The organism is Variovorax sp. W1I1, assembly GCF_030815625.1.
GTDB lineage: Bacteria > Pseudomonadota > Gammaproteobacteria > Burkholderiales > Burkholderiaceae_C > Variovorax > Variovorax paradoxus_C.
Map to the genome: position 1 here is coordinate 6919664 of NZ_JAUSWZ010000001.1, position 115343 is coordinate 7035006.

The 115343-nt window shown below is 63.4% G+C and carries 90 protein-coding genes and 2 pseudogenes (2 of these 92 running past the window's edge); 62 read left to right on the forward strand and 30 right to left on the reverse strand.

The window, feature by feature from the left end; translation table 11 throughout:
• From QFZ83_RS32140 to QFZ83_RS32150, 3 genes are all read left to right on the forward strand, one after another.
• Positions 1 to 225 carry the end of a hypothetical protein gene (locus QFZ83_RS32140; protein WP_307512438.1) on the forward strand. The gene continues 1518 nt to the left of window position 1, outside the view, so 225 of the gene's 1743 nt are visible here — the last part of the coding sequence; the start codon falls outside the window, past its left edge; it ends in the stop codon at positions 223 to 225.
• Positions 226 to 784: 559 nt separating this feature from the next.
• Complete coding sequence (locus tag QFZ83_RS32145) at positions 785 to 1198, forward strand: hypothetical protein (protein WP_307512440.1); 414 nt, start codon at positions 785 to 787, stop codon at positions 1196 to 1198.
• Between the two features lie 631 nt (positions 1199 to 1829).
• The gene (locus QFZ83_RS32150; RefSeq protein WP_307512441.1) at positions 1830 to 2213 is read left to right on the forward strand and encodes a toll/interleukin-1 receptor domain-containing protein; all 384 of its coding nucleotides are present in this window, start codon (positions 1830 to 1832) and stop codon (positions 2211 to 2213) included.
• A gap of 181 nt (positions 2214 to 2394) precedes the next feature.
• Here QFZ83_RS32150 and QFZ83_RS32155 read toward each other — a convergent pair whose 3' ends face one another.
• Genes QFZ83_RS32155 through QFZ83_RS32165 form a run of 3 tightly spaced genes read right to left on the reverse strand, consistent with a single transcriptional unit; the run spans position 2395 to position 11955 of the window.
• Positions 2395 to 4968, reverse strand: coding sequence for a hypothetical protein (locus QFZ83_RS32155; RefSeq protein ID WP_307512442.1), 2574 nt, complete (start codon positions 4966 to 4968; stop codon positions 2395 to 2397).
• The gene (locus QFZ83_RS32160) at positions 4961 to 6610 is read right to left on the reverse strand and encodes a hypothetical protein (RefSeq protein WP_307512444.1); all 1650 of its coding nucleotides are present in this window, start codon (positions 6608 to 6610) and stop codon (positions 4961 to 4963) included. The genes QFZ83_RS32155 and QFZ83_RS32160 overlap by 8 nt, the downstream gene beginning before the upstream one ends.
• 50 nt (positions 6611 to 6660) lie before the next feature.
• On the reverse strand, positions 6661 to 11955 hold the full coding sequence (locus tag QFZ83_RS32165; protein WP_307512445.1) for a RecQ family ATP-dependent DNA helicase: 5295 nt from the start codon (positions 11953 to 11955) through the stop codon (positions 6661 to 6663).
• A gap of 57 nt (positions 11956 to 12012) precedes the next feature.
• Here QFZ83_RS32165 and QFZ83_RS32170 point away from each other — a divergent pair, with 57 nt between their 5' ends.
• Positions 12013 to 13155, forward strand: coding sequence for a DUF3883 domain-containing protein (locus tag QFZ83_RS32170; RefSeq protein ID WP_307512447.1), 1143 nt, complete (start codon positions 12013 to 12015; stop codon positions 13153 to 13155).
• A 159-nt stretch (positions 13156 to 13314) separates the two neighbouring features.
• Here the strand turns inward: QFZ83_RS32170 and QFZ83_RS32175 are convergent, their stop codons facing one another.
• Positions 13315 to 13587 carry a helix-turn-helix domain-containing protein gene (locus QFZ83_RS32175; protein ID WP_056586223.1) on the reverse strand — a complete coding sequence of 91 codons (273 nt, stop codon included), beginning with the start codon at positions 13585 to 13587 and terminating at the stop codon, positions 13315 to 13317.
• A gap of 254 nt (positions 13588 to 13841) precedes the next feature.
• Between QFZ83_RS32175 and QFZ83_RS32180 the strand changes: the two genes are divergently transcribed.
• From QFZ83_RS32180 to QFZ83_RS32280, 21 genes are all read left to right on the forward strand, one after another.
• Positions 13842 to 14414 (forward strand): helix-turn-helix domain-containing protein, encoded by a 573-nt coding sequence (locus tag QFZ83_RS32180; RefSeq protein WP_145746441.1) that lies wholly within the window; start codon positions 13842 to 13844, stop codon positions 14412 to 14414.
• 559 nt (positions 14415 to 14973) lie between these two features.
• Entirely contained in the window at positions 14974 to 15555 is a 582-nt protein-coding gene (locus tag QFZ83_RS32185; RefSeq protein WP_307512450.1) for a hypothetical protein, read from the forward strand.
• The gene (locus QFZ83_RS32190; protein WP_307512452.1) at positions 15548 to 16654 is read left to right on the forward strand and encodes a relaxase/mobilization nuclease domain-containing protein; all 1107 of its coding nucleotides are present in this window, start codon (positions 15548 to 15550) and stop codon (positions 16652 to 16654) included. Before QFZ83_RS32185 ends, QFZ83_RS32190 begins: the two co-directional genes overlap by 8 nt.
• Positions 16655 to 16673: 19 nt before the next feature.
• The gene (locus tag QFZ83_RS32195; protein WP_307512454.1) at positions 16674 to 16874 is read left to right on the forward strand and encodes a hypothetical protein; all 201 of its coding nucleotides are present in this window, start codon (positions 16674 to 16676) and stop codon (positions 16872 to 16874) included.
• Positions 16875 to 18206: 1332 nt separating this feature from the next.
• Positions 18207 to 18338, forward strand: a complete 132-nt coding sequence (locus tag QFZ83_RS32200) for a hypothetical protein (RefSeq protein ID WP_307512456.1) — start codon at positions 18207 to 18209, stop codon at positions 18336 to 18338.
• A 66-nt stretch (positions 18339 to 18404) separates the two neighbouring features.
• Positions 18405 to 24554 (forward strand): RHS repeat-associated core domain-containing protein, encoded by a 6150-nt coding sequence (locus QFZ83_RS32205; protein WP_307512458.1) that lies wholly within the window; start codon positions 18405 to 18407, stop codon positions 24552 to 24554.
• 3 nt (positions 24555 to 24557) lie between these two features.
• The gene (locus QFZ83_RS32210) at positions 24558 to 25136 is read left to right on the forward strand and encodes a hypothetical protein (RefSeq protein WP_307512459.1); all 579 of its coding nucleotides are present in this window, start codon (positions 24558 to 24560) and stop codon (positions 25134 to 25136) included.
• Between the two features lie 454 nt (positions 25137 to 25590).
• Complete coding sequence (locus tag QFZ83_RS32215) at positions 25591 to 25842, forward strand: RHS repeat domain-containing protein (RefSeq protein WP_307512461.1); 252 nt, start codon at positions 25591 to 25593, stop codon at positions 25840 to 25842.
• Between the two features lie 94 nt (positions 25843 to 25936).
• The gene (locus QFZ83_RS32220; protein ID WP_307512463.1) at positions 25937 to 32233 is read left to right on the forward strand and encodes an RHS repeat-associated core domain-containing protein; all 6297 of its coding nucleotides are present in this window, start codon (positions 25937 to 25939) and stop codon (positions 32231 to 32233) included.
• 36 nt (positions 32234 to 32269) lie between these two features.
• Positions 32270 to 32887: a hypothetical protein gene (locus tag QFZ83_RS32225; protein ID WP_307512465.1), complete on the forward strand. Its 618-nt coding sequence runs from the start codon at positions 32270 to 32272 to the stop codon at positions 32885 to 32887.
• 49 nt (positions 32888 to 32936) lie between these two features.
• Positions 32937 to 33389 (forward strand): type II secretion system major pseudopilin GspG, encoded by a 453-nt coding sequence (gene gspG, locus QFZ83_RS32230; RefSeq protein WP_307512466.1) that lies wholly within the window; start codon positions 32937 to 32939, stop codon positions 33387 to 33389.
• A 24-nt stretch (positions 33390 to 33413) separates the two neighbouring features.
• Positions 33414 to 34613, forward strand: a complete 1200-nt coding sequence (locus QFZ83_RS32235) for a type II secretion system F family protein (protein ID WP_307512467.1) — start codon at positions 33414 to 33416, stop codon at positions 34611 to 34613.
• On the forward strand, positions 34610 to 36325 hold the full coding sequence (locus QFZ83_RS32240; protein ID WP_307512468.1) for a GspE/PulE family protein: 1716 nt from the start codon (positions 34610 to 34612) through the stop codon (positions 36323 to 36325). Before QFZ83_RS32235 ends, QFZ83_RS32240 begins: the two co-directional genes overlap by 4 nt.
• A 4-nt stretch (positions 36326 to 36329) precedes the next feature.
• Positions 36330 to 37112, forward strand: a complete 783-nt coding sequence (locus QFZ83_RS32245) for a hypothetical protein (RefSeq protein ID WP_307512469.1) — start codon at positions 36330 to 36332, stop codon at positions 37110 to 37112.
• An 86-nt stretch (positions 37113 to 37198) separates the two neighbouring features.
• On the forward strand, positions 37199 to 37645 hold the full coding sequence (locus QFZ83_RS32250) for a PilN domain-containing protein (protein WP_307512471.1): 447 nt from the start codon (positions 37199 to 37201) through the stop codon (positions 37643 to 37645).
• Positions 37646 to 37656: 11 nt separating this feature from the next.
• A complete protein-coding gene (locus QFZ83_RS32255; protein ID WP_307512472.1) occupies positions 37657 to 38262 on the forward strand; it encodes a hypothetical protein in 606 nt (201 codons plus the stop codon).
• Positions 38259 to 38771, forward strand: coding sequence for a hypothetical protein (locus QFZ83_RS32260; protein ID WP_307512473.1), 513 nt, complete (start codon positions 38259 to 38261; stop codon positions 38769 to 38771). The genes QFZ83_RS32255 and QFZ83_RS32260 overlap by 4 nt, the downstream gene beginning before the upstream one ends.
• Positions 38768 to 41074 (forward strand): hypothetical protein, encoded by a 2307-nt coding sequence (locus tag QFZ83_RS32265; protein ID WP_307512475.1) that lies wholly within the window; start codon positions 38768 to 38770, stop codon positions 41072 to 41074. The genes QFZ83_RS32260 and QFZ83_RS32265 overlap by 4 nt, the downstream gene beginning before the upstream one ends.
• Complete coding sequence (locus QFZ83_RS32270) at positions 41071 to 41544, forward strand: type II secretion system protein (protein ID WP_307512477.1); 474 nt, start codon at positions 41071 to 41073, stop codon at positions 41542 to 41544. Before QFZ83_RS32265 ends, QFZ83_RS32270 begins: the two co-directional genes overlap by 4 nt.
• A complete protein-coding gene (locus QFZ83_RS32275) occupies positions 41538 to 41927 on the forward strand; it encodes a type II secretion system protein (protein ID WP_307512479.1) in 390 nt (129 codons plus the stop codon). The genes QFZ83_RS32270 and QFZ83_RS32275 overlap by 7 nt, the downstream gene beginning before the upstream one ends.
• 55 nt (positions 41928 to 41982) lie before the next feature.
• A complete protein-coding gene (locus tag QFZ83_RS32280; RefSeq protein ID WP_307512481.1) occupies positions 41983 to 42402 on the forward strand; it encodes a type II secretion system protein in 420 nt (139 codons plus the stop codon).
• Positions 42403 to 43151: 749 nt separating this feature from the next.
• On the opposite strand, the gene QFZ83_RS32285 is transcribed toward QFZ83_RS32280, so the two are convergent.
• Genes QFZ83_RS32285 through QFZ83_RS32295 form a run of 3 tightly spaced genes read right to left on the reverse strand, consistent with a single transcriptional unit; the run spans position 43152 to position 49180 of the window.
• Positions 43152 to 44141, reverse strand: a complete 990-nt coding sequence (locus QFZ83_RS32285; protein WP_307512483.1) for an ornithine cyclodeaminase family protein — start codon at positions 44139 to 44141, stop codon at positions 43152 to 43154.
• Positions 44142 to 44196: 55 nt separating this feature from the next.
• Positions 44197 to 47655 (reverse strand): molybdopterin-dependent oxidoreductase, encoded by a 3459-nt coding sequence (locus QFZ83_RS32290; RefSeq protein WP_307512485.1) that lies wholly within the window; start codon positions 47653 to 47655, stop codon positions 44197 to 44199.
• 40 nt (positions 47656 to 47695) lie between these two features.
• Positions 47696 to 49180: a short-chain fatty acid transporter gene (locus tag QFZ83_RS32295; RefSeq protein ID WP_373457520.1), complete on the reverse strand. Its 1485-nt coding sequence runs from the start codon at positions 49178 to 49180 to the stop codon at positions 47696 to 47698.
• 135 nt (positions 49181 to 49315) lie between these two features.
• On the opposite strand from QFZ83_RS32295, the gene QFZ83_RS32300 reads away from it, so the two are divergent.
• Entirely contained in the window at positions 49316 to 50251 is a 936-nt protein-coding gene (locus QFZ83_RS32300; protein WP_307512487.1) for a LysR family transcriptional regulator, read from the forward strand.
• A gap of 54 nt (positions 50252 to 50305) precedes the next feature.
• Here QFZ83_RS32300 and QFZ83_RS32305 read toward each other — a convergent pair whose 3' ends face one another.
• The 3 genes from QFZ83_RS32305 to QFZ83_RS32315 form a co-directional block, all read right to left on the reverse strand.
• Complete coding sequence (locus QFZ83_RS32305; protein WP_307512489.1) at positions 50306 to 51073, reverse strand: class II aldolase/adducin family protein; 768 nt, start codon at positions 51071 to 51073, stop codon at positions 50306 to 50308.
• Between the two features lie 197 nt (positions 51074 to 51270).
• The gene (locus QFZ83_RS32310) at positions 51271 to 52935 is read right to left on the reverse strand and encodes a long-chain-fatty-acid--CoA ligase (protein ID WP_307512860.1); all 1665 of its coding nucleotides are present in this window, start codon (positions 52933 to 52935) and stop codon (positions 51271 to 51273) included.
• Between the two features lie 40 nt (positions 52936 to 52975).
• On the reverse strand, positions 52976 to 54007 hold the full coding sequence (locus tag QFZ83_RS32315) for a 2-dehydropantoate 2-reductase (protein ID WP_307512491.1): 1032 nt from the start codon (positions 54005 to 54007) through the stop codon (positions 52976 to 52978).
• A gap of 362 nt (positions 54008 to 54369) precedes the next feature.
• Here QFZ83_RS32315 and QFZ83_RS32320 point away from each other — a divergent pair, with 362 nt between their 5' ends.
• Positions 54370 to 55554, forward strand: a complete 1185-nt coding sequence (locus QFZ83_RS32320) for an aminotransferase class V-fold PLP-dependent enzyme (protein WP_307512493.1) — start codon at positions 54370 to 54372, stop codon at positions 55552 to 55554.
• 9 nt (positions 55555 to 55563) lie between these two features.
• On the opposite strand, the gene QFZ83_RS32325 is transcribed toward QFZ83_RS32320, so the two are convergent.
• Positions 55564 to 56445 (reverse strand): AraC family transcriptional regulator, encoded by an 882-nt coding sequence (locus QFZ83_RS32325; RefSeq protein WP_307512495.1) that lies wholly within the window; start codon positions 56443 to 56445, stop codon positions 55564 to 55566.
• 116 nt (positions 56446 to 56561) lie between these two features.
• Here QFZ83_RS32325 and QFZ83_RS32330 point away from each other — a divergent pair, with 116 nt between their 5' ends.
• The 3 genes and pseudogenes from QFZ83_RS32330 to QFZ83_RS32340 all read left to right on the forward strand — a co-directional run bounded on the left by QFZ83_RS32330 (position 56562) and on the right by QFZ83_RS32340 (position 59594).
• A complete protein-coding gene (locus tag QFZ83_RS32330) occupies positions 56562 to 57398 on the forward strand; it encodes a transporter substrate-binding domain-containing protein (protein WP_307512497.1) in 837 nt (278 codons plus the stop codon).
• 3 nt (positions 57399 to 57401) lie between these two features.
• Positions 57402 to 58535: pseudogene (locus QFZ83_RS32335) on the forward strand (acyl-CoA dehydrogenase family protein); the annotation flags it as partial.
• Between the two features lie 39 nt (positions 58536 to 58574).
• Positions 58575 to 59594 carry an MDR family oxidoreductase gene (locus QFZ83_RS32340; RefSeq protein WP_307512862.1) on the forward strand — a complete coding sequence of 340 codons (1020 nt, stop codon included), beginning with the start codon at positions 58575 to 58577 and terminating at the stop codon, positions 59592 to 59594.
• A gap of 43 nt (positions 59595 to 59637) precedes the next feature.
• On the opposite strand, the gene QFZ83_RS32345 is transcribed toward QFZ83_RS32340, so the two are convergent.
• From QFZ83_RS32345 to QFZ83_RS32370, 6 genes are all read right to left on the reverse strand, one after another.
• Complete coding sequence (locus QFZ83_RS32345) at positions 59638 to 61095, reverse strand: NAD-dependent succinate-semialdehyde dehydrogenase (protein ID WP_307512864.1); 1458 nt, start codon at positions 61093 to 61095, stop codon at positions 59638 to 59640.
• 14 nt (positions 61096 to 61109) lie between these two features.
• Complete coding sequence (locus tag QFZ83_RS32350; RefSeq protein WP_307512499.1) at positions 61110 to 62231, reverse strand: DSD1 family PLP-dependent enzyme; 1122 nt, start codon at positions 62229 to 62231, stop codon at positions 61110 to 61112.
• Between the two features lie 76 nt (positions 62232 to 62307).
• Positions 62308 to 63144: a transporter substrate-binding domain-containing protein gene (locus QFZ83_RS32355; protein WP_307512501.1), complete on the reverse strand. Its 837-nt coding sequence runs from the start codon at positions 63142 to 63144 to the stop codon at positions 62308 to 62310.
• A 63-nt stretch (positions 63145 to 63207) separates the two neighbouring features.
• Positions 63208 to 63993, reverse strand: a complete 786-nt coding sequence (locus QFZ83_RS32360; RefSeq protein WP_307512503.1) for an amino acid ABC transporter ATP-binding protein — start codon at positions 63991 to 63993, stop codon at positions 63208 to 63210.
• A gap of 14 nt (positions 63994 to 64007) precedes the next feature.
• Positions 64008 to 64664 carry an amino acid ABC transporter permease gene (locus QFZ83_RS32365; RefSeq protein WP_307512505.1) on the reverse strand — a complete coding sequence of 219 codons (657 nt, stop codon included), beginning with the start codon at positions 64662 to 64664 and terminating at the stop codon, positions 64008 to 64010.
• A 6-nt stretch (positions 64665 to 64670) separates the two neighbouring features.
• A complete protein-coding gene (locus tag QFZ83_RS32370) occupies positions 64671 to 65324 on the reverse strand; it encodes an amino acid ABC transporter permease (RefSeq protein ID WP_307512507.1) in 654 nt (217 codons plus the stop codon).
• A 180-nt stretch (positions 65325 to 65504) separates the two neighbouring features.
• On the opposite strand from QFZ83_RS32370, the gene QFZ83_RS32375 reads away from it, so the two are divergent.
• The 6 genes from QFZ83_RS32375 (at position 65505) to QFZ83_RS32400 (ending at position 71191) form a co-directional block, all read left to right on the forward strand.
• Positions 65505 to 66158 (forward strand): TetR/AcrR family transcriptional regulator, encoded by a 654-nt coding sequence (locus QFZ83_RS32375; RefSeq protein WP_307512509.1) that lies wholly within the window; start codon positions 65505 to 65507, stop codon positions 66156 to 66158.
• Between the two features lie 176 nt (positions 66159 to 66334).
• The gene (locus tag QFZ83_RS32380) at positions 66335 to 67474 is read left to right on the forward strand and encodes an ABC transporter substrate-binding protein (protein ID WP_307512511.1); all 1140 of its coding nucleotides are present in this window, start codon (positions 66335 to 66337) and stop codon (positions 67472 to 67474) included.
• Between the two features lie 19 nt (positions 67475 to 67493).
• Complete coding sequence (locus QFZ83_RS32385) at positions 67494 to 68504, forward strand: adenosine deaminase (protein WP_307512512.1); 1011 nt, start codon at positions 67494 to 67496, stop codon at positions 68502 to 68504.
• On the forward strand, positions 68501 to 69334 hold the full coding sequence (locus QFZ83_RS32390) for an ABC transporter ATP-binding protein (RefSeq protein WP_307512513.1): 834 nt from the start codon (positions 68501 to 68503) through the stop codon (positions 69332 to 69334). Before QFZ83_RS32385 ends, QFZ83_RS32390 begins: the two co-directional genes overlap by 4 nt.
• Positions 69331 to 70152 (forward strand): ABC transporter permease, encoded by an 822-nt coding sequence (locus tag QFZ83_RS32395; protein ID WP_307512515.1) that lies wholly within the window; start codon positions 69331 to 69333, stop codon positions 70150 to 70152. Before QFZ83_RS32390 ends, QFZ83_RS32395 begins: the two co-directional genes overlap by 4 nt.
• A 34-nt stretch (positions 70153 to 70186) precedes the next feature.
• On the forward strand, positions 70187 to 71191 hold the full coding sequence (locus tag QFZ83_RS32400) for an isopenicillin N synthase family oxygenase (RefSeq protein ID WP_307512516.1): 1005 nt from the start codon (positions 70187 to 70189) through the stop codon (positions 71189 to 71191).
• Between the two features lie 26 nt (positions 71192 to 71217).
• Here the strand turns inward: QFZ83_RS32400 and QFZ83_RS32405 are convergent, their stop codons facing one another.
• Positions 71218 to 72213: a LysR family transcriptional regulator gene (locus tag QFZ83_RS32405; protein WP_307512517.1), complete on the reverse strand. Its 996-nt coding sequence runs from the start codon at positions 72211 to 72213 to the stop codon at positions 71218 to 71220.
• Positions 72214 to 72774: 561 nt separating this feature from the next.
• Here QFZ83_RS32405 and QFZ83_RS32410 point away from each other — a divergent pair.
• Positions 72775 to 73239: a helix-turn-helix domain-containing protein gene (locus tag QFZ83_RS32410; RefSeq protein WP_307512518.1), complete on the forward strand. Its 465-nt coding sequence runs from the start codon at positions 72775 to 72777 to the stop codon at positions 73237 to 73239.
• A gap of 27 nt (positions 73240 to 73266) precedes the next feature.
• Positions 73267 to 73815, forward strand: a complete 549-nt coding sequence (locus QFZ83_RS32415) for a PIN domain-containing protein (protein WP_307512519.1) — start codon at positions 73267 to 73269, stop codon at positions 73813 to 73815.
• A gap of 721 nt (positions 73816 to 74536) precedes the next feature.
• On the opposite strand, the pseudogene QFZ83_RS32420 reads toward QFZ83_RS32415, so the two are convergent.
• Positions 74537 to 74710, reverse strand: a pseudogene (locus QFZ83_RS32420) (alpha/beta hydrolase); the annotation flags it as partial.
• A 449-nt stretch (positions 74711 to 75159) separates the two neighbouring features.
• Here QFZ83_RS32420 and QFZ83_RS32425 point away from each other — a divergent pair.
• From QFZ83_RS32425 to QFZ83_RS32470, 10 genes are all read left to right on the forward strand, one after another.
• Positions 75160 to 79539 carry an RHS repeat-associated core domain-containing protein gene (locus tag QFZ83_RS32425; protein ID WP_307512520.1) on the forward strand — a complete coding sequence of 1460 codons (4380 nt, stop codon included), beginning with the start codon at positions 75160 to 75162 and terminating at the stop codon, positions 79537 to 79539.
• Complete coding sequence (locus QFZ83_RS32430) at positions 79529 to 79879, forward strand: hypothetical protein (RefSeq protein ID WP_307512523.1); 351 nt, start codon at positions 79529 to 79531, stop codon at positions 79877 to 79879. Before QFZ83_RS32425 ends, QFZ83_RS32430 begins: the two co-directional genes overlap by 11 nt.
• A gap of 118 nt (positions 79880 to 79997) precedes the next feature.
• Entirely contained in the window at positions 79998 to 80240 is a 243-nt protein-coding gene (locus QFZ83_RS32435) for a hypothetical protein (RefSeq protein WP_307512524.1), read from the forward strand.
• 126 nt (positions 80241 to 80366) lie between these two features.
• On the forward strand, positions 80367 to 80633 hold the full coding sequence (locus tag QFZ83_RS32440) for a hypothetical protein (RefSeq protein ID WP_307512526.1): 267 nt from the start codon (positions 80367 to 80369) through the stop codon (positions 80631 to 80633).
• Between the two features lie 161 nt (positions 80634 to 80794).
• A complete protein-coding gene (locus QFZ83_RS32445; protein ID WP_307512528.1) occupies positions 80795 to 81556 on the forward strand; it encodes a hypothetical protein in 762 nt (253 codons plus the stop codon).
• A 15-nt stretch (positions 81557 to 81571) separates the two neighbouring features.
• Complete coding sequence (locus QFZ83_RS32450) at positions 81572 to 81961, forward strand: hypothetical protein (protein ID WP_307512529.1); 390 nt, start codon at positions 81572 to 81574, stop codon at positions 81959 to 81961.
• A 620-nt stretch (positions 81962 to 82581) separates the two neighbouring features.
• Complete coding sequence (locus QFZ83_RS32455) at positions 82582 to 84723, forward strand: TonB-dependent siderophore receptor (protein WP_307512531.1); 2142 nt, start codon at positions 82582 to 82584, stop codon at positions 84721 to 84723.
• A gap of 1 nt (position 84724) precedes the next feature.
• The gene (locus tag QFZ83_RS32460; protein WP_307512533.1) at positions 84725 to 87295 is read left to right on the forward strand and encodes a sulfite reductase flavoprotein subunit alpha; all 2571 of its coding nucleotides are present in this window, start codon (positions 84725 to 84727) and stop codon (positions 87293 to 87295) included.
• A gap of 136 nt (positions 87296 to 87431) precedes the next feature.
• Complete coding sequence (locus tag QFZ83_RS32465) at positions 87432 to 87653, forward strand: hypothetical protein (protein ID WP_306882599.1); 222 nt, start codon at positions 87432 to 87434, stop codon at positions 87651 to 87653.
• A gap of 77 nt (positions 87654 to 87730) precedes the next feature.
• Positions 87731 to 88459: a glutathione S-transferase gene (locus QFZ83_RS32470; RefSeq protein WP_306882600.1), complete on the forward strand. Its 729-nt coding sequence runs from the start codon at positions 87731 to 87733 to the stop codon at positions 88457 to 88459.
• Here QFZ83_RS32470 and rsmI read toward each other — a convergent pair.
• A complete protein-coding gene (rsmI, locus tag QFZ83_RS32475) occupies positions 88456 to 89412 on the reverse strand; it encodes a 16S rRNA (cytidine(1402)-2'-O)-methyltransferase (protein WP_306882601.1) in 957 nt (318 codons plus the stop codon). The genes QFZ83_RS32470 and rsmI overlap by 4 nt on opposite strands.
• Before the next feature lie 51 nt (positions 89413 to 89463).
• Between rsmI and QFZ83_RS32480 the strand changes: the two genes are divergently transcribed.
• From QFZ83_RS32480 to QFZ83_RS32490, 3 genes are all read left to right on the forward strand, one after another.
• Positions 89464 to 89838 carry a YraN family protein gene (locus QFZ83_RS32480; RefSeq protein ID WP_306882602.1) on the forward strand — a complete coding sequence of 125 codons (375 nt, stop codon included), beginning with the start codon at positions 89464 to 89466 and terminating at the stop codon, positions 89836 to 89838.
• 86 nt (positions 89839 to 89924) lie between these two features.
• Entirely contained in the window at positions 89925 to 90569 is a 645-nt protein-coding gene (locus QFZ83_RS32485; RefSeq protein ID WP_013543834.1) for an SIS domain-containing protein, read from the forward strand.
• Positions 90566 to 91378 (forward strand): BON domain-containing protein, encoded by an 813-nt coding sequence (locus QFZ83_RS32490; RefSeq protein ID WP_306882603.1) that lies wholly within the window; start codon positions 90566 to 90568, stop codon positions 91376 to 91378. Before QFZ83_RS32485 ends, QFZ83_RS32490 begins: the two co-directional genes overlap by 4 nt.
• A gap of 30 nt (positions 91379 to 91408) precedes the next feature.
• Here the strand turns inward: QFZ83_RS32490 and QFZ83_RS32495 are convergent, their stop codons facing one another.
• From QFZ83_RS32495 to QFZ83_RS32505, 3 genes are all read right to left on the reverse strand, one after another.
• Positions 91409 to 92317, reverse strand: coding sequence for an NAD(P)-dependent oxidoreductase (locus tag QFZ83_RS32495; RefSeq protein ID WP_306882604.1), 909 nt, complete (start codon positions 92315 to 92317; stop codon positions 91409 to 91411).
• A gap of 66 nt (positions 92318 to 92383) precedes the next feature.
• Complete coding sequence (locus tag QFZ83_RS32500) at positions 92384 to 93520, reverse strand: PilT/PilU family type 4a pilus ATPase (RefSeq protein WP_013543831.1); 1137 nt, start codon at positions 93518 to 93520, stop codon at positions 92384 to 92386.
• A gap of 30 nt (positions 93521 to 93550) precedes the next feature.
• Complete coding sequence (locus QFZ83_RS32505) at positions 93551 to 94594, reverse strand: type IV pilus twitching motility protein PilT (protein WP_013543830.1); 1044 nt, start codon at positions 94592 to 94594, stop codon at positions 93551 to 93553.
• A gap of 51 nt (positions 94595 to 94645) precedes the next feature.
• On the opposite strand from QFZ83_RS32505, the gene QFZ83_RS32510 reads away from it, so the two are divergent.
• A complete protein-coding gene (locus QFZ83_RS32510) occupies positions 94646 to 95347 on the forward strand; it encodes a YggS family pyridoxal phosphate-dependent enzyme (RefSeq protein ID WP_307512535.1) in 702 nt (233 codons plus the stop codon).
• A gap of 10 nt (positions 95348 to 95357) precedes the next feature.
• Here QFZ83_RS32510 and QFZ83_RS32515 read toward each other — a convergent pair whose 3' ends face one another.
• Entirely contained in the window at positions 95358 to 95825 is a 468-nt protein-coding gene (locus QFZ83_RS32515) for an Lrp/AsnC ligand binding domain-containing protein (protein ID WP_307512537.1), read from the reverse strand.
• Positions 95826 to 95967: 142 nt separating this feature from the next.
• Positions 95968 to 96435 carry a hypothetical protein gene (locus QFZ83_RS32520; RefSeq protein WP_307512538.1) on the reverse strand — a complete coding sequence of 156 codons (468 nt, stop codon included), beginning with the start codon at positions 96433 to 96435 and terminating at the stop codon, positions 95968 to 95970.
• Positions 96436 to 96672: 237 nt separating this feature from the next.
• Here QFZ83_RS32520 and QFZ83_RS32525 point away from each other — a divergent pair, with 237 nt between their 5' ends.
• The 3 genes from QFZ83_RS32525 (at position 96673) to QFZ83_RS32535 (ending at position 99389) form a co-directional block, all read left to right on the forward strand.
• A complete protein-coding gene (locus QFZ83_RS32525; RefSeq protein WP_013543826.1) occupies positions 96673 to 97944 on the forward strand; it encodes a Glu/Leu/Phe/Val dehydrogenase in 1272 nt (423 codons plus the stop codon).
• A gap of 33 nt (positions 97945 to 97977) precedes the next feature.
• Entirely contained in the window at positions 97978 to 98631 is a 654-nt protein-coding gene (locus tag QFZ83_RS32530; protein WP_307512540.1) for a nucleoside/nucleotide kinase family protein, read from the forward strand.
• 83 nt (positions 98632 to 98714) lie between these two features.
• On the forward strand, positions 98715 to 99389 hold the full coding sequence (locus QFZ83_RS32535; protein WP_307512542.1) for a DUF2242 domain-containing protein: 675 nt from the start codon (positions 98715 to 98717) through the stop codon (positions 99387 to 99389).
• Between the two features lie 18 nt (positions 99390 to 99407).
• On the opposite strand, the gene rocF is transcribed toward QFZ83_RS32535, so the two are convergent.
• Positions 99408 to 100319, reverse strand: a complete 912-nt coding sequence (gene rocF / locus QFZ83_RS32540) for an arginase (protein WP_307512543.1) — start codon at positions 100317 to 100319, stop codon at positions 99408 to 99410.
• A 47-nt stretch (positions 100320 to 100366) separates the two neighbouring features.
• The gene (locus QFZ83_RS32545; RefSeq protein ID WP_307512545.1) at positions 100367 to 102421 is read right to left on the reverse strand and encodes a prolyl oligopeptidase family protein; all 2055 of its coding nucleotides are present in this window, start codon (positions 102419 to 102421) and stop codon (positions 100367 to 100369) included.
• A gap of 177 nt (positions 102422 to 102598) precedes the next feature.
• Here QFZ83_RS32545 and QFZ83_RS32550 point away from each other — a divergent pair, with 177 nt between their 5' ends.
• The 5 genes from QFZ83_RS32550 (at position 102599) to QFZ83_RS32570 (ending at position 107120) form a co-directional block, all read left to right on the forward strand.
• Entirely contained in the window at positions 102599 to 104317 is a 1719-nt protein-coding gene (locus tag QFZ83_RS32550; protein WP_307512547.1) for a wax ester/triacylglycerol synthase family O-acyltransferase, read from the forward strand.
• Between the two features lie 146 nt (positions 104318 to 104463).
• Positions 104464 to 105009, forward strand: coding sequence for a hypothetical protein (locus QFZ83_RS32555; protein WP_307512549.1), 546 nt, complete (start codon positions 104464 to 104466; stop codon positions 105007 to 105009).
• A 54-nt stretch (positions 105010 to 105063) separates the two neighbouring features.
• Positions 105064 to 105594, forward strand: a complete 531-nt coding sequence (locus QFZ83_RS32560) for a phasin family protein (RefSeq protein WP_013543819.1) — start codon at positions 105064 to 105066, stop codon at positions 105592 to 105594.
• Positions 105595 to 105616: 22 nt separating this feature from the next.
• Entirely contained in the window at positions 105617 to 106252 is a 636-nt protein-coding gene (locus tag QFZ83_RS32565; RefSeq protein ID WP_041943069.1) for a TetR/AcrR family transcriptional regulator, read from the forward strand.
• Between the two features lie 94 nt (positions 106253 to 106346).
• Entirely contained in the window at positions 106347 to 107120 is a 774-nt protein-coding gene (locus QFZ83_RS32570) for a triacylglycerol lipase (RefSeq protein ID WP_306882613.1), read from the forward strand.
• A 69-nt stretch (positions 107121 to 107189) separates the two neighbouring features.
• On the opposite strand, the gene QFZ83_RS32575 is transcribed toward QFZ83_RS32570, so the two are convergent.
• The 3 genes from QFZ83_RS32575 to QFZ83_RS32585 all read right to left on the reverse strand — a co-directional run bounded on the left by QFZ83_RS32575 (position 107190) and on the right by QFZ83_RS32585 (position 112797).
• The gene (locus tag QFZ83_RS32575) at positions 107190 to 110408 is read right to left on the reverse strand and encodes a bifunctional cytochrome P450/NADPH--P450 reductase (protein ID WP_307512552.1); all 3219 of its coding nucleotides are present in this window, start codon (positions 110406 to 110408) and stop codon (positions 107190 to 107192) included.
• Between the two features lie 401 nt (positions 110409 to 110809).
• Positions 110810 to 112066 (reverse strand): branched-chain amino acid ABC transporter substrate-binding protein, encoded by a 1257-nt coding sequence (locus QFZ83_RS32580; protein ID WP_307512554.1) that lies wholly within the window; start codon positions 112064 to 112066, stop codon positions 110810 to 110812.
• 23 nt (positions 112067 to 112089) lie between these two features.
• Positions 112090 to 112797: a TetR/AcrR family transcriptional regulator gene (locus QFZ83_RS32585; protein WP_307512556.1), complete on the reverse strand. Its 708-nt coding sequence runs from the start codon at positions 112795 to 112797 to the stop codon at positions 112090 to 112092.
• 86 nt (positions 112798 to 112883) lie between these two features.
• On the opposite strand from QFZ83_RS32585, the gene QFZ83_RS32590 reads away from it, so the two are divergent.
• Complete coding sequence (locus tag QFZ83_RS32590; RefSeq protein ID WP_307512557.1) at positions 112884 to 114503, forward strand: AMP-binding protein; 1620 nt, start codon at positions 112884 to 112886, stop codon at positions 114501 to 114503.
• A gap of 10 nt (positions 114504 to 114513) precedes the next feature.
• Positions 114514 to 115343, forward strand: the 5' end (the start) of a protein-coding gene (locus QFZ83_RS32595) for a carboxyl transferase domain-containing protein (RefSeq protein ID WP_307512559.1). Its footprint extends 2464 nt past the window's final position; 830 of the gene's 3294 nt are visible here — the first part of the coding sequence; the start codon lies at positions 114514 to 114516; its stop codon lies off the right edge, out of view.

The following is a 115343-nucleotide window of genomic DNA, read 5'->3' on the forward strand; positions in this document are numbered from 1 at the left end:
AAGAAGCCGAGTCGTGAAGCTTTAATGCTGTTGAAGATCGTTACGAGCGAAGCCAACGCGCCGGAACTTCCCCAGCCCGCTTTGCAAGAGGAGTCCCAACGTCAGCGCTTGACCAGCCAGTGGGTTTTCAATTCAAAAACTAACACGCTGGTAGAACGCAAGGGCCTGACCGCCCCCGGTGCGAAAGCGATTTTGTTGCTAGAGGACCTGGACCGAAACAAATAGGCCGGGTGATCGAATGCCAAGAACTCTGACCAGAAAAAATGCAGACTGCCCTTAGCCTCTGGGATTAGCAGAGATCGCTGAGACCATATGGCCTTGCACCACCAGGAAACACGAATCCGCCTCGCCCAAAATTCAGTGCTGCGCGGTGCCAGTCATGTACTCATAGGCTAGTACAAAGTGTGAGCATGCACTTGGGGTTGATGCACACGGTGGCGACCACGACATCGCAACCGACACTGCTAATGGATTGACGTGCCACAGGGGGGCCGCGGCTAACGCCGCGGCGAAGACCGTGTGCACAACATAGCTGCCCACAGCTGAAGCTGTGGACAGCCGGCCTCACGGCCGGTTCCTATGTTGCACACACTCTGCTTTCAAAAATGAGAGACACTGAAGACGTTTCGTGGTCTTGTCAGAGACCAGAGACCAGAGACCAGAGACCAGAGACCAGAGACCAGAGAGCGCATGGGGAAGGTAAGACTTCATGTTTTGACAATGTGAAGTGTCGAAAAGCTAAATCGAAGCGCTCGCAAGGAATCCAGAGACGCGCGAGGCCGAGATGCACAAGGCCATCGAGCGCAACCTCTGGATCTTGGGAGCGACCTTCACCTTCTTCCGCTCCCACCAGATGCTGAAGCGCACGGTGGAGGCCGCGTTGGGCCGCAAGTACGATGGCGCCAAGGCTTCGGAGCGCCCCGACTTGTTGCTGAACGAAGATCTCAACGGAGCGTCTCTCCTGGTCGAATTCAAGCGCCCGTCGCATGCGCTGAATCACGACGACTACATCCAGGTCATCAGCTATCGGCACGAGCTGTCGAAGCACATGGCCAAGCCGATCCGGGGGCTGCTGATGGGAGGGCGAAGATCTCCGGACTTCCCTACGATGCAGCGCGAGACAGAAGTGGAAGCATTTGCCTTTTGCGACGTGATTGCACCGGCGCGACGAGCGATCGACTGGCAGCTTTCGATGTAGCGTTAAAAAAAGCATCCCGAGATGCGAATCAAAGGTTTCGTTGCTTGCTTGACAATCGCCAGGGTTGATGCCGGGCCAAGCTGCACTCACTCCTATCGTGTAACTAATTCTCCTTTTGGCAAATTTATTTCCTTTCTTGTCAACCATTGTCTTGGCAAAAGCGGTCGTAAGCTGTTGATTTATATAGAGAAGGATATCTGGCACGTTGTTCGCAATAACGAGGTAGCGGCAGCCACGCAGTGTGGACGCCAATGAGAAAGCGGCGGCTCGACAAGTCGCTAACAAACCTCGAAAGGAATTGACATGACCAGATGCACCGCTCCATACCAGGGGCATCGCACTGCGAGCGGCCGAGCGGCTTGCCCTGCATGCGGCGGGGGCTATGGTCGCTACGGCGGCTACGGCGGCTACGGCTCGAGTTCTTACCCTTCTTACTCCCCGTCGCCAAACGCCGGGTCGAGTGGTGGGGGTGGCGCCAGGGGGGCCGGCCGCAGCACAAAGCCTCGCTGGTCGCGGGCGGGTTCCTCCGTGATGTATACGCCTGCTGAAGTGCAGGCGCTCACGCTGATTCGAAAAACCGTCGAGATGCGAGCGGCGGAACGGCCCGACCTCCGAGACGTCTTTCTGTGCCATGCATGGGACGACCGGGGCCGCCAAAGAACTGCACGATTTGCTGGTGACAGCAGGCGTCAAGGTTTGGTTCAGCGAAAAGGACCTCGCTCTCGGTGGACCGATGATGCGCGCTATCGACAAGGGACTCGCAAACTCTCGGATCGGGCTCGTGTTGGTGACCCCTGCACTGCTGACCCGCCTACCCAAAGAAGGCATTGCCGACAAAGAGCTTTCGGCGCTGTTGGCGCGTGACCAGCTCATCCCTATTGTGCACAACACGACATACGAAAGACTCCGTGACATCAGTCCTTTGCTCGGCTCACGAAGTGGCCTGGACACCGGAGAGGATTCGATGGCAGTGGTCGCCGACAAAATCGCTGAGCTGGTCGCGGTCGAATCCTGAGGTCTCGTTGATCAAGTTTTGGCGTGGGGGTAAGTCACGGTCAGGTAGAACTGGCCGCTCCTGAGCTACTACGCTATGGAGGCGTGTCGGGGCACAAGCGTGATGGCGGCCTCGGCGACAACTCAGCGGAGAAACGGCGAAACACGCGGATACTGCAGAGCGAATGCTCGGCCCATGGAAATTAACAGGTAGGGTTCACTGGACGCCAGGCGAAACGCGTAAACCTGCGCTCTTCGTCCAGTTCACTCAAGCAAATGTCCTGTGCGTTCGCATCAACGACGACGCTGAATCGGGGGGGGCTGGAATGGGGGAAATGCATCAGATCGCCGGCCTTGATGCCTGCTCTGTCCAAGTAGGCCGTGGCAGGGGCCGTGGCGACTTCCAGACCGGTCGTGATGTGATGCTCGAGCCAGTTTTCGCCATAGGCGCTTTCGTCAGCCGTTGGCGTATTGGTCATTCGCACGCTGGAGGCAAGTTGCTCGGTGTCCTCGTCATCGACGGCGATGGCCGGGAGGAGGTCGTAAAGGTATGCGTACGCCGCAACCAAATAGTCCTTTGTTGCCTTCGGCGCCATGGGCTCAATGCGCTTCAGGAGGCTGTGACCAATGTCCCAGGCGAGCCACGCGAGCAGTGCGCGCACTTGGCCGAGTTCCGCGACTTCGTCGGCCTCGCCATCGCGGATATCGCGCACGATGCCCTGCGCACGCCCGAAAAGGATGACCATCGACTGCGACAAGAGATCCTGACGGGTCTCCGAGTCGACGAACCCTGCCATGCGGCGCCATTGAGGCAGGTGCCGAAGGCGCCTGAACTCCCTCACCAGTGACAGCACCGCGACGAGCTGGACCACGCTGGTTCGTATCTTGGCTGCCCGCACGTCAGGCTTGGTCTCACCTTGCGCCGCTTTGAGCTGCTTGATCATGCGCCGCACGAGCTGCTTGAGCCGCTTTCTCACCGCGTCAATCGCTTGCAGGGGCAGCGCAGCGGGAGGCTCTTGGCTGGCCTCCTCATGCTCAGTTCCGACTAGCTCCTCTTCCGAGAACACCGGTTGCTCGCCGGTCGATGCGGCCGGCGTGGCTGATCTTGGAAGTCCCTGGCCCAGGCGGTAGAAGAGGGCGTCGAGCACGTCGAGCAGGCTTCCTGCTTGCAGAAGGCGCCTCTTCTTGTTCTTGCTCTCACTGGCGCTTTCGCCGATGTGGACAGCGAGCGATGCCGGGCGTGCCGAGGTCCCCGGGGTTTGTCCACCCGCGCCAGGGCGCACGGTGCCTGTCGGCGGCGACACCACTTGCTCCGGATCGTCGAAGATGGCCTTCTCGATCTGTTGGATGAGCGATTCGATGTTGGCACCGCTGAAGTCCAAGCCGGCCAACGCGTCCTGAAGTGCAGCCCTGTGCGAGCGCACCACACCACGGCCCACAGCCGCATCGTGGTGCACGATGACGCGCAGGAGTTTGCTACCGCGGCCGCTCAGTTCCAGCCACCGCACTTCAGCCGCCCTCTCGCCCAACTCCGCGAGCGCGCTTCCATCCTCGGAACGTCCCAGGCTCGCAGGTGCGGTGCGGGAACCATCCTCCAGGTGCGTGACGAACTCAGCAAGTCCCACGGAGTCCGACGCCGGGATCAGGACGGTTGAAGCCCCCGCGGCAAGAGCGACGATCCGCACCGGAGCGCTTGGGGCGTCGGTGTCGTTCTCGTCATCCTCGTGCGTGATCGGTATTGCGCGTAGCTCCGCGTCATCCATCGCGCGGGCAGAAAACCCCTGCGCAAGATCGCTGGCGAAGCTCGAACTTGCCACCTCAAGGCTTGGCCGAACGAGCATGGCCTCGAAATTGGCACGCGCACCTCCAAGCCAGGCGGGCCGGCTCGGATTCGCGCTGCCTGCAACGAGCATGTGCGAGCCGCCGAAGTCAAGAAGGAGCGCCTTGGCGTGAAGATAGCGCTCGGCATTCCCCGCCCAGAGCTCTCGCGCATCAATGAACTGCGAACGAAGTCCTTTGGGATAGCCACCAAGCTTGACGGTGGTGGGGTCGATGATCACCTTGATCGTGGCCCCGGGCCAACGGGCCTCCAGCGCTTTCAGAAAGGCGTGTTGAGTATCGAAGAACGCGCCGGTCACCACCACGCGCCTGGGCATCGCCGGGATCGCGTGGTCGAGCTGTTCGAGCAACGACGGTCCGCTGCTGGATTGCCCGAGCAGGCGGATGTCGGAAAGCTTCGATTCAGCGCCGTCTGCTTGCGGAATCATTTCGCCGATCCTGTGCGCGGCCTCCAGTACGGATGGTGCCAACACCCCCTCCTGGGTCCGAAGCCATTCACGGATCAGGCTCCAGACGTGACTCAGCACCAGCTTGTGAGCAGGGTCGCTGTCCGGCCCCACGTCGATGTGCGTTGTGACCTCCCGATTGAAGCCGAAGCCTGAAAGCGTGAGGTTGTGGCTGCCAATGAACAGAACACAGCGCTTCTTGCTGGCAAGCAGACAGATCTTTGGGTGAAACGCACCAGGCGCGGTCATGGGGATGAGCGCATACGCCGAACCGGCCAAGCGCGGTCTCAAAGATGGGGTGGCCCATGAACGCGCGCACTGGACGGCGTCCATCAGCACCACGTTGTGCCGCGACTCGGCCGCCAGCAGGCGTCGAAGCACGACTTCCTCGTAGAACGGGAGCGTCGCGTTGAAGGTCGTCATCAAAGACGCCTCAAACTTCGCACCTTTCAGCGCCGCCAGCAGCGAGATATCGTCGCGCGTTTCACTCATGAGAGGTCTCGAACAGCTGGATGCCAAGCGTGGTGGCCCGCAGATCACCGCTGCCGTCGTGCTCTCGGGCCAGGGCGCCGACGTCCCACAGGATCTTGATCGCTTGTCGGACTCGGGGATTGGTCTTGGCGGGCACGGGGACGTCACCGCGTGGCTCGATTCCCCGCTCGGTAGGGTGGATCCGGAAGGTGGCGGTCGAGCTCTGTCGCAGCTTGCGCAGTGCGACGCGCAGATGAGTTTCCAGGATCCAGGCGACCAGGTCCGCAACGACCGCTGAAAGCGCCATGTCGTCCCATTTCACGCAACGCTCCCGAAACGATCCCAGGTTGATCTGGGAGTCCAGAAGCTGGGCCGGGTCCATGGACAGATGACCATAGGCAGGGATATCGCGGTTCTCCCGAATCCGAAGAAGCGCCAGTACGCGCACGACGGAGGTCAGGAAAGCTGGCTCCCGATCCAACTGCTGGCGCTCCCTGGAAACGCGGGCAGCAGCCCATGCCAACTCGTGCCCGTCGGCCATGAAGTCGCCAAGCGCCGGGGCACCGGACTCCAGAGAGCTGCACAGAGCGCCAAAGGTCTTCGCCTTCAGCTTGCCAAGTGCCTTGAGGAGTTCGGGGTGCCTCGCGAGCGACTGACTGAATTCTTCGATGGAGCCCGGCGGCGTCGGCTTCGTTGCCAGCGCATTGAGCGAGATGGCGAAGGCCTTCTGCATCGCAACGGACATCAGGTCATTCCGGACATAGTAGGCCCAGGCCAGCCGGGTGTGAGCCAAGGAGGCAGGGGGGCGCCATGCTGTGCCGTCCGCGAGGGTTTCCGTGTACACGGCTGCGCGAAAGGTCGGCTCGTCGAGCGCCGAGAGTTTTGCGGCCTCTAGTGCACCAGCCAGATGCAGCAAGAGTGCCAGACTCTTGCGTCGCTGGACTCCTTGCGCCTCGAATTCGCGCTGTCGGTCGAAGAGGATATCGAGCAAGGCAGCCTGTTCGTCTTGCCGCTGAGGCAGACAACAAGGGCAGAAGTCTTGGAGCGCATCCAGCGTCTGCGCTGAAACGGTATCGGTATCCACGGCTTTCCAGAAGGCACGACCGTCGACACCCTTGTCGAATGCCCGCGCGATCGGTTCGCCGCGCTCAAGTGTGTAGCTCAGCCATGGCTTTTCTACTGCGGCCAAAATGTCGAGTTGCGTCAATGTCCCCGCGTAATACTGGCCGAGTCCGCCAAGCCGGTTGGCGAAATAGCGCTCGGGGGAGTCCTCGCGAGTCGCGTGGGTCGAGAGACGAACCGACTGTCCTTCGCCGATCCGCCTGACGGCGTCGTTGAGCGCTTCTCGCCCGACCATCGCCGGCCCGTGGCGTGCCGTGTCGCCACCCGTGACTTGTGCATGGCGCTCGGCGATCATCGTAAAGAGGCAATCGGCTTTCCGATACGCCTCCAGGAATGCGTCGAAATTCTCGCGCTGGCTGTCTCGCTGCGCGTAGGACCAGATCAACCACGGATAAAAACTGTAGTACCGGGCTCTGTCCGTGACATTCGTGATGCCGGGAAGCAGCTGCGAGTAGATCAGGATGCACGGGCCCTGTGTACCCACGTGATCGAGGCCACCTATGGTGTGCGGAGGTAATACCCAGCTGGTTTTGATTGCCATGGATTCTCGGATCAGATTGAAAATAGGGATCTAGAGGGAAGCGGTCTTCGCTACTGGCGACCAGGTGGCTGCAACGCATCAACAGCCGACGCCGCGGTTGGATCATCTGCACCTCGAACGTCTACCCGGACTTCCGCAAGCGGCGTCTCCCAGTGATCTGCCTGCAGAGCCGGCCAGTACTCTTCGGGGGTCTGAGACCGCGTTCGTACCATGACCGCGACCACGGATGCGACCTCGCCTTGGAGAGGCGCTGCATCGACGCTTGCGGCCAGCCGGCCAACGATCTGTCCAGAGGTCGAATGGACAAAACGTCCTTTCACCTCGACGACATCTCCGGCCCGTAAGGCGGCGATCGCGCGATGAATCGGCTGCGCCAACGAGGCGCGTCCAGCAAATCCAATGTCCATGCGGGTCGGGCCCAGCATCACATATTGGCGCTCAAGATCCGCTCGGTGCTGTGGCCTGACGCGGGGGAGCTGATCCTGCACCCCCTCTATGGTCCCAAGATCAACGAGATAAGGATTGCGCCCACCTTCTGCGCGCATCAAGCACAGCGACTGTCGAGCGCGCGTCATGGCCACGTAGAGAAGTCGCCGTTCATCCGCTTCGTCCCAGCGCCAGTCAGCACAGTCCATCACGATGACGTGGTCAAACTCCAAACCCTTGGCAGCGTGTGCCGTCATGAGCTTGATGACGCTGTCGCGGCCATCCCGTCGCATTTCTCCAGCAGCTTCGTAGAACAGGTCGAGCGCCTCGGCTGCAGGAACGATGTCCGCTTGCAGCGAGGAGGCGACGTCATCGACGATGTCCAGGAGATCCAGGAGTGTGGCGTTTTTGGGTTGAGCGCGTTGCAGATAGCTCAGGGATCTGCGCAGCGCGCTCAGGCGCAGCATGCGCAGCTGTCGCCGCCTCAGCGCCTGGGCCAAGGCCCAGCCTTCGCGCGTGCGCATCAGCGTGATCTGCCCTTTGGCCGCTTCCGGGCCGGTGATCTCGCAGGGCAGTCCTTCGACATCACAAATGGCCCTCATCTTTTCCAACGGAGCGTGCGTGCGGCAAAGCACGGCGATTTCTGAGAGCTTGACAGTCGGATCGATGCGCCGGATGCGCTCGATCTCTGCGTGGACCAGTTGGGCCTGGAGGTTCGGGGCCGGCGGGCTGGTGATCAGCCGTACTGCGCCGCGGCTTTCCTGATCGACCGCGGCCCAGCGTCCACCTGGCGGAGCGTCCTTGCGCCGAGCGTCGATCCGAATCGGGTGATCGACCTTCATGCGGTCAACGCCGCGCTGGACCACGTGGTTGGCGGCCGAGATGATGTTCTGGGTGGAGCGAAAGTTCTCCACCAGGTAGGTGAGCTCTCCTTCGTAATCGGCTCGGAAGCGCCGGATGAACTCGATGTTCGCGCCCTTGAAGGAGTAAATGTTCTGGTCATCATCTCCCACGGACATGATGCTTAGCTTGGTGTCGGCGTCCGATCGCCGGCGCCCGGCAAGGGCGCTGACCAGGGCGTACTGCTGCGCGTCGATGTCCTGATACTCGTCGACGAAAATGTATTCGTAGCCTTGCAGCAGCCGATCACGGACCTCGTCCGCGTCGATCAGCGCCGAGCTCTTGCCTTCGAGCAGATCGATGGCGTCCTGGAGCATCTTTTTGAAGTCGACGCCGTTGGACGTGCGTTCGGCGCCCGCCAGACTGGTTCCGGTCAAGCGCAGCGCGATCGCGTGGTATGTCATGACCAGCACGCCGCGCGCATCGTCTCCGGCGAGCGTCATCAGTCGGCGGCGCAGCTGGATGGCCGCTCCCCGGTTGTAGGCCAGTGCGATGATGCGTCCCGGATTCACGCGTAGTACGCGCAGCAAGTAGGCGATGCGGTGGACGATCACCCGCGTCTTGCCGGACCCTGGACCCGCCAAGACGAGGTGATTGCCTGTCCGGGGCTGCGTGACCAGGGCTTGCTGCACGGGGTGCTGCAGGTCATCAACAATGCGCTGGTAGGACTCGTCGGTGGTCTTGCGCTCCAGGAGGTCCGTTCGTCCGCGGAAGAATTCCTTGATGAACTGCTTGTGGGGCAGTGTGAAGTAGGCTTTGACCAGTGCAAGCGCTTTCGCTGGATCTTCCGCGCCCAGCTTGGCGTACTCGTGCATGACGTGCGTCTGCAGCGTCCGTTCCTTGTAGAACTCTTCCAGGGGTGCAAACGATGCTTGGTTAAACCGCTTGGCGGTGTCCTCGTCCATCTGGATGGTCATGGCGGAACGGAAGACCGACCTGCCTTTGTCCAGTTCGAGCACACGCGTCTGGTGAAGGTAGAGCAGCGCATTCTCCAGCGCCACGTCGGGCTCGCGTAGCTGGATCTTCAGAACCAAATCGTCACTGAGCGCGTCGATCAGTGCCTGGGCCTTGCACTCCACCAAGCACGCGCCTTTGACGCCGTCCGGCACCTCTGCAAGCAGCCGCGAGAGCGTGACTTGAGCGACGGCACGGCGCAGTTCACAGATTCTGCGAATCTGGGACCAAGGCCGACGCAAGGTGACGCGCAGGGTGTCCTCGCCCAGCGACTGCAGCTGGATCATGCTGCGCTTGTCGTTACCAGAGCCGAAACCGTCGGCCATGGATCGCAAACAGGCCCGGACCTGAGTGGGGTCGAGTTGCCCCTTTTCGTCGTCGAGTTTCAGACGATCGCGCAGTTCCGTGCAGACCGCTCGGAGATTCAGGTGTTGTTGCGCCTCGTCTTGATCCGCGTCGGGGGCGTTCTCAGCCATGAGCTCGATGAGCTCCTTCTCCATGGCGCTCAGATATTCGAGGCGGGATGCGGACGCGCCCCTCACGCCACGTATCAGGCGCACCGTCAGCCCGAGGTCATTGACCAGGATGCCCAGCTTGGCCAATTGGTGAACGATGCGAAAGCATTCCTCCGGTCGGATGCCCGCGTCGAGCATGAGCTCGTCTGTGCTCAGTCCCTCGGGCGTGTCGGAGCGGAACAGGGCTGTGGCGACAGCGAGGAATTTCTGCTGAACGCTGGCGGAAAAATCCGCCTTGTCGATGCGGTCCTTGGCTTCTTGCAGCGAGGTCACCCGAAGACTGGCAGGGAAGACCTTGGTGGCGTTTTCCTTGCGCTTCAAGAAACCATGGCGCTCAAGCCACGACAGCGCCGTGGTGACCTTGGTGGAGGCGTCGGGGGCATCGATTTCGATGCCGGTTCCGACGCTTTGCGCGAGCAGCTCTTTCGCCGAGATGACGATCTCGTCTTTTCCCAGCTTCTTGGCCTGGAAGCGCAAGGCACGCAGCAGTCCGATGAAATCTCGCTGCGACAGCTGGGAGGTGGAGGACAGGCGGAATTGGGTTTCGACGTCCTTGGGGTCGAACAGCAGGACGCATTTGGCTTCGTCCCCATCGCGCCCAGCTCTTCCCGCCTCCTGAAGGTAGTTCTCCAGGGAGCCGGGAATGTCGGCATGGATCACCAGCCGAACGTTGGGCTTGTCCACGCCCATGCCGAACGCGTTGGTGGCGGCGATCACCTGCAGATCGCCGTCGAGGAAACGGCGCTGGGTCTCCTTGCGCAGATCAGCGGCGAGCCCGCCGTGGTAGCAGCCGCATGCGATGCCCTGTTGCGCGACGATCTGTGCGATGGTCTCGGCGCTCTTGCGCGTGGCGCAGAAGACCACGGCGGCATCTTCTCGTCGCAGGCCGTCGCGCAGCAGTTCCACGATGCGCTGCGGCTTCTCGCCGCCCGAGGTCGGCACCACGGCATAGGACAGGTTGGTGCGCTCGTGGCCGCCGAGAAATGTCTTCAGTTTGATCTGAAGGCCTTCCTGGAAGTGGTCGCACAGGTCGTCAATGACGTCCGGCTTGGCGGTAGCGGTGAAACAGGCGATCGGCGCCTGACCGGGAAACTGCTCCCGGATGAAGCGCGAGACGTACAGATAGTCCGTGCGGAAGTCGTGCCCCCACTTGGAGAGACAGTGGGCTTCGTCGAAGACCCAGGCCGCGATCTCCCGCATGCGAATGGCTTCGACGAAAGTCTTGCTTCTGAACTGTTCGGGTGAGACCAGCACGATGCCGATGTCGCCCAGGCGGATGCGGTCCAGCACATCCCGTCGTTCCAGTGGGGTGAGCATCCCGTTGACGGTTGCCGCGCACTGGATGTCGGCTTTCATCAGGTTGTCCACCTGATCTCGCATGAGCGACTGCAGTGGAGAGATGACGACCGTCAGCCGTCCTGAGCGGCGGTAGTGGACGAGGGCGGGGAGCTGGTAGCAAATGGATTTGCCGCCGCCGGTGGGCAGGACGGCCAACAGACTCTCGCGTGCCAGTCCGGCCCTGACGATCGCGCGTTGCAGCGATGAGCCATCGGCGGTTGTCGGGTGCGCCCGGAAGCTGGGCTTGCCGAACAAAGAGGACAGCAGCGCTTCAGGGTTGTGGTTCTGGCGGCAATATGTGCATTCAGGCTGGCCGCAGTCGATCTCCCGGAGCTCTGCGATCAATTTCCTGACGGCGGGCAGTTCGTGGAAGACCCAGTGGGGGAGGATGGAGTTTCCTCCCGCGACGCGGATCCAGCCAAGCGCAAACGCGACCGACCAAGGGTCGTGCCCCTCGAAGGAAGACGCGATGTCAGCGACCAGCGCCTGCAAACGGGTGGCGCAGCAGCGATCCCCAAAACGGCTGGCAACGATCGGCCCGACCGCTTCGCCAGCGGGAGCGGTCTCCTCACGCACCTGCGCCAACAGCGTCGCCATGCTCTCGTCGTTGCGAAGCAGAAAGTGCAGCAACGCCAGCCACCAAGGCTCCTGCTCGTTCGTCTCTAGCAGCGCTTCGACGGCCTCTTCGAACACGTTGAGCGCGATCCGGGCGTCCTTGGTCGGGTTGTTGCGTTCGTCCGAGAGCAGCTTGTAGCCCTTCACCAGCCGGTGATAGGGGTTGCTAGGGAAGGCAAGGGCGGACAGTTCCAGTGTGTCCAGCACGGGCCAGCGCAGACATTCCAGATGCGGCAGCTGGGCGCGCAGCAGAGGTATGTCGTGGCGCCTGATGTTGTGGCCCAGAAGAACCTGGCCATTTCGGGCAAAGCTATTGAGGGCTACCGCCACCGCGGCTGTTTTGCCAGGAGAACAGGTGCTGCGGTAAGTATCTGCGCTGTCAGATCGGACTGCGCCGACGGCAAAGATCTGGTTGCCCTTTTCAGGATGGGCCTCCACGTCGACGGAAACAATTCGACCCTCAGCAGCGATGCGCCGAGCACGTGCATGCAAGGAGTCGAGGACAGGCGTTTCCAATGGAGGCCAGCGATCAGCAGCAGGTGAGAGTAAGACGTTGTAACATAAAGTGTTGCTTCCACGTGGCAGGATGTTTGCCACGTGGCCATCTTGGTAGGTCAGTACTTATCCCGCTGAGGCGGCTCTTCCCAAACGCTGATGGCTGTTGCACTTTCGCGCCTCCAAAGTCCAGCTGCCATTCAAGCTGCACTGGATGAGTTTTCCCGTCTTGGTCGAACGGCGTTTCTGGCGCAATATGGGTTTGGAAAGTCGCGCGATTTTCTGGTTCGCGATGGGAAGACCGGACAGCTGTGTGATTCCAAGGCGATCGTTGGAGCCGCTTTTGGCCATCAGTTTCCTGGCGAGGGCCCACTTAAACCTGCGGACTTTTCCGGCGGTGAGGCCGCCGTCGTTCCCATGCTGCAGCGCCTCGGCTTCGAGGTCGTGCGCATCGGCGAGGACTGGACCTCGGACGAGGTGCAGGCCGCGGTCACCTCTTATTTCGAGATGCTCCGTCTGGAAGCGGCGCAGCAGCACTACACCAAGACGGAATTCAATGCGCAGCTTCGCCAGCAGTTGCGAGGGCGTAGCAAAGGTTCGGTTGAGCTGAAGTACCAGAACATCAGCGCCGTTTTGCACGACCTCGAGTTGCCCTTTGTCCGCGGCTACAAGCCTCGTAGTAACGCGCAACTCCTGCTGCGGCAGGCGGTCCAGCAATTCGTCTTGGATCAACCGGGTCTGGTGTCTCAGGTTGTCGATGCGATGGAGGAGGTCAAGACGCCGGGCCAGCAGGTTTTTCATGCCTCCTTGGTGGGACCTCCGAACCTTGAGACCGTGGTGGAGGTGGCCGAGCGAGGGCCCAAAGTGAGGTTCCCGCGCAAAACGAACTGGGCTCTGCGCGACGAAGCGAACCGAAATCTTGGCCGGGCCGGCGAACAGTGGGTCATCGGGTTCGAACAGCGGCGGCTCGCAGACGCGGGGCATCCGGAACTGTTCCAGCAATTGGACTGGGTTTCAGACCGTCTCGGTGACGGGATCGGCTACGACATCCTTTCGCATGAGCGGCCCGGCGAGCATCGCTTCATCGAGGTCAAGACCACCAACGGTGGCCATGCCTCCTCCTTCATCATCAGTCGCAACGAGTTGGACTTCGCCGCAGAGGCGGAGGAGGCGTTTCATCTCTATCGTGTGTTTCAGTTCCGCGAAGAGCCGAAGCTCTACATCCTCAAGGGCAGCTTGGAAGACCAAGTTCATCTGGAGCCCATTGACTATCGAGCGTCGTTCCGGCGAGTGGTCGGGTGATCTGCAGCGGCTGAAAAGTCTTGTCCCTTTTGCGCTTTGCCTGCTGAGCAGGCCTTGGGACAGATCGCCGACGCGCTCTGACTTCGGAGCCGGTCAGCGACATCTACAGAGATGGCTTCAATCGGAGGAGCGATTGCCCTGGATGATCGGCGAGATCTCCTACTCGGCCGCCGACTTAGTCCGCAGCTCTTTCTTGTAGCGCTTCATCAAGGAACTCATGAGTTCCGACGGCTCGACCTCGAGCCCATTGCACAAGAAGATGAGACTGGTCAATGAAGGGCTGGTAGTGGCCGTCTCCAATTTGGCAATGAATGTGCGATTGAGGCCCGATGCAAAACCGAGCTCTTCCTGATTGAACCCGCGCACTGCCCGCCGAGCCTTCAGCTCGGCCGCAAAGGCTTTCAGTAGTGCGGGATCCTGCGTCGATCGCATGCAACGAATCTCGCCGCATGGACTTCTTTATGCACCCGCTTGTATGGTACATAATGAGCTGCGCCATATGCGTTTCTAATTTCGCAATGGATCGCTCCTCCTGCGGGTTGCCTCTGTTGCCGAGATCAAAGCTCTTACCGCTGCCAACGAATCCAATGACGCGTCGACAAGTCGCCTCACCTCTGCCAACGGCCCGACCTCTGCGGTTGCCGGTCTCGGTGACGCGTGTCCGCCCGAGGCAATCTGCATCTGTCGTGCGCAGCCTGTCTGCGGCTCGCATCGGTGCGCAGGTGAGGGCGCTGCGCATGGCGGCAGAAGTGTCTGGCGGCGAATTGGCCAAGACCTCGGGGATTTCTGCCTCGATGCTTTCTCGCATCGAGCGCGGTTTGGTGTCACCTTCGGTGGAGACCTTGGAGCGCCTCGCGAATGGTCTGGGTGTGCCGGCGTCGCGCTTCTTCAGTGATCAGGCGCGGCGCACTGACTTTTGCCATGTGCGTGCAGGACATGGTGTCTTGGTCGATCGCATCGGCGCCGTGGCGGACTACCGCTACGAGCTGCTGGGCCATCTGCTGTCGGGTAACCTGTTCGTCGAGCCCTACCTGGTCACGTTGCTGCCCGGCGCCGATCCCTATGTGACCTTCCAGCACCCGGGTCTCAAGTTCCTGTACTTCCTGTCCGGGGAGGTCAGCTACCGTTACGGCGGCAGGACTGCGGAGGTGAGGGCAGGGGACTCGCTGCTGTTCGATGCGACCGCACTGCATGGGATCGAGGCCATTCAGACCCAGCCGGTCTCTTACCTGTCAGTGGTGTTCACGCTGCGAGAGTAGGCTGTTCTTGCCGGCCCTGCCGCGCTGCGCGGGCGACGCGAATGCCCATTCGATGGTTCTCCTGCGAATTCGCTACGTTCCGAATTCACCTCGCCGTCCGTAGCTTTCTCTCGGTGTTCGGCGTGCCGAACACCGAGAAATTTTCGAACGGTATCAACAGAGCGGAGGTCTTCTGCTTGATGGAGCCGGAAGGAAATTTATGCGGCGGCCGTGTGAGCTCGTTCTGCGAGCGGAATGAATTTTCGGTTTCGGTAGGCCTGGACGCAGCGGTCGCAGGACGGCGTCGAATCAAGGGCAAAGTCCTTATGCGGCCATGAGGGCAGGCTGAGTTGGATGTTTGCTCGTGAATCCGCTGCCGCTGGACCGTGCCAGTTCGCTCCATCGTGTTCGGCATGCCGAACACGATGGAGGGCTCTGAACTGCCGATCGACCGCAACGCTCCGGGAGCGGTGAAACGGCGAGGTGAGCTCGACACTGGAATTCCGAAGGCAAAGTCCTTGTGAGGCCATGAGGGCAGGATAGACTGGCGTCAGACATTGTTTACTGCAACGGCGTTGCAATGACCAAAACCTCTCTATCAAGCCGCGTGATAGCCACCCGGGTGCCGCCCGAAACGAGGGCGCGCTTCGCCGCACTGGCGGCGCGGCATCATCTCAGTGCGTCGACTCTGCTCGCGAAGATGGTCGACGAGGTCCTCAAGACGAACGGCGAAATCTCACTGAGCTCGGTTGGACAGCGCTCCCCACGCGAAACGGAAAGCGGCATTGGCGAGGCGGATCGCATCACGCTGCGGCTTCGCAAGGGCGATAGAGCTCTCGCAGCCGCACGAGCCCGTGCCCGCGGAATGAAGGCCGCCAGCTACCTGGCCCTGCTGATCCGCAACCATGTGCGTGACGCGGCCGTGCTGCCGCCGAACGAACTGGATCAAATCAAAGTGACCAACGCCCAGCTGGCTGCGCTGGGACGGCAGCTTCGAACGTTCGGCATGCCGAACACTCAGTCTGAGCCTGTGGCACCGGACCTGGACGAAACCATCGCGTCGGTCCGGCGGGAAGTCGAGGAGGCGCGCGAAGCCACGGCAGCCATCGTGCGCCGCAACCTCATCAGTTGGGAGATCGACGAAGGGAACCGCCATGCCTAAGCAGGTGGTGCGCGTGGACAGAAGCGGCCGCGGCTCGGCCGATGCGTCGCGCGACATGGCGCTGGACATCGTGAGCTACGGTCGGCGAGGACCGGGCGGCACGCTGGGCCTCGGCGCCGACCAGATTGCGCAGATCCAGCGCACGGTGGGTCGCACGCCCGAGGTGATGGTGAAGGTCTCCGGCGGCGGACGGGATGTCGGCGGCGTCGAGGCCCATCTGCGCTACATCGGCCGGCACGGCAAGCTGCCGATCGAAACCGACGAGGGGCTGGCGCACCAGGGGCGAGGTGCAGCCAAGGAGGTCACAGCCGATTGGCAACTGGAGCTTTGCAGAAGCGAGTACAAGCCGAGGCCCGCTCCGGGGCGCAAAGACACGCGTGCGAAGTTGGTTCACAACATCGTCCTGTCCATGCCCGCCGGTACGCCACCGGAAAAAATACTGGCTGCGGCGCGCGTCTTCGCACGCGAGAACTTCGCGCTGCAATATCGCTACGCCATGGTGCTGCACACCGATCAACCGCACCCGCATGTGCATCTGGTGGTCAAGTGCGAGCACGAGTTCGAGCCCGCCAAGCGCCTCTGCATCCGCAAGGACACGCTGCGGCGGTGGCGCGAGCAGTTCGCCGCGCTGATGCGCGAGCAGGGCGTGGCGGCCAATGCCACACCGCGCCAAGTGCGAGGGCAGACCCGCAAGCCGTACAGGGATGCGATCCATCATCGGCTCCGCGCGCTTCGGACATTCGGGCAACTGCCGCCCAGCGAGCGATCCAGGCATCGGCCGCCGAAGACCTCGACCTTCATGCGCGCCAAGCTGGACAGCGTGCTCCGGGTCTTACAGACAAAGCGAGGCGCCCTGGATGCCGGCAAAGAGACCATGCAGCGCACGCGGCAGGAGGTGGTGGCGGACTGGCACGCAGTTGCGGATGCGCTTCGAAGTCAGGGCCAGGCCGAGTTGGCCGACCGGGTGGAGCGCTTCGTCGCGCGCATGCCGGTCGTGCATACTGATGCGCAGCGAATGGCGGATCGATGGAGGGAGACAGAGAGAAGTCGAGCGCCGGAGCGCGCGGATGCCAACTCTCCAGAGCCACGTGTCCGATGATGGGATGAGTCGTCGAGCCATGAAGTATGCCGAACGCAAACTCCGCATGACCCTGAAACGACGGCCGGGTTTGGGAAAGCGGCAGCTCGTGCAGCTCGCGGCCTTTGCAGAGAACATCACGGTCGATCCTCCATTCACCAGTAGTTCGATCGACCTCGGCGTCAGCGCCGAAGCCGAGGTCAGCACGCGGCGTCACTGCCCATGCGCAGCAAGGTCATGACGCAAGCTGAGGCGCGTTGATCGTGGAACGAGGGCGTCCCTGTCATGGCCGCGCAGCAACTCATCACGTCCATTCTTCAGCTGGACTGTTCGCGGGTCCTGAGCCCTCAAAACGAGGGCATGACCTCGTCCACTCGCATCCCTCAATCCAGCGAACAGCATGTCCTTGATGAGGGCGGTGTGGCTCATGCCCGATCCTCGGGCAGCTTGTAGTCCTTGAGCAATTCGCGAAGCTTGGTCTTGAGGATCTTCCCGGTGGCGCCGATCGGAATGGCATCGACGAAGACCACGTCGCCGGGGATCCGCCGCGCTGGTACTCAGCGTCCTTCGCGATGTAGATGAAGTCGCTCTTGTCGAAGCTACCCGCAGCCTTGTGCCCGAGGTCATGGACTCGGGCACGAAGGTCGCGATGCCCGCGTCCTCGCAGGCCTTGAGCTCGGTGCCGTTGAAGTAGCCACGATCGGCGAAGGCCTGCAGCTTCTTCGTGTCCATTGCCTCGCGCGCGGCCTTGGCCATCTTGCGCAACTGGGTCCGGTCGTTGCTTATGTTCATCACCTCGTGCGCCACGATGAGATGTTGTTTGGCATCGACCTATGTCTGCGCGTTGTAGCACCAGACCGAGCTCTTGAAGTGCGAGCTCGTCGAGCGGGCATCGGTGTCGATAGTGGAGATCTGCCCGTAAGGCAGCTTCTTCAATTTGCTCCATGGTCTCGTCGAGCTGGCGCATCTGCGCGCGCAGGGACCGGATCTCGTCCTGCAGGCGTTCGGTCTTCGCTTCCATCTCGGCAGGCGGAGTGCGATCGCGGTCTCCAGCGCCTCCAGGTAGCGCTGGATGCTCCGCTCGATCTGGCGCTCGCGCGCATCGATCTTGATGGGCGTGACATTGCAATCGCGGCTGTTGAAGGCTAGCGCCGAGCCGAGCCGAGCCGAGCCGAGCCGAGCCGAGCCGAGCCGAGCCGAGCCGAGCCGAGCCGAGCCGAGCCGAGCCGAGCCGAGCCGAGCCGAGCCAGACAAGCAGGAAAAAGACCGCATTGATGTCCACGGACTCAATTGCTGGAACTAAGTATTGCAGGTAGTTTTACCTGTCCGATTTCTGTTTCAAAAAGTCGCAAAGATAACTAGAGTCCCTTCAAGGGGTCCGTGATTGCGTGACAAGCACGCCAAAGAGGCTCATCGATTTTTTTGAGGGACTGCCGCAAACCGCGGCGAGCTTGGAGGGATCATGAACTCAGAACTTACGCCAGTTCGGCTTGGCGGAGCGAGAACACTCTTGCGCGGACTGGTGGTGGCATGCACGTTGGTCCTTAGTAGCTTGCCAAGCTACGCTGGATCGGTGAGCTACACGTATGACGCCCTCGGGCGCATGGCAACAGCGGTCTACAACAACGGCACCACCTCGACGACGATCACCTACAGCTACGACGCTGCGGGAAATCGAACGTCGGTGGCAACTACCACGCCGTAACTTCTCCCCGCCCCCCCGTCCCCAGTCTTGGGGCATCGCAAGAAGTCAACATCGAAGGGAATTCGCATGTCCAAGAGTGCGCGCGTCTGGGTGGTCGGAATCAGTATCCTGGCCTTAGCGGCAGGCGGAATCGTCGATGCACAAACTCGAAATCTAGGCTCGCCCAGATTCGGAGTTGAACGCGTCGGATTGGGAGAAGTCAGCAAAGATCCCTCCACGAAGAAGGCCGCAGTCGCCGCTTCCCTCGCCAGTGGTGGCACCGTTTCCTTTGTCAGTGGTCAACCCATTGTTCAGTTGTCTGCCGCCGGAGCCCCCGTGACAGTTGCGACCCCTGATCGGTCTCCGAAAACCTCGAATAGCAAGGAGTTCGCGCCCGCGCCCGGCGTCATCCGCGCAGAGATGCCTCCCGTCACGGTCGAAGAATCTCGGGCGGCGTTGAAGTCGAGAACGTTTCCAAGAAACCTCAATCAGGGGGTAGCTGCCGAGACCCGAACTCAACCGGGCGGCACGAAACTAGCGACGGCCAGGGTTGGCGGAGATGCCAACGCGCTTGGACCGGCGTCCATCCCCGAACTCGCGCGGGCCCTTCTATACAACCCGGACGTCATCTACCAGTACGTCCGCAATAACATCGAGTATTACCCGACGTTTGGCATTCAAAAGGGAGCTCTCGGGGCCGTGCTGGACAACCAGGGTACAGCGCACGATCAAGCGACCCTATTGGTGGAACTGCTTCGGGCGTCTGGCTACCAGGCTGTGTATGTTCGGGGGATCATTCAGTTGACCGCTGCCCAGGTGAAGGAGTGGTACGGCGTCGAGACTTCGCTTGCTTGCGGCATTGCTCATCTTTTGGGGCAGGCCCAGATCCCGATCGTGGAGATCAATGCAACTTCTGCAGGAAGCTGCCCGACCTTGACTGCGGCGATGACGAACATGTCGGTCGAGCATGTCTGGGTCAAGGTCTTGATTGGCGGCACGTGGTATCACTTCGATCCGAGCTACAAGCCGCATACGCTCAAGGTCGGTATTGACTTGGCGAGTCCCAGCACGACCGGCTACGACGCCGCCGCCTATCTCGCATCTGCGCAAAGCGGGGCGACGATCACCGCCGACTACGCGCAAAACATCAACAGGGCGAATATCCGCTCGAACCTGACGACCTACGCGAACAATCTGGCGACCTATCTGAGGTCAAACAAGCCTACGGCGACACTGGATGATCTGATTGGCGGAAAGACCATCGATCAGTTCTATTCGGCGTTGCGACAGACAGCATTGCCTTATCAACGAGCCGGAACTACCACCGAGGAGTTCACGGACCTCCCCACCTCCTATAAGCCGACGCTGCGCGTGCAATACCAGGGAATCGATCAAACCTATACATCCGATGTCCTTGCAGGGAAGCGGCTGACGATCACGTTCAACGGCTCGAACCAACCGATCTTGAAGCTCGACGGGGTGGCTGTGGGAAGTCCCGGCGCAGCGGTCACCACCGGTGCTCTGACTCCGATCACCTTCACGGTGACGCACACTGCATACAGCACGACCGTAGCCAATCAAAACTTTACCCAAAAAATCAGAGGTGGAGGTGGCAGCACGTTCTTGATCACCAATGGATGGGGTCCAACGGGGCGTGGACCGTCGCAGAACTTTCGCAGCGTGCTCAATGACCTGCGCGCAGCCGGTGCGGCCGATGGTTCGGAGCCCTTGTTGGGGTCCACGCTGGCCGTGATCGGAGCGCAGTGGATGGCGCAGACAACCCAGAGCGCGCATGTCATTTCGCGGATTGCCGAGACGGCGGTACTGCACCACCATCATGTGGGCATCGTTGGATACACCAGCAACGCCTACGTCGATCTGGCAGGCAACGTGATTTCCGTGAGCAACGTGGCCGGCCTCGCCGACAAGTCGCGTGCCGCATTCTCCAGTTTCGGCACGCACCTCAGCATCCTTGAGTCCACAGCCGTCCAACAGACCACGAACGTGCCCGCTGTTTCCACTGTGAAGCTGCTGGACATTGCCGTGGCCGCGGGGCAGCGAATCTACAACGCAACATCGGCCAACTATGCGACGGCAGTTCAGCCGAACCTGGTCAACTGCGCGGCCCACCTGACCAACTTCAGCAACTACGTGACGTCAGGGACGAGGCTGATACTCCCGAGCCGCTGCGATATCACCGAGAACAGTTGGTCCGGTGTCGGGTACATGACCTTGGCATCGGGCGCGACCGATACGATCGGCGTCATCATCAGCGACGGTTTGTCGGGCGGATATGGAACAGTGCCGCAGGCCCCTGCATTGACGAATTTCTATGTGGGCAACAGCATGTTGTTCCCGCCGTCCCTTACCAATAACTCGGGATACACATACGGCGACCCGATTGACATGGTGGCTGGAAACTATCTCTACGACCATGACGACATCAACGTAGGGGTCGGTGATTTTCCCCAGAACCTGAGCTTCCGCCGTCTCTACAGTTCGGGCCTGCGCAACCAGAATGGTTCACTGGGCAAAGGCTGGACGCACAACTTCAGCGCAAACGTCGCAGTTGGATCGGACGGTTTCCAGGCCATGGGCGAAGACTCTGCGCTCGATGCTGTGGGAGCGGTGGTTGAACAGAAGGCCACGTTCGATTTGTTGTTGGACTCGGCACTGCCTGTCGCCAAACTCGTTACGGCAACGCTCGGCGAGCGATGGTTCGGCGACCAGCTTCTCGACAACACCGTGATCGTGACACAGGGTCTGAACGGAGAAGTGTTCGTCAAATTGCCGGATGGCTCGTACAACCCTCCTCCGGGCAAGTCCGCCAAACTTACCAAAAACGGTGACGGCACGTACAGCTACGAGTCGTTGAACCGCTCCGTCCTGAAGTTCAATGCTGGAGGCAAAGCTGAAACCTACACCGACGCCAGCGGCCTCCAGGTCAAGTACACGTACTCTGGCAATGATTTGGCCGGCGTTTCCAACAGTTTGGGTCGCACGCTCACAATGACCAACTCGAGCGGCCGCATCACACAGGTGAGCGATGGCACGCGATCAGTAGCCTACGGCTACGACAGCAATTCGAATTTGACGACATTCACCGACTCGTTGAGCCAGAGCACGGTCTTCGGATATGGGTTGCCTGGACAGATGACAAGCTTGAACTACCCGAGCTTTCCAACGGTGTCCGCTGCGACGAATGTCTACGACACGCTCGGACGGGTGAAGACTCAGACGAATGCGCGAGGAAAAACGTACAACTACTTCTTTGCAGGGTCCCGGACTTCCGAAGTCGGACCTGGAGGCGTCGAACGCCCCAACTATATCGATGCTCTGGGCAATATCGTGCGGTCGAGTACACCACTGGGATTCTGGACAGTCAACACGTACGACGGCCAGTCGCGGCTGATCCGCAAACAGTTGCCGGAACTCAATGCCGTCGAGTACACCTATGACGATGCGACCTGTGCGAGTGCCGAGAAGCGCTGCACTCATAACGTTCTAACTACCAGCAATGTTGCCAAACCGGGATCCGGTTTCGCGACAACGACTAAAAGCTTTACCTACGAAAGTACGTTCAACAAGGTGGCTACCGCCACGGATGCGCGAAACAAGATCACGAGCTACACCTACACCGCTCAGGGGTTACCGTTGTCTATAACCTCTCCCCTTGATCCCACGGCTGTAGCACCACAGACGACGTATGGATATACGGCTTACACACCAAGCGGATTCCCGACCTTCTATCTTCCCACCTCGCAGACGGTCAAGACAACGGCAACCAATTCGGTGACCACTGCAACGGCCTACAACGCGAGCAATCGGTATGTGCCTCTGACAAGCACCGTCGACTCCGGGGCGGGGAAGCTCAATCTCACGACCACGTTCACTTATGACGCCGTGGGCAATGTGACGCTTGTTGATGGACCGCGCACCGACGTCACAGACACGTTGGCGACGGCCTATGACAGCGAGCGCCGGCCGACGCAGACGACGAATGCGATTGGCAAGCAGACGCGAACTGCGTACGACCCCGACGGCAGGGCCATCAAAACCGCTGCGCAGATCGGAGCGCAATGGCTGGTGAGTTGCAGCCGCTACAGCGAGACCGGGAAAGTGACGCGAGCCTGGGGGCCCGCACAGACCGCTGCCGCTACCACGTGCCCCACTGAAGCTGCGCCGGTGCCGATCACCGATACGGCTTATGACGACCTTGATCGGGCGTTCCGCACCACCCAGTATCTGACTGCCGCCGAGGGTGGCAATCGTGTGACCGAAACCGTCTACAACGCCGACGATACCGTCAAGATCGTCAACAAGGCTGTAGGTACCGCCGTTGCCCAGGCATATGCGACCTACACCTACAACCCGAACGGGACCGTGCTGTCGTCGAAGGATGCCAAGAACAATTTGACGGCGTATCAATACGACGGATTTGATCGGCTTGGACGGATGTTCTTCCCGCTGCCCGCAACTCCGAATACTGCCAACGTCAATGACTACGAGCAGTATGCATACGACGCCAACAACAATCAGACCGGCATGCGAAAGCGCAATGGTCAGATCGTCAATCAAACATGGGACAATCTCAATCGACTTTTTGCCCGGACCTATCCAACCACGGCCGAGAATGTTCAATTCGCGTATGACTTGCGCGGACTGAAGACCGCGGCCCAGTACATGAGCGGCAGTCACACCGTGACATACGCTTGGGACAATGCGGGACGACAACTGAACACCGCCGCAGGCGGCAAGACATTGGTCTTCCAGTACGACGCAGCTGGCAACCGCATCCGGACGACATGGCCTGACGCGTTCTACACCACTGTCAGCTACGACGCCTTGAACCGGCCTGGTGCGATTCAGGAAAATGGCAGTGCCAGCCTCGCGAGCTACGCCTATGACGACCTGGGAAGGCGTACGACGGTCACATTGGGCAACGGCACGAGTGTCCAGCGGACCTACGACAACCAAGGTGCGCTAGCGACCTTGAAGAACTTCTTGGCCTCCACCGCCCAAGAAGTGCAATACACGTACATGCGCAACCAGATTCGAGAGCTTACGGGCGCGACCTGGAGCAACAACATCTATCAGTGGACTGGCGCAACACCTGGAACCCAGACCTATACTGCCAATGGGCTGAATCAATACACTGCGGCGACCGGCGTCATCCCGAGCTATGACGCCAACGGCAATCTCACTGGTGATGGCACGTGGACCTACACCTTTGATTTGGACAACCGCCTGCGGACTGCGAACAAGACGGGTCTCGCGGCTACTTTGAGTTATGACGCCGCAGGGCGCCTACGTCAGACCGCCATCGGAGCCACCACAGCGAATCTGCTCTACGACGGCGCGGCACTGGTGGCGGAGTACGACGCCGCCGGCACCACGGTGCTGCGCAAGTACGTGCATGGCGCAGGCACTGACGAGCCCATCGTTTGGTACGAGGGCGCTGGCACCACCGCCAAGAACTGGCTCTACAAGGACCACTTGGGAAGTGTCATTGCCACAGCGAATGGCGCGGGGGCGAGTACAGCTACTTACTCGTACGGACCGTTCGGCGAGCCCAATGTCAGTACAGGCCTTCGTTTCAGATACACCGGCCAGCAGCTCATCGGCGAGTTGGGCCTGTACTACTACAAGGCGCGCTTCTATTCGCCAGTTCTTGGACGATTCCTGCAAACAGACCCGATTGGATACAAGGACGACCAGAACCTCTATGCCTATGTGAAGAACAACCCAATCAATTCGATGGACCCCGCCGGAACGCTCTCTTTCCCACTTCACTACGCGATCACTTTGCTTGCGGGTCTGAATTCCGGGCTCAGCTTTGTGGACAGCGCGAGTTTGGCGTGGAATGCGATGGCTGTAGACTTTCGAGGCACTCAGGGCACCGACGCCATGATCACGCAGGGGCACTCGATGGCTGGCGTCAACTCGCAAGGGGTTTACGACACGCCGGGCGTTGCGCTGACCAATAGCCAAAACTACATCGCTGGGCAGATTTTTGCGGCTCGAAATGGAGCGCCCGAGGCATTGGGGAATGCAATACATTCGGCCCAAGACCAGTATTCCCCCTCGCACCAGTTTCAGGAATGGCGTGGCTTTGGAAGCGAGGGTATTTTTGGAACGCTTTCTCATGTCTTCGCGGATACGTTCCCGGGTTGGTCTAATCTCACCGGTGCGTATGACCGGACCGCAGGAATCATTCAGGGACAACGACTGAAGTAGATCATGACCCGCCTTCAATACCTCGTCCCCCTTGTTGGACTGATACTGGCGACAAGTTGGGCAGCAGAAATACTGACGGAGCCCCCGCAGTCATTTGTCTATGCGCTGGGTGTGGCCCCGAAGCCGGAGCGATTTCTACTTGTTCGCAGCGGCACTAAATATTGCGCGATTCGCTTTTTAGAGCTCTGGCGAGGTAATGACGCATCTGCGCCCACTTCCATGAAAAGTGGAGAGGAGACCTTCCGAGCGAAGTACGAATGGCACGAGTTGCACGTCATGCCCTCAGGCACGCGAGCGGAGGTTCAGCGCTCTGGAGTGAGCGAGGCTCGTCGCGAGAAACTGGCGGGTATCGGACGGCTCGCTTTTGGCGGGAGCGACGCGAAAGTGCGTTGCGCAGGGCTAGAGTTGAACTGGACGCCCCCTTCCACCGTTTATTTTTATACGGGCTCCAAGCCCAAGGATGTCGGAATCGAGCTTGCAACTTCAGATTGGAAGAATGTCGGCGAAATTCAAATAGATTCTCCGGCGCTGACGTGGTACCGCCTGGACCTCGGCAGACAGATGACTCTTATCCCGGAATAAAAAACCTTGGTAATTCTGAGGCCGATATGGTTCATGCTGCTCTATCTCCCTCGAGTGTTGGATTCCGCCGATCTTGCCCCTGGATTGCGGTGCGCCCTTGCGACTGAACCACTGGGAAGTCAGATCTAAACCAGCTTGCTGGACCGGTTGATCTCGAACTCGTCGGGTCGCTGATGCGCTGCACGCATGGATGGTCGCGCACCGCTTTCGTGCGACCGACGGCACTGCACCGGCCCGCTAAGTTTTAAAACCCGAGTAGCTCACTCTCGAATGAGTTCTTTCGTCTATCAGGGTTTTTATTTCGTTCCTTTTCTCCCGCAGCATCTGTGAACTTCAGTAAAGTTGATTCACAAAAATATTGGCGGCCAGCCTTAACCGAAAGGTGGAGTCCGCACATAGCTCAAGCCTGTGGCTCCATCGCGCAGGCTGCTTTGCACTGAGGAGTGGAGAGATCATGAATGATTTGAGTGTTGGGCCGACGCGCCAGCGTTCGCGTGCACGACGCACAGTCGCTGCTCGAGGGATATGCGCAGGCTTGCTGGCCCTTGCGGGATTTGCCGCAATCGCAGGTTCCGTGAGCTACACCTATGACGCTTTAGGTCGGCTGGCGACAGTCATCTACAACAACGGCACAACCACCACAACGATCAGCTACAGCTACGACGCTGCAGGCAATCGAACGTCGGTGGCAACCACTTCGCCGTAGTCCTCCCGCGAGTCTGTACCTCGTATCACCCATGCCGGGCGATGCGGGTTGATGTCGCGCGCAAGTAAGAAATCGAACCATCGAGGGAGTGCTCATGTTCAAGACAACACGAACGTTGATTGCTGGGGTTTGCATCGGACTGATTGCAGGCGGGCTCGCCTCGGCCGCGCAGATTCAGAGCGGACTGCCGCGTAAAGCGGCAGACGAATCGGTGGGTCAAAGGATCCGCTTGGGTGTTCCTACCGCCCTTTCAAAGGGAGCCGTGACGTCGAGCGCAAGGAGTGCTCCTGCAGGCGGCAGTCCCGTGACATTCGCCAGTGGTCAACCGGCGATCAAGTACCCGCCATGGGACTTGCCCAGTGCGAGCGACCCCATCCAGCGGCAGGCCAGTCCGGCCGGGAGTACCACGAGAAGTGCCACTGCAAGCGACAAGCAGTTCGCTCCTGCACCTGGCACCATTCGCGCCAACATGCCGCCGGTGAGCTTTGAAGAAGCGCAGCGGATCCTCAAGACGCGAGTTTTCCCTGCGAACCTCAACCAGGGTGTGTCCACGGTCACAAAGACCGTCAAGCCGGTCGACACGAAATCGAAAACAGCGGCCTCGTCGACGGCCTCGGCATCGCGCATCGGCGGGGATGCCAACCCGCTGGGCCCTGCATCGGTTGGAGAGCTCGCACGGTCTCTGCGCTATCACCCGGACCTGATCTATCAGTACGTCCGTAACAACATCGAGTACTACCCGACCTTTGGTGTGCAAAAGGGGGGCTTCGGCACGCTGCTCGACAATCAAGGATCCGCGCACGACCAAGCCACTCTGATGGTCGAGCTCCTGCGTGCCTCGGGCTTCACCGCCAGCTATGTACGCGGCATCGTCAAGGTCAGTGCTGCGGAGTTGAATGAATGGTGGGGAATCGACACCTCAAATGTGTGTGGGGTGCTTGGATTGTTCGGCCAAGCTCAAATCCCGATCTATCAGATCAATGCTACTAGTGCTGGCAACTGCCCAGGGCTGTCCGCCGCACTGACTGACGTCTCGTTTGAACACATCTGGGTCAAGACAAGTATCAACGGGACGACCTACTACTTCGATCCCAGTTACAAGCCGCACACTTTCAAGACGGGGATTGATCTCGCAAGCGCCACGACCACCGGCTACAACGCGGCGACGTACCTTAGCTCTGCGCAAAGCGGTGCAACGGTCACCGCGGACTATGTGCAGAACATCAGTCGCACGAACATCCGCAACAACCTGACGACCTACGCCAACAATCTGGCGACCTACCTGCGCGCCAACAAACCCGCGGCCACGCTGGACGATGTGGTCGGTGGCAAGACCATCGTGCCGTTCTACGGCGCACTTCGCGATACGGCATTGCCGCGGCAGAACACAGGATGGGGCACGGAGGAATGGACCGATATCCCCAACAATTACAAGATCACCCTACGCGTTCAGTACCAGGGCATCGACCAGACTTTCACTTCCGACGCCATCTATGGCAAAAGATTGACGATCAGCTTCAATCAGCAATTCGGTGCTAACGGTGCCGCGCTCAAGTTGGACGGCGTCCTGGTTGGATCTGTGGGGCTGGCGGCTCCTTTGGGCACAAATAAGCCGATCACTTTCACGGTGACCCATAACGCGTATACGTCGACATGGGCGAACCATAGTTTTACGCAGCAAATCAGAGCCGGCGATGCCACGAGTGGCACGACCTATCTCATCGCCAACGGCTGGGGTGCGGCTGGTCGTGGTCCTGCGGAAAACTATCGACGCATCCAGGCCGACCTGCGCGCTAGTGGCGCCGCCGACTCGTCTGAGTCGCTGCTCGGTTCGACGTTGGCAGTCATCGGTGCGCAGTGGATTGCACAGAACACGCAAGCGGGCTACGTGAGCGAGAGAATCGCTGATACGGTGTTTCTGCACCAGCATCAGGTGGGTATCGTGGGCTATTACAACAACGCCTACGTTGATCTGCCCAGCAACGTCCTGGCAGTCACAAATTTGGCAGGCAATGCCGACAAGGAAAGCGCCGCTTTTGCCAACTGGGGCATGCATCTAAGCATCTTGGAGTCGACCGCCGTCCAGCAGACGACGGGAGTTTCAGCGGTGTCGACGGTCAAGCTCGTTGACATCGCATCGGCTGCCGGGCAGCGCATCTACAACGCCACGTCGGCCAACTATGCGAGCGCCGTGCAACCCAACTTGGTGGGATGCAGTGCGCACCTGGGGAATTTCAACAGTTACTTGTCCTCTGGACTGAGATTGATTCTGCCAGCCCGATGCGACAACGGGGAGGGAAGCTGGCACGGCGCGGGGTACTTCACGGTCGGCTCCGGCCTCTATCTCGGGTCGATCATCAGCGACGGTCTGTCGGGAGGTTACGGTGTAGTGCCACAGGCGCCGGTATTCACGAACTACAACGTTGGCTTCAACATGCCATCGACGCCGTCCATCGTGAACTACTCGGGTTCCGTGTATGGCGATCCGGTCGACATGGTGGCCGGCAACTTTCTTTACGACCACGAAGATATCAATGTGGGAGTGGGAAGCTTCCCGCAGAGTCTCTCCTTTAAGCGCCTCTACAGTTCCGGCATGCGCAACAAGAGCGGGTCTATGGGCAAGGGCTGGACGCACAACTTCGATGCCACTGCCGCTGTGAGCTCGGATGGTTTCCAGGCCATGGGAGAGGACTCCGCGCTAGACGCGGTCGGCACATTGGTCGAGCAAAAGGCGTCCTTTGACCTGCTGTTGAACCCCGCGCGACCTATTGCCAATCTGGTGGCGGCAACCCTTGGCCAGCGTTGGTTTGGCGATCAGTTGATCGACAACACCGTCATCGTTACGCAAGGCCTCAACGGCGAAGTCTTCGTCAAATTGCCCGATGGCTCATACAACCCGCCGCCGGGCAAAGCAGTGAAGTTGATCAAGAACGCGGATAGCACCTATAGCTACCAGGCAGTGAACCGTTCGGTCTTGAAGTTCAACACGGCGGGCAAGGCCGAGAGCTTTTCTGATCCAAGCGGGCTACAGGCCAAATACGCTTACACGGGAGCCGATCTCACCAGCATAACCAATAGTCTTGGGCGTACGCTGACCTTCACGAATACGAGTGGGAAGATCACCCAGGTGAGCGACGGCACGCGCGTTGTCAAGTATGCATACGATGCCTCTACATCGAATCTGACGACCTTCACTGACAGCCTGAACCAGAACACGACCTACACATATGCTCTCCCAGGGCAGATGACGAAGCTCTTCTATCCGAGCTTCCCGACAGTGGCGGCAGCGACCAATGTCTACGACAGTCTGGGCCGGGTGCAGACCCAGACCAATGCGCGCGGCAAACTCTACGACTACTACTTTGCCGGCTTCCGCACCGAAGAGATCGGGCCGGGTGGAGTTGCAAGAACCAACTACATCGACGCCCAGGGCAATACCATCCAGTCCAGCACACCGATTGGCAACTGGACGATCAACACTTACGACGGTCAGTCTCGCTTGATCAGCAAGCAGTTGCCCGAACTCAACGTCATTCAGTACGCCTACGATGATGCTTCTTGTGCAGGTGTGGACAAAATCTGCACGCACAACGTTAAAACAACCACAAGCGTCGGCAAACCCGGATCGAGTCTTGCGAATCGGGTCCAGAGCTTCACTTACGAGAGCTCCTTCAATAAGGTGGCCACGGCGACCGATGCACGCGGCAAGGTCACCAGCTATACGTACACCGCGCAGGGCCTGCCGCTGACCGTTACGTCTCCGGTGGATGCTGCAGGTGTTGCGCCACAGACCAGCTACACCTACGTGGCCTACACACCCAGCGGTTTCACCACTTTCTATCTGCCAGCTACGCAGACGGCAAAGACCACATCGACCAACTCGGTGGTGACCGCTACAACCTACGATGCAGCCAACAAGTACGTGCCCGCCACCAGTGTGGTCGACTCCGGCACCGGCAAGCTCAACCTCACAACGACCTTCACTTACGATGCCATCGGCAACCTGACGGTGGCCAATGGTCCGCGTACTGACGTTACCGATACAGTCACTACGGCCTATGACACGGAGCGACGTGCTATTCAGGTCACTGATGCCGCGGGTAAGCTGACCAAAACAACTTACGACAAGGATGGACGTCCCACTATCACGGCGGCTCAGATCGGAACGCAATGGCTGGTCAGTTGCAGCCGCTACAGCGAGACGGGCAAGGTCACGCGCGCCTGGGGGCCGGGCCTGACGGCGGCAGCCAGCACCTGTCCGGCAGAAGCCGCGCCGGTGCCCATCACCGACACCGCCTACGACGATCTGGACCGCGCCTTCCGAGTGACGCAGTATGTGCCTGCGGCCGATGGAGGCGATCGCGTCACCGAGACGGTCTACAACAACGACGACACAGTCAAGATCGTCAAGAAGGCGGTGGGCACAGCCATCGCGCAGAACTACGTCGAATACGCGTACACCCCGAACGGCAATGTCGATTCCAGCCGGGATGCCAAAAACAATCTGACGGTCTATCAGTACGATGGCTTCGACCGCTTGGCCAGAACTTATTACCCGCTGCCCGATAACCCGGGCTGGGGCAACGCGGACGACTATGAAGAGAACTCTTACGATCCCAACGACAACTTCACGGTGCTTCGCAAGCGCAGCACCCAGACGATCACCCAGACCTGGGACAACCTCAATCGGTTGACGGCGCGTACCTATCCAGCGGTGGCCGACAACGTGACGTTCGGCTACGACCTGCGCGGTTTGCGCACCTCGGCGCAGTTTGCCAATGGTAGCCATGCCATCACCTATGCATGGGACAACGCCGGGCGCCAATTGAGCACGACTGCGGGTGGCAAGACGCTGTCCTACCAGTACGACCTGGCTGGCAACCGCATTCGCACCACCTGGCCCGATGCATTCTTCACGACGACCAGCTATGACGCGCTGAACCGCCCAGGCGTCATCAAGGAGAACGACACTGTCAATTTGGCCAGCTATGCCTATGACGATCTGGGCCGGCGCACGACGGTCACGCTGGGCAACAGCACTACCGTGCAGCGCACTTACGATGCCCAGGGCGCGATGGCCACGCTGAAGAACTTCCTGTCCTCCACGGCGCAGGAAGTTCAATACACCTACGTGCGCAACCAGATCCGCGAGCTCAAGAGCGTGACCTGGAGCAACAACATCTATCAGTGGACGGGAGCGGCGCCGGGCACGCAAAGCTACACGGCCAACGGGCTGAACCGATACACGGCGGTGGCGGGCGCGGCCATCGGCTACGACACCAACGGCAATCTCACAACCGACGGCACGTGGACCTATGGCTATGACCTGGACAACCGGCTGAAGACGGCAAGCAAGACCGTCGCGCCTGCGGTAAGTGCAGCGCTGAGCTATGACGCGGAAGGGCGCCTGCGGCTGACGACCATCGGCGCGGTGGGGACGAACCTGCTGTACGACGGCGCGGCCTTAGTGGCGGAGTACAACGCGGCAGGCACGGCGGTGCTGCGCAAATACGTGCACGGACCTGGCGTCGATGAACCCATCGTCTGGTACGAGGGCGCAACGGCCACGGCCAAGAACTGGCTGTATGCGGACCATCTGAGCAGCATCGTCGCAACTGCGAATGGCACTGGGGCGAGCACTGCAACCTACACCTATGGGCCGTTTGGTGAGCCCAACGTGACGACGGGACTGCGGTTCCGCTACACGGGCCAGCAACTGATTGGAGAGCTAGGTCTCTACTACTATAAGGCTCGGTTCTACTCACCTAAGCTGGGGAGATTCCTGCAGACAGACCCTATTGGTTATAAGGACGACCAAAATCTATATGCATATGTTGGGAATAACGCGGTAAATCGAGTTGATCCAACGGGACTCGCATCTGTGTCATATCCGACTAGGGAGGCTGCGAGCATTGCCGCTGGACGGGACGTCGCGGCTCGGACATTGTATGACTACGGAAATAGAGAGTACGGCACTTATACATACGAAAACGAAGGCGGCTTTCGATACGCGCCGCCAGTGGTAGGAAGTGCGTTTGCGGTATCTGCTGCAGCTTTTAATTCACTAATGTCGCAAATCCCGGCGAGCGCTCATGGGACTATTGAAATGGTGCACTCCCATCCTCCGCCCTCAACAGGAAGTGTTCAAGCTCCCTCGCCCACTGACTATGGGTCGGCAGCAGTTCTACCCACAGGAATGGGGGTTCTGGGGTTGACAAACGGCGCGGTTTATTCTTTCTTGGGTGGGACGGGCCTGATTCCCTCTCCGGCAGGACCAATTCCAGCTACTCGCGCAGAGAATGCGCCAGATCTTCGTAATTTGGCGGGGCCTTCCTCTCTGCTAAATCCGTTTAGATTCAATTCTCCGCCGCCCTTTTATTCGCGTTGGTGATTGCATATGATTATTTTAAGGATATTTAAATATTCATTGTTCGCTGCGATTTTTGCAGTTATCTCGAATGTATGCGCTCAAGAAATTGGGAAAATTTCGAACGAAGTCAAGGTCGATGAATTCAAGTGTGTAATTTTGATTTACGATCAGAGCGTCCGAAATGCTGGCTCATACGTTGGGAGATGGCGAGGAGAGTTATTTTTCCTTGAAACGAAAATGCTTGGTGTTGGACCAATCTTGCTGAGAAAAAAGGAAATTGGCGACGAGTTGGAAATCTATGCGCCCTCGAAAATTTCGTCTCAATGCAATTCCATGGAATTGAGTTTTGAGCGAGTGGAAAAAAAATTTCCCCATGCTGTGGCTGGACTAACCTCCGTCAAGCCGATCGATTTCCTAAGACTTGAAGCCTCCTTGCTCCCTGGGAAAGGAGAATTTGGAAAAAATAATCTTTCGGTGAGGGTTTATAAAAAAAATCTGGAGACCGAAGATTTTGTTATGTATCGAGCAGATAATTTTCAAGAAATCCTTGGGCAAGCCGAGGCCAACTCAAAGGAGTTGAACGGTTTTGCTCGAAAATTTTGTCAAATTGTAAATGGAAACGGAATGTACGCAAATATGATTGAAGGGTGTATCTTAAGCACGAAGGGTCAATGAAGAATTCGACATTGATCTACGGCTTCTATTTTCCAAACTCAAAAAATATATGGGAAAATCAAGCAGGCTCAAAAACCCGCCCGTGGCGTGGAGATGGAGGATCGATGGATTCACTTTGCTGGAGCTTCTAGTTGTCTTGGTCATCATTGGCCTGCTCGTTGGCATCGTGGGCCCACGTTTGTTCGGCAACGTTAGTAAATCTGAAGTCACCACAGCCAAAGCCCAGATCGACATCCTGAGCAAAGCCCTCGATCAATTCCGCCTCGATGTCGGCCGCTACCCCAATAGCCAGGAGGGCCTGGTGGTCCTGGTCACCCCCGTTCCCAGCGAGTCGCGCTGGCGTGGCCCCTACCTGCGCAAGGACGTTCCGCTCGATCCGTGGGGCCTGCCTTACCAGTACAAATACCCCGGCAGCAAGCAGCTCGACGACTTCGACCTGTACTCTTTCGGCGCCGACAAAGCCCCGGGCGGGACCGGCGACAACGCGGACATCGGGCGCTGAGGCGCCTGTCTGCCCATTTTCCGCATGGCCACTTTCAAGGTGCGCGGCGTGACCGCCCAAGGCGAACTGCAATTGCGGTCGATCAACGCCGGCAGCCGAGCGGAAGCTGAGCAGTCCGCACGCCAAGGCGGTCTGCGTGTCCTGGACATCCAGGGCGACCAGTTCCTGCGCCCCGCGCTTTTCACCTCTGCCAGCGCCCGCTTCGACCTCGCCCTCTTCGCCCACGAACTCGTCGCGCTGCTCAGCGCCGGCCTGTCTCTCATCGAAACCCTCGAAACCCTTTCCGAACGCCAGGAAGGCACCACGCGTGCAGGCTCCGTCTTGAATGACCTCGTGCGTCGCATGCAGGAGGGCCAATCCTTCTCCAGCGCGCTCAGGACCTTCCCAGCCATCTTCCCCGAACTCTTCATCGCCTCCATCGCCGCGAGCGAGCAGACTGGCGAAATCGTGCCCGCCCTGCAGCGCTACCTGCGCTACCACGAGCAACTGGGTGTCATCCGCCAGAAGATCATCAGCGCCTCCCTGTACCCAGCCATGCTTTGCGCGGTCGGTGCCGCCGTTGCGCTGTTCCTGCTGTGCTTCCTGGTCCCACGCTTCAGCCGCGTCTACGAAGGCATGGAAGACAAGCTGCCCCTCGCATCGCGCTGGCTCATGCAATGGGGCCTCTTCGCCAGTGAGCACTGGGTGCTTATCGCAAGCCTGCTGGTTGCCGCGGCCGTGGCGTTGCCCCTCATGCTGACCCGCCCGAGCGCACAGGCCCGCATCGGCGCTGCACTGCAAACCAGCCGCTGGATCGGCGGGCGAATCAAGCTGATGCAGCTCTCGCGCTTCTATCGCTCGCTCGGCCTCCTGCTGGGCGGTGGCATCCCTGTCGTCAAGGCCATGCACATGGCGCAGGGCCTGCTTCCCGTTCGCCTGCAACCCGCCGCCCTGTCGGCGACGCTGGAGGTCACCCAGGGCCGAAGCCTGAGCGACAGCCTGCAGACCGCCGCATTGACCACCCCTGTCGCGCTGCGCCTGCTCCGCGCGGGCGAACGCAACGGGCAGATGGCCGAGATGCTCGAACAAGCAGCTGCCTTTCATGATAAGGAAATCGCGCATTGGATCGACCGTTTCGCCAAGCTCTTCGAGCCGGTGCTGATGCTGGTCATCGGCCTGGCCATCGGTGGCATCGTGGTCATGTTGTATCTGCCCATCTTCGAGCTCGCGGGGAGCCTCGGATGAATGCCGAGAACGTTGCGCACGTTGACGAACCCCCCGCCCTCGATTGGCTGACTACGGCATTGCTGAAAGAAGCCGCAGTCGAAGCCACGACGCAGGGTGAACCGATGCTGGTGACGCTGCAACGCCTGAGTCAGCGGACACCCGATGAGGTGCTGTGGGCAACAGCGCAACGCAGTGGGCTCCCGGCGTTGACCTTGGCCGAACTGGAGGCGATGACACCGGACTTCTCGTTCGTGAGCTACGGCGAGTGCCTGGAGCGTGAATGCCTGGTTGCTGCCGACGAGCAGGGCATGCGCCACTTCGTGAGCAGCAATCCGCTCGACGATGCCCTCTACACCTGGGCTACCCACAGGATCGAAGGCTACTTCCGGTTGGCCTTCTCCCACCCCCTCGAACTCAAGGCGATGCTCTCACGCCTGGAGGCGCACCAGCAAGCGATCTCGCAAGTCATACGCCTGGAGCAGGCGGTTGCGCTACAGGGCACCGGCGGCGAGAGCGAAGAAATCTCCCTGCGCTCCATCTCCCGCGACGAGAGCCAGGTCGTGCGGCTGGTCAACTCGACCCTCTACGACGCCCACAAGAACGGCGCGAGCGACATCCACTTCGAGAACACCCCGATGGGCCTGGTCATCAAGTACCGCATCGATGGCGTGCTGGGCGCCGCGCGGCAGCTGCCCGATGTGAGCCTGGCCGAACAGGTGATCTCCCGCGTCAAGGTGATGGCGGAACTGGACATCGGCGAAAAGCGCATCCCGCAGGATGGCCGCTTTGCCGTGAACATCGGCGGGCGCGAGATCGACTTCCGCGTCTCGGTGATGCCGGGCCTCTTCGGAGAAGACGCCGTGCTTCGGATCCTGGACAAGCAGTCGCTCACGGCCGAGCTCGCGCAGCTCAGCCTGGATCTGTTGGGCATCGAAGCCCGTGCGCAGGACACCATCCGCCGGCTCGCGAGCCAACCCTACGGCATGTTGCTTGTCACCGGGCCGACCGGCTCGGGCAAGACCACCACGCTCTACGCCACGCTCAGCGAAATCAACCATGGGGATGACAAGATCATCACCATCGAAGATCCAGTGGAGTACCAACTGCCGGGCGTGCTGCAGATCCCCGTCAACGAGCGCAAGGGCCTGACCTTCGCCAAGGGCCTGCGCTCCATCCTTCGCCACGACCCCGACCGCATCCTCGTGGGCGAAATCCGCGATCGCGAAACCGCCGAGATCGCGGTGCAGGCCGCGCTCACGGGGCATCTGGTCTTCACCACGGTCCATGCCAACAACGTCTTCGACGTGCTCAGTCGCTTCCGACACATGGGCGTCGACGCCTACAGTTTCGTCACGGCCCTGAACGGCGTGGTGGCCCAGCGTCTCGTGCGGATCAATTGCCTGCATTGCCTCGAGCCGTACGCACCGGATGACGAGTTGCTGCGTCTTTCGGGCGTGACGCGATCCGCGCTGGCGGGCGGGTCGCTCCAGCGTGGCAGGGGATGTGCCCATTGCCGAGGCACTGGCTACAAGGGCCGCAGGGCCCTGACCGAGGTCCTAGTCATGAATGACGAACTGCGGGAACTGATCCTGCAGCAGGCTCCCATCTCCAGGCTCAAGGAGGTGGCGCGTGTGCACGGCATGGCGTCCATGCGCGAAGAGGCGCTGGCGGCTGTGAAGCAGGGCCAAACCACCCTGCAGGAAATCAACCGTGTCACCTTTGTGGAGTAGCCCCTTGTTCCGCATCCACCTGGCGGCTGACGCGTTGATGGCCTGCGAGGTGCATGCGCAACGTGGCAGCCGACGTGTCGTGCGCAAGGTGAAACTCCCCTTCCCCGCAGGAGAGAGAACGGCCGCGATGCAATCGCTGCGTGAATGGATGGCCGCAGGGACGCAGACGGAGACCGTGGCCCTCTCGGCTCTGCGCCGCACATCGCAGGAATGGGTATTGGGCATTGCCGACGTGCGCTATCTGCTTTTGCCATGGACACCCGACCTGGCCGACAAGGCTTTGAGGTCGGCCTTCGCCAATGCCTTGTTCGAGCAGCAGTTCAAACAAGACCCGAATCTCTATGACGTTCGCTTTGCCAAGGCGGCGTACGGAGGCACGCAACTGGCTGCGTTCATCTCTCACGCACTGTTGACCGAACTCCAGTCACACGCCGATGCCTGCAAGATTCGACTCAGCAGCGTCGCGCCCAGTCTTGCCACGGTATGGGATCGCTTTCATGCCGTGATCCAAAAGGAATGCGGCGTTGTGCATATGGTCGATGGCGACCGGCAGATCGTCGTTCGGCATGCCAAGGGCCAGATGACCGATATCCTGTTCCGGCCCTTCGACGCGGGGCATCAAGATGACGCATCATCGGCACATGAGCCTGGCGGCAGTTCGCGCGTCTTCCCTGTCAGGCCTCTGGGCTACCTATCCGCGGATACTGCACTTGCGTTGGCGGATGGCGACGGGTTCCTGTCGACACAGGACGCAGCCTACGCGTTCGCTCTGTGCGGAGTGTTTTGATGGCGAGAGGATCAACGCTAGGGCTGGACTTCGCGCCCAGGTCACCGTGGCGAACGGTGACCATCGTGTGCTTGGCGCTCGGCGTGATGGGCAGCATCGCGGCGCTGTGGCATCGGCATCACCTGCTTGAGCGGCGAGCGCTTGCGGTATCGCGGATCGAAGCTGTGCAACGACCAACGGCCGGTACCCCGCCATCACGTCCGGCCCTGGTACGACCGGAGGCTGTGATCGAAGCGGATCGTTTGGTCGCCGGCTTGCAGCGACCTTGGGAACCGATGCTGAATGCTTTGCAGGCATCCCTCAGGGACGACGTGATCGTCAACCGCGTGCAGCCGGACACGGACGCCTTCAAGTTGCGCATATCCGGGCAGGCCGACAGCAGTCAGGCTTTCGTCGAGTTCGTTCAGCGTCTGCAAGGAGATGCCTTGTGGCGAGCGGTCGAACCTCTGTCCGAGGCCAAGCAATCCGACAACGCGGCGCCCGACGGCAAGCCAGTCGTCTTCCAATTGACTGCAGAGTGGAGGCGACCGTGAGTGCGCGAAGCATGAGCTTGAACGATGCACTTGCGCGCGCACGCTGGACAGCGCGCCTGGCCTGGGAGGGAGCAGCCTGGCCGGAGTTTTTGGCCATTGCGGTTGTCGGTTTTGCACTGGGTCTTGTGTTTTGGGTGAATCGCCCGCTGCACCAGGAGGTGCGTGCACTTCAGGCTAGCGTGGCGACAGTCACACGTGACCAAGCCGCGATCACCCTCGATACTTCGTCGATTGGCACCGGCTCTGGACAGGGGAGCGCAGGATTCGTCACCGACTTCCTGGCATTTTTGCCCTCCGTGGGCATGCGCGAGCAACAACTGCAGACGCTTCACAGCCTCGCCGGCGAAAGCGGTGTGGCGTTGTCGCGTGTGGAATATGGTCACAGCAACCTGGAACATCTGCCTGGTCGCCGGATGACAATGCAACTCACGGTGCAGGCAGAGTACGCGGCCTATCGCAAGTTCCTGCACAACATGCTCGTGGCCATGCCCAACCTGAGCATCGACCGGGTGACCGTGGAGCGAGTGCCCGGACAGGTTGGCTTGGCCGCGAGGCTCAATGTTCGGGTCGAAGCCAGTCTCTACTATCGAACTGCAGCAACAGGTGGTGCATCTTGAAATCGCCTTCTCTTTCCAAGCCGCTGCAGGCCGCACTGCTGATGACGGCGACTCTGACGGCCATCGCATTGCTCAAACCCGAGGCGCTGGATGCGTCTGTGGCCGACGTTGGCCCCGAGCGTGACGCACCGACCCAGACGGCTGACGCACGCCGTCCCCCGGCACCTTGGGTGCGCTTGGCGGGTGAGGAGTGGAAGCCGTCGGATGCCGAATTGCGGAGGGCCGTCGATGCTGCCGCCGCAGCAGCCCCGCCTGTTGCGCCACCTGCGCCTGTCGTGGAGGCTCCGAAGCCTGTGGCGCCCGATCCCTCGCTGGTCTATCTCGGGCGCATCGAACAGGATGGCCGCCGCTATGTATTCCTGGGGCGTGGGGCCGATCCCCAGGTGGTCGAGATCGGCGGCCTGGCCGATCCCCAGTGGAGGGTCGAGAAAGCCACTGCGACAGAGGTCCAACTACGCTACCTGCCCCTGAACGAAATCCGCTCGATTCCCGTCGCGGCTGTGCAATGAAAAACAAGAATTCCGTGACGTCGGTGATACCGAAGCTGGCCACATTGGCCGCTCTCCCTTTGCTGCTCGGTCTCCTGTCTGGGTGCGCCGCCTATCTCGAAGAACGCCGTGCCGACCAACTGCTCGCTGAAGGCAATACCGATGCGGCGCTGGTCATGTTGTCGCAGTTGGCCAAGACCGACCCCACCGGGTACAGGCTCAGGTACCTTCAGGTCCGGGATGGCCATCTGCGCGACATGCTGCAGAAGGCCAGGCGGCTCGCAAACGAAGGCAAACCCGAGAGCCTGGCTGCAGCCGAAGAGGGCTACCGCGCGATGCTGCGGTTGGACCCGCAGAACGAGGCCGCAATCGCAGGTCTGGCGGCGCTGGAGCGCGGTGTGCGAGAAACCCAGCAAATGGCGCAGGCGAGCCAGTCCCTGAAGAATGGCGATACGGCTGGTGCTGCCCGATCCCTATCGGCGGTGCTTGCGGAAAATACTTCACAGCCCGAGGCCCAGAGGCTCCTGCAGGGCATCGAGCTCGCGAGAAACCGTGGCCTCACCTCTGACCCCGTCCTGTCCGACGCTCTCAAGAAGCCCGTCACGCTGGAGCTCAGAGACGTCGGTATCCAGACGGCGCTGGAAATCCTGTCGCGCACATCGGGCGTCAACTTCGTCCTCGACAAGGACGTCAAGAGCGACATCAAGACCACCATCTTCGCGAAGAACACATCCGTTGAGGATGCGTTGAACCTTGTGCTGCGAACCAGTCAGCTCAACAAGAAAATCTTGAACGAGTCGACCTTGTTGATCTACGCCGACACCGACGAGAAGAAGAGGCGCTACGAAGACCTGACGATGCGTACCTTCTACCTGAAGAATGCGGACCCCAAGAGGATGCAGGAGATGGTCAAGGCGCTGATCTCGCCAAAGTCCATGTATGTCGACGACCGCTTCAAAATGATGGTGGTGCGAGACAACCTCGACGTCATTGCGGCCGTCGAACGACTGGTCGCCTCCTACGACATCGCCGATCCCGAGGTGCTGTTGGAAGTCGAGATCCTGGAGGTCAACTCCAATGGCTTGCTCAATGCAGGCATTCAGTACCCGGACCGCCTGAGCGCCAGTGTCTTGGGCAAGGCCGGGCTGGCTGGACAGTTGTCGGTCAATGAAATCAGAAACCTCAACAGGGACAACTTTCAGCTGTTCTTGCCCGACCCGCTGTTGGTTCTGAACCTGAAGCAGACGAGCACCGATGCGAAAACGCTGGCCAATCCCCGCATTCGCGTCACCAACAGACAGAAAGCCAAGGTCCTGATCGGCGACAAAGTGCCGGTGATCACCACCACCACGAACCAGACCTCTAGTGCATCGATGGAGTCGGTCAATTACCTGGACGTGGGGCTGAAGCTGGAGGTTGTTCCCGAGATTCACATCAACGGCGAGGTGACGATTGCCATCGACCTGGAAGTCAGCAACGTGGTCAAAGAGGTTCGCTCGACGACCGGTCTGCTTGCCTACCAGATCGGGACGCGCAACGCCAGCACCATGCTGCGCTTGCGCGACGGCGAGACGCAAGTGTTGGCAGGCTTGCTCAAGGATGAGCAGAACACCAACTCGGCTGGCATTCCGGGCCTAGGGACCGTACCGGGTGTCGGTCGCCTGTTCTCGAATCAGACCAACACCAGCGGGCGCTCCGAGATCGTCCTGTTGATCACGCCGCGGATCGTGCGTGCCATGCCGACGCCGCCTGCCTATGTCGTCGAATTTCCATCTGGTACCGCGGACAACGCCTCCGTCCGGCCCATGCGATTGACGCCCAGCGGTCAGTACAGCGGTAGCGACGCGCAATTGACCCAGAGTCCTGGTGTATCCGGAACGCCCGAGGGAATGCTTGCTGGAGCGAAGGCTACTTCATTCGCCGGCGGCTTGCCCATCGTTCCAGCGATTCCTGTCGTGGACTTGCGCGTTCCCGATCGCGTGCAACTGGCGGCCAATTTCAATCTCACCGTCAACTACGCGATGCCCTACGAGTCGATCGAGTTCGACCTGGTCATGGACCAGCCGGGCGTAGAACTGACGCAGCCTGCCAAAGATGCAGAGGGTGCGCAGGTGCAAACCGCGCAAGCGGGACAGATCATCCATGTGAGTGCAGGAAAGCGGACACAACCGGGCCCGGTGGTCGCTGTGATCGCAATGAAGGCCGCCAAGATGCCGGCGTCACCGATCAGCGTTTCTGTCCAAAATCTTCGAGTGAAGGGTGCAGACGGCGCCGACCTCCCTGCTGCAGTTACCTTGCCCAAGCAGTTCACAGTACACCGATGAAGAAGGCCCGCGGGTTCACGCTGATCGAGATGATGGTCACCGTGGTGCTGGTGGGCATTCTGGCGTCCGTCATTGTGCCGCTCACGGAGATGGCAATCCAGCGTGGGAGAGAGCAGGACCTGCGTGTGGCACTTCGTGAGATCCGAGGGGCGATCGATGCCTACAAGCGTGCGGGCGACGAGGGGCGGATCTATCGTTCGGCGACGACGACCGGCTATCCCGCGACGCTGGATGTCCTGGTAGAAGGGGAGCCTGATTTGAAGGATCCGGCGCATCGGAAGATCTTCTTTTTGCGCCGTGTGCCGCGCGATCCGATGAATGCGGACATAAAGCTCGCGCCAGCCGCCACCTGGGGCAAGCGGGCCTATGCAAGCGAAGCCGATCGCCCCAAAGAAGGAGACGATGTGTACGACATCTATTCGCTCAGCAGGCGAACCGGTCTCAATGGCCTGCCCTATACGCAATGGTGAGCAAGTTGAAAAAGAGACGCGGATTCACACTGATCGAGTTGCTGGTGGTCATGGCCATCGTCTCGGCATTGCTCAGCATCGTGGTTCCACGGTACATCCACAAGGTCGATGTCGCGAAAGAGGCTGCACTGAAGGAGAACCTGGTGGGGCTGCGCATCGCACTCGACCAGTACTACAGTGACAAAGGGGTGTATCCGGAGAAACTTACCGACTTGGTCGCCCAGCGCTACTTGAGGCTGCTGCCGATGGATCCCGTGACAGAACGCCGGGATTCCTGGATCGCTTCTGTTCGCGAGGAAGAAGGTGGCAAGAAGGTCGTTCACGACGTGCACAGCGGGGCAGCCGGAAATGCCTTGGATGGAACTGCGTACAAGTCCTGGTAGCCCCATGGGATCAAGGCACCAACGGTATCGCCAGCGAGGGGTGGGATACATCTTCATGTTGCTGGCGGTGTTCCTTTTGTCCTTGGGCGTTGGCAAGGCGGTGGACGTCTATTCGACAAGCGCGCAAAGGGCGCGAGAGGACGAGTTGGTGCATGTAGGCTCCCTGTATCGGGAGGCTATCAAGGACTACTACCTGAGTGCCCCTAACGGACAGCATCGGTATCCGCTGCAACTCGAAGATCTCCTGAAGGATTCGCGGCACTTGGTGACGCGTCGCTACCTGCGTCGGCTGTACCAGGACCCGATGACCGCCAAGATGTTCACTCCGCTTCTCTCCCCTCAAGGTGGAATTTGGGGCGTGGCGAGCACTTCGTCTCGTGCACCAATCCGAGCAATGACTCCCGCAGGGGTGATCTTGAAGCAACCACCTGCGCAACACTATTCGGACTGGCAATTCGTATACGACGGGACCTGACTCGACCGCAGTGGCCATCGCTAGCGTCGAGTGGATGACAGCACAGAGGGCCATGCGGTCGCGGCTGGGGCGAGTATGTGGTTTTAGGTCCCATTCTCTCTTGCGCAGAGGTAAGGTCGAGGTATTGAGCAGGCCAGCATCCATAACCGACGCGCATAACCGGAGCATCAGGTGTGATGAGTTGAATTTCGCGTTGTTCTGCAGTTTCGGTTGGCCGCAAGCTTGTTCACCTAGTCATCGAGTCGCGCGATAATCTAACCAAGATCGGCTGAGTGCACCCAATTTGCGTTGCGCCGGTCTGGATGGTCTGGTGTACCTGAAGGTGTACCCATAGAGCCGGAACAGAGACTGAAAGCAAGTACTGGTGCAGGTCGCGAACGATTTTTCGATTCCGCCCCAGCTTTAATTGGGGTTTTGGCTGCTCAGCCAGTCTCGCAGAATCAACGACTTACCGCTGCGAGCCACGGTTTGTGATTCGATTCCAAGTTTCCTTGCTTGCTTCCACTTCTCGTCTTAAAAGGCGTGTCCTGCAAGCTTGGATATCTGATCTTGCTGGCCCCTTGGATGCGCGAGTTCGCCTTTGCGAGCCTAGCCCGTCAACGCCTGTGTGGATCTTCCGCAGCTTGTCCCGCTGTTTTCGCGATTTAGTTGCCTCAATCGCGAACCATGTCGCCACCTCTATTAATCCTACGATCCCTGCTTTGAAAATTGCAGGACAAGGGGTTCCGTTGGGCCGTCTTAGACGGAAATTACTGCGTTAGCTGGGCCAATTCTCGGCAGCAATCTGAAGGAGCGTTTCTCATTGAGTCGTGCTCCAACACCAAAATCGCAGCGGCGAGATCTTCAAGTGCTGTGCCGACCGCTTTGAAGACGGTCCGCCCACACCCTGTGGATCGCGCCATCACCTTTCCGGCAGCTAGGTCGGCCAACGTGCCTGCCGTGTCCCGCGCTTCGAATACACCGCGCGACATAGGCCCCAGCAGATCGCCGCTCTTCAACAACGCCTCCTGGGTATCAACGAAAAGCCGGGCACCCGCGAAGCAGGCGTCGTCGGCTTCCCGCATGTGCGGGGTGAAGCTGCCGATCAGATCGAGGTGGCCTTGCGCACGCAGCCATGCGCCTCGCACTACGGGCTGCGTGGCCAGCGTCGCACAGCTCACGATGTCGGCATTGGCCGCGGCCGCGGCCAGATCGAGTGCCACGACGGCGTCGATGTCCTGCGCCCGAAGCCGCGCGGCCAGTGCCGTGGCTGCCGCTTCGTCTCGGTCCCACAGCGCGATGCGATCGATGGGCCGCACGGCGCGATAGGCCTCCGGCAACAGGCTGCCGACACGTCCGCAGCCGACCACGAGCAGGCTTCGCGCGTCCGCAGGTGCGAGGTACGAGGCGGCAAGCGCCGACGCCGCCGCCGTGCGCCGGGACGTGATCTCGTTGCCGTCGATTTGCGCCAGGGGCTCTCCCGTGCGCGCGTCGTAGAGCATGTACGTCGAAAAGAGTCCCGGCAAGCCGCGCGCCGCGTTGCCCGGGAAGATCGTCACGGTCTTGATGCCGAAGTAGCGGTCCTGCTGCCAGGCCGGCATGACGAGCACCGTCTGTTGCGGGCCGTCGGCCGTGGGGTTCAGTGCGTGCGTGTGCCGCAACGGAACTTCGCAGCCCGCGACGAACATGTCGCGCAGCGCTGGAATCAGCCGGTCGAACGGCAGTGCGCGGCGTGTGCTTTCGGCGTCGATGATTTTCATGGGCGGGATCGAAGAAGAATGAGGAAGAGGACGAGGAACAGGGGAGGGGGATCGGTCACGCATCGAGCACGATGTCCTCGAGCGGCACTGCCTGGCAGGTCAGGCAGATGGCTGGGTCTTCCGGCTCGGTGCCATGAAGGTGGCGCACCTTTCCGGCGAGCAGGCGCACCGCGCAGCTTTCGCATTGCCCCACGCGGCAGCCGCTTGGCAATTGCAGGCCGCGCGACTCGGCGAACGTCAGGAGCGTGCCCTCACTGGGCGTCCAGGTCGCGGCTGCTCCGCCGGTCCTGTCGAATCTGACGGCAAAGCGTTCGTCGCCATCCATCGAATTCACGACCGGCGACCGGAAGACTTCGCTGAAGATGTCGAACCGCGGAACGCCTCGGGCCACCAATCCGGCAGTCAAGGTTTCCATCATGGCGGGCGGGCCGCACATGAAGAAGCGCGCGCGTTGTGCAATCAGTGCGTCGTCCACCACGCTGGCATCGATGTAGGCGTTCGATTGATAGTCGAGGCCAGGGCGGTCTTCGGGTAGTGGCGCGTTGTAGTGGTCGATCACCCGCAGGTGGGGCAGCCGCGCGCGGTGCTGCGCGATGCGCGCCCTGAACGCGTGGGTCCTGCTGTTCAGGTTGGCGTAGTAGAGCCAGATGGCCGGTTCCTGCGCGCCATCGGGCAGAGATTCGAGCAAGCTCGCGAACGGCGTGATGCCGATGCCCCCGGCGAAGAAAACCAGCGGCTGCTGCAAGCGCCGGGGCAAGACGAAGCCCCCGGACGGGGCGCGCAGCGCGAGCGTATCGCCCACCTTCAAGGCGCGGTGCAGGTGGCTCGACACGAGGCCTTCAGGTGCCGCGCCGCCAGGGCTCGAGCGCTGGTGGCGCACGGCGACGCTGTAGCCGCGCCGGCCCGGCTCCTCTGCGTTGCCGGTGAGCGAATAGGCGCGTGTGACCTGGGTGCCGTCCGGCAGCGTCAACTGCATCTCGACATGCTGGCCGGGGTGATAGTCGGGAAGCTCGCCGCCGTCTGCCGCCCGCAGGTGAATGCCGAGCACGCCCTCTGCTTCGCCCCGTAGCGCGCTGATCTCGAAAAGACGGTGGCCGGTCCACTTGCGCTGACGCCTTTCCGTGGCCTGGTCGCGCTCGACGTCGCACAGGAACGAGCGGTGCGGCACGGACCCGCTCACCGGGTCGCATTGGTCGGCGGAGATCAAAGCATTGAAGTTGCTGCTCAAGGCGCCTTCGGTCGGCAGCTCGGGCCTGTCGAGTTCGCTGCAGCCCTGCCACCAACCGAACTCCGCCACGATGAGGTCGTCCGCCAATTGCGGCGTGATGCGAGCGACGAATCGCGCATGCCCCACGCGTGTGTTGATGCGAATCCAATCACCGTCCGCGATGCCCTTGGCGGCCGCAAGGGCGGTGCCCAGTTCGGCCACCGGCTCGGGCGCGCGTTTGCGCAGCGACGGCACGCTGCGGTGCTGGCTGTGGCAGTAGAAGCCGTTCTTCGCGGAACTCAACACGTACGGAAAGCGGCCCTGGTGCGTGGCGTTCGCTTCGCGCGGCGTGTCGGCGGGCTCCACGAAACTGGCCACGGGCGGTTGGCCATGGCGCAGGAGCGTCTCGGAATAGAGCTCGACGCGGCGCGTGGGCGTGTCGAATCCGCGCACACCCGACGCCGTGGCCTGCGCGAATTTCCGTTCGCTTGCGTCGATGGCGCAGGCGATGCCCTTGGGGCGCTCGCGAAGCGCAGCGACGGTCAGGCCCAGGGGTTCGAGCATGTGGTTCCACCCGCGCTCGAGGCTGCCTCCGAAGAAGTCGTTGCCCATGCCGAGCCGCACGGCCAGTTCGAACACGATGTCGTTGTCCGAGCGTGCTGTGCCTTGGGGAGGCACCATGCGCTGTCGCAGCTGCACCCAGCTCGCCGCACGGTCGTCAATCTCGAAGCCGACGCGAAGCCCTTCGCGCTCCCACGGCGTGTTGACCGGCAGCAGGATGTCCGCATAACGCGCCGCCGGTGTTTCGAACAGGTCGCAGTGGACATGAAACTCCAGCTGCGACAGTGCTTGCTGTGCGAGGCCGGTATCGGCTTGCGACACGGGCAGGTTCGTGCCGAAGGCCACCATGGCACGCACCTTGTACGGCTCGCCTTCGAGGACCGCGCGGTAGGTGTCGCGCGCCGTCACCCATCCCTGCGAAGGCGGCCCGATCGGGCGCTGCGCGAGGCCCAGCGCCTTGGCGCGTTGTGCGTCAGGCAAGAGGGAGAGGGCATTGACCTGGTTCACGCGCGGGCCCGTGCGCACCCGGTTTGCGCCGATGCGATCGAAGCTTCCGCACAGCGCGTACAGCGTGGCGACCGCGCGCTCGGATTGCGTGGCGTTGGTGTGCTGCCCGATCCCGGTCCACGCGTGGTAGGCCACGCGACGGCTGCTGCCGAAGAGTTCGGCAACGGCGCGCAACGAGGCCTCGCTGACGCCGGTGATGCGTTCGACTTCGCCTGGCGTGTAGCGGGCGCAACCCTGCACCAGGAGCTCGAAGGCCGGCGTGCATGAGAGTCGATCGGCTGCCGCATCGACCACCACGGCGCCGCGCAGGCGAAAGTGCCTGGCGTCCAGGGGGTCGACGGCTTGCTCGGTGTTGTAAGGCACCGCGCCGCCGCATGCGTCGCTCCACACCATGAAGCGATTGGCCTCCGCATCGGGGCGAAGGTCCCGCTCCATCAGGAACTGCCCGTTGTCGCCGCGAACCAGCAGCGGCGCATTCGTCCACTCGCGCACGAACCCCTCGTCGAATGTCGCATCGGCGATCAGCAGGTGGACGAGGCCGAGCGCCAGCGCCGCGTCGGTGCCGGGGCGGACCGGCAACCACGCGTCCGCCTGCCTGGCTAGCGCGGTGGGGCGCGGGTCGATGACCACCATCTTCGCGCCGCTCGCGCGACCGCGCGCGATGGCACCGGCCTGGGCGAGCCAGGTGTTGGCAGGGTTGTGGCCCCACAGCACGATGAGATCCGCCTGCGCATAGTCGGCCGCGGGCATGCCGCAGCCGAAAGTGAAGGCGTGTGCGAAGTCTTTGTGCCAGTTGCAGACTTCGGTCGCATAGCAGATGTTGGGGCTGCCGAAGAGGCGCACGAAGCGCTCGATCCAGTCGATGCTGTCCGAGAGCGGTGTGCCGCTGGGCGTAGTCACGGCGAACACCACCGACTCGGCACCGCTCTCGGCCTTGATCGCGGCCAGCCGCTGCGCGGTTTCCGCGAGCGCCTCGTCCCATCCGATGCGCACCCACCCCGGGTCTGCGTCGGTCTTGGGCCGCGTGCGGCGCATGGGATAGCGCAGGCGATGCGGACTGTGCACCAGCTCGGGCGCGGACTTTCCCTTCATGCACATCGCCTGGCCGGTGGGGTGCGAAGGGTCGGGCCGGACCGACACCAGCGCGTCGCCGCGCACCTCGTTGAGGGTGCCACAACGCGAGCGGCAGAGCGTGCAAAAACCGGCTTTGGTTTCCGTTGTGGTGGACGTCGCCGTCATGGGCGTGGATGTCGTTTGCATCTGGAGCCAGCGTGTCGCGTCAGGGCATCACCGGTGGGATGTACGCGAGGGTCCTGCCGAAGAACCAGAGCATGAAAAGAACCAGCGGCGCATGCACCAGCAACTGCAGGAAAGTGAACCCCACGATGTCGCGTGCTCTCAATGAAAGTACGCCCAGCAGCGGCAGCATCCAGAACGGGTTGATCAGGTTGGGCAGCGCCTCGGCCGCGTTGTAGACCTGCACGGCCCAGCCCAGGTGCACCTTCAGGTCGTTCGCGGCCTGCATCACGTAGGGGGCTTCGATGATCCACTTGCCGCCGCCCGAGGGAATGAAAAAACCCAGCACGGCGGAATACGCGCCCATCACCACCGCGAAGCTGTCGACGCTGGAGATGCTCACGAAGAGGTGCGCGACGCGGTCCGACAGCGTGATGCCGCCGTCGCCCTTGGCGCCGGTCAGCATCGCTGCGATTGCGCCGTAGAGCGGAAACTGGATGATGACGCCGGCCGTCGTGGGCACCGAGCGCGACACCGCGTCCAGGAAGCTGCGCGGGCGCCAATGCAGCAGCAGCCCGATCATCAGGAACAGCAGGTTGTAGGTGTTCAGCCCCGAGATCGCGACCAGCGGACTCTTGGCCATGAACTCCTGCGCGAGCCAGCCGAAGCCCAGGGCGCACAGCAGCAGCGTGAGCAGGGGGCTGCGCTCGAACCATTCACCGGGACGGCGGACCGCGACGCCTGTAGCCGCCGGCTTCGGCTCCGAGAGGTCCACGCCGAGCTCCTCTGCCGTGACCGCGTCCTGAGCGCTGGGCGCCGACCACAGCGCAATGGCGATCGACACGGCCATCAGCACCAGTGCCATGGCGGCCGACTGCCACAGCAAGATGGTCTGGCTGAACGGGATGACACCGGTGATGTCCAGGATGCTCTTGGGCAGGCTGCTGGCATTGGCCTGCAACTGCGCCGCCGAAGAACTGAGCCCGAGTGCCCAGGTCGCGCCCATGCCCAGGTAGGCTGCGGCGCCGGCGGCGCGGTAGTCCATGCGCAGCTCGCGACGGCCCGCCAGCGCGCGCACGAAGAGCGCGCTGAAGATCAGCGAAATGCCCCAGTTGAAGAGCGACAGGATCATGCTGATCGCCGCGACGTACGCGATGGCCTGGCGCCCCGACACCGGCAGAGCGGCAAGTCGCCGGATGAGCCGCGCTGCCGGGGGCGAGGTTGCGACGACGTAGCCACCGATCGCCACCAATGCCATCTGCATCGTGAAGACGATCAGGCTCCAGAAACCGTCGCCGAAGGACTTGGCCACTTCACGCGGGCTGGAGCCATTGAGCAGGGCCGCGCCGGCGACCACCACCACGGCAATCGCGGCGAAGACGAAGGCGTCGGGGAACCACCGTTCCGCCCACGCGGTGAAGCGCAGGCCCAGGCGGCTCAGAAGCCCCGCGTTGGCTGCGCCGTTGCCCGCGGCAGGCGCAAGGTGGCCGGACTCGAGGTCGGGCGTTGGCGTGGATGTGGATGGCATGTCTCGTCCTTGTGCGGTGGAACCGTCGGGTCCTCGTCACACGCCCGACATGGCGTGCTGGCAGATGTTAGGAATTTGCACGAAGAATTCATAATCTCTATTTTCAATAGAGCGATATAGAGCCAGCCTATGTCAGTGACCATCAAGCAGTTGCAGCATTTCGTGGCTGCCGCAGAGACCCGACAGGTGTCGCGCGCCGCCCAGCGCTGCTATGTGAGCCAGCCGTCGCTGACCACGTCGCTCAAGAACCTGGAGGCGACGTTGAAGGTGCAGCTGTTCACGCGGCATTCGGACGGGCTGCGGCTGACCGTGCAGGGCGAGGGGTTCCTTCGGCACGCCGAGCACATCCTGCGCACGCTCGCGTCGGCTGTGGACGAGACGCGCAACTCGAAATCCTCGGTGGAGGGGCGCGTGCGGATCGCCATCACGGACACCGTCTCCGAATACATGCTTCCACGGATCATCGGCGCGATGCGCACGCAACTGCCGTTGGTCGAGCTCGAACCGGTGGAGCGCAACCGCGTGGAGATCGAGCGCGGTCTGCGCAGCGAGGAGTTCGACCTCGCCGTGGTGCTGGTCTCGAACCTCTCGCGCGCACCGGACATCCGTCGGGAGAATCTGCTGAAGTCGCCGCGGCGCCTGTGGACATCGTTCGACCATCCGCTTGCGTCGCAAAAGCTTGTCTCACTGCGCGCGGTGGCCGAGCTGCCCTTCGTGCTGCTGGACATGGACGAGCACGTGGAAACCGTGGGTCGCTACTGGAGCGCCAGCAAGCTCCAGCCGAAGGTGGTCTTCCGAACCAAATCGATCGAAGCGGTGCGCAGCCTCGTGGCGCAGAACATCGGCGTGACCATCCTGTCGGACCTGGTGTTCCGGCCCTGGTCGCACGACGGCGGGAAAATCCGCAGGACTGTGCTGGCCAGCGCCGTGCCCTCGATGGACCTGGGAATCGCCTACCGTCGCGGTGCTGTCCTGTCGAAGGCTGCTGAAGCGTCGGTGAACGTCCTGCGGTTGCTCGCCAGGACGCTCACGCGTGAATCGCAGCCTCGTACCGATGACGATCCGGAATAGGTCGGCGCTCGCCGCTGCGTTGGTAACGCCCAGTGGTGGAAATGTCTCGGCAGGTTATTGACGATAGCTGTTGTCTAGCTGGTCCAGTTTGCGGATCAGAGAGGGCCACACGAACATGCCACCAAGCCCCCCGCTTTGCACCTTTCTCGCCTGGCCCACGCCATCGATGATCTTCGGATCGACGTGCGTGAGTTCGCTGCCGCCCGATTGCGCCGCAATCTGGATCTGGCAGGTGGTCTCGAAGTTGTACATCGACAGAAACGCATCGGCAATGGTCTTGCCGCAAGTGAGCAGGCCGTGGTTGCGCAGCATGAGGAAGTTGGCATGGCCCATGTCGGCCTGCAGGCGCGGCTTCTCGTCGTCGCGGAAGGCCACGCCTTCGTAGTCGTGATACGCGAGCGAGGTCAAGACGAAGGTCGATTGCTGGCTGATGGGCAGCACGCCGTTCTTCTGTGCGCTCACCGCGATGCCGGCCTTGGTGTGGGTATGCAGCACGCACAGGATGTCTTCGCGCGCGGCATGCACCGCGCTGTGGATCACGAAGCCGGCCGGGTTCACCGGGTAAGGCGACTCGATGATCTTGTTGCACTGCTGGTCGACCTTCACGAGGCTCGATGCGGTGATCTCGTCGAACATCAGCCCGTAGGGGTTGATGAGGAAGTGATGCTCGGGGCCGGGCACGCGCGCGCTGATGTGCGTGAACACAAGGTCGCTCCAGCCATAGAGCGCCACCAGGCGGTAGCAGGCGGCGAGGTCGACGCGCAGTTGCCACTCCTCGGCGGAGACGAGCTTCTGGATTTCGGATTGGGAGTTGGCGTTCATGGGCAGGGCTCGGAATTGTGGGTCTGGATTGGAAACTGAGCAGAAGGTGCAAGCCTCGCGTTCATCGAAGGGTTGCGTGTCCGTCGCCACGGACGTCGCCCGACAAACCACTTGCTATGCACCGCACTGCAGGAACAGCAGCGTGGTTGTCGAGCGGCAAGCTGGCAAGGTCATCAGCAGCACGCGGTAAAAGCAATCTAGCTGGATCCTGCTTTTTCGGCATCCTGCAGCGCGCGCCAGTTCACCTTGCCGGTTGCCGACTTGGGCAACTGCGCCACGAAGCTGATCACTCGCGGACTCTTGTAGACCGCCATCTGCCCGCGGCTCCATTGGATCAGTTCGCCTTCGGTCACTTGGTCGGCGAAGCCGGGCCTCAGCACGACAAGCGCCTTGACTGTTTCGCCGCGGCGGGCATCCCCCGAAGCAATCACGCATGCTTCCTGAACGGCCGGATGCTGATAGAGCTTGCCCTCCACCTCCGCCGGCCATACCTTGAAGCCGGATGCGTTGATCATGCGTTTGAGCCGGTCCGCGAAGACGAAGAAGCCTTGTGCGTCCCTGGTGGCCAGATCGCCCGTCCGAAGGAAGCGCCTGTTGCCGATACGAACGAACGCGGCATCGTCGGCCGCCGGGCTGTTCCAGTACCCGAGCATCAATTGCGGTGCGTGAATCAGAATCTCTCCCACGGCGCCAGGCGCCACCGCCTCGCAGGTGTCGGGGTCGACGATGCGTGCGTCCACATCGAACAGCGGTATGCCCAGGCACTGCAGCCTGTCGCCGCCCGGCGGGCAGAGGTGCGTGGCACCCATGGTCTCGGACAGGCCGTAGCCTTCTGCGTAGCCAATGCCGAGCCGATTCCTCATCGCCTGCGCCACGGCACTGGGCATCGAGGCGCCGCCGCCGCCGACATGGCGCAGGCTGGAGAAGTCGTAGGTGTCGAGCTTCGGGTTCGCCATGAAGTCGATGGCCATGGTGCTGATCAGCCCAAGGCTGGTCACGCGGTAGCGCGCGATGCTCTCGGCTGCCGCCTTGCGATCCCAGCGCGGTAGGACGACCACTGTGGACCCGACATACAGCGGGCCGTTGAGGCCGCTCTGCATGCCGGTGACATGGAACATGGGCAGCACCGAAAGCGTGACGCTCGCGGCCGTCGTGTTGAACCAGGCAGACGCCGTGACCGCATTCACCATGGTGGTGCGATGCGTGTGCATGCATCCCTTGGGCTGGCCGGTGGTGCCTGAGGTGTAAGGCAGCACGGCCAGATCGTCAGGGCCGGCGCGAAGAGGCCCCGGTTCGCAGCCCGTGGCGAGCGCGACTGCCCACGACACCGCTTGTGGATGGTTCAGGGCCGCCCGAGGCGCAGTCACGAATTCGGGAATCTCCAGGTCGGTGATCTGCTCGAGGTAGTCGCTGTAGGTCGCAACGACTACGCGGTCGATAGTGTCGCCAAGCATCGGGCGGATGCGCTCGAAAAGATCCTGCGCCGCAAAGGCAACTCTCGCGCCGCTGTCCCTGGCCAGGTGCGCGAGCTCTTCGGTCACGTTCATCGGATTGATCGGCACCACGACGGCATCGGCGCGCAGAATGGCATAGAACGCCAGCATGAACTGCGGACTGTTCTGCATGTAGAGAAGCACACGGTCGCCCTTGCGCACGCCGCACTCGCTTTGCAGATACCCAGCCATGCGCTCGGTCTCCTCCTTGAAGCGCTGAAACGACAGCAACGAGTCGTAGAAGATGACGAAGGGCCGCTCGCCGTAGCGCAGCGCGGAGATCTCCACGTTGCGGAACAGATGGGTTTGGGGAATTGGCAGGCTGCGCGGCGCGTGGGCAGGCCATGCGTCCAAAGAAGTGCTGGTCATTGCGTGCGGTACGGATAAAGGACGACGGAGATGTGCGCACTCAGGCGTGTAGCGAGGGGCAGGGGAGCGCGAGATGGTCGAGCATGCTGCGCGCATCGATATGGCGTTCTCCTCCGCGCTCGGCCGCATGCACGAGGGCGCAGATCCTTTCGTTCGCGGGCGCCGTGCGCCCCTGGCTGCGAGCAAGCCGGACGACGGCCCCGTTGAGTTCTTCGACCTCGGTGAGGCGGCCTGCCTCCAGGTCCTCCCACATCGACGAGCGAGCGCGGGCATCGATGCTCGCCATGATGGCACCCTGTTGTGCGAATTCGTCATCGGGCAGGCGCAACAGCGCACTCAGACGATCGGGTGCTACGCCGCCGAGTTGCGCGGGGTGGATTCCTGCAACTTCAAGTGCATCAAGTGCTTCGTCGACCAGCGCGGCAAGCACGTCCCGGTAGCGCCGGTCCATCAGTTGCGTGCGCAGCGGCTTGCCCGACAACGCATTGACTGCGTTGTTCAGGTTGAGGATCAATTTTCCCCACTGGACCTCACGGAAATTCGCGCAAGGGCGGAGCGGAAGGTGCGCGGACCTGAAGACGGGCAGCCACGGCTGCCAGCGCGGATGGTCCTCCACCACGATGTCGCCCGTCGTCCCGCGGTGAAGGCGGCCATCGGGGAGTTGCACGACGTTGAACGGCACCATGGCGCCGAGTACCGCCTGGTGCGGAAGACGGCTGCGCAACTGGGACACGTTGCCCATGCCATTCTGAAAGCTCACAATCAGAGCGCCTCTGGGCACGAGATCGAGGATCTGCTTCGCAGCGGCCGCCGTCGCCGCGCTCTTGACCGCAACGATCACCAGGTCGGCAACGCACAGCGCTTCGGGTGTTTCGGAGAAACGCACCATGCCGCTGGGCACGCGAGCTTCCCAGCCCCGCGCGCCGGACATCACGAGGCCATGGCACTCGATGCGCCCGCGCATGGCGGCGCGGCCGACGAGGCTCACATCGGCCAGCGCGGCGATCAGGCTGCCGCCGACGAAGGCGCCGATGGAGCCGGCACCGAGAACGACGATGTTGTTTCTTTGCATGACGATGGGTCCTTGCGGCGGATTCTGCAAGGCGGTGTCGCCCCTGTCGTTTCGTTTCTTGCGTGTGCCAGCGGAATTCAGCGAAAACGTGCGGCCGACCCCCAATGGCAAGTTCTTGAAGATTCGTCGTACACGCGCAGGATTTGGAGAGACGAGCGCAACGCGGATCCGGACAATCGCCGGCGACCGCCCGCATAGTTAAGTCGCATCGCGAATGCCCTGGAGCGATCCGGGTTGCTTATCGAGCATCGGGCACCCCGCAGTGCCTGTACTGGTCAGCAGACCGAACCGGCATTCGCTCGGGTGGGCGCCCTTGCAAAAAACGCGATCCGGCCTCGACGATCGTCAGAAATGGAAACTCGGTGAACCCAACGCTCTTCAACCTCGAGCAACTTCGGCGGGACACGCCTGGCGTGGCGCACCGCATCCATCTGAACAATGCCGGTGCCGGACTGCTGGCGCAGCCCGTGCTCGAGAAGATGGTCGGCTACTTGCGGCGCGAGGCAGAGATCGGCGGCTACGAAGCCGCCTACGAAGCATCGGGCGAGCTCGCGGCGGTCTACGACAGCGTCGCGCGCCTGATCGGCGCCTCGCCCCCCGAAATTGCGCTGACCGTGAACGCGACGGTGGCGTGGCAGATGGCCTTCTACGCGCTGCGCTTCAAGCCCGGCGACCGCATCCTGACGGCCAGGGCCGAATATGCCGCCAACTATGTGGCGTTTCTGCAGGTCGCCCGGCGCACCGGTGCTGTGATCGAAGTGATTCCGGACGACGCTCAGGGCGTGCTGGATCCCGCCGCGCTCGAACGCATGATCGATGCGCGCGTGCGCCTGATCGCCATGACGTGGATGCCGACGAACAGCGGCCTGGTGAATCCGGCCGAGCAGGTGGGGAGGATCGCGCGCGCGCACGGCATTCCCTACCTGCTGGACGCGTGTCAGGCGGTCGGGCAGACGCCCGTCGATGTCGAGCGCTTGGGCTGCGACATGCTTTCGGCCACCGGCCGCAAGTTCCTGCGCGGGCCGCGCGGCACCGGCTTCCTGTACGTGCGCAAGTCGCTTATTCCCGACCTAGAACCGCCGATGATCGACCACTTCGGCGCGGTGTGGGTGGCGCCCGAGCGCTATGAGCTTCGTCCCGATGCGCGCCGCTTCGAGACGTGGGAGAACAACTACGCGGCACGGCTGGGCTTGGGCGCGGCCGTCGACTATGCGCTGGCGGTGGGGCTGGGCGAAGCCGAGCGGCGCTGCAGGCACTTGTCGTCGGCGCTGCGCGATCTCCTGCGCGACATACCAGGTGTCGAACTGCACGACCCCGGCCCGGCGCTTTCGGCCATCGTGTCGTTTTCGCTGCAGGGCCGCGACGCGGCTGCGATCAACCTGCAACTGCTCAAGGCGGGCATCAACATCAGCCATTCGAAGCCGTCTAGTGCGTTGCTCGATCACTTGGCCCGGCAACTGCCGACGGTGCTGCGTGCCTCGCCGCACTACTACAACACGTTGCAGGAACTCGAAGCATTGGCGGCCGCGCTGCGCGCCCTGCGTTGACGCCCGCCATCAACCTTGGCTCGCTCGCCACTGAAGCGGTGACCGGCCCATGTGCCGCTTGAACTGCGTCGAGAAGTGGCTGGACGAGCCGAAGCCGCAGGCCAGGGCAATGTCCAGGATGCTCCTGGCCCCTGGATCCGGGCGGCCGGTGCTCCACAGCATCCGGCAGGCGGCCTGGATTCGCCCGGCAAGGATGTACTGATGCGGCGATTTGCCTGTCGCGTCGCGGAACACCCGGCAGAAGTGGAATTGGCTCATGCCGGCAATCCCGGCGAGCTCCGAGACCGGCAGCGCCGTGGCCAGGTTGCTGTCGATGTGCTCCCGGACCGCCTGCAGTGGATCGGCCTTGTGGACGGTCGGCGACTGCGCGCGCTGCTGCCGCGCGACGCGTGCCACGAGCGACTTGGCGAGAAACTCGGTCTCGGCCGCCCCGTCGGGACTTCCTTCGCTGAGGTCGGCCAGCAGCGCCTGAGCGAGCGACAGGACCGCGCTGTTTGGAAGCAGCGCCTGATGCACCAATGCCAGATCGCTGTACCTGAGCCCTCGCTCGATGCAGCACGCCGCCAGCAGCTGCGTCGATACCACGAAGACCACGAGCCGCGCCGGCTTCGGCGCGCGCTCCGCGCTCAGAGCGTAGGTTGAACGGTGGCGCAGCGCCAGGCCCGGCGGCGTGATCAACAGCCCGTTCCTTCGGCAGAACAAAACGCCATCGCTTCCTGGTCCCGAAATCCGCGTCGCGAACGCCGGGCCGATGTTGAAGCTGATGCGCAGCCGGTCGGAGCGAGCGACGGCGTACTCCGGTCCGTCGATGTGAAGAATGGACAGGCCCACATGCGCGGAGGCGGATGGAACGCGGTGCGCCGCATCGAAGCGCGCGGAATTGGGCGTCATGGCAGCTCCTGCGCGCACGATTCTGAAAGCACACGCGCGGCAAAGCATGAACGCAGAAGACAGCGTTGCGGATGAATCCAACAATTCATTTTCCATTTCCAAGTTCGAAGGTGTCTATGAAACTCATGCAACTGATGCGCGCTGCCGGCGCGCTGATCGCGGTGCTCGGCGCCGCATCCCCGCTCCTGGCGCATGCGGACAAACTCGACGATGTGCTCAAGCGCGGCTATCTGATCGTGGGCACCACGAGCGCCACGCCCCCCTTCGGCTGGAAGGACGAAAAAGGCGAGCTGCGGGGCTTCGACGTGGACATGAGCCGGCTCATCGCCAAGGCGCTGTTCGGCGATCCGAACAAGATCAAGTTCGAGCTTGTCAGCAACGACACGCGTTGGCCCGCGCTGCAGAACGACCAGGTCGACCTGCTCGCGCACTCGGCCACCATCACTCCGTCCCGCCTCGTGCGCGTGGGCTTCACGCCGCGCTACTTCGACACCGGAATCACGGTGGTCATCAAGAGCGACTCGAAGATCAAGACGTTGGCCGACCTGAACAACCCGGCCGTGACCATCGCGACGCTCACGGTTCCCGAACAGATCGATCTGGTCAAGAGGATGGCGCCCAAGGCCACAGTGTCTAGCTTCGGCTCGGTCGACCAGCAGTCGCTCGCGTTGCGCTCGGGTCGCGTGCAGGCGCTGTTCGTCGATCTGCCCATCGGCATGTGGTACGCCGCGACCAACCCCGACCTGAAGGTGGTGCCAGAGGTGTACGGCGGCTATCAGAACTACGGCCTGGCTTACAAGCTCGGCGAGCTGCGCTGGAAGCAGTTTCTGGACGGCTTCGTTACGGACCTGACCACCGGCTATTCGTACATCGAATACTCGGCCATCTACAAGAAGTACTTCAGGATGGACCCGCCGCCGCAGCGCAGCTACAAGATTCCAGGTGCGGCCTGAATCATGAACGTGATCGAAGAATTCGACCGGTCGCTCGAACCGGTGGAGCGTGAGTTCCAGGCGCGTGTGGCCGCGTTCGCCGCCGCACGCAGCACGCAGATCGCGAGCGCCACGCATGCGCAGATCTGGATGGGCGAGCTCATCCGGGACGCTTGCAGGCAAGGGCTTGCCGGCATCGAAGTACCCACGTCCCTGGGCGGCTCGGGGTTGAGCTTCGGCTCGCGCATACGCACAGCCATGGAACTGGGCAGAGCGGATTTCTCGCTGGCCTTTGCATTCATCAATCACCACAGCGCGGCTCTGCGCATTGCGCTCGGCGCGTCCGACGCAGCGCGCGAGAAGTGGTTGCCCGGGATGCTCAACGGCGACCTGATCGGATGCACGGCCATGTCCGAAGGCGAGGCGGGCAGCGACTTCGGGGCCATACGCACGACCGCGCGCAGGGTGGAGGACGGTTGGGTGCTTGACGGCGAGAAGCGCTGGGTCGCGAATGTACGGGGCTGCGAGGTCGCTTTGGTATTCGCACAGACGGATCGCACGGCAGGTACGGCGGGCATCGCATGCTTCATCGTGGATCTGCGCAAGGCCGGTTGTACGCGCCTTCCCGAAGATCCGGTCCACGGCCTGGCGCCGGCCGGCATCGGCGGCTTCGCGCTGAGCGCGTACCGAGTGCCAGACAGCGATGTGCTCTACGCGCCCGGCTCGGCCTTCCGGATGGCGATGGCGAGCGTCAACAAGGCGCGCACGCACGTGGCGGCCATGGCCTGCGGTCTCCTGTCCACCGCCTTGCGTGATGCGGTGGCATACACGTCGTCGCGCATGGCGTTTGGACGGCCCGTGCTCGAACAGCAGGGGCTGCGCTGGAGTCTCGTTGACGTCAGCCTGACGCTCGAGAACATGGAACTGCTCACCTTGCGGGCCACACGAATCGCGGATGACGAAGGTGTCGGCGCCGTTGTCGCAGCCGCCATGGCCAAGAAGTTTGCCGGCGAGCAATGCCTCCGCGGCGTTGCGGCGTGCATCCAGGCGATGGGCGCCACGGGCATGGGCGAGGCACGCGGCCTGGTGTCCAAGCTGGTCGCCGCCAAGGCGCTGTGCATGGCCGACGGCACGACGGAAATGATGAACGAACGCATCGGAGCGTCGCTCGGCGCCCGACAGGCCGAGCCTGTCAAGATGACGCAGTGCGCGACGGTCGCTCCCCCCGAACCATTTCGCGCGGTCCTGCTTCGCCGGGATGACGCGGGGACCACGCTGGCCGGGGTCGCGACCCTGGGCAATGGCGACCTGCCTGCTGGCAGCGTCGTGGTGCGGATCGCGTATTCCACACTCAACTACAAGGATGCACTGGCCATCACCGGTCAGTCGCCGGTCGTGCGCAAGTTCCCGATGGTGCCGGGGATCGACCTGGCGGGCACCGTCGAACAGAGCGCGGATGCGCGCTACCGACCTGGCGACCAGGTGCTGCTCAATGGATGGGGCGTGGGCGAGACCCATTGGGGCGGACTGGCGCAGCGGGCCTGCGTGCGCGCAGACTGGCTGGTGCCATTGCCGGCCCGAATGTCGCCACGTGCTGCGATGTGCATCGGGACCGCGGGCTACACCGCCATGCTGTCGGTGATGGCGCTGGAGGCGCGCGGGATCACGCCAGAGGCGGGCGTCGTTCTCGTCACTGGCGCCAACGGCGGCGTCGGGACCATCGCGATCGCGCTGCTGTCGAGGCTGGGCTATGCCGTGACGGCCTCGACCGGACGCCTGGAAGAGGCGCCGCGGCTCAAGGCGCTTGGCGCCACCTGCGTGATGGACAGGCGAGCGCTGAGCGAGCCCGGCAAGCCCTTGCAAAAGGAATCCTGGGCCGCTGCGATCGACTGTGTGGGGAGTCATACGTTGGCGAACGTTCTGGCGGGCATCCGATATGGCGGCGCGGTGGCCGCCTGTGGCCTGGCACAGGGCATGGATCTCCCGGCCAGCGTGGCCCCCTTCATCTTGCGCGGCGTGGCGCTGGAAGGCGTGGACAGCGTGCACGCGTCCTTCGAGCGCAGGACCGTGGCCTGGACGCGCCTGTCGCACGAGCTTTCCAACGATGTGGTCGAAGGGAACACGCGCGAGATCGGGCTGGCGCAGGCGCTGGAAGTCGCGCCCGAACTGCTGCGCGGGCAGGTGCGCGGGCGCGTGGTGGTGGACGTCAATCGCTGAACCAGGGGGGCGGGCAGGGGCGGGGCTTTGACCCGCGCACTGCTCAGAGAGCCATGATGGAAACTGTCTTGGTCACCAGGTAGGCCTCCAGCGCCTCCGGACCGCCTTCGCTGCCGTATCCTGAGTCCTTGACGCCGCCGAAGGGCATCTCGGGGAACGGTGTGGGCGGCTGGTTGATCCACACCATGCCCGCTTCGAGCGATTGCGAGATCCGTCGCGCATTGGCGATCGATTGGGTGAATGCATAGGCGCCCAGTCCGTAGGCCAGGCGGTTGGCTTCCGCGATGGCCTCGTCGATGTCGTCGAAACCCCGAATGGCCGCGATCGGACCGAAAGGCTCGTTGTTGAAGACATCCGCCTGCAGCGGAACGTCGGTCAGCACGGTCGGGGCAAAGAAATTTCCTTCCATGTCGAGCCGCCTTCCGCCGGTTGCAAGCGTGGCGCCGCATTGCACGGCATCTTCGACCACGCGCTCCATCGCTGCCAGCCGGCGGGCATTGGCCAACGGGCCCAGCGTGGTCGCCTCCGCGAGCCCGTCGCCGGGTTTGAGGTTCTTTGCATACGCGACCATTGCTTCCTCGAAGTTCTTCCGCAGGCTGTTGTGCACGAGGAAGCGCGTAGGCGACACGCAGGCCTGGCCGGCGTTGTGGAATTTAGTCGGTGCGAGAAAGCGTACGGCAAGGGCTGCATTGGCGTCGCTGGCCACGATGACCGGCGCATGGCCGCCAAGTTCCATGCTCGCGCGCTTCATGTGCTTGCCGGCAAGCGCTGCGAGCTGCTTGCCAATCGCCGTGGAGCCGGTGAAGGTGATCTTGCGAATCAGCGGATGCGCAATCAGGTGGTTGCTGATCTGCTCCGGCTCGCCGAAGACCAGGCCCACTGTGCCTGCGGGCACGCCGGCGTCGACGAACGCGCGCAGCAGCGCGGCGGGCGATGCCGGTGTCTCCTCTGGCGCCTTCACCAGCATCGAACAACCGCAGGCCAGCGCTGCGGACAGCTTGCGCACGATCTGGTTGACCGGGTAGTTCCAAGGCGTGAAGGCCGCTACCGGGCCGACGGGCTCTTTGGTCACGAGTTGCTGCATCGCTGGGTTCCGCGGCGGCACGATGCGCCCGTAGACGCGCAGTCCCTCGTCGGCGAACCATTCGATGATGTCGGCCGAGGCGTGCACCTCCATCATTGCTTCGCTCAGCGGCTTGCCTTGCTCGGTGGTCAGAACACGTGCGATCGAGGCGGACCGCTCGCGCAACAGGCCCGCGGCTTTGCGCATCACGGCAGCCCGTTGCACGGCGGGCACGGCGCGCCAGAGTTCGAACCCCTTGTGCGCGGCCAGAACGGCGCGCTCGAGGTCGTCAATTGACGCAGATGCGACGCTGCCGATCTTCCGGCCAGTGGCGGGGCTGAGTACCGGAATCGTGCTGCCTGTGGTGGATGGCTGCCATTCTCCGTCGATCAACAGCTGCGTATCGGGGTAGTTGGGGTGAAGGTCGGGGGATGTCATCTTGTGAGCTTTCTTCAATGACTGGCGCCGCGCGCGGAGATGGGCCAGATGGCTTCGACACGGCCGCCGCGCACGCAGATGTAGTGGTCGTGAAGGTTGACGGTCGGGTCGCAATGCGATGGAATCAGCTTGAGTCGCGTGCCCAGCGGAATGTCGGCGTCCGGCGAGAGCAGTGCGATCGTGCCGTGCTCGTCGGAGGCCGCCACCAGACGCGCCTTCGGCTGGCCTTCGATGGTGGGCAAGCCCTTCTCCAAGGTGTACGACTTGAGGCCCGCGTCGACGATCACGCGGCCCTTGCCGGCCGTGCTCATCACGGTCGCAAGCACGAACAGGCTGTGCTCGAATTCGGCATAGGGCGCGCCGTCGTTGCCTTCAATGGCCGCGTACTCGCCATCCATGAAGACGTACGAACCGCACTGCAGTTCGGTCCACAGCTTTGAAGCCCCCTCGAACATGAAGGTGCCGGTGCCGCCGCCGCCGATCACCTTGCACTCGAGACCGGCGAGCCCGATCGCGTCGATGCTCAACTGGACGGCTTGCGCTGCAACTTGAACGGCCTGCGCGCGTTCGTCGTAGGTTTTCAGGTGCTGGGCCTTACCCTCATAGGCCTGCAGCCCTTCGAAGCGCAGGCCCGGCGACGCCGCAATGTGCCGCGCCAGTGCCGCCGCGGGTTCTCCCGGCGGCACGCCGCAGCGCCACATGCCAAGGTCGATTTCCACGAGGGCACCGAGCTCGACGCCGAACTCCTGCGCGGCGCGTGACGCGGCGTCGACCTGTTCGACGGCGTCGAAGCAAAGCGAAATCCTGGCTTGCTTGGCCAGTCCCGCGAGGCGACGCAATTTCTGCAGATCGAGCACCTGGTTGCTGACCAGGATGTCGCGCACGCCTCCGCGCACCAGCGCCTCGGCCTCGCCGACCTTCTGGCAGCACTGGCCGATGGCGCCCAGCTCGATCTGGCGGACGGCGATGGTGGCGCTGCGGTGCGTCTTGGCGTGCGGACGCAGGCGAATGCCTGCGTCGCGAGCGAAATCGGCCATCTTCTGCAAGTTGCGCTCGAACGCATCCAGGTCGAGGATGAGGGCGGGCGTGTCGATCGCGCCCAGGAGATCGCCGACGCGAGTCGCGACTGTGTTCATTGGAATGTCCGGAAATAGGAAGAGTCGCGGCATCGCCTATGCCGCAGGAGGTGTGGCGCGCATGGCGCGCCGGCGTTCAGTTCGAGGTCTGAATCTTGTAGCTGCGTTGCGGGGGTGGGGCGATCTTGAAGTACTTCTTGTAGATCGCCGTGTATTCGATGTACGAATAACCCGTGGTCAGGTCGGTGACAAAGCCGTCAAGAAACTGGCTCCACGGGAGTTCGCCCATCTTGTACGCAATGCCGTAGTTCTGGAAGCCGCCGAACACTTCGGGGATGACTTTCATCTCTGCGTTGGTCGCGCCGTACCACATCCCGATGGGCAGGTCGACGAGAAAGGCCTGCGCCCGGCCCGACCGCAGCGCCAGCGCCTGCTGGTCGACGGAGCCGAAGCTCACGATCTGTGCCTTGGGCGCCATGCGCTTGGCCAGGTCGATCTGCTCGGGCACCGTGAGCGTGGCCAGCGTGACGCTGGGATCGTTCAAGTCGGCCAGCGTCTTGATCTTCGAGTCCTTGCGGATGGCGGCCGTCATGCCGGTGTCGAAGTAGCGCGGAGTGAATGCCACGCGGACGAGGCGCGAAGGAGAGATGGTGGCGAACTGCGCCACCATGTCGACCTGATCGTTCTGCAGTGCGGGCCAGCGCGCTTCATTGGTGAGCAGTTCGAACTTGATCTTGTTCGGGTCGCCGAACAGCGCCTTCGCGACCAGACGGCTCATGTCGATGTCGAAGCCCTGCAGTTCGCCCTTGTCGTCCTTGAAGCCGAAAGGCGGCGTCGAGCTCGTGGTCCCCACGATGAGATAGCCGCGCTTGAGGATGTCCTGCAGCTTGTCTGCATGGGCGGCCGGGGCGGCGCACGCAGCCAGCACGGTTGCTGCAATGGCGAGCCATTGGCGAATTGCATTGAACTTCATGATGAACCTTTGGTGATCGATGGAAGAAACGACGGGACAGGAACGGGTAATCTTTGTGGGTCTTCAGGCAGCCGCCTTGCCGCCGCGGTTCTGGGCGTGGAAGCGCGTGAGGAACTTTTGCAGGCGCTCGGTGCGTGGGTTCGTCAACATGGACTCCGGCGCGCCTTCCTCGACGATCAGGCCTTCCTCCATGAAGATGACCTGGTCGGCCACGTCTTCCGCGAAGTGGATCTCGTGAGTGACGCAAACCATGGTCAGGCCTCGTCGCTTCAGGTCACGCACGACCTCCAGTACTTCGCCGACCAGCTCAGGGTCCAGTGCGGAGGTGATCTCGTCCAGCAGCAGTACCGTCGGCTCCATGGCCAGTGCGCGGGCGATCGCCACTCGCTGCTGCTGGCCGCCCGACAGGAACGCCGGGTAGGCGTTCTGCTTTGCCGAGAGACCGACCTGGTCGAGTAGCGCTAGCGCGATCTTCTTCGCTGTGGCCTCGTCCTTGCCCAAAATGCGCTTCGGGCCGCACATCACGTTCTGCAGGACCGTCATATGCGGAAACAGATTGAATTGCTGGAACACCATGCCGATGCGCTGGCGTGCCTGCGCTTCCTCGCGCGCATTCCATCGGCGCCATTCGCCGCCCGTAGAAGGGGTGCGCCCCAGCGCCGCGCCGTCGATCTCGATGTGGCCGTTGTCCCAGCGTTCGAGCATGTTCAGGCAGCGCAGCATGGTGCTCTTGCCCGAGCCACTCTTGCCCAGAAGGACGGCGGTCCTGCCCTTGGCGACGTCGAAGGAAATGTCTTTGAGCACCGCGTTGGCGCCAAAGGACTTGGAGAGGTTTCGAACGGAGATCATGAGGGGATTGGTAGTCAGGACCGTTGGGATCTGTTCATGCGCTTGGACAGGTACGCGGCGGACCGCACGGTTCCGTAGCAGAGAACGAAGTACATGCCCAGGGCGGCAATGAAGAAGGTGAAGGGCGCGAGGGTGCGCATGACTGCCTCGTTCGTGGCAAGCGTGAGTTCCCACACGCCGATGATCGACACCACGGAGGTGGCCTTGATCACGATCGCCGCAAGGTTCATGAGCGCAGGCAGGGCGATGCGCACGGCCTGCGGCATCACGACGACAAGCTGGATCTTCCAGTGCCGCATGCCCAGGGCCTTGCCGGCCTCGATCTGGACCTTCGGAATGGTTCGAAGCGCCCCACGCAGTATCTCCGCGACGTAGGTCGCGAAGAAAAGCGCCAACGCAACGCAGCCGGCGTAGAACGTGTCGATGAAGATGCCCAGCCGCGGCAGCAGGTAGTAGATAAGGAAGACAAACACCAGCAGCGGGATGCCCCGGATGCCTTCGATCACGCAGCGCAGGATGAAGGCCACTGCGCGTCCGCCGAGCATGCTTGCCTCGGCGATGAGAAAGCCGAGCACCAGCGCGAGAAGCGTCGTGATGAGTGCCAGCACGAGCGTCTGGCCGAGTGCCTGCAGCAGCAGCGGTGCCGCGTTCACAAGAAGTGTCACTTCCATGGCGGGTTACCTTGCGATGCCGCTGCGGCGTTCGAAGAAACTGCCGGCTCGGCTCAGCAGCCAGGACAGCAGCGAATAGCAGATGGCGATAGCGACGAAGGGCTCGAAACTTGCTGCCGTGCGTTGCGAGATCACCTTGGCGGCCATCGTGAGGTCGACCAGAGAAATGGCCGCGCCCAGCGAGGTGTCGTGGATGAGCAGCACAAGCACCGACATCAAGGCCGGGACCGAAGCCGACCAAGCCTGTGGCAACTGCACGATACGAAAGATGGCGAACGGCCGCATCCCGATCGCGCGGCCTGCCTCGATCTGCGAGAGCGGCACCGATAGGAAGCCGCCTCGCAGCACCTCGGAGACGAACACGCTGTGCTGCATGACCAGGACCACGACCACGCAGGTGAATGTCGGTATCTGCAGTCCCACCATCGGCAAGCCGAAGTAGATGAGATACATCGTGATGAGCAGCGGCGTGTTGCGCATGAGCTCGACATAGGCTGTCAGCACCCATGCGGCCGGCCCGCGTGCCTTCAGGCGTGCTGCGCACAGCAGCAGCCCGCCGACGAGACTGAGGCCGCCGGCCAGGCACGCGAGCATCACCGTGAGCTGGAAGCCGTTGAGCAGTTCCTCGCGACTGCGGGCGATGACGCTCCAGTCAAACACGGTGTCTCCCTTCTACGCAGTTCGTTCGCGACAACGGCGGTACGCCGTTCAAGGAGTTCAAGGGCCATCGGTTCAATGTGGACTCGCTCTCTATGACAACTGAATTACTGTACCGTCTGGACTGTACGGTAAACTAATTCCGAAGTAAACACACGCGGTGGATTTTTTGAAAGCATGGCAATGGACGAGAAGAACAAGCCCAAGCGCGGAAGGCCAAGTGCGCGCGACAAGATCCTCGACGCGGCGCTGACCTTGGTGCAGGAGATTGGTGCACCGGCGTTGACGCTGGACGCCGTCGCGGAGCGCGCTGGCGTTAGCAAGGGCGGCCTCCTGTATCACTTCCCCTTCAAGGAGGAACTGTTGACGGCCGCGAACGAAGCCATTGCCTGCCGGCTGGCGAACGCGCGCAGCGCTGAAGCCGAGAGGCTGCCGCCGTCGCCGAATCGCGCGTTGAAGGCCTATGTGCTCGCCTCGGTCTACAACAGCGGCGACAACGACAAGATCACGACAAAGATGCTGGCTGCAGGATCGATGCTCAAGGAGTCGGCCGATCCAATCCGGCGCTATTGGAAAGAGCGCTTCCCTGAAATCTCGGCAGGCTCCGGCTTTGATCGCGGCGCCTTAGTCCACGCTGCAACGGAAGGGCTCTGGTTCATGGAGATGCTGAAATTGTCGCCGTTCTCGCCGGACCAGCGTGCTCGGTTGATCGAACTCATTCTGGCGATCGCGGACGACAGTGCGCCGCCCCCCGCAAACGCACCCGGTGCAAATGCAGCGCCTGGCAGAAAGGACCCGAAGAGGTCGATCGCCCCCCGCAAAAAGGTTGTGCGCTGACCGTGCCGCCCAGAGTTCGCGCTCGGCAGTGACCGAACGTTGTGCGCGAAGCCTGAAGTGCGATTTAGGCAATGAGAAATGTGCGATTAATTAGAACAAGACTCGCGGAATATTGATCCAAAGCAATCTGAGTCCGGCGCTAACCTCGCAACGATCCGAGCAACCCAGGATCGTTCATGTTCTCTCATTCGATACACGCCTTCGGCGGTCTGACCCCCTGTGCTCGTCTTGCCAGCCGTGCCGCGGCCGCGCTCGCCGCGCTCACGCTGCTGCTGTCGGTCCCAGTGGTGCAAGCGCAACCCAGGCCGTTGAAGCCGGTGACCATCGCGCTGGGCACACAGGTCATCAACGTCACCTATCCCTGGCTGACGCTGCCCATTGCGCTGGGCTACTGGAAGGAGGATGGCTACGACGTGAAGATCGTCACCACCGGTGGCTCGCTCCAGGGCATCCAGCAGATGGTGGGCGGCGGCGTCGACTTCGCGCAAGTCAATTCCACCGGGCTCATTCAGGCGAACACCGAGAACCAGGTCGCAGTCCGCGGTCTGATGGCGACGGGTGTGATCGACTGGGGCGTCGGTGTGCTGCAGGACAGCCCGGTGAACACTGTGGCCGACCTCAGGGGCAAGAAGATCGGCATCTTCAGCCTTGGCACGGGCGGGATGCCGCTGCTCAAGGGCTACTTGCGCGCCAACGGCGTGAACCCCGATACAGAGGTTCAGATCATCGCGACCGGCGCCGGCGCACCGGCGTTGGAAGCGCTGCGTGCAGGCCGCGTGCAGGCCCTGATGTTCTGGGGCTCCGCGCTCACCGGCTTCCAGAATGCGGGCGCCAAGATGCGCATCCTGTTCGATCCGACGTGGCGATCGCTGCCGGACTTCACCTTCGCCACCATGCAGAAGACGATCGACGCCGATCCGGCGATGGTGGAGGCGATCGCGCGCGGCGCAGCCAAGGCGACCTTGTTCGCCCAGACCAATCCCGAGTGCGCGCGCCGGATCCACTGGAAAAACTATCCTGGCAGCAAGCCGACGGGTGCCGATGAGGCCACGCTCGCTAGATGGGACCTCGCGCTCTTGCAGACCCAGCTCGAGACGATGTCCGGCACGGAAGCCATGACCTCTACCAAGCTGATCGGTGCGATGAGCCCTGCTGCCTATGGCCGCATGCAGGACCTGATGCTCAAAGACGGATTGATCAAGCGCACGCTGCCGCCCGAGTCGATGCTCCACCTGAAGCCGGGCTTCGTGGAGGCAATCAACCGCTTCGACCGCAGCGCCGTCGTAGACGCCGCCAAGGCCTGCAAGGGGTTGTGACGTGACGCCCAAGGAATTCGTGGCGGGCCTGCCCAAGGCCGAACTGCACATGCACATCGAAGGTTCCATCGAGCCTGCGTTGTTCCTTCGGCTTGCCCGCCGCAATGGCGTAGCCATCCGTTGGCGCAATGAAGAGGAGCTTCGTGCTGCCTACAGCTTCACCGACTTGCAGGACTTCCTGACCCTTTACTACGACGGCTGCCGCGTGCTCGTTCAGGCGCAGGACTTTCGCGACGTGACGCGCGACTACCTGCGCCGCGCGCACGCTGACCGTGTGCTGCATGCAGAGATGTTCATCGGCGTGCAAGGCCACACGAGCCGCGGCGTGCCGCTGGCCGCCGTGATGGAAGGGGTGCTGGGCGCGATGGATGCAGCGCGTGTCGAGCACGGTATCAGTTCTGGCCTGATCGTCGTAGCGCAGCGTCATCGCAGCGAGGCCGAGGCGCTCGACATGCTCGAAGACCTGCGCCCATGGTACGACCGGTTGCTGGGGTTCGGCCTCGGCGGCGCGGAACTAGGAAACCCGCCGTCGAAGTTCGCAGAGTTCTTCCGTCGCTGCCGCGAGCGTGGCTTCAAGGTGGTGGCGCACGCGGGCGAGGAAGGTCCGGCCGCCTACGTGCGAGAGGCCGTCGACTTGCTGAGGGTCCAGCGGCTGGACCATGGCAACGCTTGCCTCGACGACCCGGCACTGCTCGCGAAGTTGGCTCAACTGCGCATGCCGCTCACGGTGTGCCCGCTGTCCAACGTGAAGCTGCAATTGGTGCCATCGATGGCCGCGCACCCGCTGCGCAGGCTGATGGATGCGGGCCTGTGCGTGACCGTCAACTCCGACGACCCCTCCTATTTCGGTGGTTACGTCAACGACAACTACCTGGCATGTCAGCAGGCGCTCGGCCTCGAGCGCGACGATCTGGCAATGCTGGCGCTCAACAGCTTCGAGGCCGCCTTCATCACGCCCGAGCAGCGTTCGACCGCGGTACTTGCCGTTGATGCATGGGTGGCGCGTAGCGAGCAGGAGGCTGCCGTATGAGCGCGCTCGTCCAATTCCCTGGCAGGCGAGCGGCGCTGCACGACGCTGCGGACGCTGTGCCTGCGTTCCGCTTCGAAGGTCTGCACAAGACCTTTCGATCGAAGGATGGCGCGAACGTGGTCGCATTGCACGACGTCAGTTTCAGCGTCGCGCGCGGCGAGTTCATCACCGTGGTAGGTCCGAGCGGCTGCGGCAAGAGCACGCTCCTGCGCATCCTGGCCGGTCTGGAGCGCGCGAGCCGCGGCGTCGTCGAACTCGGTGGGCGACCCCATACCGCACCGAGCCGCGACGTGGGCGTGGTGTTTCAGTCGCCCGTTCTGCTGCCATGGCGCAACATTCTCGAAAACGTGCTCGTGCCCGCGCAGATCCAGGGCCGCGAGCCGAAGGTCGCGCACGAGCGCGCCATGCACTATCTGCACTTGGTGGGGCTTGCGGGATTCGAGACCAAGTACCCCGGCGAGTTGTCCGGCGGCATGCAGCAGCGCGTCGGAATCGCACGCGCGCTGGTCAACGATCCGATGCTTCTTCTGATGGACGAGCCCTTCGGCGCGTTGGACGCGATGACGCGCGAGACCATGAACGTCGAGTTGCTGAAGCTGCGCGAGCGCACCGGCGCCACGATCATGCTCGTGACGCACAGCATTCCGGAGGCAGTCTTCCTCGGCGACCGCGTGATCGTGATGTCGCCGCGACCGGGGCGAGTCACGCAGGTGATTGACGTTGATCTCCCGGCAGCACGCACGCTCGAACTCATCAACACCGAGCGCTTCGGAACACATGTGCGCGGCATTCGGGCCAACTTGAATGCCAGTGGAGGGCTCGACGGATGAACGCTGCAACGCCAGATTTCGAATCGTCCGCACCGTGGCTGACGCCGCTGCGCCGGAAGGCACTTATCGCAGCCGTCTTCGTGGCCGTGGTCGCCACATGGCAGTTGGTCGTGAGCGGACTGAATGTCTCGCATTTGATCTTTCCGGGGCCTGCGGGCGTGGCGCGCTCCGTGTACGAGACCTTCCGCTCGGGCGAGGTGTGGCCGCACTTGGGCGTGACGCTCTACGAGATCCTCGCGGGTTTCGCGCTCGGCGCGATCGCGGGCTTCCTGCTGGGCGCGCTGATCGGCCAGAGCGCACTGCTTGAGTTGGTGCTCTATCCGTACGTGGTCGCCTTTCAGACGGTCCCCAAGGTGGCGGTGGCGCCTTTGTTCGTCCTGTGGTTCGGCTTCGACACGACATCAAAGGTGGTCATCACGGCGACCATCGTGTTCTTCCCGGTGCTCGCCAACACGATCGTGGGCTTGCGCTCGGCGCCGAAGGACCAGATTGACCTGATGCGCGCGTTCACGGCGTCGCCATGGCACGTGTTCCGCATGGTCCGACTGCCCCATGCGCTGCCCTATGTCTTTGCCGGACTGGACATTGGCATCGTGCTGGCTGTGATCGGCGCGATCGTGGGCGAGTTCGTGGGTGCCCAAGCCGGACTGGGCTACCTCATCCTGCAGCGGAACTTCTCGATGGACGCGGCAGGCATGTTCGCGGTGCTTCTCGTGCTCTCGGCCATTGGCATCGCGCTGCACAGCCTGATGAAGGCGATCGCGCGGCGCGTGGTGTTTTGGGCCGACGCATTCACCGACTTGTCTCGCGGAACATGAAGCAATCCCCAACCCTGACGAAGGAAGCAACGATATGAGCCTCAACGAATACGCGGTGGATGCGCCTCGCAGGGCATCCGCAGAAGAGATGCCGATCCTCGATCTCGGGCCATGGCTGGCCGGCGGACCAATCGGGCCCGTGGTCGAGCAGTTCCAGGCTGCATGCACCAACACCGGGTTCTTCTATGTCAGCAACCATGGGGTTCCGCAGACCGTGATTGACGCGGTATTCGATGCAACGCGTCGCTACATGTCGCTGCCGATGGAGGAGCGTTTGAAGGACCTGTTCGATGAACGCTTCCGGCGCGGATTCATGCCGATGGGGATCACGCAGCACCCCGGCCACAAGCCGGATCTCAAGGAGAGCTACGAGCTCGGCATGGACCTGCCGATGACTGACCCAGATGTGGCAAACGGACGCCCACTGCACGGTCCCAACAAATGGCCCGCCGACAAGCCGTGGCTGGAACCTGCGGCCATGGCGTATTTCAACGCCACCATCGAGCTCGGACGAAACCTGCTGAGGATATTCGCGTCGGCCGTCGGCAAGGAGGAGGGGTTCTTCCTGCAGTACGCCAAGAAGCCTATGGCGCAGGCTCGGCTCTTTCACTACCCGCCGCAGGAGTCATTCACGAATCTTGAACTGGGTGCTGCCGCGCACACCGATTACGGCATGCTCACCTTGCTCGCGCAGGATCCCATCGGCGGGCTGGAGTTGCGCACGCGAAGTGGAGAGTGGGTGGCGGCTCCCTATGTCGACGGAACGCTGGTGGTCAATCTGGGCGATCTCGTGAAGATCTGGACCAACGAGGCCTACGTGTCCAACGCTCACCGCGTCGCAAATCGCACGGGCAGGGAGCGCTATTCGATTCCGACCTTCTTCAATCTCGACTACGAGACGCCGGTGGCGTGCCTGCCCGAATTCCTGCCGAGCCAAGGCGAGCCGCGACATGCACCCATCAAGTCCGGTGACTACCTAGTGCGCAGATTCGCATCCGTGCAGAAGTACAAGACGCCCGCGGAGCTGGCAGCGCAGTAGGTGCGTCGCAATTTGACAATGAAGGCTCAAACCGAGGCCTTGCCCGTGCCGGCCCGCTGCTCCGCCTGTTGAAGCGCGGCCGTCAGATTCGAGAGAAACGCCTCCACGGGAATCGGCAGGCTCCGGCCCTTGTGCACGCTCAACGCCAGTCGCTGTGGCTTGGCGCGCGGATCATTCAGCGGCACGTAGGCGCCTGCCCGGGGCGGCCCGAGGGGGTCTTCCAACGGCCGAGTCGTGAAAGTGAGGCACATGCCTTCGGCTGCCACGTTTCGCATGAGCTCATAGGAGTTGGTTTCCAGCGCGATGCGGGGGCGAATCTTGGCCTTCGCGAGCATTTCGTCGGACTGCTGCTTGGCCCAGAGGGACGAGTCGAGCGACGAGAAGCTGTACTCGGCGCAGTCCGACAGGCGAAGGGACCGGCGGTTCGCCAGCGGATGTCCGATGGGAACAAGCACGAAAAGCGGCAGCAACCTTGTATAGACCACCGATAGGTCCTGGAATGCGATTTCCCCAAAGGTGAAGCACGCATCGAGGTCGTCCTGCAGCAGCATCTCCGCCAACGTCGGGCTGCCACTGACTTTGATGCTGAATGAGATGCCCGGATAGTGCTTGGCGAAGCTCGAGAAGAACTGCGGCATGAAATCGCGCGTCAACGATTCGGGCATGCCGAAATTCACATGGCCTCGTTTCAGCCCCTGGAGTGCTTCGATCTCCGAATGCAGCCGCCCCGACTCCTTCACGATGTTCTTGTGATAACGCATGAGAAGCTCGCCGGCCGCGGTGAGCTTGACCTTGCCGCGCCCTTGTCGTCGCTCCAGCAATGGGGCGCCAAGGGATTCCTCGAGCATGGCGAGTTGCCGACTGATCGCAGAGGCCGCGACATACAGATTTTCCGATGCAGCCCTGATCGAGCCGGTGCGGACGATCTCGGCGAAATAGCGAAGCGAGGTCGTGGAGACAAGACTCAACAAAAACTCCGTTTGCGCGCGTCGATAGCGGATGAGACCAAACCATTCTTGCACGCTATGCCGGGTTTCCGAGCGAGAGCTGAGAGAAGACGATCGCCACCTGCCAATTCATCGCATCCGTGAGGGCGGTGGTCGCCACGATCGCCTAGGCAGACACCCTCGTCGATCCGGGGCGCATGGTGTGTGAACCAGCCGCAGATTGCGTCGCGATTTCCGCGATTTGGTGGCCCTGATCGCGATCCAGGTCGCGAACTTCTCGGCGTAGAAAACGAGCCTGCTAGAGCTTGTCCGCTTGGTGCAGCACCGCATTTCTTCTCTCGCTCGCAGGTACTTCTTTGCGCTGTTGCGAAACAGGCCTGTGCGCCTGGCTATCTCGCGAACCACGTCTTAATCATTCCGAGATGCTCTGCCTCGAAAATGAGCAGGTAGGGTTTTGCGGTCGGTCTTGGACGGAAATTACTGCTCTATTCGGATCGGTTTTGGGTGGCAATCAACAGGGCCGGACCGGCAGGAATGGCATCTCCGTTCGATGCCCGGTCAGTTGCGAATATTGCGTTTGATGCGTATATTTCGCTTAAGGGCGCCAGCACAGCGCCAGCTATGAAAGGACCCAGCATGACCCAGATACTCGACCCAGCCAGCGAAATGGAAGCCGAGATGGCCGGCGCGGCGACGGCGTGCTTGGTTGCGGCCCTGGACCACTCCAAGGCAAAAGCCATCAAGGTGACCATCGAAGTGGAGGGGGACACCAAGGGTCAGGCCCCAGTGCTGCTCCTGCCTCCGCGTGCGTTGCGCTTCTTTGCCGATGTGCTGCGCCAGATGGCCAAGCGCGAGCCGATGATGCTTGTTCCGCAGAAGCTGGAGCTCACGACGCAGCAAGCGGCGGCACTTCTGAATGTGTCGCGTCCCTTCGTGATCAAGGAGATCGAGGCTGGCCGGCTGAAGTGCCGGCTGATCAACCGGCACCGCCGCATCGAGTTCGAAGAACTCATGCGCTACAAGGACGAGCAGAAGCAGCGGTCGGCCGGCGCCCTCAAACGCTTGAACGACCTCTCCCAGGAGATGGGCGAGGAGCTGTGAGTGGCCGGAAGCGCCCAGTACACAGCGGTGCTCGACGCCAACGTCCTCTATCCGGCGTTGCTGCGCGACGTGCTTCTCAGCCTGGCGGACGCGGACCTCTATAGCGCGAAGTGGTCCGTCCACATCCGTGATGAGTGGACGCGCAGCTTGTTGCGGGACCGACCTGACATGGGCGTCCAGATTGCCGCTGCTGCGCAAGCCATGGAGGACGCCATTCCGGACTGCCTCGTCTCCGGCTACGAACACCTGATCGAGGGCTTGAAGCTACCAGACCCTGATGACCGCCATGTGCTGGCGGCTGCGATCACCGGGCACGCGGATGCGATCGTGACGTGGAACGAAAAGGACTTTCCCAGGGAAGTGCTGGACCCGTTCGGCATCGAGGTACAGACCCCTGACGAATTCGTCCTCAACCAGTTGATGCTGGAGAAGCTCACCGCCCTCGCAGCTTTGAAGCGAATGCGCGAGCGCTGGGCCCGGCCGCGGTACGACGCGATCGCGTTAGTCGCCCTGCTCGAGAAGCGTGGGTTGCCCCAGACCGCAGCGCACCTGCGCGATGTTGTGGCACTCATCTAACCGGCTTGGGGCACCTCCGCGCGTAACTTGGAGCACCGATTCGCAAGTGAGATAATCCTGTCTCGGCGGCCCGTTTGTCTCTGGTGTGATGCCTGAAACTTGGGGCTGCTTCCGGCAGTTTTGGTGTACCCAAACGTGTACCTGGCAGATTGGACGAATTGGCGAAAGCGAGTGCTGGTGCGGGTTGCAGGCGATTTTAAGATTCCGCCCCAGCTTAAACCGGGCTTTGACCGCTCAGGCAGTCTCGGAGAATCAATGACTTACCGCTGCGAGCCACGGTTTGTGATTCGATTCCAAGTTTCGTAAAAGAGGCTTGCTTCAACTTTCGTCTTCAAGGCGCCTCTCCTGCAATCATGAATTTTGATAGTGATGATCGCTTGGCCTAGCAGAAGCGTCCTGAACCGCCGGAGATAGGGCAGGTAGTAGCAGCCGATGATCTCAGCGGGGGCAGTGACAAGGTAACCCGGAACTACTGTTTCTGTCGGCGACGTTGTGCGTCTACGCAGCCCGAGGCGCAGGTACAGTGCTGGTTCGACAGAGAAGGACACTCAGAGCCCGTCCAGGATCGTGCAATCGAGGACTGGCCGCCGGCTCACGCCGTGTCCCATTGCGCACGAAGGCGGTCGTGCTTCTTTCAATTGCTTGAAGTTCTGAAAGCTTGTAGCGCAGTTGCGCGGGTGAACGGCCGCGATATCGCGTAGTTCGGCGGACGGGCGATCAGGGGAGAGGCAATCTGCCAGATCAGCTTCGAAAAGTTGTGCCAATTCTTCTCGTAGCCTGCACAACCGCGCTCGGTGGCGAAGTAGTACTGGTACCACCCCTGCAGTTCGGCTTTCGGTGGCAATGGAACCTTGCCCGACTCCTTGCTGCCGATCAGATAGCCGCTGACCGAGACAGGGCCTTGACGCGCGAAGCCACGAGGACCATCTGCCTCCATTGCCGCAATAACCATGCTGCGGAGCGGCGGTCGCTTCCTTTTGCGTTGGAGCACTGTCGGTGAAGCGGCTAAAAGAATTAAGTGAACAGGCGAGACAACTTAACTATTCCAAAGCCCCGATGAAACACGATGTGAATTTAGTTCTGCATTTGTAGATCGGACAACGCTGGCGTATCTTGCGCCCACCTTCGATGGCCTCAAGACCACAGAAGGTGCTGCCGGGAGGGCAGGGTGCACGAGGAGGGAGTATCGGACTGCCATCGGCCAGAGCCATGCGCAGCGCGACACATCACGCAGCATCAACGCACGACCTGCATGCCTTGAGGGCGATGCATGACCGATCCGCGCAGCTTTCTGCAGGATCGGCCGCGCTTCGCCTCGTTCAAAAAAAAGCGAGGAGTGGGTCGATGAAATCGTGGATTGCCAAGTGGCTGTGGATCAGCCTGGGCTTCTTAGCCCTGCTTTTTGGAACGCATGCGAATGCCGCGAGCTATTGGCTGGATTCGCGCTACGACACCAGTCAGACCCACTATCCCACCCCTGAAGATGCCTGCGTCATCGGTGAGCTGCAGCGGCGCATGGCGGGCTACACCGCCACCAGCTCTCTTCCCCATCGATACAGCAATGCCTACACCGGACCCGACATGGGACTGGGCGAGCAGATCTGCCGAGGGAACATCGAAAAGCGCCAGTTCAACATCTGGCTTCCTGTGGAAGTGGTCGACACGCTCGTGTACGGTCCGCTCGAGGAGCCAGCGCCGGCGTGCGACCCATCCCTGATCGACCCCATCACAGGTAAGTGCGCGGCGCCCGAACAATCGTGTCGCCGTGATGACGGTGCGATCTTTGGTGCGCCGATCCTTCCGGCTACGGCGGAGAAGTACCGCTCGGAGCTCGACTTCGTCGACGGCGGGCCTTCGCCGCTTTCGTTCCAGCGCACGTATCGCAGCACGTGGGGCGCCGATGCAGCTCGCCCGGCTGGCTCCCTGAGCAAGGCCTGGGCACACAACCACGCGACGGTGCTGAAGTTCACTCCCGCCGTCAGTCCCACGTCGGTTGCGATCAACAACGCAGAAGGCACGCTGCGGGCATTCACCAAGGCTTCGGGTGCCACGAACTGGACGACCACGAACAGTGCCGACACGCTGGTGCAGGCGGGCAATGGCACCTGGTCGTACCGCCGGGCCGACGATGACGCCACGCTGGCGTTCAGCGCTGACGGCAAGCTGCAGACCCTCACGCAGCGCAACGGATGGGTCACTACGTACGCCTACAACGCTGCCGGGCAGTTGGCGACCATCACCAATGGGTTCGGCCGTACGCTGACACTGAACTACAACGCGAACGGGCTGCTCGCATCCGTTTCTACGCCCGATCTGCGGAGCGTTGCGTATGCCTATGACACCGCAGGGCGGCTGTCGGTGGTCACGTACCCCGACACGAAGACCCGCACCTATGTCTACGAGAACGCGACATACCCGCAAGCTCTGACGGGCATCCTGGACGAAACCGGCGCACGCTTCGCGACATTCAGCTATGACGCGCAGGGCCGCGCCATCGACACGCAGCTTGCGGGGACCGTGAACCGCTACCAGGTGAGCTATCCCTCCGCGAGCTCCGCGACGGTCGTCGATCCGCTCGGCACGAGCCGCAGCTACAGCTACGGCACCACGAAGGGCGCGCTGGCCGTGACCGGCGGTTCCTTGCCTGCCGGCAGCGGTGGCGCCGACGCGGCTTCCCGCACCCAGGACGCCAACGGCTTCGTGACCTCCGAGACCGATTTCAAGGGTGTGGTCACCACGACCACTTGGGACCCGGCGCGACGCTTGCCGACCACCGTGGTTCGCGCATCCGGCACCCCGGACGCGCAGACGGTCACGACGCAGTGGCATCCATCGTTCAGGCTTCCCGCGACGGTCACAGAGACCGGCCGCATCACCACCTACGCCTACGACGTGAATGGCAATCTGCTGAGCCGCGCCGTGACCGACACGGCCACTTCGCCCAACACCACGCGAACCTGGCAATGGACCTACAACGCGCAGCGCCTGGTCGACACGCAGACCGAGCCAAACGGGGCGGTGACCAGCTATCTGTACGACACGCGCGGCAACCTCACGACGGTGACCAACGCGCTGGGACACGCGACCCTCTATGGCTATGACAGCGCGAATCGGGTCACGAGCACCACGGCGCCGAACGGTCTTGTCACCACGTACAGCTACGACAACCGGGATCGGCTGCTCACCAAGACGGTCGGTGCCGGGCTGGCCGGCCAGCAGACCACCACGCTGACCTACAAACCAACAGGCTCGGTTGACACTGTCACGTTGCCCACTGGACTCGTGCTGAGCTACGCGTACGACGCTGCGCACCGTCTGACTGGCTGGAGCAACAACCGCGGCGAGAGCGGCACCTACACGCTGGACGCGATGGGCAATCGCACGGGCGAGCAGTTCAAGAACAGTGGTGGCGTGGTGGCCTGGAATGCGGTGCGAACCATCAACAACCTCAACCGCCTGTCGGCCAGGACCGAGGGACCGAACCAGACGAACAGCTTCGGATACGACGCCAACGGCGAGCTGAGTTCCGAGACCAATGGCCTGAGCCAGTCCACGCAGTACGGACTCGATGGCCTGCGGCGCGTGAAGACCATCACCAACGCCGCGAACGCCACCGCCGCGCTCGCCTACAACACACTGGATTCCGTCACCAGCGCCACCGATTTCAAGGGCGTCGCCACGAGCTACACGCGCGATGCGCTGGGCAATTCGACCGCCGAAGCCAGCGCCGATATTGGGAGCGAGAGTGCGCAGTACGACAGCCTCGGACTTCCCAAGCAGATCACCGACGCGTTGGGGCAGACAACCACGATCACCCGCGATGCGCTGGGCCGTCCGACCCAGTTGCTCTTTGCGGATGGCCGCACCACCACACTAGCCTACGACGCGACGACCGCAAGCAAGGGCTACCTGAGTTCGTTCACCGATCGCAGCGGTACCACCGCCTATACCCGCGATGCCTTCGGCCGGGTGGCGGTCAAGCAGCAGACCCTGGCGAACGGCAGCGTGCAGCAAGTGCTGTATGGCCACAACGCGAACGGCACCCTCGGCAGCATTAGCTACCCCAACGGCAGCCTGCTTCTGTACGGCTATGACGCCACTGGGCGTCTGACAGGGTTGAGTTGGAACGGCCAGCCGCTGGTCACCGGCATCTCCTGGAATGCGCTCGGCCAGCCGACGGCGTGGACCTGGGCTTTTGTGTCGCCGGCGCTCTCTGCAAGCCGCACTTACGACACCGCCGGTCGATTGACCGCCACCGAGTTCGGCAGCTACGTCTATGACGCCGCGGGCCGGATTACAAGCCTGACCCAAAACCTCTACAAGCCCGGTGACACCAATCCTGCGAACAGCACGATCGCCAATGCCAACGTGACCTGGACCGTGGGCTATGACGCCCTGGGGCGCATCACCGGGTTCAACGCGACCGGTGATACGGCGGGATTCGGCTACGACGCGAACGGCAACCGCAGCAGCAGCACGCGGGACATCGCCGGCCAGACCACCAGCCGCACGTACACGGTGGGCAGCGGCAGCAACCGGCTCACGGGCTTCAGCCAGACCGCGGGCGCTATCACCACCAGCGTGACCTATGGCTACAACACCAACGGAGACCTCACGAACGATGGTCTGCGCAGCTTCGCCTACGACCCCGAAGGGCGGCTGAAGACAGCGACCACCGGTGCGACCGACAGCAGCCCCACCGTCCGCTACGCGCACAACGCCTTGGGCCAACGGCTGTTCAAGACCGAACCGGTCTACCCCTTGCAGGGAACCGCGGGTGCCGCGCTGAGCGCCTTCTTCGCGAAGGAATGGACACCATCGACTGTTCTGGCCGAACAACTGGGCTTCGCGTTTGCTTATGACGAAGGTGGCGCGCTGCTTTCGGAAACGGGCAGTGGAGGTGCCAGCAGCGCCGGCCAGGCGCAGTACATCTATCTGCCCACAGCCAACGGGCCGATGCCGATTGCGGCGGCGATCGACGGCAGCATCTACGCGATACACAGCGATCACCTGAACACGCCAAGAAAACTCTCCAATGCGAGCGGACAGGCGGTTTGGCAGTGGGGATACAGCGCATTCGGAGAAGACAAGCCGACCCTGGCGCGGAACCGATTCGCCAACCTTGAGACCACACCCAACCCGGGCACCACAAATATTGCCGCGGTGAAGTTCAACCTGAGATATCCGGGGCAGTACGCGGACAGTGAGAGCGAACTGTTCTACAACTACTTCCGGAGCTATGACGCCAGGACGGGCCGATACAGCCAACCTGATCCCATCGGACTCGATGGCGGATGGAATCGGTTTAGCTATGTAGATGCCAACCCGTTGCGCTACACAGATCCGATCGGGCTGCAAAAGACATATCAAGAAATGATCGGGCCTGACTACGCGGATCAGCCCCCGCCCGCCGACTATCCGGTGCTGACCCCAAGGCCGCCAATGTCCCCGGCGCCGTCGCCTTTGAGTGGCCCAATGCTGTATGACCCGGGCTATAAGCCAGGTCATTGGCCGCCGCCACCAAACAAGCCACCAAGCGAGTCGGAACCCTGGCCTAAAGATGACAAGAACTTCTGCATTCGCACCTATACGGATTGCCAGACGAAGGACTGGACGGGAAATTGTCAGGCGTGCCTAGATCGCTGCCTGGGGTCTGCATCAGGAAACTGGCCGTTTAACATGTGTCGGCCACGGAAAAAAAGAGGGAACATGTGTGAACCATGATGAAGAATCAGATTTGCGCGATGCATTCGAACTGATCAGCGCGTTCAAAGAAAACACGTTCCAAGCCGAGACTGCCATCACTGAGCACGAGGGCAAGTTGCTAAAGTTGCTGCGTGCCGATTTGCTACCGCGCGAGTCTGGCTTGGATGATGATCTTTACAAGCTGGTCTTGCGCGTGGCCGAGGAAGACACGCGGTGGAATCATCAGACAATGAAAGTTATCAACGAGATTTACAGTTTGCGCGATGCTGGCAATAGCAATGAAGCAGACTTATTGCAGCAGTCATTCATGCGTGACTGCCCTTCGCGCTGGTATCGAGAGGTTGTGGGCGACGTATAGGCTGACCTTGAGGTTTCCGCCTGTTCTGGAAGTTGCTGATCGCTGTCACCCTCGTATAACTTCAGTTATAGCAACGGCCACGCAGCGGTTGCAATGACGATCGAATCGAGTGCATGCGATGAAATTTGATACTGGCAAAGAGCTGATGGATGGTGCTCAGAGTATCAACGCCCACCTCGGCAATCTTGCAGAGCTGGTAGAATTGATCGAGGACGAAACTCTGAAGAAGAAAATTAAACGGGAGCTGGGACTCGTCGTGGGAAAGGTCTATATAGGCGTCATGGTCCCAGTGCTCCGGGAGCATCCAGAGCTTGATCCCGATTCGCCCTCCGACACTGAGGCGGTCTCGCGCAAGGACTAGAAGCGATCGGCGGTCGGTATTGACAGGAGCTGTGCACGGCAGAGGGTTCATCGGCCAGCCGTGGACCGCAGGAAGTGCGAGCGCAGTTCCTGGGAACTGTCTTGGTCGAATGCCCGCACGAGATCGGTGAGCACGAGCCGCGCGAAGCCCGCTTCGAAGCTCAAGGGCCAATCGTCAAATGCGATCCATTCTGTGTCGCTGCGGCCGTTCCCCGTTGAGCCAAGCCTGGATCTCCAGCAGGCGTCGGTGTCGGACGACCAGAATCGGGTCAATCTGCGACGTCGCTCCGCTGATCCGGTGTCGGATGTCAGCGTTGAAATACTGCTGCAGCTGCTCGATGCTCTCGGCCGGTGCCAATCCGACGAGATGACGATATCCACAGACGTGATGTAAGCAACGTCGAAAAGTGCGAATGAAGCCACATCTACTGGCATATTTGTTGATTTCCATCCAGAAGTGACCCCCCGCGGGTCAGGATTCCATGGAACTCAACAGATCGCGCCGGCAATGTGATTGCAGGTGCGGTTAACGGTTGGTTGGCGGGTGGGGAGGTGGTGCTGAAGATCCCCGATGCAATCGCTGCCATTCCCTCGGCCGTGACGCGGCTAGCTAGCGGTACAGCTTCAGCCGCTACGCAGTTGTGGAATGACCCGGTTGGCTCTGTAACGAATACGATGGCCAGCGGCGTTGATGGCTTCCGAACCGGCTTCAACCAGACTGTCAACGGCAATGGCTTTGCGATGGGGTCGGCGCTGTTCGCGATGGGGACTATGGGGGTTCCGCTGGGTCGACTGGAGGGCGTTGCGGCACTCGGCACCGCTGACGCAGCTGCGGCAGTTCGGCATGCAGCTTGGGGAGGCGATCTGGGCGAAGTCAGTGGCAGCATTGAACGCCTCGGCTTGCGGGCGCTTAGACAATCGGGTGGCGATGCACAGCTATCGGAGCGGTTGTTTGAGGGCTACCTTAATGGTGTCAGCAATCGACTGGCACGAACGGGCAGTGAGTTCGGGATCGAAATTCAGCCCGCCTCTTTGGCTAACGCTGAGCGCGTACCAAACTTCATATATCTGCATCGTGGTGGTTCCAGCAGTCCGCTGGTTACTTGGCCAGATGGCACGCCTCGTCTATATGCCTACGAAGGATCACGCCGGCTTGATGCTGGTGTAATCGACACCACCGTTGCTCCAAATGAACATGGACTGCACCCGGTAGTTGCGGGCTTCGACATCACCTTGAGTGCCACGAAGCCAAATATTGTTCCGTACTATCAGAAGTACTTCGGCAATATCCCAATCTATGACATCCGCTTACCGTAAAGAGGAGATCAACCCTTGAATCGAGTGGAAGAACTGCTGGAAATCATGATCGATCAGGTCGTCTTGCCAGCCTTGTTGGAACTAGACAAGGAGTCGAATCAACCAATCGCGGTGAAAGTCTCCGCGATCTTCGGCAACGATTCGACATCTCGGGAGATCTGTACCCGCGCAGGCGAATCGACAAACACGGCCGGGGGCGAGGCAAGGATTCGATTTAGAGAAAGCAGCCCGGCCAACTGCTTTAGCTTTGCGGGGGAAGCGATCTTCAATGGACTTGCGCCCGCGACTGGATTCTCTGGCTTTGCTATCGCTGGGAAATTGAAAGTTGACGAGAGAATGGCGAGCCTATCTTCGCGTTCCAACCGCTACAACGTTTGGACTTGGAGCAAAGGATTTGTCGTTTGACAACTGTCTTGCTCGCCGCATCACATGGCTGCTCCTCGTGTACGCGCCCTTGATTCTTAACCGCTAAAACTAAAAAAGCCCTCACCGCCCCGGCCATTAGGCCGAGGTCGTGATGGCTTCGTCGTTGGTGGGTACTGTTCAGTGCTGTGCGAGCATCGATTCGAGCACCTGCACCATGAAGCGTCGGCGAACGTCCTGCGGTTGCTCGCCAGGACGCTCACGCGTGAATCGCAGCCTCGTACCGATGACGATCCGGAATAGGTCCGCGCTCGCCGCTGCTTGGTGACGCCCGGCGACATGTTGACGGTTTCGGTCGCGGTAGCCTTAGCGTGCTCGACCACTGCATCAAGAGCTAGGCGGAGATCACTTTGCGATTTGTCGGTACTTTTGTCGGTACTTTCCGAGAGAGGGCACGAGAGTTTGCAGTATCCATGCGGCCCATGGATAGATTTGTGATTCCTGGCGGCGGGACCACATGCACAAAGCAAAAGGCCGGGAGCTTCCCAAAGCTCCCGGCCTTTCTTTTTTAGCTCATCAAGAATGATTCTCACGCGCAACTTTAGAATGGGCGCCTCCGAATCGTTCTGAATGCTGTGCGCGTCCTGCGCATGCGCTGCTCCATGCACAAGTTTCCATTGGCCAGGCCACTCGCGCTCGCGGGGACCTTCTCTCTTGCTTCTCTCATCTCGCCCGTTTCTCACGCGCAGACGGCCGATGCCGCCGCCGATGTGCCCGGACAGCTCAGCACCGTCACAGTCGAATCCAGCGCGACCAACGGCTTCGTTGCCAACAGCGTGGAGGCCGGCACATTCAGGGGCGCGGGCATCCTGGATGTTCCTGCAACGGTCAACACCGTCACGCGCGACGTATTCGAGCTCCAGGGCGCGGCGGGAATCTATGACGTGCTGCGCAACACCGCCGGCGTCACGCGCCAGCAGAACGGCGGCGACACCTTCGACCAACTCGTGATCCGCGGCATCGCCGTCGAGAACCGGACGAACTACCGGCTCAACGGTTCACTGGCGATTCCCAACATTTCCGAGATTCCCATGGAGAACAAGGAGCGTGTTGAGGTGCTGAAGGGGGCCTCGGCGCTCTACTACGGCTTCACCACGCCGGCCGGCATCGTCAATCTTGTGACCAAGCGGGCGGGCAGCACGCCGGTGAGCTCCGTTGGCCTCACCGTCGACGACAGGGGCACGTTGCAGGCCTCCACCGACATCGGGCGCCGGTTCGGCGACGAGAACCAGTACGGCCTGCGAATCAACGCGGCCGGCGGCCGCATCGGCTCCAACATCGACGGGGTGGACGGCAACCGCCGGTTCGTGTCGGCCGCCTTCGACTGGCGCGTCAACAACCGCCTCACGCTCAAGGCCGACGTCGAGAACTACCGCAAGCGCATCACCGAGCAGGCCGGCATCGCGAGGCCGGCGGCGGTCAACGGCGTGATCACCTTGCCTGCGCTGCCGGACCCGGACAAGCTCTTGGGCCCAGGCTGGGCGGTCTTCGACGCCGAGGTCACCAACACCCAACTGCGCGCCGACTATTCGCTCGGCGGCAACTGGGCGTTGATGGTGGAGGCCGGCCACTCCGAAGCCGAGCGCGACCGCAGGCTCGCCAGCTTCAGCAACTACAACGTGCGCACCGGCGCAGGCCGCATCACCGGCAACGACCAGAGCCTGAAGCAGACGTCCGACCTGTTGCGCACCGAGCTGTTCGGCACCTTCTCGACCGGCAGCGTGCAGCACGAGCTCACGATCGGCGCCGCGCAGAGCAAGAAGACCCAGGACCCGATCTTCCAGCGCAACTACGGTGGCGCGAGCACGGTGCAGAACCTCTACAACCCGATCGTCATCGGCTACCTGCCGCTGACCGCGTTGCCGACCCGGCCCACCACCGGCGCGCAGGACAGCCAGGAGCTGGGTCTCTATGCGCTCGACCGCATCACCTTCTCGCCGCAGTGGCAATTGGTGGTCGGCGCGCGACATACGCACTTCGAGAGCACGCAAGGTGCCAGCGCCACGATCCCCTCGATCGCCTTCGACGTGCGCAAGACCACGCCGCTCGCAGCGCTCAGCTACAAGTTCACGCCCGACCTCGTGGGCTACGTGTCGTATGCGCAGGGTGTCGAGGAGGGCGAGATCGCACCCGCGGGCACCGCCAACCAGAACGCCCACATGCCGCCCGGCATCAGCAAGCAGAAAGAGATCGGCCTGCGCTGGCTCACCGGCGGCGGCATGCTGCTGTCCGGCGCGGTGTTCGACATCGAGCGCCCGGGCGCCTACACCAACAGCGCCAACACCTTCGTGGCCGACGGGCGGCAGCGTTACCGCGGTCTTGAAATCTCCGCGCAGGGCCGCCTGACCCGCGCCCTGGCGTGGCAACTCTCGGCCCAGTCGCTCGATGCCGAGTTCCGCGACATCAACGCGCAATACAACGGCAAGATGCCCGAGAACACCGCCCGGCAGACGGCCAGCGCTTTCCTCTCGTACGACATCGCGGCGGTTCCCGGCCTGTCGGTCAACGGCGGGGCGTACTACACGGGGCGGCGCCCGGTCGACGACCTGAACCAGGCGTTCATCGGCGGAAACACCATCTTCGGCCTGGGCGCGCGCTACGTGACGCAGCTGTTCGGCAAGCGCACGCTGTGGCAGGTCAACATCGACAACGTCGGCGACAAGCGCTACTGGGCGGCGGCCGGCACGCGGCTGGCCGTCGGCGCGCCGCGCTCGATCAAGGCCACGCTCAAGATCGATCTCTGACATGGCACTCCTGCGGCGCATCTGGTTCCAGATCCACTGGTTCATCGGCATCACGGCCGGGTCCGTGCTCGTGGTGATCGGGCTGACCGGCGCCATGCTTTCCTTTCGTGCCGAAATCGTCGACGCGATCAATCCCGAACTGCGCCATGTGTCCAACCTGGGTGGCGCGGGAGCGCTGCCGCCCGCGGCGCTGGCGGAACATGTGCAGGCGGCGCATCCCGAGCACCGGATCGCCGCGCTCACGGTATTCGCCGAGCCCGGACGACCGGCGCGTGTCAATTTCGCGCCACCGCCAGGCCAGCGCCAGGGGGAGGTGCGGCTGGTCGACCCCTTCACGGCCGAGTTGCTGCCCGAACCGAAGGGCGATGCCTTCTTCGAGTTCGTCGAGAGCCTGCACCGCTGGCTGCTGCTGCCTCGGGATGCGGGCAAGCCCGTCACCGGCACCCTGGCTGTGGGCCTGTTGATCCTGGCGCTGTCGGGTCTCTATTTGCGCTGGCCGCGCCGCCCGCTCGCCTGGCGGGCCTGGTTGAAGCTGGACTTCGCGCTCACCGGCCGCGCCTTTCTTTGGAACCTGCATGCGGTGGCAGGCACCGTTGCGCTGCTGGCGTACCTGGCGTCCAGCCTCACGGGCATGTACTGGGGCTTCGATGCGCTGCGCACAGTGGTGGACAACGCGGCAGGCGAGGGGCGCATGGTCCGCTCGCAACGCATGCAGGCCGACGGCACCGCAGCCAAGGTGGCCAAGGCGGCCGCAGTGCCCAAGCCCGACCTGCAGCGCGCGTGGCAATCCTTCCTGCAGGAAACCCAAGGCGACTGGAGCCAGGCCACATTGCGCCTGCCGGCGCGCAATGCAACGCAGATCGAGGCAACCTACCTGCGTGCCAATCCCGAGCACGAGCGCGCTCGCAATCGCCTCTATCTCGATGCGGCCACCGGTGAAGCCACGCGGCATGACCGCTATGCCGACAAACCGCTGGCAGGCCGGCTGGTCAACAGCATCTATCCGCTGCACATGGGAACCTACTGGGGCCTGCCGGGCCGCATCGTGATGACGCTCGCCAGCCTGGGCCTGGCGTTGTTCGCGATCACCGGGTGGATGCTCTATCTCGGACGCCGGCGCACGAAGCGGGCCGTGCGCGACGAGCGCGCCCGGTTGAGTTCCGCCCTGCCGCCGACCGGCCGCGGCGCCGAACCCGTGCTGCTCACCTTCGCGACCCAGACCGGCCACGCGGAGCGCATCGCGCTGCAGACGGCGGCGGCACTGCAATCGGCCGGCGTTGCGGTGGTGCTGCAGCCGCTGGTCCGCCTGAGCGTGGATGCGCTGCAGCGCTATCGCAAGGTGCTGCTGGTGGCCAGCACCTTCGGCGACGGCGATCCGCCGGACAGCCTGCGCGCCTTCGCGCGCCAGTTCGCGCTGCAGACCGGCTCGGGCCTGCAGCACGTGCACTACGGGCTGCTCGCGCTGGGCGACCGGCACTACGCCAACTTCTGCGGTTTCGGCAAGGCGCTGGACCAGGATCTGCGCGGCCATGGCGCGCAGGCGCTGTTCCCGATGATCGAGGTGAGCAATGGCGATGCCGGCGCCCTCGCGCGCTGGCGGCAGTCGCTGGCCGAGGCGTTCGCGGTGCGGGTCGACACCTTGCAAGCGCACCAGCCGACGGCGGCGCCCTTCGAGCCGTGGCGCCTTGTGCGCCGCACACTGCTCAATGCAGGCAGCCAGGGCGATCCTCTCTTCGAGATCGAACTGGCCCGCCCCGGTGCCGCCGCATGGGAGCCCGGCGCGCTCGTCGAACTGCTGCCGCGCCAGTCGGGCCCCGCGGTCGAGCGCTTCCTGCGCGACGCCGGGCTCGACGGACGAACGCTCGTTCGTTGCGATGGGCTCGAGCGCACGCTCGAAGACGCCCTGGCCCGCAGCGCACTTCCTGTTGCGTCCGCTGCCACAGCGCAGGCGCTGGCAGACACGCTGCTGCCGCTGGCGCCACGCAGCTATTCGGTGGCATCGATCACGGCCGACGGCTGTGTGCAATTGCTGGTCCGTCAGGCCCGCCGCAATGGCGAACTGGGACTGGCATCGGGCTGGCTGACCGAGTGGGCACCGCCGGACGCGGCTGTCGAGTTGCGCCTGCTGCCCAATCCCGCTTTTGCATTGGTCGACGACGACGCGCCCTGCATCTTCATCGGCAACGGCTCCGGTTTTGCCGGTCTGCGCGCACATCTTCGCGAGCGTGCGCGGCGAGGACACGGGCGAAACTGGTTGGTGTTCGGCGAGCGCAACGCCGCACACGATGCCTTCTGCGCCGCGGAAATCGCGCAATGGCAGGCGGCCGGCGCGCTGGAGCGCGTCGACCTGGTGTTCTCCCGCGACCAGCCGCAACGCCTTTACGTGCAGGACAGGTTGCGCGAGGCGGCCGACGCGCTGCGGCAATGGGTGGCCGACGGTGCCGTGATCCATGTCTGCGGCAGCCTCGAAGGCATGGCCCCGGGCGTCGATTCGGCGTTGCGCGAAGTGCTGGGGGCTTCGGCCTTCGACGATGTGATCGCACAGGGGCGCTATCGGCGCGACGTGTATTGACGTGCCAAAGCACGGGCCGGCCGCGAACTATCATTGCCCCTGTCTTTGAGCCGTCCCCGAGGCAGGCTTTTTCTTTCCCCCGCGACGATTCACCACGCGCCGGCATCGCCGGCGTGCACATGCAAGATTTCCACCCATGACGGAGTTGACTGATCTGGACGAGGCCAGCCTGGCAGAACATGCCGCGGAGTGGCGCAAGCGCGCCCTGCGCGGCGAGAAGCAGGCGCGCGGCATTGCGCACGCTCTTGAAACCGAAATGCGCCGCCGCTCCGGCGACACGGTCATCCAGAACATCGACCTGGACACCCGCCCGCAGGCGCTGCGCCTCGCACCACGGCCCTGGTGGAAATTCTGGTGAGCCGTCTTCTTCAGCGCCGCGGCGCGTGAAGGACCGCGGCGGTTGCAGGGCTGTACAGACCCTGACACCATGGCCGCATGCCTTACCAACTCCATTACTGGCCCACGATCCAGGGCCGCGGTGAATTCGTGCGGCTCGCGCTCGAAGCAGCCGGTGCCGACTATGTCGATGTGGCGCGGCTGCCCGAATCCAAAGGCGGTGGCGAATCGGCACTGGGCGAGCGGCTCGGCGATCCCAACAATGCCCGCGCCGCCTTCGCACCGCCCTTCCTCGTCGACGGTGACATCGTGGTGGGCCAGACCGCCGCGATCCTGCTGTACCTCGGGCCGCGGCTGGGGCTGTCAGGCGTCGGCGAGTCCGACGGCCTCTGGACGCATCAACTGCAGCTCACCATCGCCGACGTGGTGGCCGAGGCGCACGATACGCACCATCCGATCTCGACCGGCGCGTACTACGAAGACCAGCGCGATGCCGCCGTTCAGCGTGCGCGGGCCTTTCGCGAAGAGCGGATTCCGAAATTCCTGAATTGGTTCGAGCAGGTGCTCCAGCGCAACCCCGCGGGCGACCTGCATCTGGTCGGCGATATGCTGACCTATGCCGATCTCTCGCTGTTCCAGCTGGTCGATGGCTTGCATTACGCGTTCCCCAAAGCCACCGCGCGGGCGCTGGCCCGCACGCCGGCCGTCGAGAAACTGCATGCCAACGTCAAGCGTCGTCAGCGCTTGCACGACTACTTGCAAAGCCCGCGCCGCATCGCGTTCAATGAGGACGGGATCTTCAGGCGGTATGCGGAGCTGGACGGTTAATCGCCCGGCTCGTCATTGCCGTGATTGCGGATACGCAGCGCCGTCTCATACAGCGCATTGCGCGGCGCGCCGCTGATCTCGGCAGCCAGCCGCACCGCAGTCTTTACCGGCAGTTCGGCCAGCAGCAAGCGCAGCACGCGCTCGCCTTCCGCGCCGCCGTCGCCGCTCACCGCGACCGGATGCAGCACCAGCGCGAACTCGCCGCGGATCCGGTCACGGTCCGCGCCAAACCACTCGGGTAGGGCACTCGCTGCCACCGTCGCAATCTCCTCGAACTGCTTGGTGAGTTCGCGGCCCACGGTGATGCGGCGCTCGCCCAGCAAGGCCAGCGCGCGCGCGAGGCTTTCGATGCGGTGCGGCGCTTCCAGCAGCACCACGGCGCGTGGCTCCTGCGAGAGCGCCTGCACGGCGGTGTCGCGCTCGCCGGCCTTGCTCGGCAGGAAGCCCGCGAAGACGAAGGCGCTGCTCGCGTTGCCGTCCGCACCATCCGCCACCAATCCGGCGGCGCCGATCAGCGTCGTGACGCTGCTCGCGCCCGGCAGCGGCAGCACGCGCTGGCCCGCCGCGCGCACCGCCGCGACGAGCCGCGCGCCGGGGTCGCTCACACCGGGCGTGCCGGCGTCGCTCACGTAGGCGATGCGCTCGCCTTGCGCGAGCCGCGCGACCACAGCCTGTGCGGCCTCGGCTTCATTGTGCTGGTGCACGGCCAGCAGCCGGGCGCCGGGGCGGTCGATGCCGTAGGCACGCAAGAGGCTCTGTGTGTGGCGCGTGTCCTCGCAGGCGATCACGTCGACCAGCTGCAGCACATGCAGCGCCCGCAGCGTGATGTCGGCCAGGTTGCCGATCGGCGTGGCGACCACATAGAGCGTGGCCTGCGGATAATGCTGCGCACCCGCGGCGTCGTGCGCGGCCGCAAGGGCGGCGCCGAAAGAAGCAGGGGCGAGTGAAGCCAAGAGGTTTCTCCGTGAGAGCGAACGACAAAAAAGAGAAGACGGCAGGGAGCCATGAAGACCACCACAACAAAGCGTCGCGGCGATGCGGCGGAAGATGCCGCGCTCGAACATCTGCAGGACGCCGGCCTCGCGCTGATCGCCCGCAATTATCGAACGCCCGGCCGCGGCGGCGGCGAGATCGACCTGATCATGCGCGATCCGCGGGGTTCCGGCGGCGGCACGCTGGTGTTCGTCGAGGTCCGCCAGCGCAGTGCCGGCACGCACGGCGGTGCGGGCGGCAGCATCACCGGGACGAAGCAGCGGCGCATCGTGTTCGCCGCGCAGCACTACCTCGGCCGGCTGCGCTCGGTACCGCCATGCCGCTTCGACGTGGTGCTGGTCGAGGAGAAAATCACTTGGCTCCAGGCGGCGTTCGACGCGGCCTGATGCGCCGGACGAGGGAACTGAAGCCTTGCTGAAGGCTCCACAACTCACACGTTCTGTTTCACAGCCCCCAGTTATCATCCCGCCCCATGCTCGAGCAACGGATTCAGCAGCACTTCATCGACAGTGCCGACCTCAAATACCAGACCGGACCGGTCCTCAGCAAACCCATCTCTCAAGCGATGCAGGCCATCCTGGCCTGCGTGACCAGTGGCGGCAAGGTGCTGGCTTGCGGCGCCGGCGTGTCGGGCCTGCTGGCCACGCAGTTCGCCGCGCAGTTCGTTGGCCGTTTCGAACGCGAGCGCCCTGAACTGGGCGCCATCGCACTGCCCGGCGACGCCACAGACCCGAATGCCGACAGCGCGAACGCGATCGATGCCGACCGCTTCGCGCGCCAGGTGCGCGCGCTGGGCCAGGCCGGCGACGTGCTGCTCGCGTTGAGCGCCAGCGGCCAGTCGGCAGCGGTGCTTGCTGCCGTGCTGGCGGCGCACGAGCGCGACATGACCGTGGTCGCTTTGCTCGGCAACGCCGTCTCGGGTCCGCCCGCGGCGCCCGGTGCAGGCAGCAGCGGCACCGGCGGCGTCATCGGCCGTGCGCTGCGCGAGACCGACGTCCAGATCAGCGTGCCGCACGAGCGTGCGGCACGCATCCATGAAGTCCACCTGCTCGCGCTGCATTGCCTGTGCGACGGCGTGGATGCCCAGTTACTCGGAGAACAGGAAGCTTCCTCATGACCATGAAGACCATGACGGCCACGTCGACCCAGCGTTTCGCCCTCGCACTCACCCTGGGTGCCGCCCTGGTCGCAGGCCTTTCGGCCTGCGTGCCCCTCGTGGTGGGTGGTGCCGCGGTGGTGGGCGTGGGCATGGTGGCAACCGATCGCCGCAGCTCGGGCGCCCAGCTCGACGACCAGGGCATCGAATTGCGCGCCGCTGCCCGCGTGCGCGACATCGCCAACGACCAGATGTACGTGAGCGTTACCAGCTTCAACCGCCAGGTGCTGCTGACCGGCGCGGTGGGCAACGAGGCCGACCGCCGCCGCGTCGAGGACGAAGTGAGCCGCGTGGTCAACGTGCGCTCGGTGGTGAACGAGCTCACGCTCGGCGCGCCCAGCACTTTCCAGGACCGCTCGAACGACCTCTACATCACCGGCAAGGTGAAGGCCTCGCTGCTCGATGCGAAGGATATCTTCGCCAACTCGTTCAAGGTGATCACCGAACGCGGCGTGGTCTACCTGATGGGCATCGCCACGCGGCGCGAGACCGATCGTGCAACCGAGATCACGCGTGGCGTGGGCGGTGTGATGAAGGTGGTGCGCGTGGTCGAGGTGGTGAGCGAGGCCGACCTCGCCGCGAGCCAGGCGGCGAACCAGTCCGCGGCACAGCGCGGCGGCACGGGCCCTGCGCCGGTGAGCAACGCGACGCCTTCGGCGCCTTCTTCTTCATCCTCTTCCTCGCGCGTGCCGCTGCCGCCGATGGAGCCGCTGCCCGCGCCGGGCTCGGCGCCCGCGCAGCCGGCGGTGACGACCTCGCCGGTTCGCTGAAACAAGAAGGCCCGCTTCCGCGGGCCTTTTTCATTTGAGGCGGATGATCAGGCTCGAGGTGTCCCAGCGCCTGCCGCCGGCCTGCTGCACGTCGGCATAGAACTGGTCGACCAGCGCCGTCACCGGCACGCGCGCGCCGTTGCGCTTGGCTTCGTCGAGCACCAGGCCCAGGTCCTTTCGCATCCAGTCGACTGCAAAGCCGTAGTCGAACTTGCCGTCGATCATGGTCTTGCCGCGGTTGTCCATCTGCCAGCTCTGGGCCGCGCCCTTGCCGATGACCCCTAGCACGGCTTCCATGTCGAGGCCGGCGCGCTGGCCGAAGGCGATGGCTTCCGACAGGCCCTGCACCAGGCCCGCGATGGCGATCTGGTTCACCATCTTCGCGAGCTGGCCCGCGCCGCTCTTGCCCAGCAGCGTGACGGCGCGAGAAAACGCCGCGGCCACCGGCTTGATGCGTTCGAACGCGGCCGCGTCGCCGCCGCACATCACGGTCAGTGCGCCGTTCTGCGCACCGGCCTGGCCGCCGGACACCGGCGCGTCGATGAAGTGCAGGCCCAGCGCCTCGGCCGCCTTCGAGAGTTCGCGCGCCACGTCGGCCGAAGCGGTCGTGTGGTCGACGAGCACGGCGCCCTTCTTCATGCCGGCGAAGGCGCCGTCGTCGCCCAGCACGACGGATCGCAGGTCGTCGTCGTTGCCGACGCAGCAGAAGACGATGTCGGCGCCCGCCGCGGCTTCGCGCGGGGTCGCGGCATGGCGGCCCGGTGGGCCGAATTCCGCGGCCCAGGCTTCTGCCTTGGCGGCCGTGCGGTTGTAGACCGTGACGCTGTGGCCGGCCTTGGCCAGGTGGCCGGCCATCGGCCCGCCCATGACGCCGAGGCCGAGAAAGGCCACCGTCTGGGAGGGGATGGATTCGTAGGTTCGGGTGTTGATGCTGCTCATGGGGCGAGAGCTTAAAGCCATTCGCCCGGGCGCCGCAGCCCGCCGCGGCGCCACCCCGCACGCCGGTCAGACGATCGCGAAATGCTCCGTGCCGGCCGCCAGATCGGTGCTGCGCGCACGCTGGCTGTTGAGCTTGATCTGCAGCCGCAGGTCGTTGGCCGAGTCGGCGTTGCGGATCGCGTCTTCGAAGGTGATCGAGTGGCTCTCGAACAGGTCGAACAGCGCCTGGTCGAAGGTCTGCATGCCCAGATTGCGGCTCTTGCGCATGATCTCCTTGATCTCGCCGACCTCGCCCTTGAAGATCAGGTCGGAAATCAGCGGCGTGTTCAGCAGCACCTCGACGGCGGCCACGCGGCCCTGGCCGTCTTCGGTCGGCACCAGCCGCTGCGAGACCAGCGAGCGCAGGTTCAGCGAGAGGTCCATCAGCAGTTGAGCGCGGCGCTCTTCGGGGAAGAAGTTGATGATCCGGTCCAGTGCCTGGTTGGCGCTGTTGGCGTGCAGCGTGGCCATGCAGAGGTGGCCGGTTTCGGCGAAGGCCACCGCGTGCTCCATGGTTTCGCGGTCGCGGATTTCGCCCATCAGGATCACGTCGGGCGCCTGGCGCAGCGTGTTCTTGAGCGCCGCTTCCCAGCTGTCGGTGTCGATGCCCACTTCGCGCTGCGTGATCACGCAGTTCTTGTGCGGGTGCACGAATTCGACCGGGTCTTCCACCGTGACGATGTGGCCGTAGGAGTTTTCGTTGCGCCAGTCGATCATCGCGGCCAGCGTGGTCGACTTGCCCGAGCCCGTCGCGCCCACCAGGATGGTGAGGCCGCGCTTGGTCATCGACACGTCCTTCAGGATCTGCGGCATGCCCAGGCCGTCGATGGTCGGCAGCTTGGCCGGAATGGTCCGCAGCACCATGCCGACCTTGCCCTGCTGCACGAAGGCGTTGACGCGAAAGCGCCCGATGCCGGTCGGCGAGATCGCGAAGTTGCACTCCTTGGTGCGCTCGAAATCGGCCACCTGCCGGTCGTTCATGACCGAGCGCGTGAGCGCCAGCGTGTGCTGCGCGCCCAGCGCTTGCTGAGACACCTTGGTGACCTTGCCGTCGACCTTGATCGCGGGCGGAAAGTCGGCGGTGATGAACAGGTCGCTGCCGTTGCGGCTCACCATGAGCTTGAGCAGGTCGTTGATGAACTGGCTGGCTTGATCGCGTTCCATGATGTCGGTGCTCCGATGGGCTGTTGTGAATCAGCCGGGGAAATTTTCGGGAATCTTTGCTTTTCCGCGCGCTTCGGCAGCGGAAATCGTGTTGCGGCGAACCAGTTCCATCAGGTTCTGGTCGAGCGTCTGCATGCCGGAGCCCTGGCCGGTCTGGATGGTGGAGTACATCTGCGCGACCTTGGCCTCGCGGATCAGGTTCCGGATGGCCGGTGTCCCCAGCATGATCTCGTGCGCCGCCACGCGGCTCTGGCCGTCCTTGGTCTTGCACAGCGTCTGCGAAATCACGGCCTGCAGCGACTCCGAGAGCATCGCGCGGATCATTTCCTTCTCTTCGCCCGGGAACACGTCGATGATCCGGTCGATGGTCTTGGCGGCCGACGAGGTGTGCAGCGTGCCGAACACCAGGTGGCCCGTTTCGGCCGCGGTCATCGCGAGGCGAATCGTCTCCAGGTCGCGCAGTTCGCCCACAAGAATGGCGTCCGGGTCTTCGCGGAGGGCAGAGCGCAGCGCGTTGGAGAACGACAGCGTCATCGGACCCACTTCGCGCTGGTTGATGAGGCACTTTTTCGATTCGTGCACGAATTCGATCGGGTCTTCCACCGTGAGGATGTGGCCGTACTCGTTTTCGTTGAGGTAGTTCACCATCGCCGCCAGCGTGGTCGACTTGCCCGAGCCCGTGGGGCCCGTCACCAGCACGAGCCCGCGCGGCTTCAGCGCCAGTTCGCCGAAAATCTTCGGCGCGTTCAGTTGCTCGAGCGTGAGGATCTTCGAAGGAATGGTCCGGAACACCGCGGCCGCGCCGCGTGCCTGGTTGAAGGCGTTCACGCGGAAGCGCGCGAGGCCGTCGATCTCGAACGAGAAGTCGACCTCCAGGAACTCTTCGTAGTGCTTGCGGTGCGTGTCGCTCATGATGTCGTACACCATCGCGTGCACGCCCTTGTGGTCGAGCGCATCGACATTGATGCGGCGCACGTCGCCATTGACGCGGATCATGGGCGGCAGCCCGGCCGACAAGTGCAGGTCGGAGGCTTTGTTCTTGACGCTGAATGCCAGCAGTTGGGTGATGTCCACGGGGATCCTCGGCTCGGGTTCGGTGACGTTTTGATACGATTTTGGACGATTATGACGATGATTGGCGACGACCTCCAGCAAGTAAAGAACCGGATCGAGGCGGCATGTGTAACGGCCGGCCGCGACCCGGCCGGGGTCCGGCTGCTGGCGGTGTCCAAGACCTTCGGGGCCGACGCGGTGCGCGATGCGCATGCCGCGGGCCAAACGGCCTTCGGCGAGAACTATGTGCAGGAGGGGCTGGACAAGATCGAGGCGCTCGCCGATCTGCGCGCCTCCCTCGAATGGCACTGCATCGGCCCTCTGCAAAGCAACAAGACGCGGCCGGTGGCCGAGCAGTTCGACTGGGTCCACGGCGTCGACCGGCTCAAGATCGCCGAGCGCCTGTCGGCGCAGCGGCCGGCCCATCTGGCGCCGCTCAATGTATGCCTTCAGGTTAACGTGGACGGCGGCGCGAACAAGTCCGGCGTGCCGCCGGAAGAGGCGCTGGAGCTCGCCCGCGCTGTGGCGGCGTTGCCACATCTGCGGCTGCGCGGGCTCATGGCGATCCCCGAACCGGCGCCCGATTTCGTGGCGCAGCGCGATCTGTGCCTGCGGGCGCATGCGGTTTTCGAATCGATCAGGGAAGCCGGCATCGCGCTCGACACGCTGTCGCTCGGCATGAGCGCCGACCTCGAAGCGGCGATCAGCGCCGGCAGCACGATGGTGCGGGTCGGCACCGCGATCTTCGGAGGCCGGGCCCGCAAGCCCGCCTGAACGGCCGGCTTCAGATCCCCAGAGGCAGCCGTGCGCTGCTCTTCACCTCTTCCATCACCGCATAGGTCCGCGTCTCGCGCACCCCGGGCAGTTGCCACAGCACCGTGCCCGCGAACTCGCGGTACGCGGCCATGTCGGCCATGCGGGTCTTGAGCAGGTAGTCGAAGCCGCCAGCGACCATGTGGCATTCCATGATCTCGTCGCGCACCTGCACCGCGGCCTTGAACTGGTCGAAGACATTGGGCGTGGTGCGGTCGAGCAGCACCTCGACGAACACCGTGAAGCCGCGGCCCAGCTTCTCGGCATCGAGGCGCGCCTCGTAGCCGAGGATGAAGCCGTCGCGCGTCAGGCGCTGCACGCGCGCCAGCACCGCGGTGGGCGAAAGCGCCACCGCCTCGGCCAGCTTGAGGTTGGTGATGCGCCCGTCCTCCTGAAGGATCTTCAAGAGGCGCAGGTCGATGCGGTCGAGGTCGAGCATCGGAGAATTATCCGGTCCGTGCATCGATTCATTGCAGAAGGTGCGGCCTATGGTGCCTGGCCATAGGAGATAGAACCAAGGAAATGCCCTGTTCCTACCCTGCGTCGATCCTTCCCGCGGTACCTACCCGGCGCCTTGCCGCTCAGCGAACGGTGGCACGCGACTGCGCGGCCGCCTGCTGGCTCGCGAGCTGATCGACCAACGCACCGTAGGCGGGGCTCGCACGCAGCTTGGTGTATTCGGCCATGGCCTGGCGGTAAGCAGGCCGCGTCGTGTCGGCGCCGGCTTCGCCGTTCTGCAGCGCGGCGAGGCCCGATTGGATCCACAGCCGCGTGTCGGCCGCCACGGCGGCGCGGCTGTTTGCGGAAACGACGGCCGCCTGCGACGCGTAGCCGGCGGTGTAGCCCTGCGTGGGCGCGCTCTTCAACCACTGTTGCGCATCGGCCGTCACCTCAGCGCGCGTCGTGGACGAGACGAGCGGCACCGGCCGCGGATCGCCTTCGGCGTAGTTGCCTGCAAGGCTCGGCGCCGAGGCGATGGCCAGCAGTGCGGCGACGGTGGCGGTGCCCAGGATGCGGGTGGTGCGGGTGGTGGAAGAAGAGGACTTCATTTGCTGACTCCTTGAGGTGATGGTTGGTGAAGCCAACTCTATGAAGCGCATCCGCGCGATCGATAACCGGTCGATGACAGTTTGGTTATCTGCCGATGCCCGCTGCGATCCGCCCCCGGAACAGCGCCGCCTAACGTCTCTTGCATAACCGCCAGCGCGGCGCGCATAAGCCATGGCGCGACGGGCGCGAGAGGTCTATCGTTGCGGCCACCTCAGTTCCAACCCAAGGGATCTCTCATGAGTGAAAAACTCTCCTTCGTCTCCCCCACCGCCAACAGCCCGTGGGGAACGTACCTCTCCCAGGTCGACCGTGTCGTGCCGTACCTCGGCCCGCTGGCCCGCTGGGTCGAAACGCTGAAGCGCCCCAAGCGCGCACTGATCGTGGACGTGCCCATCGAAATGGACGACGGCACCATCGCCCACTTCGAGGGCTACCGCGTGCAGCACAACATGAGCCGCGGCCCGGGCAAGGGCGGCGTGCGCTTCCACCCCGATGTCACGCTGGAAGAAGTGATGGCCCTGTCGGCCTGGATGACCATCAAGACCGCCGCGGTGAACCTGCCCTACGGCGGCGCCAAGGGCGGCATCCGCGTCGATCCGAAGAAGCTCTCGCTGCAGGAGCTCGAAAAGATCACCCGCCGCTACACCAGCGAGATCGGCATCATCATCGGCCCGCACACCGACATTCCCGCGCCCGACGTCAACACCAACGGGCAGATCATGGCGTGGATGATGGACACCTATTCGATGAACGTCGGCGGCACCGCCACCGGCGTCGTCACCGGCAAGCCGCTGCACCTGGGCGGTTCGCTCGGCCGCGTGAAGGCCACCGGCCGCGGCGTATTCGTCACAGGCCGCGAAGCGGCGCGGCGTCTGGGCATGGACCTGCGCGGCGCGCGCATCGCGGTGCAGGGCTTCGGCAACGTGGGCTCGGTCGCGGCCGAACTCTTCGCCGAAGCGGGCGCCAAGATCGTGGCCGTGCAGGACCACACCGGCACCATCGTCAACACCAACGGCCTGGACCTCGCGACGCTCATCCCCATCGCCAACAAGGAAGGCGTCATCGCCTTCAAGGGCGGCGACGTGGTGCCCAACGAAGCCTTCTGGGACACGGCCTGCGACATCCTGATCCCGGCCGCCCTCGAAGGCCAGATCACCGCCGAACGCGCGCAGAAAACCACCGCCAAGCTGGTGCTCGAAGGCGCCAACGGCCCCACGGTGCCCACCGCCGACGACATCCTCGCCGAGCGCGGCGTGCTGGTGGTGCCCGACGTGATCTGCAATGCCGGCGGCGTGACAGTGAGCTACTTCGAATGGGTGCAGGACTTCTCGTCCTTCTTCTGGGACGAGGACGAGATCAACGTGCGCCTCGACCGCATCATGATGAACGCGCTCAACCAGATCTGGGACACGGCCGACAAGCACAAGATCACGCTGCGCACGGCGACCTATGCGGTGGCTTGCGAGCGGATTCTCACGGCGCGCCAGGAACGCGGCCTGTACCCATGATTTTTTGACAGGGCGGGGCGGTACGCTCGGGACATGACCACCATGCCCGTGCAAAACCTCCCTTCCATTCCCGCGGACGGCCTCGCCCGTCTGCAGGCGCTCATGGCCAGCGGGCAGCGCAAGCTGCTCGGCCTGGTCGGTGCGCCCGGCGCGGGCAAGTCCACGCTCGCGGCGGCGCTGCTCCAGGCGGCCGGCGCCGACCGCGCGCAGGTCGTGCCGATGGACGGCTTCCATTTCGCCAACCTCGAACTCCGGCGCCTGGGCCGCGCCGACCGCAAGGGCGCGCCCGATACCTTCGACAGCGCCGGCTACGTCGCCCTGCTGCAGCGGCTGCGCGACCAGCGCCCCGACGGCGACATCGTCTATGCCCCCGAATTCCGCCGCGAGATCGAGGAGCCGATTGCCGGCGCCATCGCGGTGCTGCCCTCGACGCAACTCGTCATCACCGAAGGCAACTACCTCCTGCACGACGTCGGCCCCTGGGCCGGTGCGGCGGCGATGCTCGACGAGGTCTGGTACGTGGACATCGACGACGCAGTGCGCGAGCAGCGCCTCGTCGCGCGCCACCAGCAGTTCGGCCGCAGCGCCGAGGCCGCGCGCGACTGGGTGGCCAGCACCGATGCGCCCAACGCGCGGCTGATCGCCGCCACCAAGGCGCGGGCGCATCACGTGCTGATGTGGTCCTGAAAATTTCCGCCGCCCGGGAACGCCGGCACGCCGCCGCGCTCGAAGCCTTGCCGGCGGAGGCGCCGGTTAGCATTCGCCGCGCCATGCCGTCCCACTTCAATTCCTTTTCTTCAGCTTCTTCCCTCCGCACGCCGGTTCTCGTCCTGAGCCTTCTGTCCGCCCTCGTGCTGGCCGGCTGCGGCAGCGCTTCGCGGCGCGTGTCGTACGAGCCGGAGGAGTTCGACTCCACCACCACCCACACACGCAACTACGCCGCCACCGAGGCCCAGACCTGCGAGGCCGCGCGCCGCGCGCTGCTGAGCCAGGGCTACATGGTCACCGCGGCCAACGCCGACCTGGTGACCGGGCGCAAGAGCTTCCAGCCGGCGTCCGAGGTGCATGTCGAAGTCGAGTTCCGCGTGGTCTGCGCGCGGGAGGGCGGCAAGGGCGGCAGGTCCGGCAAACAGAGCACCGTGGCTTTCGCAACCGCGCTGCAGGACCGCTACGGCATCAAGAAGGTCAACAACTCGGCCAGCGTGGGCGTCGGCGCCTTCGGGTCGCTGTCGCTTCCCTTTGCCGGCAGCGACGACGCGATGGTCAAGGTGGCCAGCGAAACGCTCACCGACGAACGTTTCTACGATCGCTTCTTCACGCTCCTCGACCGCTTCCTCGAGGGCGGCGGTGCCGATGCGCCGCCCGACATGCCGGCCGAAGCGCCGGCGGCAGCGCCCGCACCCGCCACCAGTTTCCCGGTCGCCCCCTCGCCGAATCGCGGCTGAGCGCGCGGCCTATATCGCTTAGCGCACCAGCGTCGACTTGCCGAACAGGCTCTCGATCAGCTCCACGGCGATTTCCGCTGTCTGGTTGCGCACATCGAGCGCGGGGTTGAGTTCCACCACGTCGAGCGAGCACAGCCGCCCGGTGTCGGAGATCATTTCCATGCACAGCTGCATTTCGCGGTAGGTCGGGCCGCCGCGCACGCCGGTGCCCACGCCAGGCGCGATGTTGGGGTCGAGGCAATCCAGGTCGAAGCTCACGTGCAGGTGGGTGTCGTCGTCGACATCCTGCAGCGCCTCGGTCATGGTGGTGCGCATGCCGTGCTCGTCGATGTGGCGCATGTCGAACACGTTCAGGCCGAGCGTGCGGATGGCCTCTTTTTCGTCCGAGTCGACGCTGCGAATGCCGATGAAGCGGACCGCCTCGTGCGCCAGCGCCGCGCGCTCGCCGCTCCAGCCGGTCAGCTCCGCGGGGCCGTGGCCCAAGAGGCAGGAGACCGGCATGCCGTGCAGGTTGCCGCTGGGGCTCGTCGTCTCGGTGTTGACGTCGGAGTGCGCATCGAGCCACAGCACGCGCAGCTTCTTGCCGCGCTTGCGTGCATGCCAGGCCACCGCGCTGATCGAGCCGATGGCCAGGCAGTGGTCGCCGCCCAGCATCAGCGGCACGTGGTTCAGGCCCAGCGCGGTGTCGACGGCGTTGTAGACCGAGCGGTTCCACGCGATCACCTCGGCGAGATGGCGCAGGCCGTTGGCCGGCGGCGCCCAGGGCGTGGCCGGGCCGGCGAGGTTGCCGCGGTCGAGGACCGTGAAGCCCTGCCCGGCGAGGGCCTCGGCCACGCCGGCCACGCGCAACGCGTCGGGCCCCATGCCCGCGCCGCGCACGCTGGCGCCGATGTCGGTCGGCGCGCCGATCAGTTCGAGGGTGGTGTTCATTCAGATGACCTCCGTGCTGCGTGCTGCGTTCGGACCGACTCGGCGGCTCACTCCGTCTTGCCTATGTGCTGCCAGAGATACGCATAGCCCAGCGCATCCATGAAGGCGGACTCCTTGTTGTCCGTCGCCGCGCTGTGCCCGCCTTCCATGTTCTCGTAGAAGCTGGTGTCGTGGCCTTGCGCGGCCAGCTTCGCATGCATCTTGCGCGCATGCACGGGGCCCACGCGATCGTCGCGGGTCGAGGTGGTGAAGAGCGCGGGCGGGTAATGCGCGTCGGCCTTCGCGTTCTCATAGGGCGAGAAGGTGCGGATGAACGCCCATTCCTCCGGCTGGTCGGGGTCGCCGTATTCCGCGATCCACGAGGCGCCGGCCGACAGGTGCGTGTAGCGCTGCATGTCGAGCAGCGCCACCTCGCTCACGATCGCGCCGTAGAGCTGCGGGTAGAGCGTGAGCATGTTGCCCATCAAAAGGCCGCCGTTGCTGCCGCCCATGGCGCCCAGGTGTTTCGGCGATGTGATCCCGCGCGCGATCAGGTCTTCGGAGACGGCCGCGAAGTCTTCGCAGGTGCGAAGCCGGTTCTCCTGCAGCGCGGCCTGGTGCCAGCGCGGGCCGTACTCGCCGCCGCCGCGGATGTTGGCGATGACATAGACGCCGCCCTGCTCCAGCCACGCGCGGCCGATGCTGCCGCTGTAGCTCGGCTGCAGCGAGATCTCGAAGCCGCCGTAGGCGTACTGCAGCGTCGGATTGGTGCCGTCGGCCTTCAGGTCCTTGGGCGCGATCTCGAAGTAGGGCACGCGCGTGCCGTCCTTCGACACCGCGAAATGCTGGCTCACGGCGTAGCGCGAGGCATCGAAAAAGCCGGGGCTGTCCTTCAGCACCTCCGGCTCGCCCTGGCCGATGGTGCCGATGTAGAGCGTGGTCGGCTGCAGGAAGCCGCTCACCGTGAGGAAGTAGTCGTCGTTCTCGTCCTCGTCGATGCCGCCGGCCGCGATGGTGGAGAGCGCGGGCGCACCGCCCAGGCTCTCGCGCTTCCATGGGCCGCCGTCCTGCGGCGTGAGCACTTCGAGCTGGTTCACCACGTCGTGCATCACGTTGAGGATGAGGTGGTGGTGCGTCCACGAATGGCTGTCGAGCGCGGTCGTGTCGTCGGGCGCGAACAGCACGGTGAGCTCGCGCTTGCCGGCCATGTAGTCGTCGAACTTCGCGGCCAGCAGCGAGCCCGACTTGTAGGTGGCGCCGCCCACTGTCCAGTCTTCGCGCGGCTCGATCAGCATCCACTCGCGGAAGATGTCGGTGTTGGAGTCGTCGGGCACATCGATCTTGGTGAGCGAGCCGCCGGTGCCGCGCAGCCAGGTCTCGCTTTCGTAGAAGTCGATCTGGCGCGAGACGAAATCGCGCTCGAAGCCGGGCGTGTTGTCGCGGTAGGCGCTCACGGACATGTCCTCGTGCGCGCCTTCATACACCGTGACGGCGGCCTCGAGCGGTGTGCCGCGCTTCCATTCCTTCACGATGCGCGGGTAGCTCGAGCTGGTCATCGAGCCGGGGCCGAAATCGGTGGCCACGTAGAGGTGGTCGATGTCTTTCCAGCCCACGTGGTTCTTCGCCTCGGGGAGCGTGAAGCCGCCTTCGACGAAGGTCTTGCTGTGCAGGTCGAACTCGCGCACCACGTCGGCATCGGCGCCGCCGCGCGAGAGCGAAATCAAGCAGCGCTTGTAGTCGGGCTCCAGGCAGTCGGCGCCGTGCCAGACCCAGTTCTCCTTGTCGGCCGCGGCGAGGGCGTCGATGTCGATCACGGTTTCCCACGCGGGCTGCGGCTTGCGGTACTCGGCGAGCGTGGTGCGGCGCCAGAGGCCCTTGGGGTGCTCCTTGTCGCGCCAGAAGTTGTAGAAGAAGGGGCCGATCTTGCGGACCATCGGAATCCGTTCGTCCGAGTCGAGCACTTCGAGGATGCCCGCTTCGAGCGCCTTGAAGGCGGGCGACTGCGCATACGTCTGCACGGTCTTCGCGTTCTCCTGGCGGGCCCAGTCGAGTTGGGTCTTGCCGTCGATGTCTTCGAGCCAGAGGTGGTCGTCTTGCGGGGTCGGGGAGGGGGTGGATGTCATGGATGGCAGTGTACGGAGCCCCTGTGAAAAAGGCGCTGCGAGCGGTTCTTGCGGCCGCGGCCACTTTTTCATTACCGGGAAAACCTCGGTGGAAACACTGAAGCAGGCGGGGCCCACGAACGCCATGTGCGGGGTATCCTGCCGAACGGCGCATGCCCCACCAAGGAGACACAACACATGAAACACCTGAGCGGACTTGATGCCACCTTCCTGCACCTGGAAACGCCCGAGATGCCGATGCACGTGGGCTCGCTGAACGTGCTCGATTTGCCCAAGGGCTACAAGGGCGATTTCTACGAAGACGCCAAGCAGTTCATGGCCAGTCGCATCCACCTGGCCGACGTGTTCACGCGCAAGCTCGCGCTCATGCCCTTCGACATGTCCAACCCCGTGTGGGTGGACGACGAGGACATCGACCTCGACTACCACGTGCGCCACATCACACTGCCCAAGCCCGGCACCAACCGCCAGTTGCAGCAGTACGTGGCGCGGCTGCATTCCACGCTCATCGACCGCAGCCGTCCGATGTGGGAGTTCTTCATCATCGATGGCCTGAAGAGCGGGCAGGTCGCGCTCTACACCAAGGTGCACCACGCGGGCATCGACGGGCAGGCCGGCGTCGAGGTGGGCAAGGCGATCTTCGACCTGGAGGCCACGGGCCGCGTGGTGAAGCCGCCGCGCTCACGCCCGCGCGCCAGCGGCTACCAGCTCGGCATGGCCGAACTCGCGACCGCCGCGCTGCGCAACACGGCGCAGCAGTACGTCAAGCTCTTCAAGATGGCGCCGGCCATTGCACGCGCCATCGGCGGCCTCGCGAAGCCCGACGAGAAAGCGGCCGAGAAGGCCACCGCCACCGCGCCGAAGAAGTTCAACCTCTTCGCGCCGCGCACCTCGCTGAACGTGTCGATCACCAACCAGCGCACCTTCGCCGGCCGCACCATCTCGCTGGCCGAGACCAAGTACATCGCCAAGCACTTCGGCGTATCGCTGAACGACGTGGTCATGGCCACCGTGGCCGGTGCGTTGCGCCACTACCTGGCCGACAACAACGAGCTGCCCGCCAAGCCGCTGGTGGCCGGCGTGCCGGTGAGCCTGCGCGAAGCGGGCGACGACACGGCCAACAACCAGGCCAGCATGATCCTGGTGAGCCTGGCGACCGACATCACCGACCCGATCCAGCGGCTGAAGGCGATCAATGCGTCGTCGAACAGCTCGAAGTCGACGATGAACCGCTTCAAGGCTGTGATCCTCGACGACTTCCCGACCTTCGCCGCGCCCTGGCTCGTGTCGGGCATCGCTTCGATGGTGGGCCGCTCGGGGCTTGTGAACCTCTTGCCGCCGGCGGCCAACGTGGCGATTTCCAACGTGGCGGGCGCGCCGTTCCCGATGTACTTCGCGGGTGCGCTGGTCACCTGCTACTACCCGGTGTCGATCGCGAGCCACGGCACGGCGCTCAACGTCACGGTGCAGAGCTACAACGGCCGCATGGACTACGGCCTGATCGCCTGCCGCCGCGCCGTGCCCGACATCACCGAGATCGGCGACTACATGCTGGCCGAGCACAAGCTCCTGATGGACCTGACGCAGAAGCACCCGTCCGCCGCGGGCGTCACGGCGCCCAAGCCCGCACCCGTTGCAGCCCATGCGCCGGACGCCGAGGAGGAGGCAGCGCCCGCCGCCGCGAAGAAGCCGGCAGCGCGCAAGAAGGCGGCTGTGAGCGCAACCGCCAAGAAGGCCGCGCCGGTCAAGGCTGCCGCAGCCAAGGCACCGGCGAAAAAGGCGCCTGCCAAGAAGACGGGCAAGGCGGCACCCATCAAGACCACCGCCAAGCCCGCAGCCCGAAAGGCCGCACCGGCTAAGCGGGCCAGTGCCTCTCCCAGGGCGGCCGCGGCGTGATCGAAGCGAAGTAGGGGCGCCAGGCCAGAAAATTGGGGCAGTTGGACTAGTTTTCCGACCGTTCTAGTTTTGCAGGCCTAGGCCCTTCGGAAGAAGATGGGTCCATCGCATCCAGCGACCCATTCAACTTCAAGGAAATCTTCATCATGTCCACGCAAACCACCCTCGCTTCCGCAGCCATCCACGTCGTCGGCCAATACAACGACGCGGGCAAGACCCTGGTCGGCGCCTACCGCACCGGCGTGCATCGCCTGCTGGGCGGCGCCGCCACGCGCTACAGCAACTTCCTGGGCAGCCGCCAGATTCCGCTGGTGAGCGAACAGATCAAGGCCAACCTGATCGGCGCGCAAGAGAAGGTCAACGGCTTCCTGGCCAACCGCCTGGACATCGACACCAGCCGCATCGTGAACGTGATGGACCGCGTTGCCGCCGGCACCACCAGCGGCATCGAAACCGTCGCCGGCCGCGTGGCCCGCGTCGAATCGCCGGTTGCCACCTCGGTGCTGAACACGCTGAACGCCATCAACCAGCCGATCGCGACCGTTTCGGTGCAAATCGCCGACCGCATCGCCGCCGGCGCCAAGCAAATCGAAACCCGCGTGGCCGGCGTGGACGGCGACATCGCCAAGCCCGTGCGCACCGTGAAGGCCAAGAAGCCGGTTCGCCGCGCTGCTGCCCGCAAGGCGGCCTGATCCCCCGAGGCGCTCTGCGCCTCTTTTTCTTTCTGCTATCTGGAGCACCACTGAATGGCGACCCGCACTGACGAAACTGCAAAGTTGAAGAAGAAGGCGACGCCTGCCAGAAAAGCTCCGGCCAAAGCGCCGGCTGCTAAGAAGAAAGCTGCTGCGCCCCGCAAGGCGGCGCCCGCGGCAAAGAAGACCACCGCCGCCGCACCCGGCAAGGCCGAAGGCCTGCTGCGTGCCGGCCTCAAGGCGCTGGACACCGTGCGCAACGACGTCGCCAAGCGCCAGGCCAACGTCATCGAAGGCCTGCTCGGCATCGGGCAGGGCAAGACCGATGCGGCGGCCGGAGCCAAGGCCGCGCTCACCCGCGGCTTTCCCAGCCTCGACAGCTTCGGCATCCGCAAGTTCGAGGACGTGTTCGACCAGCGCGTCGCCACCGCCCTGCAGCGCCTGGGCATGCCGAGCGCGGAAGAAGTGCAGGCGCTGCGCGACGAGGTGACGCACCTGCGCGAACGCCTCGCGCGATTCGAACGTGGCGAAGGTGGCGAAGGCAAGGCCGGCCCGCGCCGCAATGGCGGCACCAGCAAACGCTGAGCGACGACAACGCAACCCGGTTGTGGCCAGCTCCAACACCACGCGCGATCGCATCCTGCAGACCAGCCTCGCGCTGTTCAACGCGGAAGGCCTTGCGGCCGTGTCGACGCACAAGATCGCCGCCGAACTCGGCATGAGCCCCGGCAACCTGCACTACCACTTCAAGGCCAAGCAGCTGATCGTCGAATGGCTGTTCCGGCGCTTCGAGCAGCGGCTCGAAGCCCTCAACGGTTCGTCGACATCGATCTCGGCCATCGACGACCTCTGGCTCGCGCTGCATCTGCGCTTCGAGGCCATCGACGAATACCGCTTCATCTACCGCGACATGGCCTTCCTGGCCAGCGAGTACCCGGCCCTCGGCCAGCGCGCGCAGGCGCTCACCGCGCAGAACCTCCTGGCCGCGCAAACGCTGTGCGAAGGGCTCGTCGCCTCGGGCGTGATCGAGACCAGCGCCGAGCAGGCACGCATCCTCGCGCTGCAGATGGTGTTCACCACCACCTGCTGGCTGTCGTTCGAGCGGCTGGTGCCGGGGCGCGACGCGCTGGCTCAGGCCGATCCCGGTTTGGCGGCTTTCTACACGCTCACCCTTGTTTCTCCGTATGTTTCCAGCGAATCGAGGGCTTACCTTGATTACCTGAGGGGCAAATACCTCGGATAAATGGCGTGTCGTCCGACGGGAGAGTGCAACCATGGCCCCTCATGCTCGTCTTACAAAAGAGAAAACGCCCAAGACCCGAAAGGAAGCCACCCCCATGACCACCGCCACCCACGATCACATCGCACCGCCCTCGCGCCTGCTGCTGCTGGCCGAAGCGCGCGCCCTCTGGGAAACAGGCGCCGGCATCGCCATGTGGCCGCTCCTGCAACTCACGCCGCGCGGCGACGGGCACCCGGTGCTCGTGCTGCCGGGCCTCGTGGCGAGCGACGTTTCCACCCTGCTGCTGCGCCGCTACCTGGCGAGCCGCGGCTACGACGCCCACGGCTGGGGCCTGGGCCGCAACCTCGGTCCGCGCGAAGGCGTGGAAGACGGCATGGTCGAGCTGCTCAAGACCCTGAACGACAAGAGCGGCCAGAAGGTCAGCGTGATCGGCTGGAGCCTCGGCGGCGTGTATGCGCGGCTGCTGGCTTCGGCTCATTCGGGCCTGATCCGCAACGTTATCACCCTGGGCAGCCCGTTCTCCGGCAGCCCGCGCGCGACCAACGCCTGGCGCGTGTACGAGGGCGTGAGCGGCCAGAGCTCGCACGACCCGCGCCGCATGAAGTTCGTGCAGCCCACGCCGCCGGTGCCGACCACCTCGATCTTCAGCCGCACCGATGGCGTCGTCGCCTGGCGCTGCAGCATCGAGAAGACCGGCCCGCAGTCGGAAAACATCGAAGTGATGGCGAGCCACCTGGGGCTCGGCGCGCACCCCGCGGTGCTCTATGCGGTGGCCGACCGGCTGGCGCAGCCAGAGGGCGAGTGGAAGCCCTTCAACCGCGGCTTGCTGGGACCGCTGGTGTATCCCGACCCCGACCGCGACATGTGATCGATCGATCGCGCGCTCGATGAAAAAAGCCGGCATCTGCCGGCTTTTTTCTTGGGTGCCACGCAGGCTTCAGGTGCCGGCCCACACGTCCAGCACATAGCGCTGGTCGGCAATCATCTTGTCCATCCAGGCGTTGCTGTCGTGCCCGTGCTCGCGCGCGATGTCGGTCAGCGTGCGCCGCACGTCGGGCTCCATGCGCGAGCCGTCGCCGCACACGTAGATCACGCCACCGGCTTCGAGCAGCTTCCACACGGCCGCGGCCTGCTCGCGGATCAGGTCCTGCACATACACCTTGCGCTCGCCCGAGCGCGAGAACGCGGTGTGCAGCTTCATGAGGCCGCGGTGCGACCAGCCCTGCAGCTCCTCGGCGTAGATGAAGTCCTGCTCCGGGTGGCGGCAGCCGAAGAACAGCATCGCCTCGCCCAGCGCCTCGCCGCGCTCGACCTGCGCCGCGCGCTCCTGCAGGAAGCCGCGGAACGGCGCGAGGCCTGTGCCGGGGCCGACCATGATCAGCGGACGGTTGGCGTCCTCCGGCAGGCGGAAGCCCTCGGCCGTCGTCTCGCGGATCACGCCGTGCACCGTGTCGCCCGCCTCGGCGCGCGCCAGGTAGTTGGAACACACGCCCTCGAAGATGCCGTTGCCCGAGAGCGCAGGCTCGCTCACCACGCCCACGGTCACGCTGCAGCGGCCCGGCGTCATCGAGGGCGAGGACGAGATCGAGTAGTAGCGCGGCGACAGCGGCGACAGCATTTCGAGGAACACCGCGAACGGCACCTGGCAGGCGCGGTGTTCTTCGAGCAATTCGAGCAGCGACTTGCGCTTGTGCAGCACCTCGGCCTTGTACGCGGCCTGCGAGGCCTCGTCGCTGCCCGAGAGCGCGACCAGCTTCGGCTTGGTGAACGGGCATTCGGTATACGCCGCGAGCGTGGCGATCTGCTTGCGCGTGGCCACGTCCTGCAACTCGACGTAGTCGCCCAGCAGGCGGTCGACCGCGATCACCTGGTCCACCGGCAGCGCGGTCTTGCGGCCCGGCGCGGCCGACAGGCGCACATGCGCCGAGCGGTCGAAGCCGAAGCGCGCCATCGCACGTTCGACCTGTGCCGGGCTGTTGCGCGGCACCACGCTCAGGTGGTCGCCGGGCACGTAGTTCACGCCCTCGGGCAGCATCAGCTCGACGTGGCGCGTGGAGCGGCTGGTCCCGGCATCGCCGCCGGGGCTTTGCAGTTCGCGGTTCTCGACGACGCGCAATGCCACGGCGCCCAGTGCATCGACCAGCGCGTTCTTCTGCGGCGGCGGCAGTTCCTCGAGCGTGTAGAGCGGCTCCGCTTCGACCGGCGTGTCGGCGCCAGCCTTGATGCCGAAGGCCTTCACCAGCTCGGGCCAGAGCGCATCGCTCCAGTCCTGGAAGGCGCCGTCCATGTCTTCGCGCGCATCGCCTTCGCCGCGCGGATGCACGCGCGTGGCGCCCAGCGTTTCGAGGCGCTCGTCGATGCGGCGCGGCACGGCCTGGTAGGTGGCGGCCCAGTCGGTGTTGCCGCAGCCGAACACGCCGAAGCGCACGCCGTTGAGCGCATCGTCGGCCTTGTCCAGCCACCGATGGAACTCGGCCGCGTTGTCGGGCGCCACGCCGTTGTACGAGGCGCAGACGATGGCCACCGCGCCATTGGCCGGCAGGCGCTCGGCGTAGTCGTCGAGCGAGGCCACCTGCGTGGAAAAGCCGCGCAGCTCGCCGGCCTCGGCCAGCTGCCGCGCGAGGTCTTCGGCCGTGCCGAGGTTGGAGCCCTGCAGCACCAGCAGCGAGGTGCCGTGGCGTGCAGCCTGGGGCTTGCGCGCGGCGGGCTTGGCGGGCGCATCCGGCGCGGCGGCCGTCTCGCCATTGCTGCGCGGGCGCGAGGCCGGATCGCGCAACAGCGCCTTGATCTTGAAGTTCTCCGGCTTGATCGTCAGCGCTTCCTTGATCTTGAGCTTGTAGCCCGTGTGATCGACCAGGTTGAAGCGCTGCAGGATCATGCCCAGCGTGAGCACGGCTTCCTGCAATGCGAACTGCCGCCCGATGCAGGCACGCTGCCCGTTCCCGAAGGGCTTGAAGGCATTCACAGGCCGCTCGCGCTCGGCTTCGCGGCTGAAGTTGTCGGGGTCGAACTGGTCGGCGTTCTCGCCCCAGATGGCCTTGTCACGATGCAGCGCGAGCGCATGCATGATGACCATGTTGTTCTTCTTGATCGTGTACTGCCCGCCGATGGTCGTGTCTTCCTTGGCGCGCATCGAGATCGCGGGCGCGGTCGGGAACATGCGCAGCGACTCCTTCAACACCTGCATCACGTACTGCAGCCGATTGACCTGCGCATAGGTGGGTTTCTGCGAGGTGTCGCCGCCGAACACGCTGTCGACCTCGGCCTGCGCCTTAGCCATTGCCTCGGGGTTGTTCAGGAGGAAGTAGATCGCGAAGGAGAGCAGGCCGCTCGTGGTCTCGTGGCCCGCGATGAGGAATTCGATGCACTCGTCGCGGATCATCTTGTCGGTGAGCTGCTCGCCGCTTTTCTTGTCCACGCCCGCGATCATGTAGCTCAGCAGGTCGGGCTTGGTGGCGATGTCGGCACCGCTCGCGCGCCGTTCTTCGATGATGTCTTCCACCATCTTGTGCATGTAGCGGATGTCCTTGCGCTGCTGCGCGAGCTCCTTCTTGAGCATCAGCTCCTCGAGCGGGAGGCCCCGACGGTTCTGCACCGTCTCCAGCGTGCGCACCATCGCATCGACGAAGGGATGGAAGCCTTCGCGGTAGAACGAATTGAAGCGGTAGCCGAAACCGCACAGGCCGATGGTGTCCAGCGTGAGCGCGGTCATGTCGCGCACCACGTCCACCTCTTCGTCGAAATTGAGCCGCTCCCACTTGGTGACCAGTTGGCCCGCGATGTCCAGCATCATCGGGTGATAGGCCTGCATCGCGCGCTGGCTGAAGTTGGCCAAAAGGATGTTGTGGGGCTTCGACCACGTCTCCTCGTGCGTGTCGGAGGTGAAGAGGCCGTGCGATGCGGCGCGCAGCCGGCGCAGGGCGCCGCGCGTGCTCTTGTCGAAGCGGGCTTCTTCGCAGAGTTCGTCGACCAGCGCGGGCGACGACACCACGATCACCGGCATGCCCGGCATGTCGAGCCAGTAGATGCCGCCCAGGTCCTGCGCGATCTTCCACATGTCGAGCACGGGAGAGTCGGAGCCGATCGACAGCAGGTTGCCGACGAAGGGTTTCTTTGCCGGATGCGGGATCGGATAGAGCGAGTTTTTTCCTGCCATGGGTGCCTTGTTGTGCCTTCGGTATGGACCCGCTTCGGATGTCCGGGATGCGAATCCGGAGTATCCCGATGGCACGGCGGTGGGCGGGACGGGGTTTCCCTAAGGCGGAGTCCTGGGAGTTCGGGGCGGCGATCACGCCGACGGGGTGCCTTGCTCCGCGAATGTCCCCCGGCTTCGCCTCCTCCTTGATTTCGCTGCGCAAGGCACCCCATCGGCGTGCTCGTTTTCAGAGCTCTGGTTGATCAGCGATACACCGGCAGCGCGTCCAGGTGCGCAGGGCATCGGGTGCTCCATGCAGCGAAATAAAGGAGGAGCCGAAGGCGGAGGACATTCGCGGAGGGGAGTACCCGGGGGCCTGCGCACATACCCCGAAAGAACTCAATCAGCGCAAGTAAAAGCCTTCAAGGCCGGACCATCTTGCACTCGGTCCCCTGTGCCAGCTCGTTCCCGCTATAGACCGCATCGGTGCGAAAGCCGTAGTTCGTCCCTTCCCAACCCACCTTCACCGCCTTGCCGTCCACCGGCGCGATGGTGTTCACCACCTGAGGCAGCAGCAGTTGGTGGTCTTCGGCCCGCATGCGCACCGTGCCGACCACCGAATCGAAGCTCAGGTCTTCGAGCGCACGTGCCACCTTCACGGTGTCGGCGCTCCCCGCCTTGTTGATGGCCAGCGCCAGGAGCCTCGGTGTCATGTCGATGCGCGGCGCAAGAAAGTCCTTGCCCGTCTTGGCCTTGTAGGCCTTGGCCAGCGCATCGGCCTTCGGCGTATCGGCCTGGCCCGGATGCCATTCGGCCACCCAGGTGAGCTGCCCCGTCTTGGCCTGCGATACCGCGGTGACCGTGCCCGGCACCGACCCCGCGCTGTGGTTGAAGTAGCGCAGGTTGTAGCCCGCATCGCCCGCAGCCTTGAGCAGCAGCGTCATGTCCTGTCCCCAGTTGCCGGTGATGACCGAATCGGCGCCGCTCTGGCGGATGTTGGCGATGTAGGGCGCGAAGTCCTTCACGCGGCCGATGGGGTGCAGCGCCTCGCCCACGAACTGCACGTCGGGCCGCGCGAGGCCCACCATCTGGCGGCCGTAGCTGGCCCACTGCTTGCCGTGCGCGTAGTCCTGGTTGAGCAGGTAGACCTTCTTCACGTCAGGCGTCTTCTTGATGTAGTTGGCCAGCGCCTTCATCTTCATCGCGGTGTTGGCCTCGGTCTGGAAGTGCCAGAAGCTGCAGCCCTTGCCGGTCATCTCGGGGTCGATGGAGGAGTGGTTCAGCACGATCAGCTCCTTGCCCGGATTGCGCTGGTTCCAGCGCGCCACCGACTGCACCAGCGCCGTCACTACCGAGGAGCCCGAGCCGCCCGTCACGATGGCCTTCGCGCCCTGGTCGATGGCCGCCTGCAGCGCGCTCTGGCTCTCCTGCGCCGAGAGCTTGCTGTCGAACTGCAGCAACTGCAGCTTGGTGCCGCCGAGCACGCCGCCCTTGGCGTTGATGTCTTCGATGGCGTATTGCGTGTGCATCAGCATCAGCTCGCCGACATTGGCGAAGGGGCCGGAAAGCGGATCGATGTAGGCGATCTTGTAGGTCGGCTGCTGGGCATTCGCGGCACCTGCGATGCAAAGCAGGCAGGCAAGGGCGATCCGCGCCGAGGGCGCCTTCTTGAACTTCATGGTGTGTCTCCGGAGGTTGTTGGTCAGTCTTTGGCGCTGAGGCCGATCACGCGGCTCGCGAGCTTCGTGAGCTCGGCCACCACCTCGTCGGGCGAGAGTCGGCCGCCGGGGCGGTACCAGCTGTAGAGAAAGCCCGGCAGGCTGCAGGCCGCGAGCGCGGTGATCTTGGTCTCGCCGAAGTCGAGGTCGCCGTCGCGCCGCGCCTCTTCGAGCAGCGGGCACAAGAGGTCGTAGAAATGGTGCGCGAGCTTCTTCTGCGCCGCAATGTACTCGGGCCGGTACACCTGCGGCTCGCGGTACGGAAAGAAGGCGACGGGGTGATGCGCGATGGTCGCGCGAATCAGCCGCTCGATGCCTTCGAGCACCTTCTCGCTCGCGCGGCGCGGATCGTCGGCCGCGAAGTCGAGCGCGGTGAAGCAGTCGACCGCGGGGCGCCACGAGAGCGTCTCGAAGATCTCCTGCTTGTCGCGGAAGTAGTAGTACACGAAGGGCTTGGTCACGCCGAGCGCGCGAACGATCTGCGCCATCGTCGTGTTGGCGTAGCCCTGCGCGGCGAAGAGCTGCGCGGCCGCCTGCAGGATGCGCTCGCGCTGCGTGTCGGTGCTCTGTGTCGCTGCGCGCTGGCGGCCCGTGCCTTGCGGTAGATGCAGCTGTGCCGTGGTGGCGGTCGCTGTGTTGTCGGCTTTGTCGGCCCCAGAGGGTTTTTGCCGTGTCGCGGAAGTTATACCCATGGGTAGGATTGTTCGTGCACCATGCACCCATTGGCAAGCGCCTGCCCCGTGCAGGCGGCTATCGATAACCCTGAGAAAGAGACGCCATGGAGACACTGCCCGACCGTCCGCAACAACCCCTGCACGAGTACCTGCGCACCCATGCACGAGAGCGTGGCGAGCGCGCCGCCTGCATCTGGTACGGCCATGCGATGAGCTGGTCCGAACTCGACCGCGCAAGCGACGCCTTCGCCGCGCGGCTGCAGGCCATCGGCGTGAAGAAGGGCGAGCCGGTGGTGCTCTTTCTCAACAACTGCCCGCAGTACCTGGTCGCGCACTTCGGCATCCAGAAGATCGGCGCCATCGTCTGCCCGAGCGGCCCGCTCAACAAGGAGCACGAGCTTGCCTACCAGGTCAACGACCTGAAGGCGCGCGTGATCGTCGCGGCCGCGCCGCTGTTGCCGGTAGTTCGCAAGGTGCAGCCCGAGAGCGCGCTGGCGCATATGTTCGTGGTGCATTACGTCGACCTGCTGCCCACGCCGGCCGCGCTCGACCTGCCGGCGGAACTCGCCGCCGAGCAGAAGCAGAAAGCCGAACGCAGCGTGCCGTCCGATTGCGAAGACTTCCTCGCCGTGATGAAGTCTGGTGCAAAACCGGAGCCCGTCGCCATCGACATGGACGACGTCGCGCTCATGACCTACACCTCGGGCACCACGGGCCTCCCCAAGGGCGCGATGCTGAGCTACGGCAACGCGCTCTTCAAGACGCGCGCCGTGGTCGACTGCAACGGCGTGCGCCCGGACGACGTGCTGCTTTCCATCGCGCCGCTGTATCACATCGCCGGCATGCTGATGGGCGTCAACGTACCGGTGTTGAGCGGCGCCACCTCGGTGCTGCTGCACCGCTTCGATCCGCGCGCGGTGCTGCAGGCCATTGCCGCGCACAAGGTGAGCTGGTGGTACAGCATCGCGCCGATGAACGTGGCGTGCATGCAGGTGCCCGACATCGGAGGCTTTGACCTCTCGAGCCTGAAGATGAACCCGGTGACCAGCTTCGGCATCACCTTCACCGAGCCGCTGGCCGAGCAGTGGCGCTCGCATGCAGCGAACTGCAGTTCGTTCGAGGCCGCCTACGGCCTGAGCGAAACCCACACCTGCGACACCTACACGCCGCACCACGCGCCGCGCTGGGGCACGCAGGGTATTGCGGTGCCGGGCGTGACGATCCGCATCATCGACACCGATACGGGCGCCGACATGCCTACCGGCGAGGTCGGCGAAATCGTGCTCACCAGCCCGGGCTCCTTCAAGGGCTACTGGAACAAGCCCGAGGCCACCGCGGCGACGCTGCGCAATGGCTGGGTGCATACCGGCGACATGGGAAAGCTCGATGCCGACGGCTATCTCACCTTCATCGGCCGCTTCAAGGAAATGATCAAGGTTTCGGGCTACAGCGTGTTCCCGGAAGAGGTCGAAACCATCCTCATCAAGCATCCCGCCGTGGCGCAGGCCGCGGTGATCGCGCAGCCCGATGCCGAGAAGGGCGAGGTGGTGAAGGCGTTCATCGTGCGCAAGCCGAATGCCGAGCTCGATGCCGATGCGCTCATCGCTTGGTCGCGCGACAACATGGCGAGCTACAAGGCGCCGCGCGCCGTGAGCTTCATCGATGCATTGCCTACGACGGGCGCCGGCAAGGTGCTGCGCCGGCTGCTCAAAGACAAGAACTGAAAGACATCGCGTGCTCTCCAAAGTTTTGATTGCCAACCGCGGCGAGATCGCCGTGCGGCTGGTGCGCGCCTTGCGCGATCTCGGTATCGCCAGCGTGGCGGTGCATGCGCGCGACGATGCTGCGGCGCTTCATGTGCAACTGGCCGATGTGGCGGTGGCACTCGATGCGACCGGACCGTCCGCGTACCTCGACGTGGCCGCGCTGATCGCGATCGCGAAGGCAAAGGGTTGCGATGCGGTGCATCCCGGCTACGGCTTCCTGAGCGAGCGCGCGGATTTCGCCGAGGCGTGCGCGGATGCGGGGCTGGTCTTCATCGGGCCGACGCCCGAACAGCTCGGCCTCTTCGGCGACAAGGCACGCGCACGCGACCTGGCCGCGCAATGCGACGTGCCCGTGATGCCCGGCAGTGCAGGCGCCGTGACGCTCGCGGAGGCGCAGACCTTCTTTGCCGAGCAGCATGCGCAGGGTGCGGGCGTGATGGTCAAGGCGATTGGTGGCGGCGGCGGGCGCGGCATGCGTGCGGTGCTGAACGCGGCCGATCTGCCCGAGGCGCATGCGCGCTGCATGTCTGAGGCCAAGGCGGCTTTCGGCATCGAGGGCGTGTACGTCGAGCGGCTGATGCGCAATGCCCGGCACATCGAGGTGCAGGTGCTGGGCGATGGGCAAGCTGTGGCCAGTCTGGGCGAGCGCGAGTGCACCTTGCAGCGGCGCTTCCAGAAGCTGGTGGAGATCGCGCCCAGTCCGTCGCTGCCCGAAGCATTGCGCGCGCAGGTCACGCAGGCGGCGCTGCGCATGGCGAAGGCGGTCGGCTATCGCGGGCTCGGCACTTTCGAATTTCT

Coding starts and splice junctions, on each gene's coding strand:
- QFZ83_RS32460 (WP_307512533.1), top strand. CDS start 84,725: ATGGCACTCCTGCGGCGCATCTGGTTCCAGATCCACTGGTTCATCGGC.
- QFZ83_RS32425 (WP_307512520.1), top strand. CDS start 75,160: ATGAAATCGTGGATTGCCAAGTGGCTGTGGATCAGCCTGGGCTTCTTA.
- QFZ83_RS32195 (WP_307512454.1), top strand. CDS start 16,674: ATGAAGTATGCCGAACGCAAACTCCGCATGACCCTGAAACGACGGCCG.
- QFZ83_RS32375 (WP_307512509.1), top strand. CDS start 65,505: ATGGACGAGAAGAACAAGCCCAAGCGCGGAAGGCCAAGTGCGCGCGAC.
- QFZ83_RS32525 (WP_013543826.1), top strand. CDS start 96,673: ATGAGTGAAAAACTCTCCTTCGTCTCCCCCACCGCCAACAGCCCGTGG.
- QFZ83_RS32435 (WP_307512524.1), top strand. CDS start 79,998: ATGAAATTTGATACTGGCAAAGAGCTGATGGATGGTGCTCAGAGTATC.
- QFZ83_RS32170 (WP_307512447.1), top strand. CDS start 12,013: ATGGCTGTTGCACTTTCGCGCCTCCAAAGTCCAGCTGCCATTCAAGCT.
- QFZ83_RS32550 (WP_307512547.1), top strand. CDS start 102,599: ATGAAACACCTGAGCGGACTTGATGCCACCTTCCTGCACCTGGAAACG.
- QFZ83_RS32555 (WP_307512549.1), top strand. CDS start 104,464: ATGTCCACGCAAACCACCCTCGCTTCCGCAGCCATCCACGTCGTCGGC.
- QFZ83_RS32310 (WP_307512860.1), bottom strand. CDS start 52,935: ATGACCAGCACTTCTTTGGACGCATGGCCTGCCCACGCGCCGCGCAGC.
- QFZ83_RS32575 (WP_307512552.1), bottom strand. CDS start 110,408: ATGGCAGGAAAAAACTCGCTCTATCCGATCCCGCATCCGGCAAAGAAA.
- QFZ83_RS32290 (WP_307512485.1), bottom strand. CDS start 47,655: ATGACGGCGACGTCCACCACAACGGAAACCAAAGCCGGTTTTTGCACG.
- QFZ83_RS32455 (WP_307512531.1), top strand. CDS start 82,582: ATGCACAAGTTTCCATTGGCCAGGCCACTCGCGCTCGCGGGGACCTTC.
- QFZ83_RS32465 (WP_306882599.1), top strand. CDS start 87,432: ATGACGGAGTTGACTGATCTGGACGAGGCCAGCCTGGCAGAACATGCC.
- QFZ83_RS32585 (WP_307512556.1), bottom strand. CDS start 112,797: ATGGGTATAACTTCCGCGACACGGCAAAAACCCTCTGGGGCCGACAAA.
- QFZ83_RS32280 (WP_307512481.1), top strand. CDS start 41,983: ATGTTGCTGGCGGTGTTCCTTTTGTCCTTGGGCGTTGGCAAGGCGGTG.
- QFZ83_RS32360 (WP_307512503.1), bottom strand. CDS start 63,993: ATGATCTCCGTTCGAAACCTCTCCAAGTCCTTTGGCGCCAACGCGGTG.
- QFZ83_RS32270 (WP_307512477.1), top strand. CDS start 41,071: ATGAAGAAGGCCCGCGGGTTCACGCTGATCGAGATGATGGTCACCGTG.
- QFZ83_RS32235 (WP_307512467.1), top strand. CDS start 33,414: ATGGCCACTTTCAAGGTGCGCGGCGTGACCGCCCAAGGCGAACTGCAA.
- QFZ83_RS32350 (WP_307512499.1), bottom strand. CDS start 62,231: ATGAACACAGTCGCGACTCGCGTCGGCGATCTCCTGGGCGCGATCGAC.
- QFZ83_RS32520 (WP_307512538.1), bottom strand. CDS start 96,435: ATGAAGTCCTCTTCTTCCACCACCCGCACCACCCGCATCCTGGGCACC.
- QFZ83_RS32590 (WP_307512557.1), top strand. CDS start 112,884: ATGGAGACACTGCCCGACCGTCCGCAACAACCCCTGCACGAGTACCTG.
- QFZ83_RS32530 (WP_307512540.1), top strand. CDS start 97,978: ATGACCACCATGCCCGTGCAAAACCTCCCTTCCATTCCCGCGGACGGC.
- QFZ83_RS32570 (WP_306882613.1), top strand. CDS start 106,347: ATGACCACCGCCACCCACGATCACATCGCACCGCCCTCGCGCCTGCTG.
- rocF (WP_307512543.1), bottom strand. CDS start 100,319: ATGAACACCACCCTCGAACTGATCGGCGCGCCGACCGACATCGGCGCC.
- QFZ83_RS32185 (WP_307512450.1), top strand. CDS start 14,974: ATGACCAAAACCTCTCTATCAAGCCGCGTGATAGCCACCCGGGTGCCG.
- QFZ83_RS32150 (WP_307512441.1), top strand. CDS start 1,830: ATGCATGGGACGACCGGGGCCGCCAAAGAACTGCACGATTTGCTGGTG.
- gspG (WP_307512466.1), top strand. CDS start 32,937: ATGGGAAAATCAAGCAGGCTCAAAAACCCGCCCGTGGCGTGGAGATGG.
- QFZ83_RS32580 (WP_307512554.1), bottom strand. CDS start 112,066: ATGAAGTTCAAGAAGGCGCCCTCGGCGCGGATCGCCCTTGCCTGCCTG.
- QFZ83_RS32470 (WP_306882600.1), top strand. CDS start 87,731: ATGCCTTACCAACTCCATTACTGGCCCACGATCCAGGGCCGCGGTGAA.
- QFZ83_RS32160 (WP_307512444.1), bottom strand. CDS start 6,610: ATGGCAATCAAAACCAGCTGGGTATTACCTCCGCACACCATAGGTGGC.
- QFZ83_RS32395 (WP_307512515.1), top strand. CDS start 69,331: ATGAACGCTGCAACGCCAGATTTCGAATCGTCCGCACCGTGGCTGACG.
- QFZ83_RS32410 (WP_307512518.1), top strand. CDS start 72,775: ATGACCCAGATACTCGACCCAGCCAGCGAAATGGAAGCCGAGATGGCC.
- QFZ83_RS32255 (WP_307512472.1), top strand. CDS start 37,657: ATGAGCTTGAACGATGCACTTGCGCGCGCACGCTGGACAGCGCGCCTG.
- QFZ83_RS32355 (WP_307512501.1), bottom strand. CDS start 63,144: ATGAAGTTCAATGCAATTCGCCAATGGCTCGCCATTGCAGCAACCGTG.
- QFZ83_RS32325 (WP_307512495.1), bottom strand. CDS start 56,445: ATGACGCCCAATTCCGCGCGCTTCGATGCGGCGCACCGCGTTCCATCC.
- QFZ83_RS32485 (WP_013543834.1), top strand. CDS start 89,925: ATGCTCGAGCAACGGATTCAGCAGCACTTCATCGACAGTGCCGACCTC.
- QFZ83_RS32345 (WP_307512864.1), bottom strand. CDS start 61,095: ATGACATCCCCCGACCTTCACCCCAACTACCCCGATACGCAGCTGTTG.
- QFZ83_RS32490 (WP_306882603.1), top strand. CDS start 90,566: ATGACCATGAAGACCATGACGGCCACGTCGACCCAGCGTTTCGCCCTC.
- QFZ83_RS32190 (WP_307512452.1), top strand. CDS start 15,548: ATGCCTAAGCAGGTGGTGCGCGTGGACAGAAGCGGCCGCGGCTCGGCC.
- QFZ83_RS32145 (WP_307512440.1), top strand. CDS start 785: ATGCACAAGGCCATCGAGCGCAACCTCTGGATCTTGGGAGCGACCTTC.
- QFZ83_RS32220 (WP_307512463.1), top strand. CDS start 25,937: ATGTTCAAGACAACACGAACGTTGATTGCTGGGGTTTGCATCGGACTG.
- QFZ83_RS32330 (WP_307512497.1), top strand. CDS start 56,562: ATGAAACTCATGCAACTGATGCGCGCTGCCGGCGCGCTGATCGCGGTG.
- QFZ83_RS32500 (WP_013543831.1), bottom strand. CDS start 93,520: ATGGAACGCGATCAAGCCAGCCAGTTCATCAACGACCTGCTCAAGCTC.
- QFZ83_RS32510 (WP_307512535.1), top strand. CDS start 94,646: ATGACGATGATTGGCGACGACCTCCAGCAAGTAAAGAACCGGATCGAG.
- QFZ83_RS32560 (WP_013543819.1), top strand. CDS start 105,064: ATGGCGACCCGCACTGACGAAACTGCAAAGTTGAAGAAGAAGGCGACG.
- QFZ83_RS32205 (WP_307512458.1), top strand. CDS start 18,405: ATGTCCAAGAGTGCGCGCGTCTGGGTGGTCGGAATCAGTATCCTGGCC.
- QFZ83_RS32275 (WP_307512479.1), top strand. CDS start 41,538: ATGGTGAGCAAGTTGAAAAAGAGACGCGGATTCACACTGATCGAGTTG.
- QFZ83_RS32155 (WP_307512442.1), bottom strand. CDS start 4,968: ATGAGTGAAACGCGCGACGATATCTCGCTGCTGGCGGCGCTGAAAGGT.
- QFZ83_RS32390 (WP_307512513.1), top strand. CDS start 68,501: ATGAGCGCGCTCGTCCAATTCCCTGGCAGGCGAGCGGCGCTGCACGAC.
- QFZ83_RS32305 (WP_307512489.1), bottom strand. CDS start 51,073: ATGAACGCCAACTCCCAATCCGAAATCCAGAAGCTCGTCTCCGCCGAG.
- QFZ83_RS32210 (WP_307512459.1), top strand. CDS start 24,558: ATGACCCGCCTTCAATACCTCGTCCCCCTTGTTGGACTGATACTGGCG.
- QFZ83_RS32250 (WP_307512471.1), top strand. CDS start 37,199: ATGGGCAGCATCGCGGCGCTGTGGCATCGGCATCACCTGCTTGAGCGG.
- QFZ83_RS32535 (WP_307512542.1), top strand. CDS start 98,715: ATGCCGTCCCACTTCAATTCCTTTTCTTCAGCTTCTTCCCTCCGCACG.
- QFZ83_RS32240 (WP_307512468.1), top strand. CDS start 34,610: ATGAATGCCGAGAACGTTGCGCACGTTGACGAACCCCCCGCCCTCGAT.
- QFZ83_RS32315 (WP_307512491.1), bottom strand. CDS start 54,007: ATGCAAAGAAACAACATCGTCGTTCTCGGTGCCGGCTCCATCGGCGCC.
- QFZ83_RS32365 (WP_307512505.1), bottom strand. CDS start 64,664: ATGGAAGTGACACTTCTTGTGAACGCGGCACCGCTGCTGCTGCAGGCA.
- QFZ83_RS32495 (WP_306882604.1), bottom strand. CDS start 92,317: ATGAGCAGCATCAACACCCGAACCTACGAATCCATCCCCTCCCAGACG.
- QFZ83_RS32545 (WP_307512545.1), bottom strand. CDS start 102,421: ATGACATCCACCCCCTCCCCGACCCCGCAAGACGACCACCTCTGGCTC.
- QFZ83_RS32340 (WP_307512862.1), top strand. CDS start 58,575: ATGACGCAGTGCGCGACGGTCGCTCCCCCCGAACCATTTCGCGCGGTC.
- QFZ83_RS32380 (WP_307512511.1), top strand. CDS start 66,335: ATGTTCTCTCATTCGATACACGCCTTCGGCGGTCTGACCCCCTGTGCT.
- QFZ83_RS32175 (WP_056586223.1), bottom strand. CDS start 13,587: ATGCGATCGACGCAGGATCCCGCACTACTGAAAGCCTTTGCGGCCGAG.
- QFZ83_RS32215 (WP_307512461.1), top strand. CDS start 25,591: ATGAATGATTTGAGTGTTGGGCCGACGCGCCAGCGTTCGCGTGCACGA.
- QFZ83_RS32480 (WP_306882602.1), top strand. CDS start 89,464: ATGAAGACCACCACAACAAAGCGTCGCGGCGATGCGGCGGAAGATGCC.
- QFZ83_RS32515 (WP_307512537.1), bottom strand. CDS start 95,825: ATGCTCGACCTCGACCGCATCGACCTGCGCCTCTTGAAGATCCTTCAG.
- QFZ83_RS32400 (WP_307512516.1), top strand. CDS start 70,187: ATGAGCCTCAACGAATACGCGGTGGATGCGCCTCGCAGGGCATCCGCA.
- QFZ83_RS32295 (WP_373457520.1), bottom strand. CDS start 49,180: ATGCCATCCACATCCACGCCAACGCCCGACCTCGAGTCCGGCCACCTT.
- QFZ83_RS32265 (WP_307512475.1), top strand. CDS start 38,768: ATGAAAAACAAGAATTCCGTGACGTCGGTGATACCGAAGCTGGCCACA.
- QFZ83_RS32285 (WP_307512483.1), bottom strand. CDS start 44,141: ATGAAAATCATCGACGCCGAAAGCACACGCCGCGCACTGCCGTTCGAC.